The sequence below is a fragment of the Billgrantia ethanolica genome (genome assembly GCF_021404305.1).
Lineage (GTDB): Bacteria > Pseudomonadota > Gammaproteobacteria > Pseudomonadales > Halomonadaceae > Halomonas > Halomonas ethanolica.
The window spans coordinates 1-112,226 of record NZ_JABFTX010000001.1; the positions used below are offsets into that span (position 1 = coordinate 1).

General features: G+C 64.5%; 101 protein-coding genes, 2 tRNA genes and 2 rRNA genes. 63 read left to right on the forward strand and 42 right to left on the reverse strand.

Going from position 1 to position 112,226, the window contains the following annotated elements:
- From HOP53_RS00005 to sugE, 3 genes are all read left to right on the forward strand, one after another.
- Positions 1-236: ribosomal RNA gene (locus HOP53_RS00005) — 23S ribosomal RNA — on the forward strand; the annotation flags it as partial.
- A gap of 103 nt (positions 237-339) precedes the next feature.
- Positions 340-455, forward strand: a 5S ribosomal RNA gene (gene rrf, locus HOP53_RS00010).
- Positions 456-598: 143 nt separating this feature from the next.
- Entirely contained in the window at positions 599-913 is a 315-nt protein-coding gene (gene sugE, locus HOP53_RS00015) for a quaternary ammonium compound efflux SMR transporter SugE (protein WP_176342892.1), read from the forward strand.
- Between the two features lie 106 nt (positions 914-1,019).
- Here sugE and gdhA read toward each other — a convergent pair whose 3' ends face one another.
- The gene (gene gdhA, locus HOP53_RS00020) at positions 1,020-2,372 is read right to left on the reverse strand and encodes an NADP-specific glutamate dehydrogenase (protein ID WP_086510711.1); all 1,353 of its coding nucleotides are present in this window, start codon (positions 2,370-2,372) and stop codon (positions 1,020-1,022) included.
- A gap of 249 nt (positions 2,373-2,621) precedes the next feature.
- Here gdhA and rlmM point away from each other — a divergent pair, with 249 nt between their 5' ends.
- Positions 2,622-3,707, forward strand: a complete 1,086-nt coding sequence (rlmM, locus tag HOP53_RS00025; protein WP_234267907.1) for a 23S rRNA (cytidine(2498)-2'-O)-methyltransferase RlmM — start codon at positions 2,622-2,624, stop codon at positions 3,705-3,707.
- An 82-nt stretch (positions 3,708-3,789) separates the two neighbouring features.
- Here the strand turns inward: rlmM and HOP53_RS00030 are convergent, their stop codons facing one another.
- A complete protein-coding gene (locus HOP53_RS00030) occupies positions 3,790-4,077 on the reverse strand; it encodes an antibiotic biosynthesis monooxygenase family protein (RefSeq protein ID WP_010627689.1) in 288 nt (95 codons plus the stop codon).
- A gap of 29 nt (positions 4,078-4,106) precedes the next feature.
- Between HOP53_RS00030 and tusA the strand changes: the two genes are divergently transcribed.
- The gene (tusA, locus tag HOP53_RS00035; RefSeq protein WP_010627690.1) at positions 4,107-4,358 is read left to right on the forward strand and encodes a sulfurtransferase TusA; all 252 of its coding nucleotides are present in this window, start codon (positions 4,107-4,109) and stop codon (positions 4,356-4,358) included.
- Between the two features lie 87 nt (positions 4,359-4,445).
- On the opposite strand, the gene HOP53_RS00040 is transcribed toward tusA, so the two are convergent.
- The 3 genes from HOP53_RS00040 to HOP53_RS00050 form a co-directional block, all read right to left on the reverse strand.
- The gene (locus tag HOP53_RS00040) at positions 4,446-5,159 is read right to left on the reverse strand and encodes a hypothetical protein (protein WP_234267908.1); all 714 of its coding nucleotides are present in this window, start codon (positions 5,157-5,159) and stop codon (positions 4,446-4,448) included.
- A gap of 153 nt (positions 5,160-5,312) precedes the next feature.
- Positions 5,313-6,377 (reverse strand): DUF3080 family protein, encoded by a 1,065-nt coding sequence (locus tag HOP53_RS00045; RefSeq protein WP_234267909.1) that lies wholly within the window; start codon positions 6,375-6,377, stop codon positions 5,313-5,315.
- The gene (locus HOP53_RS00050; RefSeq protein ID WP_234267910.1) at positions 6,349-7,797 is read right to left on the reverse strand and encodes an MATE family efflux transporter; all 1,449 of its coding nucleotides are present in this window, start codon (positions 7,795-7,797) and stop codon (positions 6,349-6,351) included. The genes HOP53_RS00045 and HOP53_RS00050 overlap by 29 nt, the downstream gene beginning before the upstream one ends.
- A 136-nt stretch (positions 7,798-7,933) precedes the next feature.
- On the opposite strand from HOP53_RS00050, the gene HOP53_RS00055 reads away from it, so the two are divergent.
- On the forward strand, positions 7,934-8,518 hold the full coding sequence (locus tag HOP53_RS00055) for an elongation factor P hydroxylase (protein WP_234267916.1): 585 nt from the start codon (positions 7,934-7,936) through the stop codon (positions 8,516-8,518).
- On the opposite strand, the gene HOP53_RS00060 is transcribed toward HOP53_RS00055, so the two are convergent.
- Positions 8,476-9,327, reverse strand: a complete 852-nt coding sequence (locus tag HOP53_RS00060) for a LysR family transcriptional regulator (protein WP_234267918.1) — start codon at positions 9,325-9,327, stop codon at positions 8,476-8,478. The genes HOP53_RS00055 and HOP53_RS00060 overlap by 43 nt on opposite strands.
- Before the next feature lie 99 nt (positions 9,328-9,426).
- Here HOP53_RS00060 and HOP53_RS00065 point away from each other — a divergent pair, with 99 nt between their 5' ends.
- Together HOP53_RS00065 and HOP53_RS00070 are read left to right on the forward strand one after the other, a co-directional pair.
- Positions 9,427-11,655, forward strand: a complete 2,229-nt coding sequence (locus tag HOP53_RS00065; RefSeq protein WP_234267921.1) for a thiamine pyrophosphate-dependent enzyme — start codon at positions 9,427-9,429, stop codon at positions 11,653-11,655.
- Entirely contained in the window at positions 11,652-12,740 is a 1,089-nt protein-coding gene (locus HOP53_RS00070) for an ACP S-malonyltransferase (protein ID WP_234267923.1), read from the forward strand. Before HOP53_RS00065 ends, HOP53_RS00070 begins: the two co-directional genes overlap by 4 nt.
- On the opposite strand, the gene HOP53_RS00075 is transcribed toward HOP53_RS00070, so the two are convergent.
- Positions 12,726-13,202: a hypothetical protein gene (locus HOP53_RS00075; protein WP_234267926.1), complete on the reverse strand. Its 477-nt coding sequence runs from the start codon at positions 13,200-13,202 to the stop codon at positions 12,726-12,728. The genes HOP53_RS00070 and HOP53_RS00075 overlap by 15 nt on opposite strands.
- Before the next feature lies 1 nt (position 13,203).
- Complete coding sequence (locus tag HOP53_RS00080; RefSeq protein ID WP_234267929.1) at positions 13,204-14,127, reverse strand: TatD family hydrolase; 924 nt, start codon at positions 14,125-14,127, stop codon at positions 13,204-13,206.
- 69 nt (positions 14,128-14,196) lie between these two features.
- Here HOP53_RS00080 and HOP53_RS00085 point away from each other — a divergent pair, with 69 nt between their 5' ends.
- Entirely contained in the window at positions 14,197-16,125 is a 1,929-nt protein-coding gene (locus tag HOP53_RS00085; protein WP_234267932.1) for an ATP-binding cassette domain-containing protein, read from the forward strand.
- A gap of 220 nt (positions 16,126-16,345) precedes the next feature.
- On the opposite strand, the gene HOP53_RS00090 is transcribed toward HOP53_RS00085, so the two are convergent.
- Positions 16,346-16,798 carry a universal stress protein gene (locus HOP53_RS00090; protein WP_086510724.1) on the reverse strand — a complete coding sequence of 151 codons (453 nt, stop codon included), beginning with the start codon at positions 16,796-16,798 and terminating at the stop codon, positions 16,346-16,348.
- Positions 16,799-16,898: 100 nt separating this feature from the next.
- Here HOP53_RS00090 and HOP53_RS00095 point away from each other — a divergent pair, with 100 nt between their 5' ends.
- Positions 16,899-17,435 (forward strand): preprotein translocase subunit YajC, encoded by a 537-nt coding sequence (locus tag HOP53_RS00095; RefSeq protein ID WP_234267935.1) that lies wholly within the window; start codon positions 16,899-16,901, stop codon positions 17,433-17,435.
- A 2-nt stretch (positions 17,436-17,437) separates the two neighbouring features.
- Here HOP53_RS00095 and slyA read toward each other — a convergent pair whose 3' ends face one another.
- Complete coding sequence (gene slyA, locus HOP53_RS00100) at positions 17,438-17,881, reverse strand: transcriptional regulator SlyA (protein WP_234267939.1); 444 nt, start codon at positions 17,879-17,881, stop codon at positions 17,438-17,440.
- 335 nt (positions 17,882-18,216) lie between these two features.
- On the opposite strand from slyA, the gene fadB reads away from it, so the two are divergent.
- From fadB to HOP53_RS00115, 3 genes are all read left to right on the forward strand, one after another.
- On the forward strand, positions 18,217-20,394 hold the full coding sequence (gene fadB, locus HOP53_RS00105) for a fatty acid oxidation complex subunit alpha FadB (RefSeq protein ID WP_234267943.1): 2,178 nt from the start codon (positions 18,217-18,219) through the stop codon (positions 20,392-20,394).
- 28 nt (positions 20,395-20,422) lie between these two features.
- Entirely contained in the window at positions 20,423-21,601 is a 1,179-nt protein-coding gene (gene fadA, locus HOP53_RS00110; RefSeq protein ID WP_191224425.1) for an acetyl-CoA C-acyltransferase FadA, read from the forward strand.
- Positions 21,602-21,744: 143 nt separating this feature from the next.
- Positions 21,745-21,933 carry a CCGSCS motif protein gene (locus HOP53_RS00115; protein WP_234267945.1) on the forward strand — a complete coding sequence of 63 codons (189 nt, stop codon included), beginning with the start codon at positions 21,745-21,747 and terminating at the stop codon, positions 21,931-21,933.
- Positions 21,934-22,017: 84 nt separating this feature from the next.
- On the opposite strand, the gene HOP53_RS00120 is transcribed toward HOP53_RS00115, so the two are convergent.
- Positions 22,018-22,479 (reverse strand): flavodoxin family protein, encoded by a 462-nt coding sequence (locus HOP53_RS00120; RefSeq protein ID WP_234267947.1) that lies wholly within the window; start codon positions 22,477-22,479, stop codon positions 22,018-22,020.
- A gap of 75 nt (positions 22,480-22,554) precedes the next feature.
- Here HOP53_RS00120 and HOP53_RS00125 point away from each other — a divergent pair, with 75 nt between their 5' ends.
- Both HOP53_RS00125 and thpD read left to right on the forward strand, forming a co-directional pair.
- Entirely contained in the window at positions 22,555-23,031 is a 477-nt protein-coding gene (locus HOP53_RS00125) for a YbhB/YbcL family Raf kinase inhibitor-like protein (RefSeq protein ID WP_234267951.1), read from the forward strand.
- A 277-nt stretch (positions 23,032-23,308) separates the two neighbouring features.
- On the forward strand, positions 23,309-24,220 hold the full coding sequence (gene thpD, locus HOP53_RS00130) for an ectoine hydroxylase (protein WP_234267953.1): 912 nt from the start codon (positions 23,309-23,311) through the stop codon (positions 24,218-24,220).
- A 78-nt stretch (positions 24,221-24,298) separates the two neighbouring features.
- Here the strand turns inward: thpD and HOP53_RS00135 are convergent, their stop codons facing one another.
- Positions 24,299-25,066 (reverse strand): class I SAM-dependent methyltransferase, encoded by a 768-nt coding sequence (locus HOP53_RS00135; RefSeq protein ID WP_234267957.1) that lies wholly within the window; start codon positions 25,064-25,066, stop codon positions 24,299-24,301.
- Between the two features lie 99 nt (positions 25,067-25,165).
- Positions 25,166-26,104: a 2-dehydropantoate 2-reductase gene (locus HOP53_RS00140; RefSeq protein WP_234267960.1), complete on the reverse strand. Its 939-nt coding sequence runs from the start codon at positions 26,102-26,104 to the stop codon at positions 25,166-25,168.
- Between the two features lie 245 nt (positions 26,105-26,349).
- On the opposite strand from HOP53_RS00140, the gene HOP53_RS00145 reads away from it, so the two are divergent.
- The 6 genes from HOP53_RS00145 (at position 26,350) to HOP53_RS00170 (ending at position 32,062) form a co-directional block, all read left to right on the forward strand.
- On the forward strand, positions 26,350-27,885 hold the full coding sequence (locus HOP53_RS00145) for a thymidine phosphorylase family protein (RefSeq protein WP_234267961.1): 1,536 nt from the start codon (positions 26,350-26,352) through the stop codon (positions 27,883-27,885).
- On the forward strand, positions 27,885-28,778 hold the full coding sequence (locus HOP53_RS00150) for a ribose-phosphate diphosphokinase (protein ID WP_234267963.1): 894 nt from the start codon (positions 27,885-27,887) through the stop codon (positions 28,776-28,778). Before HOP53_RS00145 ends, HOP53_RS00150 begins: the two co-directional genes overlap by 1 nt.
- A 142-nt stretch (positions 28,779-28,920) precedes the next feature.
- On the forward strand, positions 28,921-29,463 hold the full coding sequence (locus HOP53_RS00155; protein ID WP_234267965.1) for a hypothetical protein: 543 nt from the start codon (positions 28,921-28,923) through the stop codon (positions 29,461-29,463).
- A 136-nt stretch (positions 29,464-29,599) separates the two neighbouring features.
- Positions 29,600-30,037 carry a nucleoside deaminase gene (locus tag HOP53_RS00160; RefSeq protein WP_234267966.1) on the forward strand — a complete coding sequence of 146 codons (438 nt, stop codon included), beginning with the start codon at positions 29,600-29,602 and terminating at the stop codon, positions 30,035-30,037.
- Positions 30,038-30,144: 107 nt separating this feature from the next.
- Positions 30,145-31,353: a Na/Pi cotransporter family protein gene (locus HOP53_RS00165; protein ID WP_234267970.1), complete on the forward strand. Its 1,209-nt coding sequence runs from the start codon at positions 30,145-30,147 to the stop codon at positions 31,351-31,353.
- Between the two features lie 25 nt (positions 31,354-31,378).
- Positions 31,379-32,062 carry a phosphate signaling complex PhoU family protein gene (locus HOP53_RS00170; RefSeq protein WP_234267973.1) on the forward strand — a complete coding sequence of 228 codons (684 nt, stop codon included), beginning with the start codon at positions 31,379-31,381 and terminating at the stop codon, positions 32,060-32,062.
- On the opposite strand, the gene HOP53_RS00175 is transcribed toward HOP53_RS00170, so the two are convergent.
- Together HOP53_RS00175 and HOP53_RS00180 are read right to left on the reverse strand one after the other, a co-directional pair.
- A complete protein-coding gene (locus tag HOP53_RS00175; protein WP_234267974.1) occupies positions 32,032-32,958 on the reverse strand; it encodes a complex I NDUFA9 subunit family protein in 927 nt (308 codons plus the stop codon). The two genes, HOP53_RS00170 and HOP53_RS00175, sit on opposite strands and share 31 nt — an antisense overlap.
- A gap of 51 nt (positions 32,959-33,009) precedes the next feature.
- A complete protein-coding gene (locus HOP53_RS00180; protein ID WP_234267975.1) occupies positions 33,010-33,477 on the reverse strand; it encodes an Lrp/AsnC family transcriptional regulator in 468 nt (155 codons plus the stop codon).
- Positions 33,478-33,768: 291 nt separating this feature from the next.
- Between HOP53_RS00180 and HOP53_RS00185 the strand changes: the two genes are divergently transcribed.
- The 8 genes from HOP53_RS00185 (at position 33,769) to HOP53_RS00220 (ending at position 42,578) form a co-directional block, all read left to right on the forward strand.
- Positions 33,769-35,487 (forward strand): putative bifunctional diguanylate cyclase/phosphodiesterase, encoded by a 1,719-nt coding sequence (locus HOP53_RS00185; RefSeq protein WP_234267976.1) that lies wholly within the window; start codon positions 33,769-33,771, stop codon positions 35,485-35,487.
- 164 nt (positions 35,488-35,651) lie between these two features.
- Positions 35,652-36,116, forward strand: coding sequence for an SUF system Fe-S cluster assembly regulator (locus HOP53_RS00190; protein ID WP_086510746.1), 465 nt, complete (start codon positions 35,652-35,654; stop codon positions 36,114-36,116).
- Between the two features lie 70 nt (positions 36,117-36,186).
- Positions 36,187-37,629 carry a Fe-S cluster assembly protein SufB gene (gene sufB / locus HOP53_RS00195; protein WP_234267977.1) on the forward strand — a complete coding sequence of 481 codons (1,443 nt, stop codon included), beginning with the start codon at positions 36,187-36,189 and terminating at the stop codon, positions 37,627-37,629.
- Between the two features lie 203 nt (positions 37,630-37,832).
- Positions 37,833-38,585, forward strand: coding sequence for a Fe-S cluster assembly ATPase SufC (gene sufC / locus HOP53_RS00200; protein WP_234267978.1), 753 nt, complete (start codon positions 37,833-37,835; stop codon positions 38,583-38,585).
- Positions 38,582-39,952, forward strand: coding sequence for a Fe-S cluster assembly protein SufD (sufD, locus tag HOP53_RS00205; protein WP_234267979.1), 1,371 nt, complete (start codon positions 38,582-38,584; stop codon positions 39,950-39,952). Before sufC ends, sufD begins: the two co-directional genes overlap by 4 nt.
- Before the next feature lie 14 nt (positions 39,953-39,966).
- Positions 39,967-41,226: an aminotransferase class V-fold PLP-dependent enzyme gene (locus tag HOP53_RS00210; protein WP_234267980.1), complete on the forward strand. Its 1,260-nt coding sequence runs from the start codon at positions 39,967-39,969 to the stop codon at positions 41,224-41,226.
- 2 nt (positions 41,227-41,228) lie between these two features.
- On the forward strand, positions 41,229-41,801 hold the full coding sequence (sufT, locus tag HOP53_RS00215; protein ID WP_010627728.1) for a putative Fe-S cluster assembly protein SufT: 573 nt from the start codon (positions 41,229-41,231) through the stop codon (positions 41,799-41,801).
- Positions 41,802-41,855: 54 nt separating this feature from the next.
- On the forward strand, positions 41,856-42,578 hold the full coding sequence (locus HOP53_RS00220) for a SanA/YdcF family protein (RefSeq protein ID WP_234267983.1): 723 nt from the start codon (positions 41,856-41,858) through the stop codon (positions 42,576-42,578).
- 13 nt (positions 42,579-42,591) lie between these two features.
- Here HOP53_RS00220 and HOP53_RS00225 read toward each other — a convergent pair whose 3' ends face one another.
- The 4 genes from HOP53_RS00225 to HOP53_RS00240 form a co-directional block, all read right to left on the reverse strand.
- On the reverse strand, positions 42,592-43,035 hold the full coding sequence (locus HOP53_RS00225; protein WP_010627730.1) for a hypothetical protein: 444 nt from the start codon (positions 43,033-43,035) through the stop codon (positions 42,592-42,594).
- Positions 43,036-43,145: 110 nt separating this feature from the next.
- On the reverse strand, positions 43,146-44,054 hold the full coding sequence (rimK, locus tag HOP53_RS00230) for a 30S ribosomal protein S6--L-glutamate ligase (protein ID WP_234267984.1): 909 nt from the start codon (positions 44,052-44,054) through the stop codon (positions 43,146-43,148).
- Between the two features lie 29 nt (positions 44,055-44,083).
- Positions 44,084-44,521 carry an ATP-dependent zinc protease family protein gene (locus HOP53_RS00235; RefSeq protein ID WP_234267989.1) on the reverse strand — a complete coding sequence of 146 codons (438 nt, stop codon included), beginning with the start codon at positions 44,519-44,521 and terminating at the stop codon, positions 44,084-44,086.
- Positions 44,522-44,546: 25 nt separating this feature from the next.
- Positions 44,547-45,578 (reverse strand): DUF3549 family protein, encoded by a 1,032-nt coding sequence (locus HOP53_RS00240; protein ID WP_234267990.1) that lies wholly within the window; start codon positions 45,576-45,578, stop codon positions 44,547-44,549.
- Positions 45,579-45,832: 254 nt separating this feature from the next.
- Between HOP53_RS00240 and HOP53_RS00245 the strand changes: the two genes are divergently transcribed.
- Entirely contained in the window at positions 45,833-46,165 is a 333-nt protein-coding gene (locus HOP53_RS00245; RefSeq protein ID WP_234267991.1) for a YqcC family protein, read from the forward strand.
- Between the two features lie 52 nt (positions 46,166-46,217).
- Here HOP53_RS00245 and HOP53_RS00250 read toward each other — a convergent pair whose 3' ends face one another.
- Together HOP53_RS00250 and HOP53_RS00255 are read right to left on the reverse strand one after the other, a co-directional pair.
- Positions 46,218-46,850 carry an OmpW/AlkL family protein gene (locus HOP53_RS00250; protein ID WP_234267992.1) on the reverse strand — a complete coding sequence of 211 codons (633 nt, stop codon included), beginning with the start codon at positions 46,848-46,850 and terminating at the stop codon, positions 46,218-46,220.
- 206 nt (positions 46,851-47,056) lie between these two features.
- Positions 47,057-47,662 carry an OmpW/AlkL family protein gene (locus HOP53_RS00255; protein WP_234267994.1) on the reverse strand — a complete coding sequence of 202 codons (606 nt, stop codon included), beginning with the start codon at positions 47,660-47,662 and terminating at the stop codon, positions 47,057-47,059.
- A 267-nt stretch (positions 47,663-47,929) separates the two neighbouring features.
- On the opposite strand from HOP53_RS00255, the gene HOP53_RS00260 reads away from it, so the two are divergent.
- On the forward strand, positions 47,930-48,226 hold the full coding sequence (locus tag HOP53_RS00260; RefSeq protein ID WP_234267996.1) for a hypothetical protein: 297 nt from the start codon (positions 47,930-47,932) through the stop codon (positions 48,224-48,226).
- A gap of 72 nt (positions 48,227-48,298) precedes the next feature.
- On the opposite strand, the gene putP is transcribed toward HOP53_RS00260, so the two are convergent.
- From putP to HOP53_RS00280, 4 genes are all read right to left on the reverse strand, one after another.
- Positions 48,299-49,777 carry a sodium/proline symporter PutP gene (gene putP, locus HOP53_RS00265; protein WP_234267998.1) on the reverse strand — a complete coding sequence of 493 codons (1,479 nt, stop codon included), beginning with the start codon at positions 49,775-49,777 and terminating at the stop codon, positions 48,299-48,301.
- Between the two features lie 43 nt (positions 49,778-49,820).
- Entirely contained in the window at positions 49,821-53,012 is a 3,192-nt protein-coding gene (putA, locus tag HOP53_RS00270; protein WP_234268000.1) for a bifunctional proline dehydrogenase/L-glutamate gamma-semialdehyde dehydrogenase PutA, read from the reverse strand.
- A 180-nt stretch (positions 53,013-53,192) separates the two neighbouring features.
- Positions 53,193-54,008, reverse strand: a complete 816-nt coding sequence (locus HOP53_RS00275; RefSeq protein ID WP_234268002.1) for a helix-turn-helix domain-containing protein — start codon at positions 54,006-54,008, stop codon at positions 53,193-53,195.
- 59 nt (positions 54,009-54,067) lie between these two features.
- Complete coding sequence (locus HOP53_RS00280; RefSeq protein ID WP_234269667.1) at positions 54,068-54,442, reverse strand: hypothetical protein; 375 nt, start codon at positions 54,440-54,442, stop codon at positions 54,068-54,070.
- A 464-nt stretch (positions 54,443-54,906) separates the two neighbouring features.
- Here HOP53_RS00280 and HOP53_RS00285 point away from each other — a divergent pair, with 464 nt between their 5' ends.
- Positions 54,907-55,485: a hypothetical protein gene (locus HOP53_RS00285; RefSeq protein ID WP_234268003.1), complete on the forward strand. Its 579-nt coding sequence runs from the start codon at positions 54,907-54,909 to the stop codon at positions 55,483-55,485.
- An 18-nt stretch (positions 55,486-55,503) separates the two neighbouring features.
- Here HOP53_RS00285 and HOP53_RS00290 read toward each other — a convergent pair whose 3' ends face one another.
- Positions 55,504-56,100, reverse strand: coding sequence for a helix-turn-helix domain-containing protein (locus tag HOP53_RS00290; RefSeq protein WP_234268004.1), 597 nt, complete (start codon positions 56,098-56,100; stop codon positions 55,504-55,506).
- Between the two features lie 236 nt (positions 56,101-56,336).
- Here HOP53_RS00290 and gltX point away from each other — a divergent pair, with 236 nt between their 5' ends.
- The 3 genes from gltX (at position 56,337) to HOP53_RS00305 (ending at position 58,203) form a co-directional block, all read left to right on the forward strand.
- Positions 56,337-57,818, forward strand: coding sequence for a glutamate--tRNA ligase (gltX, locus tag HOP53_RS00295; protein WP_234268005.1), 1,482 nt, complete (start codon positions 56,337-56,339; stop codon positions 57,816-57,818).
- A gap of 201 nt (positions 57,819-58,019) precedes the next feature.
- Positions 58,020-58,095: transfer RNA gene (locus HOP53_RS00300), tRNA-Ala, on the forward strand.
- Positions 58,096-58,127: 32 nt separating this feature from the next.
- Positions 58,128-58,203 (forward strand) — tRNA-Glu (locus HOP53_RS00305).
- Between the two features lie 494 nt (positions 58,204-58,697).
- Here HOP53_RS00305 and HOP53_RS00310 read toward each other — a convergent pair.
- A complete protein-coding gene (locus tag HOP53_RS00310) occupies positions 58,698-59,585 on the reverse strand; it encodes an NAD(P)-dependent oxidoreductase (RefSeq protein WP_234268007.1) in 888 nt (295 codons plus the stop codon).
- Positions 59,586-59,716: 131 nt separating this feature from the next.
- Entirely contained in the window at positions 59,717-61,000 is a 1,284-nt protein-coding gene (gltA, locus tag HOP53_RS00315) for a citrate synthase (protein WP_234268008.1), read from the reverse strand.
- 461 nt (positions 61,001-61,461) lie between these two features.
- Between gltA and sdhC the strand changes: the two genes are divergently transcribed.
- The 9 genes from sdhC (at position 61,462) to sucD (ending at position 73,022) form a co-directional block, all read left to right on the forward strand.
- Positions 61,462-61,839, forward strand: a complete 378-nt coding sequence (gene sdhC / locus HOP53_RS00320) for a succinate dehydrogenase, cytochrome b556 subunit (RefSeq protein WP_026038040.1) — start codon at positions 61,462-61,464, stop codon at positions 61,837-61,839.
- The gene (sdhD, locus tag HOP53_RS00325; protein ID WP_234268010.1) at positions 61,833-62,180 is read left to right on the forward strand and encodes a succinate dehydrogenase, hydrophobic membrane anchor protein; all 348 of its coding nucleotides are present in this window, start codon (positions 61,833-61,835) and stop codon (positions 62,178-62,180) included. Before sdhC ends, sdhD begins: the two co-directional genes overlap by 7 nt.
- Positions 62,181-62,183: 3 nt before the next feature.
- Entirely contained in the window at positions 62,184-63,956 is a 1,773-nt protein-coding gene (gene sdhA, locus HOP53_RS00330; protein WP_234268012.1) for a succinate dehydrogenase flavoprotein subunit, read from the forward strand.
- Between the two features lie 14 nt (positions 63,957-63,970).
- The gene (locus tag HOP53_RS00335; RefSeq protein WP_234268013.1) at positions 63,971-64,675 is read left to right on the forward strand and encodes a succinate dehydrogenase iron-sulfur subunit; all 705 of its coding nucleotides are present in this window, start codon (positions 63,971-63,973) and stop codon (positions 64,673-64,675) included.
- Between the two features lie 249 nt (positions 64,676-64,924).
- Positions 64,925-67,753 carry a 2-oxoglutarate dehydrogenase E1 component gene (locus HOP53_RS00340; RefSeq protein ID WP_234268014.1) on the forward strand — a complete coding sequence of 943 codons (2,829 nt, stop codon included), beginning with the start codon at positions 64,925-64,927 and terminating at the stop codon, positions 67,751-67,753.
- A gap of 41 nt (positions 67,754-67,794) precedes the next feature.
- A complete protein-coding gene (odhB, locus tag HOP53_RS00345; protein WP_234268015.1) occupies positions 67,795-69,324 on the forward strand; it encodes a 2-oxoglutarate dehydrogenase complex dihydrolipoyllysine-residue succinyltransferase in 1,530 nt (509 codons plus the stop codon).
- A gap of 51 nt (positions 69,325-69,375) precedes the next feature.
- Positions 69,376-70,812: a dihydrolipoyl dehydrogenase gene (gene lpdA / locus HOP53_RS00350; RefSeq protein ID WP_234268016.1), complete on the forward strand. Its 1,437-nt coding sequence runs from the start codon at positions 69,376-69,378 to the stop codon at positions 70,810-70,812.
- A gap of 171 nt (positions 70,813-70,983) precedes the next feature.
- Entirely contained in the window at positions 70,984-72,150 is a 1,167-nt protein-coding gene (sucC, locus tag HOP53_RS00355) for an ADP-forming succinate--CoA ligase subunit beta (protein WP_010627758.1), read from the forward strand.
- The gene (gene sucD / locus HOP53_RS00360) at positions 72,150-73,022 is read left to right on the forward strand and encodes a succinate--CoA ligase subunit alpha (RefSeq protein WP_086510770.1); all 873 of its coding nucleotides are present in this window, start codon (positions 72,150-72,152) and stop codon (positions 73,020-73,022) included. The genes sucC and sucD overlap by 1 nt, the downstream gene beginning before the upstream one ends.
- An 85-nt stretch (positions 73,023-73,107) precedes the next feature.
- On the opposite strand, the gene HOP53_RS00365 is transcribed toward sucD, so the two are convergent.
- Positions 73,108-74,952, reverse strand: coding sequence for a calcium-binding protein (locus tag HOP53_RS00365; RefSeq protein ID WP_234268017.1), 1,845 nt, complete (start codon positions 74,950-74,952; stop codon positions 73,108-73,110).
- 403 nt (positions 74,953-75,355) lie between these two features.
- On the opposite strand from HOP53_RS00365, the gene HOP53_RS00370 reads away from it, so the two are divergent.
- From HOP53_RS00370 to HOP53_RS00380, 3 genes are all read left to right on the forward strand, one after another.
- Positions 75,356-77,110 (forward strand): type I secretion system permease/ATPase, encoded by a 1,755-nt coding sequence (locus HOP53_RS00370; RefSeq protein WP_234268018.1) that lies wholly within the window; start codon positions 75,356-75,358, stop codon positions 77,108-77,110.
- Positions 77,107-78,429 carry an HlyD family type I secretion periplasmic adaptor subunit gene (locus HOP53_RS00375; protein WP_234268019.1) on the forward strand — a complete coding sequence of 441 codons (1,323 nt, stop codon included), beginning with the start codon at positions 77,107-77,109 and terminating at the stop codon, positions 78,427-78,429. The genes HOP53_RS00370 and HOP53_RS00375 overlap by 4 nt, the downstream gene beginning before the upstream one ends.
- Before the next feature lie 72 nt (positions 78,430-78,501).
- Positions 78,502-79,368: an urea carboxylase-associated family protein gene (locus tag HOP53_RS00380; protein ID WP_234268021.1), complete on the forward strand. Its 867-nt coding sequence runs from the start codon at positions 78,502-78,504 to the stop codon at positions 79,366-79,368.
- A gap of 79 nt (positions 79,369-79,447) precedes the next feature.
- Here the strand turns inward: HOP53_RS00380 and HOP53_RS00385 are convergent, their stop codons facing one another.
- Entirely contained in the window at positions 79,448-81,388 is a 1,941-nt protein-coding gene (locus tag HOP53_RS00385) for an exoribonuclease II (protein ID WP_234269668.1), read from the reverse strand.
- A gap of 182 nt (positions 81,389-81,570) precedes the next feature.
- Here HOP53_RS00385 and HOP53_RS00390 point away from each other — a divergent pair, with 182 nt between their 5' ends.
- The 7 genes from HOP53_RS00390 to HOP53_RS00420 all read left to right on the forward strand — a co-directional run bounded on the left by HOP53_RS00390 (position 81,571) and on the right by HOP53_RS00420 (position 89,145).
- Positions 81,571-82,368, forward strand: coding sequence for a Cof-type HAD-IIB family hydrolase (locus HOP53_RS00390; protein WP_234268023.1), 798 nt, complete (start codon positions 81,571-81,573; stop codon positions 82,366-82,368).
- A gap of 137 nt (positions 82,369-82,505) precedes the next feature.
- On the forward strand, positions 82,506-83,228 hold the full coding sequence (locus tag HOP53_RS00395; protein WP_234268025.1) for a response regulator: 723 nt from the start codon (positions 82,506-82,508) through the stop codon (positions 83,226-83,228).
- Positions 83,225-84,709: an ATP-binding protein gene (locus HOP53_RS00400; RefSeq protein ID WP_422677586.1), complete on the forward strand. Its 1,485-nt coding sequence runs from the start codon at positions 83,225-83,227 to the stop codon at positions 84,707-84,709. The genes HOP53_RS00395 and HOP53_RS00400 overlap by 4 nt, the downstream gene beginning before the upstream one ends.
- Positions 84,710-84,832: 123 nt before the next feature.
- Entirely contained in the window at positions 84,833-86,101 is a 1,269-nt protein-coding gene (locus HOP53_RS00405) for an ABC transporter substrate-binding protein (protein ID WP_234268027.1), read from the forward strand.
- Between the two features lie 81 nt (positions 86,102-86,182).
- Complete coding sequence (locus HOP53_RS00410; protein WP_234268028.1) at positions 86,183-87,115, forward strand: carbohydrate ABC transporter permease; 933 nt, start codon at positions 86,183-86,185, stop codon at positions 87,113-87,115.
- Positions 87,108-87,986 (forward strand): carbohydrate ABC transporter permease, encoded by an 879-nt coding sequence (locus HOP53_RS00415; protein ID WP_234268029.1) that lies wholly within the window; start codon positions 87,108-87,110, stop codon positions 87,984-87,986. Before HOP53_RS00410 ends, HOP53_RS00415 begins: the two co-directional genes overlap by 8 nt.
- A gap of 37 nt (positions 87,987-88,023) precedes the next feature.
- Positions 88,024-89,145, forward strand: a complete 1,122-nt coding sequence (locus HOP53_RS00420; protein ID WP_234268030.1) for an ABC transporter ATP-binding protein — start codon at positions 88,024-88,026, stop codon at positions 89,143-89,145.
- A gap of 69 nt (positions 89,146-89,214) precedes the next feature.
- Here the strand turns inward: HOP53_RS00420 and HOP53_RS00425 are convergent, their stop codons facing one another.
- From HOP53_RS00425 to HOP53_RS00450, 6 genes are all read right to left on the reverse strand, one after another.
- Positions 89,215-89,655: a universal stress protein gene (locus HOP53_RS00425; RefSeq protein ID WP_234268031.1), complete on the reverse strand. Its 441-nt coding sequence runs from the start codon at positions 89,653-89,655 to the stop codon at positions 89,215-89,217.
- 98 nt (positions 89,656-89,753) lie between these two features.
- A complete protein-coding gene (locus tag HOP53_RS00430; RefSeq protein WP_234268033.1) occupies positions 89,754-90,800 on the reverse strand; it encodes a YcjF family protein in 1,047 nt (348 codons plus the stop codon).
- Positions 90,797-92,188: a YcjX family GTP-binding protein gene (locus HOP53_RS00435; RefSeq protein ID WP_234268034.1), complete on the reverse strand. Its 1,392-nt coding sequence runs from the start codon at positions 92,186-92,188 to the stop codon at positions 90,797-90,799. Before HOP53_RS00435 ends, HOP53_RS00430 begins: the two co-directional genes overlap by 4 nt.
- Before the next feature lie 26 nt (positions 92,189-92,214).
- Positions 92,215-93,393, reverse strand: a complete 1,179-nt coding sequence (locus HOP53_RS00440; RefSeq protein WP_234268035.1) for an MFS transporter — start codon at positions 93,391-93,393, stop codon at positions 92,215-92,217.
- Between the two features lie 18 nt (positions 93,394-93,411).
- Positions 93,412-94,449, reverse strand: a complete 1,038-nt coding sequence (locus HOP53_RS00445) for a GlxA family transcriptional regulator (protein ID WP_234268037.1) — start codon at positions 94,447-94,449, stop codon at positions 93,412-93,414.
- Positions 94,450-94,547: 98 nt separating this feature from the next.
- Complete coding sequence (locus HOP53_RS00450) at positions 94,548-94,739, reverse strand: hypothetical protein (protein WP_234268039.1); 192 nt, start codon at positions 94,737-94,739, stop codon at positions 94,548-94,550.
- 83 nt (positions 94,740-94,822) lie between these two features.
- On the opposite strand from HOP53_RS00450, the gene HOP53_RS00455 reads away from it, so the two are divergent.
- Positions 94,823-95,377 (forward strand): DUF924 family protein, encoded by a 555-nt coding sequence (locus HOP53_RS00455; protein ID WP_234268042.1) that lies wholly within the window; start codon positions 94,823-94,825, stop codon positions 95,375-95,377.
- A gap of 85 nt (positions 95,378-95,462) precedes the next feature.
- A complete protein-coding gene (locus tag HOP53_RS00460) occupies positions 95,463-95,705 on the forward strand; it encodes a GlsB/YeaQ/YmgE family stress response membrane protein (RefSeq protein ID WP_086510792.1) in 243 nt (80 codons plus the stop codon).
- Between the two features lie 69 nt (positions 95,706-95,774).
- Here HOP53_RS00460 and HOP53_RS00465 read toward each other — a convergent pair whose 3' ends face one another.
- Complete coding sequence (locus tag HOP53_RS00465) at positions 95,775-96,461, reverse strand: hypothetical protein (protein WP_234268043.1); 687 nt, start codon at positions 96,459-96,461, stop codon at positions 95,775-95,777.
- Positions 96,462-96,713: 252 nt separating this feature from the next.
- On the opposite strand from HOP53_RS00465, the gene katE reads away from it, so the two are divergent.
- Positions 96,714-98,864 (forward strand): catalase HPII, encoded by a 2,151-nt coding sequence (gene katE, locus HOP53_RS00470; protein ID WP_234268044.1) that lies wholly within the window; start codon positions 96,714-96,716, stop codon positions 98,862-98,864.
- Between the two features lie 78 nt (positions 98,865-98,942).
- Here the strand turns inward: katE and gabT are convergent, their stop codons facing one another.
- Entirely contained in the window at positions 98,943-100,235 is a 1,293-nt protein-coding gene (gabT, locus tag HOP53_RS00475) for a 4-aminobutyrate--2-oxoglutarate transaminase (protein ID WP_234268045.1), read from the reverse strand.
- Positions 100,236-100,269: 34 nt separating this feature from the next.
- Positions 100,270-101,715, reverse strand: coding sequence for an NAD-dependent succinate-semialdehyde dehydrogenase (locus tag HOP53_RS00480; protein ID WP_234268046.1), 1,446 nt, complete (start codon positions 101,713-101,715; stop codon positions 100,270-100,272).
- Positions 101,716-101,915: 200 nt separating this feature from the next.
- On the opposite strand from HOP53_RS00480, the gene HOP53_RS00485 reads away from it, so the two are divergent.
- A complete protein-coding gene (locus HOP53_RS00485) occupies positions 101,916-104,381 on the forward strand; it encodes a DUF1266 domain-containing protein (protein WP_234268050.1) in 2,466 nt (821 codons plus the stop codon).
- A 319-nt stretch (positions 104,382-104,700) separates the two neighbouring features.
- On the forward strand, positions 104,701-105,237 hold the full coding sequence (locus HOP53_RS00490) for a C40 family peptidase (RefSeq protein WP_234268051.1): 537 nt from the start codon (positions 104,701-104,703) through the stop codon (positions 105,235-105,237).
- A gap of 52 nt (positions 105,238-105,289) precedes the next feature.
- On the opposite strand, the gene HOP53_RS00495 is transcribed toward HOP53_RS00490, so the two are convergent.
- A complete protein-coding gene (locus tag HOP53_RS00495) occupies positions 105,290-106,177 on the reverse strand; it encodes a LysR family transcriptional regulator (RefSeq protein ID WP_234268052.1) in 888 nt (295 codons plus the stop codon).
- 133 nt (positions 106,178-106,310) lie between these two features.
- Between HOP53_RS00495 and HOP53_RS00500 the strand changes: the two genes are divergently transcribed.
- Positions 106,311-107,513, forward strand: a complete 1,203-nt coding sequence (locus HOP53_RS00500) for an MFS transporter (RefSeq protein WP_234268053.1) — start codon at positions 106,311-106,313, stop codon at positions 107,511-107,513.
- Here HOP53_RS00500 and msrA read toward each other — a convergent pair.
- Positions 107,499-108,116: a peptide-methionine (S)-S-oxide reductase MsrA gene (gene msrA / locus HOP53_RS00505; protein WP_234268054.1), complete on the reverse strand. Its 618-nt coding sequence runs from the start codon at positions 108,114-108,116 to the stop codon at positions 107,499-107,501. The two genes, HOP53_RS00500 and msrA, sit on opposite strands and share 15 nt — an antisense overlap.
- A gap of 105 nt (positions 108,117-108,221) precedes the next feature.
- Between msrA and HOP53_RS00510 the strand changes: the two genes are divergently transcribed.
- Complete coding sequence (locus tag HOP53_RS00510) at positions 108,222-110,441, forward strand: FAD-dependent oxidoreductase (RefSeq protein ID WP_234268055.1); 2,220 nt, start codon at positions 108,222-108,224, stop codon at positions 110,439-110,441.
- Entirely contained in the window at positions 110,434-111,054 is a 621-nt protein-coding gene (locus HOP53_RS00515; protein WP_234268058.1) for a CDP-alcohol phosphatidyltransferase family protein, read from the forward strand. The genes HOP53_RS00510 and HOP53_RS00515 overlap by 8 nt, the downstream gene beginning before the upstream one ends.
- Positions 111,055-111,164: 110 nt before the next feature.
- On the opposite strand, the gene HOP53_RS00520 is transcribed toward HOP53_RS00515, so the two are convergent.
- Positions 111,165-111,647 (reverse strand): FKBP-type peptidyl-prolyl cis-trans isomerase, encoded by a 483-nt coding sequence (locus tag HOP53_RS00520; RefSeq protein WP_234268060.1) that lies wholly within the window; start codon positions 111,645-111,647, stop codon positions 111,165-111,167.
- 209 nt (positions 111,648-111,856) lie between these two features.
- Here HOP53_RS00520 and HOP53_RS00525 point away from each other — a divergent pair, with 209 nt between their 5' ends.
- A complete protein-coding gene (locus HOP53_RS00525) occupies positions 111,857-112,141 on the forward strand; it encodes a hypothetical protein (protein ID WP_234268062.1) in 285 nt (94 codons plus the stop codon).
- Positions 112,142-112,226 lie beyond the last annotated feature (85 nt).

Here is a 112,226-nt window from a genome sequence, read left to right on the forward strand (position 1 = left end):
GAGTGGACGCACCTCTGGTGTTCCGGTTGTCACGCCAGTGGCATTGCCGGGTAGCTACGTGCGGACGGGATAACCGCTGAAAGCATCTAAGCGGGAAGCCCCCTTCAAGATGAGACATCCCTGAGGCCTCGAGCCTCCTGAAGGGCCCAGCGAGACCAGCTGGTTGATAGGTCGGGTGTGGAAGCGCTGCAAGGCGTTGAGCTAACCGATACTAATGGCCCGTGAGGCTTGACCATATAACCCCAAGGGGTTTGCGCATTGCGCACGACATTGACGGATACGCGCCTGAGCGAGAGCCGGGTCGAGACGATCGCGTCAGCATGATTCCGACCGTTTTCGCCTGACGACCATAGCGAGTGGGAACCACCTGACCCCATGCCGAACTCAGCAGTGAAACCGCTCAGCGCCGATGGTAGTGTGGGGCCTCCCCATGCGAGAGTAGGTCATCGTCAGGCACCTTTTCAGAAACCCAGCTTCGAGAGAGGCTGGGTTTCGCCGTTTGGGGGTCCCAAAACGTCCCCCTGATCGCCAGCGGGACGACCCGATGGTGTGCTTGCCAACCCGGGGACGGCCTCGGACCCTCAAGAAGGAAATCTCAATGGCCTGGTTGTTGTTGGTCGTGGCCGGTCTTCTCGAAGTGGCGTGGGCGTTGGGCCTGAAAGCGTCACACGGCTTTACCCGGCCGCTCCCCAGTGTACTGACCGTCATCGCCATGGTGGCCAGCTTCTACCTGCTGGCACAGGCAATGAAGGTGCTGCCCGTGGGTACCGCCTACGCCATCTGGGTAGGCATTGGTGCGGTGGGTACGGTCTTGCTGGGCATTCTGCTCTATGGCGACAGCGCTTCGCCGCTGCGGCTGCTCAGCCTGGTGTTGATCCTGGCCGGCCTGGTGGGTTTGAAGCTGGCTGCTTAACAATTGATAGGCAAGAAAGTACCCGTATGAAGCAAAGCCCTGGCCGTGAAGGCCAGGGCTTTGTCGTGTTCGGCCGTCGGGAGTCCGACGACCCGGACGGGGCGGCTTATACGACGCCTTGATCGATCATGGCATCGGCCACCTTGCGGAAGCCGGCGATGTTGGCGCCCAGCACCAGGTTGGTGGGCTCGCCGAACTCCTCGGCGGTGCCCGCACACTGCCTATGAATCCCTGCCATGATCGCCTGTAGCTTGGTATCGACCTTCTTCAACGACCACTGCTGCATACTGCTGTTCTGCGCCATCTCGAGCTGGCTGGTGGCCACGCCGCCGGCGTTGGCTGCCTTGCCGGGCCCATAGGCGATCCTGGCTTCGAGGAAGCGGTCCACCGCAGTGGCGGTGGAGGCCATGTTGGAGCCTTCGCTGATGCAGTGGACGCCGTTGCCGAGCAGCGCCATGGCGTCGGCCTCGGTCACTTCGTTCTGAGTGGCGCTGGGGAAGGCAACCTCGCCCTTGATGCGCCATACGGCATGGCCGTCGCTCGGGTAGTCCTGAGCATCGATATACGTCGCCTCGGGATGGTACTCCACATACTCGCGCAATGTGGTCCGCTTGACCTCCTTGAGCAGCTTCAGCGTCTCGAGGTCGATGCCTTCCGGGTGGTGAATCGTGCCGCGGGAGTCCGAGCAGGTAATGGGGCGGGCGCCGAGTTGGTAGAGCTTCTCGATGGTGTAGATGGCCACGTTGCCGGCGCCGGATACCAGGCAGGTCTTGCCGGTGATGCTGTCGCCGCGCGCCTCGAGCATGTTCTGCGCAAAGTAGACTGCACCGTAACCGGTGGCTTCCTTGCGGCCGAGCGAACCGCCCCAGTTCAGCCCTTTGCCGGTGAAGACGCCCTCATAGCTGCCGGTGAGACGCTTGTACTGGCCATACATGTAGCCGATCTCTCGGGCACCTACGCCGATGTCGCCGGCCGGTACATCGATGGTCGCGCCGATATGGCGATACAGCTCGTTCATGAACGACTGGCAGAAACGCATGATTTCGCCGTCGGACTTGCCCTTGGGGTCGAAGTTGGAGCCGCCCTTGCCGCCGCCGATGGGCAGCCCGGTCAGAGCATTCTTGAAGATCTGCTCGAAGCCCAGGAACTTGATGATGCTGGCGTTGACGCTGGGGTGGAAGCGCAGGCCGCCCTTGTAGGGACCCAGGGCCGAATTGAACTGGACGCGATAGCCTTTGTTGACCTGTACCTTGCCGGCATCGTCGACCCAACTGACACGGAACATGATCTGACGCTCAGGCTCGACGATGCGCTCGATGATGCTGTGCTGGTGGTAGCGCGGCACCGTTTCGAGCAGCGGGCGCAGGCACTCGAGGACCTCCTCGGCCGCCTGATAGAACTCGCTCTGGGCAGGGCTGCTCTTTCTCAGCCCTTCGAGGGTGTCGTGCACGTAAGTCATGGCTGTGTCCTGATGGTAAATAGGTGCGCTCACTATAATTCAATGCACCAATATGCAGCAATTGCATAGGCTATGTCGGAATTAGACATTGATATGAGTCGAAATCGCTTTCAAATTGCCGTTTTTTGCGCACCAATATCGAGCATTAGGTAATTTTAAAGGACGATTTTTTAACGATATCGAGATGGCCGACAGCGAAGGCCAGGGCTGGTACCATGCGTCACCAACGAATCCGTGAGAGAAACGCCGATGTCCAGCCTGGCAGAACGCATGGTGCCCGATCAGCTGCTCTTCTACTGTCGTCCTGGCTTCGAAGCCGATGTGGCGGCCGAAGTGGCGGCAAACGTCGAGCGACTCGGCTGGCAGGGCAGGGCCGAGTTCATCGATCAGTCCGGGTTCGTGAACTTGGTCGTCGACGATGAGCGACCGGCCAATGAGCTGCATCGTCAGCTGGCGTTCGAGCGGCTCATCTTCGCGCGTCAGAGCCTGGTGGCGCTGCCGTCACTGCAGCTGGAGCGTGACGACAGGCTGTCTCCCATCCTCAAGCAGGTGGTGGAGAGCGGCTGGAGTTTCGATTCGATCTGGCATGAGACGCCCGATACCAACGAGGGCAAGGCGTTGGCGGGGTTGATCAAGGCGTTGACGCGCCCGCTCGAGTCGGCACTGCGCAAGCGGGGGGCGCTCCGGCGCAAGGGCGGTGGGCGTCGTTTGCATCTGTTCTGGATGGATGGCGATCTCGTGCAGTTGGGCATGAGCTTTCCGGGTAACCGCAGCGAACTGCCCGGCGGTATTCGCCGGTTGCGCTTCCCCGCGGCGGCGCCCAGCCGCTCGACGCTGAAGCTCGAGGAGGCCTGGCACGAGTTCATTCCGCGCGAAGAGTGGGACGTGCGCCTTTCCGAGGGAATGCAGGCGGCGGATCTGGGGGCGGCACCCGGCGGGTGGACCTGGCAACTGGTTGCTCGGGGCATGCATGTCTTTGCCATCGACAATGGCCCCATGAAGGGCGACCTGATGGCCACGGGGATGGTTGAGCATCTGCGCGAGGACGGATTCGTCTGGGAGCCGCCCTATCGGTTGGACTGGCTGGTTTGCGATATCGTCGACAAGCCGGCCCGGGTCACCGCCATGGTTCAGCGTTGGCTAATTCGGCGCTGGTGCCGCGAGGCGATCTTCAATCTCAAGCTACCGATGAAACGACGCTGGGAGGAGGTGCAGCGCTGTCTGGCGCTGCTGGAAGAGGCGCTGGAGGATGCCGGCGTCCGTGCCACGCTGCGCTGCCGGCATCTCTACCATGATCGTGAAGAGGTCACGGTGCACGTCAGGCTGCTCGACTGACACCAGGTCAGCTGTAGGGGCCTGGAGCAGAGGCCAAGTACTGAGGTCAAGTACTGAGGCCAGGTACAGAGGTCAGGGCGTTTCAGTAGGACGGTTCGTAGATGCGGATGGTTTCGTCCTCGGTGAGCAGCGGCAGGATGCGCTGCATCACCCTGGAGCGTTCCTCGCTGGTGTACCATTCGTTCCAGGCGTTCAGGTCCCGCCACTTGACGATCATCAGACGTCGGTCGCTGCGGCCGCGCTCGACCAGGGTTTCGCCGCCGACGAACCCTCTGGCACCGAGAGAGAAGCGCATCGCCTCACGGGCGGCTTCTTCGTATTCCTCTTCCAGGCCAGGCATGATGCGACGTTCGATTATGATCTTTATCATCTAGCAGTTCCCTACGCCGAGGTCGATCGATGACGAATACCGCCGACTCGCAGCCCGTCCACCAGGTCGAGCTGGACACGACCGGTCTTTACTGCCCGGAGCCGATCATGCTCATGCACAACAAGGTGCGTGACATGCGCTCTGGCGAAATACTCAAGGTGGTGGCGACGGATCCCGCCACCACCCGCGACATCCCCAAGTTCTGCAGTTTCCTGGGGCACGAGCTGGTAGCGCAGGAGGAGTCGGACGGCCACTACCTCTACTTTATCCGCTTGGGCTGATGTATCGCCACCCCCTGCCGCGTGCCTAGGCCCTGTCTGAAAGCCCCTATCTGGAAAGTCAGCGAGCGAGCCATTTTCGGACAGTGCCTAGCCGTCGGCTCTCACGGTGGTGTTGGGCATGACCATCAGCGCAAGGGCCTCCAGCGTGCCGGGGTCCTGCTCACGAATTCGATTGGCGATGCTGCGCTGAAAGAAGTAGACCATCTTGTGGCGGCTTCGGCCCGGATAGAGGCAAGCGTCGCCGGGCAAGATCGGTGTGGTCTCGATGAGTGACTCATCGGCCAGCAGAGCTTCCACGTTACCGTCGCTATAGAGCCGCCAGCCGAACACTTGCTTGAGCTGCCAGGGACGGTCGTCGTCATCGATGCACAGGGCATGGGTGCCCTGGGTGTCAGGAATCTGCTGAATGAGGGTGATGTCGCGCGTCTCTTCGTAGTCGAAGTAGGCGGCGGCATGTTCCAGCTCATAGGTCTTGTGGGGTGGGGGATATTCGAGCAGCTCTCCGGTTTCAGGATCGCGATAGCCGACGAAACGGCCGTGTTCGGCATCGTCGAGCTGATGACAGGGGGTCAAGGTCTCCATCCAGGGCACCAGGCCCACGACATCGCCATCTTCGCGCAGGCCCCAGGCCAGAATGGGCATACCGTAGAGGGAGTCCGGGTCGGAGGCCAGGCTGTAGACCATTTCAAGGCCGTCCAGCTCGGGGGAGAGACGCACCAGGCGTCGCTTGGCCTGGAGCTTCTGGCGCATCGTTTCCAGGTCGATGACCCGGGCAGGTCGGGGTGACAGTGTCATACCCATGTTCCTCCCTCCAGATTCTGCATGGGCCGAGCGGCAAGGTCACGGCTGCGGCAAGGCTGACGGGATCGACTCCTACCTTCTTGCAATCACCAATATCACAGAGTTGGCATCCAAGTTAAGCCTGTCGGCACCTTTTTCGTGCGGTGTCGGGTTTCACGTGCAGCGCCTGGCCAGAGCCTGCCAATGCTGCCGATGCTCGCTGCGTGCCTGGCGCAGGGCAGGCAGGGGGGCCTCGGGGTTCTCCAGCGAGAGCCAGTTATGGCGGTAGTCATCGACCGCTTCGGGTGGGGGAACATGGCTTGCGAGCAGGTCGTCGATCGCTTCGAGCCAGCGCGACGCCAAATTCTCCAACTGGTCCAGCCAGGCGAATGCCGCCATGTCGGCCATCTCTTCGCTCAGCGCATCGGCAGGCGAGGCAAGTGCGGTGCAGCCACGCTGCGACCGGAGGTTGGCGGCAAGAAGCTCGTTCGCTTCGGTCAGACGTCTTTCGGCAAGCACCAGGGCGCGCAGCAGCTCGGCGGTCAGGGGGCGGCTGCGCAGTGAGTTGAGGTGGTTCTCCAGCGTACTCGACGGGTGCTGCCATTCGGGATTGAACTGGTTGAGAGTGGCTTGATGCAGCCAGGAGAGGGCTTCGAACTGCGCCTCGATGCCGCGCGTATCGTCCGGTACCAAGGGGGAGCTGGCGCGGGAGAAGCTGCGCACCCACTCTTCGGAATCGAACAGGCTGTTCCAGCTCACCTTCGGCAGCTGCTCGGTCTTGGTCAGCGTGAGCCGTTCAAGGCGCTCGCGGTTGGCGTCCGACAAGCCGTCGGGCACGTCGCTGTGCCAGCAGGCATGCAGGCGGCGCCACAGTTCCAGTTCGTATATCCACTGCTGACTGGGCGGCGCCACGCGCCCAAGCTGGTTGTTGCGGGCAGCGACCAGCTGTGTGATATGACAATCGCGCAGGGCGTAGACGTTGAGCATGCCCTCGCGGGTTTCAGCAACCTCGAAGAGGCGCTCATCGCGTTCGGGAAAGGCGCCGATGTTGGGTGGCGCCGTTCTCTCTGGCGCCGGCTGTCCCAAGGCTTCGGCGAGCGCCCTCTGGTACTCGATAAGCTTGGCGTCACCCTGCTCACCGCCGCCGCAGCCTGCCACCAGCAATGCGACTAGCCCTGCCATCATGCCTGCCGTCAGATGGCGTTTCACTTCAGTCCAGCGGTATCTCCTGCTTGCCATGCGCGACTCCCTTGGCCCTGCGCCGCAGTCGCTCGCCGAGCAGCAGCGCCGCCACGGTGAGTCCTGCGATCAGGCCGATCCAGTAGCCATGCACTCCCAGCGGTTCGCTCCAGCCGGGCAGGCCGCGGGTGCCCAGCCAGTGGCCGCCGGCCAACCCCACCGCCCAGTAGGCGAACAGGGTGATGACCATGATGATGCGGGTGTCCTTGTAGCCCCTCAGGGCGCCGGCCAGATTGACCTGCAGCGAGTCGGACACCTGATAGAGCATGGCCAGCAGGACCAGCGACAGGGCCAGGCGTTGCACGGCCGTATCGTGAGTGTAGAGGGCCATGACCGGCTCTGCCGTGAACCACAGCAAGGCGCTGTTGAGCAGGGCGATCAGCACCGAGACCAGTATGCCGTTCCAGGCCACCATGCGTGCCCGTTCGATTTTGCCCTGGCCCAGGGTGTTGCCGACCCTGACGGTCAGCGCCATGCTCAGGGCCAGCGGCAGCATGAACAGGATCGAGGTGTAGTTCAACGCGACCTGGTGTGCCGCCACCGTCACTTCACCCAGGCTGGCGATGAACAGCGAGATCAGCGTGAACAGCGTCACCTCGACGAAGATCGCCACGCCGATGGGCACGCCCACGTAGAGCAGCTCGCCGATCAGACGCCAGCGGGGCAGGGTGGGGGAGTGCCACAGGGAGACGTCGCCGTAGGCCCGTGAGCGCCGCGTATAGGCGATCATGGTCAGACACATGACCCACATGGAGAGGGCGGTGGCGATACCGCACCCCAGCGCGCCCAGCGCTGGCAAGTCTTGTATCCAGCCGGGCAACCAGTCGCCGAAAAGTGCCGTGAGCCCGTCACCGCCGTAAATCAGCACGTAGTTGCTGGGAATGTTCACCCCGAGCCCGACCAGGCTGATCCACAGCGAGGGGCGGGTGTGGTTCATGCCGTCGGAGAAGGCGCGCAGTGCCTGGAACAGTGCCACACCCGGCATGCCGAAAGCCACGGCCGAGAGATAGGCTGCCGAGCGACGTGCCACCTCGGGGGGAACGTCCATCACACGGAAGATCGGCATCACCGTGAACCACAGCAGCAGGGCCGCCACCACGCCCAGGGCGAGAGCCACCCACAGCGCCTGATGCACGCTGGGACGGATGCGCTCGGTGGTGCCGGCGCCTAGCAGGTGAGCGATGATGGGCGTCAGGCCCATCAAGGTGCCGGTCATGAACAGCATAAGCGGCAGCCACAGGCTGGAGCCCACCGAGACTGCGGCCAGGTCGGTGGCGCTGAGTCGCCCCGTCATCATCACGTCGGCCACACTCATGCCGGCCTGGGCCAGTTGAGCGCCACAGATGGGCAGGGCGAGACGAATCAGCGGCCGCGTTTCCGTGCGGCTGACGCTCAGCAGGTCGGAGAAGAACGTTGCCAAGGCAGAAGGCTCCATGCGTGTCGAAAGCCTGACCAATGCGTCAGGAGAACCGAATATGTTAGCAATATCCGGTGAATTTCGCTGTGTGGTCGACTCGCCTATACTGTCCCGCCGTTCAGCCACACAGGAAGCCAGCGTGACGCATCGCCTCGAGGACGTGATCGCCCTGTTCGACGGGCTCTTTCAGGATGGTTTCAATACTCGCTTGGTGCGCGGCGGCAACGAGCCGCTCTATCTGCCTGCCGATACGGCCTGCCCCTGGCACCGGGTCATCTTTGCACGTGGCTTCTATGCCAGCGCCATGCATGAGATCAGCCACTGGTGCATCGCCGGTGAGCGGCGCCGCCAGCTGGAGGACTACGGCTACTGGTACCTGCCCGACGGTCGCGATGCCGAGCAGCAAAGTCGCTTCGAGGCGGCGGAAGTGGCGCCTCAGGCGTTGGAGATGCTCTTTTCACGCGCCTGTGGGCTGCGCTTTCACGTCAGTGTCGACAACCTGGGCGGTGAGGTGGACGTCGACCGTCACGCCTTCGCGGCCCGGGTCACGGCCCGCGCGGCGCGCTACGAACGCGAGGGGCTTCCCGCCCGGGCGGCGGCCTTTCATGCCGCGCTGCAGGCTTTCTACCAGCAGGGGCGCGCCCTCGAGAGTGCCGTTGCCGGCGGCCTCGAGCTCTTGGCTCAGGCAGTACCGGCCGACTCCCACGCCTGCCTGCCGAGCTGAAGCAGTGGCTCTAGAGCGGGCATGGCCTGGCGCGCAGGATAAGCCACGCCGACGGTCTGGCGAATGTCGAGTCCGCTGAGAGGCCGGCACTGCACGTCCGCATGGCTGAGGATCTCCGGCCAGGCCGGTACCAGTGAAGCACCGACGCCGGCCGCCACCAGCCCCAGGGTGTATTCGATGGTGCGCAGGCGTGCACGAACCTGACAGCGCACGCCGGCATCGCTCAGCGCCGATGCCAGCTGCTCCATGGCGGCACAGGGCTGGCGCCAGATGAACGGCAGACCGTCGAGGTCGCTCAGCGATACGGACCCCTTCAAGCCCAGAGGATGGCCGCCGGGCAGCGCCAGCAGATAGCTGTCGTGCCAGATGGGTTGAAATGCCTCGCCAGCTGCCAGGTCCTGTTCGCCGATGATGCGGGCGTCGCAGCGCTCCTCGGGATTGACCAAGGTTAGGGCCAGGTTGTCGCCCTGACCGATGTACTCCTTGAGCAGTGCCGTCATGCGGTTGGCCCCGAGCGAGCGCATCAGGCCCAGGCGTACCGGCGTTGCGGGCGCCGGCGTGCGGAACAGACGGTCGATGGCGTTGAGGTCTTCGCTGACCTGACGCGCCAGCGGGTAGAGCCGGTGGCCCTCTTCGGTCGGCGTTATGCCGCGCCGATGACGTTCGAACAGTGGCGTACCCAGGCGCTCTTCCAGTTGCGCCAGCGCCGTCGAGATCGAGGGTTGCGCCACGTGGCAGCGTCGGGCGGCGGCGCTTATCGAGCCGCCCTCATAGGCGGCGATGAAGTAGCGCAGGCTGCGTATATCCATAGGTTAGGCCTATATCTGGGGCAGGATATCGATATTATCGCTTTGTCTACCGGGCGCGCTAGGCTAGAGGCATCCACCCTCCTTGCCTGCGGAGCCAGCATGGTGCTCGAACCCCTACCTCAAGAGCAGCGTTTCTTCACCGCCCTGCGCAGCGGCGACTGGCCAACCCCCGAGCGCGACTGGTCGCTCGATGCGGTCGGGCTCTCTGCGGCGGGCCTCGTCGAGCTGTTCGAAACCCAGCTGATGAGCCGCCACCTGGACCTGCACGCCCGGCGCCTGCAGGCTCGAGGCGAGGCCTTCTACACCATCGGCAGCGCCGGTCACGAGGGCAATGCCGCCATCGCCCGCGCCTTTCGCGCCACCGATCCTGCCTTTCTGCACTATCGCGACGCGGCCTTTCTGATCCAGCGCAGTCGCGGTGTGCCGGGGCAGACGCCGCTGTGGGATCTGTTGTTGAGCTTTGCCGCCTCGGCGGATGACCCGGTCTCGGGCGGGCGGCACAAGGTACTGGGCTCGAAGTCGCTGCACGTGCCACCGCAGACCAGCACCATCGCCTCGCACCTGCCCAAGGCCGTGGGGGCCGCCTACAGCTTCGGCCTGTGGCGGCGGCTGGGCGGCGGCGGCGAGTGGCCCGCCGACGGCGTGGCGATCTGCAGCTTCGGCGATGCCTCGTTCAACCACTCCACCGCCCAGGGCGCGCTCAACGCCGCCGGCTGGGCGGCCTATCAAGGGGCGCCGCTGCCGCTGGTGATGGTGTGCGAGGACAACGGCATCGGCATCTCCACGCCCACGCCGAACGGCTGGATCGAAGCCAGCATGCGTTCGCGCCCCGGCTTTCACTACCTGGCCTGCGACGGCCTCGACCTGCTCGACACCTGGCGGGCGGCCAGGGAGGCCGAACGCATCGCCCGGCGGCGCAGGCAGCCGGTGTTCCTGCACATGCGCTGTGTGCGGCTCTACGGCCATGCCGGCTCCGATGCGCAGCAGGCCTATCTCTCTCCCGCGCGGATCAAGGCCGACGAGACCCGCGACCCGCTGCTGGTCACGGCCGGGCTGCTCGAGCGTCACGGCGTGCTCGGGCGCGATGCCATCGAGGCGCTCTACCGCTCGGTGGCCGAGCGGGTCGCGCATGTCGCCGAGGAGGCGATCCGTCGGCCCAAACTGGAGACGGCCGCTCAGGTCATGGCCAGCATCGTGCCGCCATCAAGACCGGGCCGTGCACGTCCCTGGCAGGACGAAGTGGACCCTACGCCGGCCCCCATGGCCAAGCTGCTGAATCAATCGCTCGCCCGTCTGATGGAGCGCTATCCCCATCTGGTGATGGCGGGCGAGGACATCGGTCGCAAGGGCGGCGTCTACGGCGTCACCCAGCGCCTGCAGGCCCAGTTCGGGCCGCACCGGGTGATCGACACCCTGCTCGACGAGCAGAGCATCCTCGGGCTCGGCATCGGGCTGGGGCAGAACGGCCTGGTGCCGATTCTCGAGATCCAGTTCCTGGCCTACCTGCACAACGCCGAGGATCAGCTGCGCGGCGAGGCGGCCACGCTCAGTTTCTTCTCCAATGGCCAGTACACCAACCCCATGGTGGTGCGCATCGCCGGGCTCGGTTACCAGAAGGGCTTCGGCGGTCACTTTCACAACGACAACGCCATTGCCGTGCTGCGCGACATCCCCGGCCTGCTGGTGGCTTGTCCGTCGAACGCCGCCGATGCCGTGGGTCTGCTGCAGGAGGCGGTGCGCCTGGCCGACGAGGAGCAGCGGGTGGTGGTGGTGATCGAACCCATCGCGCTCTACCACACCCGCGATCTGCATGAAGAAGGAGATCAGCAGTGGTGCTTCGCCGACCCGGGGCCCGAGCATCGCCTGGCGCAGGGGGCGCTCGGCCAGTGGGGCGAGGGGCGCGAGCTTGCCATCGTCACCTACGGCAACGGGGTCTACCTCTCGCGACAGGCGGCGGCAAGGTTGGAGGCTCAGGGCGTGCACCTGCGCATCGTCGACCTGCGCTGGCTCACCGCCATCGACCATGATGCCGTGCACCGTCGCGTCGCCGAATGCGGCCAGGTGCTGATCGTCGACGAATGCCGGCGCAGCGGCTCGCTCAGCGAGGAGCTGATCACCGCGCTGGTAGAGCGCGGCATGCCGAGCGACAGGCTGCACCGGCTGACCGCCGAAGACAGCTTCATCCCGCTGGGGCGGGCGGCCACGGTCACGCTGCCTTCGGTGGCGGCGATCGTCGAGCAAGCGCTGCGCCTCGCCGCGCCCGGAGCGAAGGAGGGGGCAATGACAAAAACACCAGGCAAGGCGATGGCAGGGAGCGACACCCCATGAGCCAACGACACGCTAACGAGCCCCAAAGCAGCAGCCGCGAGCGGCTGCTGCTCGTCTGCCCTGGTCGCGGCACCTACAACGCCGCCGAGTGGGGCACCCTCAACCGGTTGGCGGGCGGCAGCGAGTGGCTGGCACGCTTCGACGTCAGGCGCCGCGAGGCCGGCATGCCGACGCTCACGGCGCTGGACGGCGAGACACCCTTTCGCCAGAGCCTGCACGGTCGCGGTGAACACGCTGCCCCGCTGATCTATGCCTGCGCCTGGGCCGATCTGCTGGCCATCGACCGCGAGCGCTACGAGGTGGTGGCGGTGACCGGCAACTCCATGGGCTGGTACATCGCCCTGGCGGCGGCAGGTGCCCTGGGGCCCGACGAGGCGCTGCACCTGATCGGCAGCATGGGGCTGCGCATGCAGGAGACCCTGGTCGGTGGGCAGGTCATCTACCCCTGGGTCGACGAGGGGTGGCGGCCGGACTGGTCGCTGCGCCAGGAACTGCTGGGGCTGATCGAGCGTATTCACGGCCGGGGCGGAGCGGAGCTCCATCTCTCCATCGATCTGGGCGGTATGCTGGTCTTCGGTGGCAACGAGGCGGGGCTGGCGCGGCTGACCGAGAGCCTGCCACCGCGCGAGCGCTTCCCGCTGCGGCTGCACCAGCACGCCGCCTTCCATACGCCGCTGCAGGAGGGGGTGAAGCGCGAGGCGCGCCGCGCGCTGGCAAACCTGCCGCTGCGCTCGCCCGAAGTGCCGATGATCGATGGCCGCGGCCATATCTGGACGCCGTGGAGCACCGATCCGCAAGCGCTATGGAATTACACCCTGGGCGAGCAGTTGGTCGCGCCCTACGACTTCACGGCGGCGATTCGGGTCGGCGTGCGTGAGTTCGCGCCAGACCGCATCGTGATCCCCGGCCCGGGAGCGACCCTGGGCGGGGCCACGGCCCAGGCGTTGATTCAGCTCGGCTGGCAGGGCTGGAGCGACAAGAGCGATTTCCAGCGGGGCCAGGCCGAGGAGCCGAAACTGCTGTGCATGGGCCTGGCGGAGCAGCGCGAGTGGCTGCTGGCTCGGCGGGAGTCACTCGCCGTTTAGGCGCTGATGCAGATGCAGCATCACTTCCACTTCGTGCTCGGGCCGCATCGGCTCGAGCCCCATCTCGCCGAACAGCTCGTTGCGTGCGCGGCTCCATTCGCCGGCCGAGAGTGCGGGATAGAGGCTGTCGGCCGGTGCCAGCTCGACGAAGGGGTCGATGCCGTAGGTGTCGAACAGCCGAGCCAGGGCGGCTTCGTCGCCGCTGACACCGGCGGTGAACAGGGTGGCGTTGAAGTGGTCGCTCTCCAGCTCCCGGATCACGTCGAGCGGACTCGCGCCGAAGCTGTGCAGCTCCTCCAGGCTGTAGCCGTTGAGCTCGTTGAACTCGTCGTCGAGCCAGTCGTCGTCGGGCTGGATCAGCGTGTGCTTGATCCTGCCGTCGCTTAGCACCCAGGCAATGGCCAGGGGCAGGTCACTGTCGGCGCCGGTTTCCACGGCGATGAATCCGGGTATGTCGGCCATGCTACGACTCCTGTGGGGGGCGGCCATTGTCCTGGGGTTCGCCGTTCAAGGGAAGGCGAAAGAAGCGTATTGCCGTTTCGCTGGTCGCCCGACCCAGCTCGGCTTCGTCGTTGCTGCGCCAGTGGGCGATCTCGCGCACGATCCACGGCAGCAGGGCAGGCTCGTTGCGCCTGCCCTTGAGTTTGGCAGGTAAATCGCGCGGTAGCAGGTAGGGGCAGTCGGTTTCCACCATCAGGCGCTCGAGGGGGATCTCCTTCACCAGCTCGCGCAGGTGATGGCCACGACGCTCGTCGCAGATCCAGCCGGTCAGGCCGATATGCAGGTCCAGATCGAGATAGCCGTGCAGGGTGTCGCGGTCGGCGGTGAAGCAGTGCACCACGGCATCGGCGATGTCGTCGCGCCAGGTCTTGAGCATTTCCCGCATGCGCCGGCCGGCGTCGCGCTCGTGGATGAACAGCGGCTTGCCACTCTCCGCGGCCAGCCCCAACTGGGCCTCGAAGGCGTGCTCCTGCTCGGCCGGGGTGGAGAAATTGCGGTTGAAGTCGAGGCCGCACTCGCCCACGGCCACCACCTCGGGGCGACGGTGGAGCTCGGCCATGCCCGCCGCCAGGTCGGTATCCCAGCGGCTGGCATCGTGGGGATGCACGCCGGCGGTGGCGTACACGCCCGGGAAGCGCTGGGCCAGCGCCACGGCCTGCTCGGCGTGAGCGAGATCGGTGCCGGTCACGATCAGCGTCGTGACGTTGGCGGCTCGCGAACGCTGCACGACCGCTTCGAGATCGCGGGCGAAGCTGTCATGGGTCAGATTGGCGCCGATGTCCACCAGCGGGGCAGGCGAGCGAAAGCGCAATGCCTCGGGCAGGAAGTCGTCGAAAGTGGCGTCGGTATCAGCCAATGGGAGCGCTCCTTTGCATCTTTCGCGCATTGTAACCAAAGCCACGGCAGGCCAGCCATGCGTTACACTAGCCGCCTCGATGAACGATGAGGTGAGCGCGTGACCCTGCTACGTCTGGAAAGCCTGCAACTGGCCTATGGTACCCATGTGCTGCTCGACGGCGCCGACCTGGTGCTGGAGAAAGGGGAGCGTCTGGCGCTGGTCGGGCGCAACGGTACCGGCAAGTCGACCCTGCTCAAGCTGGTGGCAGGGGAGATCCTGCCCGATGACGGCAGCATCTGGCGCGCCCCGGGACTGAAGATCGGCGTGCTGGAGCAGGATCTGCCATCCGCGTCAGGTGAAACCATCTTCGACGTGGTGGCCCAGGGCCTGCCTCAAGCCGGTGAGCTGCTGGCCGAGTACCATCATCTGGTGCAGGCGGCCGACCCCGACATGAAACGCATGGCGACCCTGCAGAGCCGTCTCGAGGCCATCGACGGCTGGTCTTTCCATCAGCGCATCGACGTGGTGCTGACCCGACTCGGGCTGCCCGCCGACGACCTGATGAGTTCGCTCTCCGGCGGCTGGCGCCGGCGCGTAGCGCTGGCCCGAGCGCTGGTGGCCGAGCCCGATCTACTGCTGCTCGACGAGCCCACCAACCACCTGGATCTCGACACCATTGCCTGGCTCGAGGAGCAACTGCTCGATTTCAACGGTGCGGTGCTGTTCATCACCCACGACCGGGCCTTCCTGTCGAAGCTGGCCACGACCATCCTCGAGCTCGATCGCGGCCGGCTGGGGCGCTATCCCGGGGATTACGCCAAGTACCAGCAGCAGAAAGCCCACGAGCTCGAGGTCGAGGCGCGGGAGAACGCCGAGTTCGACAAGAAGCTGGCCCAGGAGGAAGCCTGGATCCGCCAGGGCATCAAGGCGCGGCGCACACGCAACGAAGGCCGGGTGAGGGCGCTGGAGCAGCTGCGCCGCGAGCGCAGCCAGCGCCGCGAGGTGCAGGGCCGGGCCAGCTTCGGCGTGGATAGCGGTGAGCGCAGTGGCAAGCGTGTGGTCGAGCTGGCCGGCGTGTCTCATCGCTTCGGCGACGAGCTCATCCTGCAGAATCTCAATATCGAGATCCAGCGCGGCGATCGCATCGGCTTGATCGGGCGTAACGGTGCCGGCAAGACCACGCTGCTCAAGATCCTGCTCGGTGAGCTCGAGCCCAGCGAAGGCACGGTAAAGCTTGGCACCAACATCAAGGTGGCCTACTTCGACCAGCTGCGGGCTGGCCTCGAGCCGGAGAAGAGCGTCTACGACAACGTTGCCCAGGGTAGCGACCGAATCACCGTGGGCGGCAAGGACAAGCACGTCATCAGCTATCTGCAGGACTTCCTGTTCACCCCGGAGCGGGCGCGCCAGCCGGTCAAGGCACTCTCCGGCGGCGAGTCCAATCGGCTACTGCTGGCCAAGCTGTTCACCCAGCCGGCCAACGTGCTGGTGCTCGACGAGCCGACCAACGATCTCGACGTCGAGACCCTGGAGCTGCTCGAGGAGCTGCTGCTCGACTTCGACGGGACCCTGCTGCTGGTGTCCCACGACCGCGCCTTCATGGACAACGTGGTCACCGGCGTGCTGGCCTTCGAGGGCGACGGTGTGGTGCGTGAATACGTGGGTGGTTACAGCGACTGGGTGCGCCAGGGTGGCACCTTGCCGCCGGCCCCTTGGGAGGGCGCGGCGCGTCAGCAGGTCGAGCCCACGGCCAAGCCGATGGAGAAGGCGCCCGCCAGCCCGGTCCCCTCAGCGCCGCCGGCCAAGAAGCCCGCCAAGCTCTCCTACAAGCTGCAGCGCGAGCTCGATGCGCTGCCGGCCGAGATCGAGCGGCTCGAGGCCGAGGTGGCGGAGTACGAAGCCAGGGTGGGCGCCCCGGCGTTCTATCAGCAGGAGGCGGGGGTGGTGTCCGAGGTGCTGCAGGCGATGAGCGACAAGCAGGCCGAACTCGACGCCGCCATGGAGCGATGGATGGAGCTTGAAGCCCTCGCCGCAGGGGAGCAATAAAAAGAAACTCGACAGGAAGCGCTGTTTATCGTTACGAGCGAAGATAGGCTGGCTGCCGCCGGAGCGGAGCTACCGCAGTGTAGCCTGCTACATGAGGATAGCGACGGTCCGACGTATCGGCACCGCCGGCGGCCAGAATGGCTAGGTTCGTTCCCGACGAACCAACGCACTTCCCACATCCCTGTGGGTCGTCGAGCGCAGTAGATAAACAGGGTTTCCGCTACTCGGCGCTCTCGCCCTTTTTTCCTACCCTGACGGCGAGCACGTCGCACTGGGCGCCGTGCAGTACCCCGGTGGAGGTGGAGCCGAGCAGCAGGGCGAAGCCGTGCCGGCCATGGGAGCCGACCACGATCAGGTCGACGCCGTGTTCCTCGGCAAAGCGGTGGATCTCGGTATCCGGCATGCCCACCAGGACGTGCTGGTTCTCCTTGGCCACGTGGGGGTCGGCAATTTCGGCCAGGCGCTGCTTGGCATGCTCGTCGAGCTGATCCTGGATGCTGGTCAGATCCATGGGAATGTCGCCGCCGTAGGCGAAGCCTAGCGGTTCGAGGGTATGCATGATCGACAGTTTGGCCTGGTTGCGCTCGGCGATCTGCAAGGCGCGTTCGAGCACCTTGTGGGAATCCTTGGTCAGGTCCACGGCGACCAGGATGTGGCGGTACTCATTGCTCATGTCAGACTCCTGCGAAGCGGCACGATATGATTGATATGCCTTAACTCTAGGACGCCTGACGAACCAAGACAACGACTTGCGTCAAGAAACGGAGATAGCGATGGTCTGGGTAGTAATCGTGGCGGCGCTTTTGCTTATGATTTCGCCGGTGATGTGGCTCAAGCCAAGCGCAAGGCAGCGCCGGCTGGCGCCGCTGCGTAGCGCGGCGACCAAAGCCGGGGTCAAGGTCGTCATGGAGAAGCCGCCGCTGCATGGTATCGACACGCCCATGCCGGGCTATCGCTGGAGCTACCCCAGCGATAGCCCGGGGCCGCGATTCGTGTTGGTGAGGGCAAGCGAGGCCAGCGACGTGCTCGAGCCCTGCGTGGCCGACTGGCGCTGGCGCATCGAGCCTCTCCGGCCGCTGCCGGAAGCGGCTCGTCGACCTCTCGAGGCGCTGCTGATGCGCCTGCCACAGGATGCGCTGGTCGTCGAATCCAGCGAGTTCGCCATCACCCTGTGGTGGTGGGAGTCGCAGACGGCCGAGCGCTTCCTTACCTACGTCGAGGATTTCCGGTCGCTGCGTGATGCCCTGGCCGGCTACGCCGATCACCCCGGAGCCCGGCGCGCTTTCGGTGAGAAGTCGCCGGGCAACTGAGCTCAGCCATCGCTCTCTCTGGCCTGGATCGCCAGACCGTTGTTCTCGATGTGCTCCAACAGGGCGTCGAGCTGCCGGATCTCTTCCTCGCTGAGGCCTGCCAGCATTTCGCGCCGCGCCTGATTCACCACATCGTCGATCTTCTCCAGCAGCGGCGTAGCCGCTTGCGTCAGAAAGACTCGCTTGGTGCGCCGGTCCTGATCGCAGGGACAGCGTTCGATCAGCCCCTGCTCGGAGAGCTGGTCGAGGGTGCGGACCAGGGAAGGCGCTTCCACGCCTATCGCCCGTGCCAGGTCGCACTGAGGCTGCCCATCGCCTAGCCGCCATAGATGGTAGAGCGTGATCCAGCGGGTCTGGGTCAGACCCAGCGGCGCCAGGCGCCGGTCGATGATGGCCCGCCACTGCCGGGGCAGGCGGGACAGCCGGAAGCCGATGTTCTGGTGCATGGGACTCCGCAATAATATCGTTGAATTTGTCGAATTGTCCGGACCCCTTGCGTGTAATGCAACTTGTCTGGCGAAAATGCACCTGGAGCGGCATGGCGGCAGACCGTCGCTTCCTGGCCGACGCGGCTCCGTCCGGTGCGGCTCCTGCCACTGCAGCGACTATGCTGTCAGCCAGCTCTGCTGACTTTCATGACCAACCGTGGCGGTCGCTACGGCCAACAAAGCATCTCCAGGGGCTTGACGTGCCGGCTGGAGTGGACCAAGCTTTCCCCAATCAAACGGCCGTATGAAATCTGGCACTCCGCCAACGCCAACCTCTGTGTGGAGATTCGTGGATGATCTATCAAGGCAACGCCATCACGGTGGCCCGCGGTACCAACAACGGGGGCGACGATGTCGCCATGCTCACCTTCGATCTGAAGGATGAATCCATCAACAAGCTGTCCAGCGCCGTGATCGCCGAGCTCGACGATGCTGTCCAGGCGATTCGCGCCGAGAGCGGGCTCAAGGGGCTGGTGATCGGCAGCGCCAAGGAGTCGTTCATCGTCGGTGCCGACATCACCGAATTCCAGACCATGTTCGGCAAGGGGGGCGAGTTCCTCGAGTCGATGCTGATGAAGGTGCATGACATCTTCAACGCCATCGAAGACCTGCCGTTCCCCACGGTGACAGCGATCAACGGCCTGGCGCTGGGTGGCGGCTGCGAGGTCACGCTGACCACCGATTTCCGGGTGATGGGTGATAAGGCCAAGATCGGCCTGCCCGAAACCAAGCTGGGAATCTTGCCCGGCTGGGGCGGCTGCGTGCGCCTGTCGCGCATGATCGGCTCGGACAATGCAGTCGAGTGGATTGCCGGCGGCACCGAGAATCGCGCCGACGCCGCGCTCAAGGTCGGGGCGGTGGACGCCGTGGTGCCGAACGATCAGCTCGAGGCGGCGGCGCTGGACATCCTGGCGCGTGCCAATGCCGGTGAGCTCGACTACCAGGCGCGCCGCGCCGAGAAGACCGGCCCGCTCAAGCTCAATGCCATCGAGCAGATGATGGCCTTCGAGACCGCCAAGGGGTTCGTGGCCGGCAAGGCCGGGCCGCACTACCCGGCGCCCATCGAGGCGATCAAGGCGATTCAGAAGGGTGCCGGCGAGGAGCGGGCCCGGGCCCAGGCCATCGAGGCCAAGGCCTTCGCCAAGCTGGCCATGACCGACGTGGCCTTCAACCTGGTCGGCCTGTTCATGAACGACCAGGTGGTCAAGAAGAAAGCCGGCAAGTTCGAGAAGCAAGCCAAGGCGGTTAAGCAAACCGCCGTGCTGGGCGCCGGCATCATGGGCGGAGGTATCGCCTACCAGAGCGCATCCAAGGGCACCCCGATCCTGATGAAGGACATCAAGGAGGAGGCCGTCGAGCTGGGGCTCAAGGAGTCGCGCAAGCTGTTCGCCAAGCAGGTGGAGCGGGGCAAGCTGACCACCGAGCAGATGGCCGAGAAACTGACCCTGATCCGTCCGACGCTCTCCTACGGCGACTTCGGCCACGTCGACCTGGTCGTCGAGGCGGTGGTGGAGAACCCCAAGGTCAAGGACGCGGTGCTGACCGAAGTGGAAGGCCTGGTGAGCGAGGACACCATCCTCACCTCCAACACCTCGACCATCTCGATCACCCGCCTGGCGCAGAACCTCAAGCGTCCCGAGAACTTCTGCGGTATGCACTTCTTCAACCCGGTGCACCGCATGCCGCTGGTCGAAGTCATCCGCGGCGAGAAGACCGGTGACGCCGCCGTGGCCGCCACCGTGGCCTACGCCCGGGCCATGGGCAAGACGCCGATCGTGGTCAACGACTGCCCCGGCTTCCTCGTCAACCGCGTGCTGTTCCCCTACTTCGGCGGTTTCAGCCTGCTGGTGGAGCAGGGGGCTGACTTCCAGCGCGTCGACAAGGTGATGGAGAAGTTCGGCTGGCCCATGGGCCCCGCTTACCTGCTCGACGTGGTGGGCATGGATACCGCCGTGCACGCCAACGAAGTGATGGCGGAAGGCTTCCCGGACCGTATGGCTCGCGACGGCAAGACGGCGATCCAGGTGATGTACGAGAACGAGCGCCTGGGGCAGAAGAACGACAAGGGCTTCTACGCCTACGAGGAAGACAAGAAGGGCAAGCCGAAGAAGGTCAGCGACGACAAGGCCTACGAACTGGTCAAGCAGGTGGTGGTCAGCGAGAAGGAGTTCTCCGACGAGGAGATCATCGCGCGCATGATGGTGCCGCTGTGCCTGGAGACGGTGCGCTGTCTCGAGGACGACATCGTCGAGACGCCGGCCGAGGCCGATATGGCGCTGATCTACGGCATCGGTTTCCCGCCGTTCCGTGGTGGCGCGCTACGCTACATCGATGCCATGGGCGTGGCCGAGTTCGTCAAGCTGGCCGACGGCCTTGCCGAGGAGCTGGGGCCGCTCTACGCCCCCACCGACAAGCTGCGCAAGATGACCGAATCCGGCGAGCGTTTCTATCCCAGCCAGGCCCAGGGCTGAACCCACCACGAGCAGGAGGTAAGTTGAAATGAGTTTGAATCCGAGAGACATCGTGGTGGTCGACGGCGTCCGCACTGCCATGGCCAAGGCCAAGAACGGCGCCTTCCGCAACGTGCGCGCCGAGAACCTCTCCGCCGCGGTGATGCAGGCACTGTTCGATCGCAATGCCAACCTCGACCCGGCCGAAGTCGACGACGTGATCTGGGGCTGCGTCAACCAGACCCTCGAGCAGTCGATGAACATCGCGCGTAATGCGGCGATCATGACCGGCATTCCGCGCACGGTGCCGGCCCAGACGGTCAACCGTCTGTGTGGCTCCTCGATGACCGCGCTGCACATCGCCGCGGCCAACATCAAGGCCGGTATGGGCGACTTCTATGTCATCGGCGGCGTCGAGCATATGGAGCACGTGCCCATGGCTCACGGGGTCGACGTCAACCCGGCGGCCAGCAAGTACGCCGCCAAGGCCGCCATGATGATGGGCCTGACCGCCGAGCTGCTGGGCAAGATGCATGGCGTCACCCGAGAGGATCAGGACAAGTTCGGCGTGCGTTCGCACCAGCGCGCCGCCGCGGCCAGCGACAAGGGCTATTTCGACAACGAGATCGTCGGGGTCGAAGGCCACGACGAACGTGGCTTCCGCCAGCTGGTCAAGCGCGATGAAGTCATCCGCATCGACGCCAGCCTGGAGGATATGGCCAAGCTCAAGCCGGTGTTCGATCCGCGCGGCGGTACCGTCTCGGCCGGTACTTCCTCGGCGCTCTCGGTCGGCGCTTCCGCCATGGCGATCATGAGCTACGAGCGTGCCCGTGCGCTGGGGCTCGAGCCCATTGCCCGGGTGCTCTCCACCGGCGTGGCCGGCTGCGACGCCTCGATCATGGGCTATGGCCCGGTGCCGGCTTCGAAGAAGGCGCTCAAGGCCGCCGGTCTCTCTGCCCAGGACATTCAGACCGTCGAGCTCAACGAGGCCTTCGCCGCCCAGGCGATCCCGGTACTCAAGGACCTGGGTTTCCTCGAGGCCATGGACGAGAAGGTCAACCTCAACGGCGGTGCCATCGCCCTGGGCCACCCGCTGGGCTGCTCCGGGTCGCGTATCTGCACCACGCTGCTCAACGTGATGCGCCAGCAGGACACCACCCTGGGGCTCGCCACCATGTGTATCGGCATGGGGCAGGGTGTGGCGACCGTTTTCGAGCGCCTGAAGTAAACGCCTGATGAAATAAGTACCGCTATGACCGACGGCCCCGTCCACAAGGACGGGGCCGTCGGCGTTTGTTGCGTTGACGTTCTGGTGCGTGAACAATAAGATTCATTTTGTATGCTTCTTTTAACTGCTGCGAGGTGATTCCCGTGGAGCGGCTCAAGAATCTGTTCAAGAAAGACAAGGCGCAAGACATGCAGGTCGTGCAGGGCTTCGAGCCCGATGCACAGACGGCACCGGCAGCGGGTGCAGACGTTTCGGGAAGTTCCGCCCCCGATACCGCCAAGAAGGCCAAGCATGGGCAGCCCGGCACCTGCTGCGGATCATGCAGTAACTGAACGACGACCGCTAGCCACGTCAAACGGCTATGCCTTGGGGCATAGCCGTTTTTGCACGAGAAAGCCAAGCCTTAGCCGGATACGCTACAGCACGCCGGCCTCGAGTCCTGCCGCCAGGTAGAGGCCAAGCTCCTCGACCTGCGCGATGAAGTCGTCCTGCCACTCGCCGCGCAGGATCAGCGGCTCCTGCACCCAGCGCCAGCGTAGCCCGGTGACGATGCTCTCCACCGCGCGGCGTGTACCGGTGCCGTCATGGCCGGCGCGAACGTAGAGTGCGCAGGGCAGGCCCTGTTTCTGCTCCAGCACGGGGTAGTAGCTGCGGTCGAAGAAGTCCTTCAGCGCGCCGCTCATGTAGCCGAGGTTCTCGGTGGTACCGAGCAGAATGGCATCGCAGTTCAGCACGTCATCCGGGCCGGCCTCGAGCGGGGCCTTGACGGTAACTTCGATGCTATCGATATCCAGATGGCATGCGCCGCGCTGGGCGGCGTCCCGCAGTTGACGGGTATTGGGCGATGGCGCGTGGGCCACGATCAGCAGACGTTTCATGTTTGACAGTCTAACGGCTTTTTCCGACGCTGTTTCGGCACCTTCCGTATTCGTCAGGCAGGAGGAAACACGCACATGGCCTTTGCTCTTTCGAACATGCAACTGGAAAGCTCCGCCTTCGAGGCCCACGGGGCCATCCCTACCAAGCATACCGGCGAGGGCGACGATGTTTCGCCACCGCTGAGCTGGCGCGATGCTCCCGAGGGTACCAAGGGGTACGCGATCGTCTGCCATGATCCCGATGCGCCCCTCGTCCAGCACGGCAGCTACGGCTTCGTGCACTGGCTGCTCTACAACCTGCCGGGTTCGACCACGTCGCTAGGCGAAGGCAGCAGCGACGGCACCCGTGGCAAGAACGATTTCGGCAAGGTGGGTTATGCCGGCCCCATGCCGCCGGAAGGGCACGGTGTGCACCACTACTACTTCTGGGTGCTGGCGCTGGACAAGCCCACCGACCTGCCCGAGGGGCTGGGGCTGGGTGAGTTGCTCAAGCAGCTCGAGCCCCACCTGCTCGGCATGAACCGCCTGATCGGTACCTACCGGCGCGGCTGATTCATCACCGTCCATGGCGGTGGGCGGGCGGCAATAGTCCACCGCTGTTCCAGCACGGAGACGACGTTTCCGTGCTTGGCCGCATTTCTAGCTGCGTGACTAGCTGCGAGCGGCGCCTCGAGTGCACCGTCTGTTAGTCGCTGCGCGCTTACGTCCAATTTTCCTTGCGCAATGGGCGGATACAAACTCGCTTTGCATGCAAACCTTTCCGGGTCTAGGTTGGTTCATTACCAGTTCGGATGACTGGCGTTTCGCTTGGATCAAGGAGGAGCATGCGATGAAGAAGGATGTTCAGGATCTGTTCCCGACGCGCTTGGAACGCAAGTTGGGAATGTTCGAACGTATCGACCCCGTGATATTTACCGATGAAGCGGAGCGTAGCGCTGGGCCTCTCAGCGAGGCGCAGGTACGCGAGTATGAAGAGAAGGGGTTCCTGTCGTTCGAGGGCTTTTTCGAACGCGAAGAGATGGAAGCCTTCATGCAGGAACTGCGTGAGTACGAGCAGGACGAGGACCTCAAGCTTTCCGAGGGCACCATTCTGGAGCCGGGCCGTGAGGAGATCCGCTCGATCTTCGGCATTCATGAAGTCTCGGAGCGCTTCAGTCGCCTGACGCGGGATCCGCGACTGCTGGCGATGGTCGAGCAACTGCTAGGCAAGGGTATCTACATTCACCAGTCGAGGATCAACTACAAGCCCGGCTTCAAGGGCAAGGGCTTCGATTGGCACTCAGACTTCGAGACCTGGCACAGCGAGGATGGCATGCCTCGCATGCGCTCGCTGAGCTGCTCGATCATCCTGACCGACAACGGTGAGTTCAATGGACCCTTGATGCTGATTCCCGGCTCTCATCGCTACTTCGTGCCTTGCGTTGGACGCACGCCGACGGACAACTACAAGGAGTCGCTCAAGAGCCAGGATGTCGGCGTGCCCGACAATGCCAGCCTGCGTGAACTGATGCTCAAGGGCGATATCGAGGCGCCCAAGGGCTCGGCGGGTACGCTGGTGATGTTCGAGTGCAACACCATGCACGGCTCCAACATCAACATGTCGTGCTGGCCACGCAGCAATCTCTTCTTCGTCTACAACAGTGTCGAGAACGGGCTGATGAATCCGTTCTGCGGCAACCGCCCGCGCCCCGAGTTCCTGGCCAATCGTAGCGACTGGAATCCGCTGGAGCCGGTTGGCTGAGCCACGTTCTGCTGACGTCGGCAGGTGTGATTCTCGTGTGAACTTACGGCATTCGCCCCGCTTGCGGGGCGAATGGCTTCAGCATAGCGCCCTGACGCGCAGACGAACGTAATCGGCCGTCCAGTTGCCATGGCTGTCGCGCAGGCTCGGTGCCAGCAGGGCCAGGGCGTCATTGAGTATCGCTTCGCGCAAGTATTCATCCAGGCCATGGAGAAAGGGGGCGGCGAAGGTGTCGAGCCAGCCGGTCATGCCCGTTGGCAGGCGCGTTGGGCGTGGAATCAGCTCAATGCTCTCGACCGTGAAACCTACCGCTTCCAGGCTATCGGTGTACTCCTCGACGGTGGGGAAGAACCAAGGGAAGCGGGCTCTTCCGCTAATTCCCCGCGCCTGCAGCGCCGCCAGCATGGCGGTGCAGATGGCAGCAACGTTGCCATGGCCGCCAAACTCGGCGACGAAACGGCCATTCGGTTTCAGCGCACGGTGGAGGCTGGCCAGGACGGCCTCGTGATTGAGCATCCAGTGAAGGGCGGCGTTGCTGAATACCGCATCGAATTCATGTTCGAAGGGCAGGTTGTGGGCATCCATGAGACGAGCGTCGAGGCCTCGCGCCTTGGCGGCGGCGACCATGTCGGGGGATGAGTCGATGCCGACCACGGTGGCACCCGCTTTCACCAACGACTCGGTCAGGGAGCCGTCGCCGCAGCCCACGTCGAGGATGCGCTCGCCGGGGCGGGGAGCAAGCAGTTTCGCCACCTCGCCGCCCAGGGTGGAGACGAAATCGGCATTGTGCATGTAGGCGGCCGCGTTCCATTGCTGGCCTGGGGCGTTATGCGGAGATTCGGTCATGGTATGCCCCCTCTCTGGTCTTGAGCCTCATTCTCATCTTACGCCACCCTGAGGCTTTCGGCACCGGCAGCCATGCTCTGCCCACGGCGACACGGTGCGTCACAAGGATAGCTCCCCACGGGCTGCCAGCTCCTGGGGCAGTAGGGCCGCATAGACGGCGGCATGGATCGGTGTTTCGACGCCAACCGCTCGGCCCAGACGGACCACCGCGCCATTCTGCGACTCCAGTTCGGAGGGTTCGCCGGCGAGAATATCGCGCTGCATCGAAGAGGTGCTGTCTGCCGGCATGGCATCGATGAACTGCATGGCTCGCGACACGGCGTCGCCGGGGAAGGCAACGCCATGGCCATGGGCCACCTGATGGATCTCCTCCAGCATGCCCTGGATCAGGGCGCGCGTTTCGGGCAACTGCCGCGTCACACCGATGGGCGCCCGGCACAGGCTGCCAATGCCGCTCATGGCGCAGATGAAGAGGAACTTGCTCCATTGCGCGACGACGATGTCGTCTGGTATCTCTGCGTTGACGCCATGCGCCTTGTCGAATGCCGCCTTGAGACGTGCGGTGCGCTCGCTGGTGTGATTGTCGCGCTCGCCGAAGCGCACGAAGGGATCTACGCCGGCATGGCGAATGTGTCCCGGTGCTTCGCGCCAGGCCAGGATGCCGCACAGCCCTTCGAGCACCGGCGCCTCGCCGAGCACCTCGGCCAATATGTCGGCGGCCTCGACGCCGTTTTCCAGTGGCAGGACCAGGGTGTCAGGCCCGACCAGCGGACGGATGGCTTCCGCCGCCTCGCGCACCTGCCACGCCTTGACGGCCACGATCACGCAATCCACCTCTCCCAGCGTGGCTGGATCGTCGGTGGTCTTGACCGGCTTCACCACCACATCACCCTTGATGCTGCTCACGTGAAGTCCGTCGCGCTGCATGGCGGCCAGATGTCGACCGCGAGCAATGAAAGTGACGTCCTCGCCGGCTTCGGCCAGGCGTGCACCGAAATAGCCGCCGACACCGCCGCTACCCATGATGGCGAACTTCATGCTGTCTCCTTTCCATTGCAGGTGTAACGAATGGTGTTACTCGGAGCATAGCGGCAAAGCAGCGATTGGGTGATCTCCAGGTTGTGGCGGCGGAGCTTGCCCTGGATCATGGGTGCCCGTCGTGGCGCTGCACAGGCTGAAGCAAATAAGGCAGACTGATACATCGACCAGCCGAAGACGGGCGCCACATGAGCGACACTCGACCCACTAATACGACCAGAAACGCGACTGGCGGAGAAACGGGATTGCCCCTGGCGCTGTGTCGCGTGGCGATCGACACCTATCGTGAAAACGTCGCTTACCTGCACCGCGAGTGCGACCTTTACCGCGCCGAGGGGTTTCAGGCGCTTTCCAAGGTGGAAGTTCGTGCCAATGGCAAGCGGATACTGGCCACGCTGAACGTGGTGGATGACGTGGCCATCGTCGGCCATACCCAGCTCGGCCTGTCCGAAGATGCCTTCGCGCTGCTTGGGGCGGCGGAGGGGCATCCGGTCAGCGTTTCCCAGGCGGAGCCACCCGTCTCGATCCCGGCCCTGCGGCGCAAGATCGCCGGCGAGCGCCTGACGCGACGGGATTTTCGCGAGATCGTGCAGGACATTGCCGAGCTGCGCTATTCGAAAATCGAACTGACGGCCTTCGTGGTGGCCTGCGAACTGGGCGAGCTGGATCGCGAGGAGATCTTCTATCTCAGCGACGCCATGGGCAGGGTGGGGCGCCGGCTCGACTGGCACGAGCATCCGGTGGTGGACAAACACTGCATCGGGGGCATACCGGGCAATCGCACTTCCATGCTGGTGGTGCCCATCGTGGCGGCACACGGCCTGCTGTGCCCCAAGACCTCGTCGCGGGCGATCACTTCGCCATCCGGCACCGCCGATACCATGGAGGTCCTGGCGAAGGTCGAAGTCCCGTTCGACGAGCTGGGTGAGTTGGTGCGTACTCACCGCGGCTGCGTGGCCTGGGGCGGCACCAGTGAGCTGTCGCCGGCCGATGACGTGCTGATTGCGGTGGAGCGTCCGCTCTCCATCGATTCGCCGGGACAGATGGTGGCCTCCATTCTGTCCAAGAAGATCGCGGCGGGCTCCACCCACCTGCTGCTCGATATTCCGGTAGGGCCGCATGCCAAGGTGCGCAGCATGCCCGAGGCGCGTCGGCTGCGTAAGCTGTTCGAGTTCGTGGCAGGGCGCATGGGGCTGGTGCTCGACGTGGTGATCACCGACGGCAGCCAGCCGATCGGGCGCGGCATCGGCCCGGTGCTGGAAGCCCGCGACGTGATGCGAGTCCTCACCAACCATCCCGACGCGCCCATGGACCTGCGTCAGAAATCGCTGCGCCTGGCGGGCCGAATGCTGGAGTTCGACCCCGACATCCGCGGTGGCGACGGCTTCGGCATTGCGCGTGACATTCTCGACTCCGGGCGTGCCCTGGAGAAGATGCAGGCGATCATTCGGGCCCAGGGCGAGAAGCCCTTCGATCTCGACGCTCCCGAGCTGGCACCGCACCGTTTCGAAGTACTGGCGCCCCGGGCGGGTGTCGTCACCGCTATCGACAATCTTCGCCTGGCCAGAATCGCACGCCTGGCCGGTGCCCCCAAGGCCAGCGGCGCGGGGGTCGATCTGCTGGCCCGGATCGGCGACCGTGTCGAGCAGGATCAGCCGCTCTACCGGGTCCATGCGGCCTATCGCAGCGAACACGGCTTCGCTCTCCAATGCAGTGAGCGCGACAGTGGCTTCGATATCGGCCAACCTGACGAGATACAACGCCTGAACGTGGAGTTCTGATGCAAGTGAGCCTGCTCTATTTCGACGAAGAGTCTCACGCTGCGAAGCGCTTGGCGGCGGCAGTCGGCATCGAAGCGCTGCGTATGCAACGTCACCGCTTTCCCGATGAGGAGCTGTGCCTGCGTCTGCCGGCCATCGAGCTGCCGGAATGTCTGGTCATCTATCGCAGCCTGGATCGGCCCAACGACAAGCTGGTCGAACTCATGCTGCTGGCTCGTCACGCGCGTGAGCGAGGCGTCAAGCGCCTGGTGCTGGTCGCCCCCTATCTGGCCTACATGCGCCAGGACATCGCCTTCAACCCCGGCGAGCTGGTCAGTCAGCGGTTGGTCGGCGGCTTCATTGCCGAGCTGTTCGATGCGCTGATCACCGTCGACCCGCATCTGCACCGTATCGAACGCCTCGAGCAGGCGGTGCCGCTGCACTGGGCGGTTGCGCTCTCTGCAGCGCCGGCGCTGGCCCAGGCCATCGCCGAACGGCGCCATGATGCGTTGCTGCTGGGGCCCGACGCAGAGTCGGCGCAGTGGGTGGAAAGTGCCGCACGCGCGACGGGACTGACGTACGGTGTGTGTACCAAGCAGCGCCATGGCGACCGTGACGTCGAGATTGCGTTGCCCGAGCTGGCCCTTGCCGGTCGACGGATCGTGCTGCTGGATGACATTGCCAGCTCGGGGCGTACCCTGGCCCAGGCGGCGAGACGAGTGCTGGCCGCCGGTGCTGCCGGTGTGGACGTGGCGGTGACACATGCCCTGTTTGCCGGCGATGCGTTGAGCGTGATTCGTCAGGCCGGGGTGGAAGAGGTCTGGAGTACCGACAGCATCCCCCACCAGAGTAACGCCGTGATCCTGGCGCCGGCACTGGCGGTGGCCCTCGGGGAAGTACTCGATGCAGGCTGAGCGCGGCCCTTGCCAGCCCATGGACGTTTGACGCATGAGGGCTGGTCATCGGCCGCACAACAGCGTAAAACGCAGCAGCTCATAGTCAGTGAGCAATCCATCGTACTCAGTGAGCAATTCAGATCCAGTGAGAGAATACGCTATGCCAAGTTCCAGACTGACGGGCGCGCTGATCCTGCTGCTGTTCCTGAATGGGTGTGCCGGCCCTTCTCGGTCGCCCGCCCCGCAGGAGGCCCCGGCTTCCGAGCAGGTCGAGCAGGTCACCACGCCGCCGCCCGTGGCGATGAGCGGTACCACGCGGGAAGACCGCTTTTGGGTTCCCCCGCACTTCGCTTCGCAAGACGATGAAATCCACTACTACATCAGCCGTCTGGCCGACAGGCGCTTCATCGACGTGTATGGCGGTGAGGAGCACCCGCGTGTGTGGTACATCGCCGCGGAGCAGCTGGGGCAGATCGGCGAGCCCGCGGTGCCGATGCTGTATGCGCTGATCGGCACAGACAACCAGTATGAACTCATGCTGGTGCTCTACGCGCTGCAGCTGGCGACCCAGGATCCGCAGCTCATGGCGCAAACCGACGGGGACTACGTTCGTCTTGGCGAAACGCTCAGTGAGAGCGCCAATGCCGAGAACCGAGAGCTGGCCCTGGCGTGGTGGGAGCGGCATGGCTGGCGCTGGCAATGAGGATGCAGCGTGAGCCCAGGATGGCATCGGTGACCGAGACCGCCTGCGCCGATGGGTGTTGACGGGCAGTCTTTCACGGCATCTGCTAAGGTCACCGCAACGCCGGGCACGCCTTGCCAAAAGGAGAGCGTTTCAGATGGACCATTACATGCAAGCGGCTATCGAGGAGGCCCGCAAGGGGCTTGCCGAAGGTGGCATTCCCATCGGCTCGGTGCTGGTGCACCAGGGCGAGATCATTGGACATGGGCACAACCGTCGAGTGCAGGCGGGCAGCACGGTACTGCATGGCGAGATGGATGCGCTGGAGAATGCCGGCAGGCTGCCGGCATCGGTCTATCGCAACTGCACGCTCTATACGACGCTTTCGCCCTGCCCCATGTGCAGCGGGGCCATTCTGCTGTATGGCATCCCGCGCGTGGTGATCGGCGAAAACCAGACGTTTCTCGGTGAAGAGGAGCTGCTGCGCTCTCGGGGTGTGGCGGTCGAGGTGCTGCAGCTCGAAGAGTGCATCGAGCTGATGACGCACTTCATCGAATCGGCTCCCGAACTGTGGAACGAGGACATCGGCGAGTAGGTGCATCTCTGTCATGAAACTGTCACACAGGATGGTTACCGTTCGCCAGCAGTCATCTGGGTGTCATGCATCCGTCACATTTCCTGCAGAGAGTAAGTGGCCCTTTCATGTCGAAACCACCTCCTTCTTCCAGCGGAACGCAACGCGCAGCACTGGCTCGTGAGCCGGTGCGTGAAGTGCCGGCCTGGATGCGCGGCATCTATGCTGGCCTATGTCTCTATCTCTTCCTGGCGGCCCTGAACGTCCTTGGTGCGGGCCTCGGCACCTTCGGCCGGGCCAGCGATTTCCTGACCCAGCTCTTCGCCTACGGTGAGAATCCCTTCATCGCGCTGCTGGCCGGCGTGCTGGTCACCATGATCGTGCAGAGTTCCTCGTTCACGTCGGCACTGATCGTGACCCTGGTGGCGAGCGGCGAGATGACCCTCGGCACCGCGGTCTTCGCCATCATGGGCGCCAACATCGGCACTGCGGTGACCGGGGTGATCGTGGCGCTGGCCAACATGCGCATCAAGCGCAACTTCCGACGCTCCTTCACCGCGGCGTTAATGCACGACTTCTTCAATATTCTGACCGTGCTGGTGGTGTTCCCGCTGGAGTTCGTCAGTGGCCTGTTCCACGAGGCGGGGCGAGGCATCTTCTCCCGGCTGGCGGGCTGGCTGGCCGACCTGATCGGCCTCGACGAGGTGGCACGACCCAACAGTCCGATCAAGTTGATCACCCAGCCGGTCGTGGATCTGTTCAATATGATCGGCGGCTGGCTGACACCCACGCTGGCCGCTCAGGGGCTGCTAGTGGCCGGGCTGGGGCTGCTGCTGATGTTCGTTGCCCTGATCTTCATGGTGCAAAACCTGCGCGGTGCACTACTGCGGCACATGGACGGGCTGTTCCGTACCTATTTCTTCCGCAGCGACCTGCGCGCTTATGGCGTTGGCCTGGTCTCCACCGTACTGGTGCAGTCGAGCACCATCACCAGCAGCCTGATGGTGCCCCTCGCCGGCGCTGGCGTGGTGCGGCTGCGTCGGGTACTGCCGTTCATGATGGGGGCCAACCTGGGCACGACCGTGACCAGCGTGCTGGCGGCTACCGCCAATCCGGTGGCGGCGGCCATGACCGTGGCGCTGTTCCATGTCATGTTCAACCTGACCGGTACCGCCATCTGGTGGCCGCTGCGCTATATTCCGCTCAAGGTGGCCACCTGGTACGGCAAGCTGGCGGCTCGCCAGACCCGCTATGCCTTCATTTTTCTGATTGGCGTGTTCCTGGTGATCCCCCTGCTGGGAATCGGTGCCGTCGAACTGTTCACGAGCCTGCGCTGAGCGCGGTATTTCAGGAGTTTCCTCGATGTTTCGTCAGCTATTCAGCGCCTTGACCTCAGAAAACACCATCAATCTCGCCTTTGAGGATCTCACCCAGATGCTGCGCGACGGCGCCTGGATGTTCGATCGGGCCAACGAGGTACTGCACAGCACGGCGCCCGCCGATGAAGTGCGCCAGCCGCTCTATGAGCGCGACCGCAGCATCAATGAACTCGAGCGCTCCATACGGCGCAAGGTGTTGCGTCACCTGACGGTCAACCCGGGCCACGACGTGGCGATCTGCCTGGCCTTGATGAGCGTGGCCAAGGACGCCGAACGGATCGGCGACTACTGCAAGAACGTCTTCGAGGTCGGCCACTTCTACCGCGAAGGCTTCCACGTCACCAAGTACCAGGAGCCGCTGGACCGCATCGCTGCTCAGGTGGCGGAGATGTTCGGCATGGTCATCAAGTCGGCGCAGCAATCCGACGAATCCAGTGCGCGTAAGGCCCTGGCGCTGGCTCGCGAGGTGCGCCCGCACTGCGACCGATTGATCGAGGAGCTGTTCCGTGATGAGGACCGGGTGGAGTTTCACGAGGCCGTGGCCTACTCGCTGCTGGCGCGTCACTACAAGCGCGTGGCGGCTCATCTGGCCAATATTGCCACCGCGGCTCTCGGTCGCCTCGAAGATCTCGATTTCTACTCCGACGAGGACGAATCCGAGGCTTGATTCGACAGGCAGGCGGGCAGGCTGTCACGCAGCGAGCGCGGCAGGATATCCAGGTCGGCGAAGGTGCCAACGCCTTCGCCGACCGTATTGTCTTCACTCATCATGAAGACCTGGTCGCGGGTCAGCGGCGAGCCGGGTAGCGGCGCTGCCAGCAGGGCGGCCAGGTGCCATAGCGGGAAGGGTATGGTAAGCAACGGGCGCTCGCGCTCCAGCTGTGCCTGCAGCAGGTTCACCGCGTCGCGATAGGGCAGCACGTCCGGGCCGCCCAGCTCGAACAGGCGGCGCTCGGGAGGATTGGCGCCCAGCAGCTTGGCGATGGCACGGGCAACGTCCACCACGTGCACCGGTTGCAGGCGGGTCTGGCCGTGCCCGAACAGCGGTATCACCGGCAGTCGCGTCAAGCCCGCCAGGCGCGTGATGAAGGCGTCGCCGGCGCCGAACATCACGCTGGGGCGCACGATCACCGCCTTGGGGTACTCTTCGACCACCTTCGCTTCCCCGCGTCCCCGTGCGCTGACATAGCGTGAGCGCGACGTCGGGCTTGCGCCGATGCCGGAAAGCTGGATGAACGTCTCCACGCCAGACACCCGGGCCAGGCGCGCCATGCGGCCGGCCCCCTCGACATGAATGTCGTCGAAGCTCAGTCCGGCGCTCTCCACATAGAGGCTCACGGCATTGACCGCGCCGCTGGCGCCCTCGAGCGCCCGGCCGACATCGGCTTCGCTGCGAACATCGGTTTCCAGCGGCTCCAGCGGATCGCCCGACTCGGCCCAGTCAGGCAGCGTCGGGTGACGAGCCGCGATACGCACGGAGTGCCCGGCTTCGACCAATTCACGAACGATCCGAGTGCCCAGAAAGCCGGTCCCGCCGAATACGGTGATCGGGGCCTTTGTCATGTCTTCTCCATCTCATCGTTTAGCGCCTGAACCGTCTTGCTGAGGCAAGCCTCACTGGATAGGTAGGGCGCCGTTCTCCTTGATCGTACGGATCGAGAAGTTGCTGTCCACGGCGCTGACCGCCGTCAGCTGACGGAACTGTCTCAGCCAGTGCTCGAAAGTGTCGATATCGGTGGTGATGACCTGGAGCAGGTAGTCGAAGTGGCCGGAAACGCTATGGCACTGAATCACTTCCGGCATGGCACCAACGGCGTGTTCGAAGTGCTCGACCTGTTCCCGCTGGTGCTGGTCGAGGCGTACCTGGACGAAACTGGTCACCGCCAGGTCGAGGAGTGTCTTGTCCAGCTCGGCGCGATAGCGCGTGATCAGTCCTGCCTGCTCTAGCCTGCGGATGCGGCGAGCGCACGGAGAAGGGGAGAGGTTCACGAACTCTGCCAGTTCGGCAGTGGTCAGACGGGCGTCCTGCTGCAGGGCTTCAAGCAGCATGCGGTCAATGCGGTCGATTTTGAGGTTACGCATGGGGTGCCTCGTCAATGTGGCGTTTAGTGGTTCCTTGGCCGATACCGCTAACCATTATTGCAAGTCTGGCGAATGCGGCCCGCGCTCGCCAGTTTCCAGACAAATACGAGACGCAACTGGGGGTTTGCGTCATGCGAAAGAGCCTGAGGCGGGGATGAGGTGGGAACAAAAGGGCAAAGCGTTGAGGGCGATGAGGGTGACATACTCTCATCTTGCATACACTTCATGAGTCATAGTCGGTAGTCTCAGTTGAGTTAATCCGTGCTCAGTCGAATTAGCTAGGAGGTCGTCATGACAGCCATTAGCCGCGCTGTGCGAGCCTGGCGTGCCGTGGAGAGGCGGTGGCAGTCATGGCCGCCCTCCGTGCGTCAGGCCAGTCGGATAATGATCCTGGTAGCTCTGCTGGCTCTGGGTACCTTGATCGTCTATGCCACTGGCGGGACACGCTATGCCTATCCCTACCTGATGCTGATACCGGTATTGCTGGCAGGTGCCTGGTATACCTGGCGCGGTTCGCTGCTCGTCGCGCTGTCGGCCGGTCTGCTGATGGCGGCGATGCCGCTGACGGTGGCCACCGGGGAGGCCCAGGCCACCCTCAACTGGATAATCCGTCTGTGTCTTTACCTGGCCATCGGTGCCTTTGCCGGGGGCCTGTTCGAGCGGCTCAGGCAGAGCCATCTCAAGCTCAAGCTGGCCTCGCGAACCGATCCGCGCGCAGGTCTGCCCAACGAGATCGCTCTGGAGGAGGACCTGTCACGCCCGCTGAAGGCCCCGCCGCGGCTGGATGGACGCAGCGCGGGAGTGATCCTGGTGCGTATCGAGGACATTACCGAGATCATGGAGGCGCTGGGAGCAGACGCCTGCGATGACCTGATACTGGCCATCGATCGGCGCCTTGTTCAGTTAGGGCCCAACCTGCTGGGATGTTATCGGGTGAGTGGAGCCGAGTTGGTCCTGCTGCTGTGGCCAGTCGGGCTCGATGAGCTCAACCGGATCGCCGCCCGCGTGGTGGAACTGGGGGAGGACAATCTGGTGGCCCTCGGGGTTCCCTTGCGGGTTCAACTGGTGCTGGGCAGCGCGCTGCAGAAGTCGCCCGATGATACGCCTGGCAGCCTGGTGCGCGAGGCGCGTATCGCCATGCTGGCCGCTACGGAGAAGCAGCGCTCCTATTGCCACTTCCAGCCTGTCTTCGCTCGCCGCGGTGTACAGAACGTCAGGTTGATTGCACGGGTGCGCCGCAGCTTGGCCAAAGGGGAGTTCGAGCTGCACTATCAGCCCAAGCTGGGTCTTGCCGACGGTGAGGTGACGGGCTTCGAAGGGCTCATTCGCTGGCGTGACGAGCAGGGCAACCTGATTCCCCCCGGGATGTTCATGCCGAAGGTGGAAAACACTACCTTGATCGCACCGGTCACCCGCTTCGTGGCCACTGAGGCATGCCGTTTCGCCATGCGTCATGAGCAGCGTGTCAGCATCAATTTCTCGGTGCGCAACCTGATGGACGATGCGCTACTGGAAGAGCTGGGCGAGCATGTCCGGCAGTCAGGCATGGAGCCGTCGCGGCTGGAAGTGGAGATCACCGAGAGCGCGCTGGTGCATGATCTCTTTGCCGCCAAGCGGGCCTTGGAGCGTATTCGCAGCTGCGGGATCCGGGTCAGCATCGACGACTTCGGTACCGGCTTTTCCTCCTTCGAGTACCTGCGTCACCTGCCTCTCACGGGACTCAAGATCGATCGTGCCTTCGTCGAGGGCCTGGAGCACGATCGGCGGGCGCGCAAGCTGATGGCCTGTCTGATCGATGTGGGGCATGCGCTCGATCTTGAGGTAACCGCAGAAGGCGTCGAGACCCAGGAGCAGCACCGGCTGCTGCAGGAGATGGGCTGTGACCAGGCCCAGGGCTTTCTCTATGCCAAGGCGCTTCCCGCGGAGGAGGTGCTGACCTGGCATCGTGAGCGCGAACGGTCTTCCCTCAGAAGTTCTCTTCCGGCATCAGCCGACAGTCGTCTCAAATAGGAATGATTCTATTTAATGATGGCATTGGCGCCGAACGTGCCGGTATCTCACTGCTTGCAAGGCCCTTTTCTTTCGTGGGACTTCACATCGAATCCATACAGGACTAAAATGGTCCCAAATGGAGCGATGGCACTACTTCGCATCGTGAGACCCAGGAGTCAGGCATGCTGAAGCTTTCCCGGCTGACCGATTACGCCGCCGTGATCCTGGCGCAGATCGCCCGGCATCCCGAGCAGCCCCATGCGGCGACGGAGCTGGCCGAGACCGTGCAGTTGCCGCATCCCACGGTCAGCAAGACCCTGAAGATGCTGGTCAAGGCGGGGCTGCTGGAGTCGCGCCGCGGTGCCCAGGGCGGCTACTCCCTGGCGCGTCCGGCGTCACGCATCACCGCCATCGACATCATCACCGCCATCGAGGGACCGGTGGCGATGACCGAATGCAGTCACGCCGAGGGCGATTGCGACCTTCTCGCCACCTGCGGCGTGTCGGACAACTGGCAGCGCGTGTCGCTGGCCGTGCGCACCCTGCTCGACAGCGTGACCCTGGCCCATCTGGCCGACAGCGCACCGATCAAGCTGCCTGTGCAGCTACCCATACAGAGCGTGAGCCTGGCCGCGGATACGGCCTGAGCCAGCGAACCGGATACATTACCCGAGGCGAGTACGCTCGCCGGCCCAACCGCCCGGGAGGGGAGAGACCATGGCAAGTCAGGAAATGGAACAGCTGGTCCGTCGCGAATACAAAGAGGGATTCGTGACGGACATCGAGAGCGAGACGGTACCGCCGGGGCTCGACGAGAGCGTGATCGCCTTCATTTCCAACAAGAAGGGTGAGCCCGAGTGGATGCTCGAGTGGCGTCTCAAGGCCTACCATCAGTGGCTCAAGATGAAGGAGCCTTCCTGGGCGCATCTGGACTATCCGCCCATCGATTACCAGGCGATCTCCTACTACAGCGCGCCCAAGCGCCCCGAGGATCGTCCGCAGAGCCTCGACGAGGTCGACCCCAAGCTGCTCGAGACCTATGAGAAGCTGGGCATTCCGCTGCACGAGCGGGCCGCCCTGGCCGGCGTGGCGGTGGATGCGGTGTTCGACTCCGTGTCGGTGACCACCACCTTCAAGGAGAAGCTGCACGAGGCGGGGGTGATCTTCTGCTCCATCTCCGAGGCGATCCGCGATTACCCGGAGCTGATCAAGCAGTACCTGGGCACGGTGGTGCCGGTAGCTGACAACTACTTCGCCGCGCTCAACTCGGCGGTGTTCACCGACGGCTCCTTCGTGTTCGTGCCCAAGGGCGTGACCTGCCCCATGGAGCTCTCCACCTATTTCCGCATCAACGCCGCCAACACCGGCCAGTTCGAGCGCACCTTGATCATCTGCGAAGAGGGCGCCCAGGTCTCGTACCTGGAGGGCTGTACCGCGCCGATGCGTGACGAGAACCAGCTTCATGCGGCCGTGGTCGAGCTGGTGGCGCTGGACGACGCCTACATCAAGTACTCCACGGTGCAGAACTGGTACCCCGGCGACGAGGACGGCAAAGGCGGTATCTACAATTTCGTCACCAAGCGCGGCGACTGCCGCGGCGACCGTTCGCGCATCAGCTGGACTCAGGTCGAGACCGGCTCCGCCATCACCTGGAAGTACCCCTCCTGCGTGCTGCGCGGCAAGGACAGCATCGGCGAGTTCTACTCTGTGGCGGTGACCAACGGTCGTCAGCAGGCCGATACCGGCACCAAGATGATCCATATCGGCGAGGGCACGCGCTCCTACATCGTTTCCAAGGGCATCTCCGCCGGGCGCAGCAACCAGTCCTACCGCGGGTTGGTCAAGATCGGGCCGCGGGCCAAGGGGGCGCGCAACTTCACCCAGTGCGACTCGCTGCTGATCGGCGACCAGTGCGGGGCGCATACCTTCCCCTATCAGGAGATCGGCAACAGCACCGCGACCATCGAGCACGAGGCGACCACCTCGAAGATCGGCGAGGACCAGCTGTTCTACTGTCAGAGCCGCGGTATCTCCGAGGAGGATGCGGTGAGCATGATCGTCAACGGCTTCTGCAAGGACGTGTTCCAGGAGCTGCCGATGGAGTTCGCCGTCGAGGCCGAGGCGCTCCTGAACGTCACCCTGGAAGGCGCCGTCGGTTGAAGCGCTTTGGCTAAGGAAACGGCTGCGCGACGCCTGTACGGCGTTGAGCGCGGATTCGAGAATGCTCATTTACAGTCGTAAACTCCGCTTCTCTCTTCCGCGCTCGCCTTGTCCAGACGTCGCTCGCTCGTTTCGCTGGGCTGGTGGAAATCAATTTTTTCGGGTCGCGTTGGCGGCTCGCCAGAATCGAAAAGGTACTCATGATGCTCGAAGTCAAGGATCTGCACGTCAAGGTGGAAGGCAAGAACATCCTCAAGGGCCTCACCCTGACCATCAACGCCGGAGAAGTGCATGCCATCATGGGCCCCAACGGGGCCGGCAAGTCGACCCTCTCGGCGGTGATCGCGGGCAAGGACGGCTATGAGGTGACCCAGGGCTCGATCACCTTCGAGGGCCGGGACGTGCTGGAGATGGAGGTCGAGGAGCGCGCCCAGGCGGGCCTGCTGCTGGGCTTCCAGTACCCGGTGGAGATCCCCGGCGTGAAGAACATCTACCTGCTCAAGGCGGCGCTCAACGCCCAGCGCGAAGCTCGCGGCGAGGGCGAGGTCCCGGCGCCAGAGTTCATGAAGCTGGTCAAGGAGAAGCTGGCGCAGATGAAGATGGATGCCAGCTTCCTGCAGCGCGCTGTCAACGAGGGCTTCTCCGGCGGCGAGAAGAAGCGCAACGAGATCCTTCAGATGCTGGTGCTGCAGCCCAAGCTGGCCATGCTCGATGAGATCGACTCCGGCCTCGACATCGACGCCATGCGCGTGGTGGCTGACGGTGTCAACTCCCTGCGCGATGAGAAGCGCGCCATTCTGCTGGTGACCCACTATCAGCGTCTGCTCGACTACATCGTACCCGACCGCGTGCACGTGCTGGTTGACGGCCGCATCGCCAAGAGTGGTGATGCCGAGCTGGCCAAGGAGCTGGAATCCCGCGGTTACGATTGGGTCGTGGAGGAGTCCGCCGCATGAGTGACGTCAGCAGCGAAGTGACGACTTTTCTCGTGCGCCTCGAGGAGCGCAGCGCCGCGCGCCGCGCCGCCCAGGGGGCGGAGCCGACCTGGATCGCCGCCCGGCGTCAGGCCGGAGCGGCCCGCTTCGAGGCGCTTGGCTTTCCCACTCGTCGCGACGAGGCGTGGAAGTACACCGACGTGCGCGCCATCGCCCGGGGCGATTTCGTGCTGAGCGACAGCGCCGAGTTCTCGCCGACCTCGGCCGCGGCGATCACGCTGCCCATCGAGGCACACCGGCTGACCTTTGTCGACGGCGTGTTCTCGGCGGCGCTCTCCGATCTGGGTGAGCTGCCCAGCGGGGTGGCGGTGCTGCCGCTTTCCCAGGCGCTGGCCGAGAATCACGAGGCGGTGGGCGGCCCGTTGGGGCGCCTGACCGGCGTCGAGTTCTCGCCGTTCTCGGCGCTCAACACCGCATTCATGGAGGAGGGCGCGGTGGTGCGTCTGGCGCCGGGCAGCGTGGTGGAGAAGCCGATCCTGCTGCAATTCCTGTCCCGGGCCAACGCCGCGCCGGTGATGAGCCATCCGCGCATCCTGGTCGAAGCCGGCGCGCGCAGCCAGGCCACGCTGATCGAGCATCACGTCGGCGAGAGCGAGGCGGCCAACTTTACCAATCTGGTGGCCGAGCTGATGCTCGACCGCGGGGCGATCCTGACCCACTACAAGCTGCAGGAGGCACCGCTGGCCGATCTGCACGTGGCCAGCATCCACGTCGAGCAGAACCGCGACAGCCGCTACACCTCGTTCAACCTTAACCTGGGCGGCGGGCTGGTACGCAACGACCTGATCGGCGAGCTCAACGGCGAGGGGGCCGAGGCCAACTTCTACGGGCTGTTCTACGGTCAGGGGCGTCAGCACATCGACAACCACACCCTGGCCAACCACAACGCCCCGCGTACCTTCTCCAACGAGAACTACAAGGGCATCCTCGACGACCGTGCCCGCGGCGTGTTCAACGGCAAGGTAGTGGTCAAGCGCGACAGCCAGAAGATCGAGGGTTTCCAGAGCAACGCCAACCTGCTGCTCTCCGACCGCGCCGAGATCGACGCCAAGCCCGAGCTGGAGATCTACGCCGACGACGTCAAGTGTTCCCACGGCACCACCACCGGGCAGCTCGACGAAGAGGCAGTCTACGCGCTGCGCACCCGCGGCATCGACGAGCAGACCGCCCGTGGCCTGCTGACCCTGGCCTTCGCCGGCGAGGTGATGGAACTGGTCGATCTGGATGCTATCGCCGAGCGGGTGGAGCTGGCAGTAGCCGGCAAGCTGCCGGAGCGTTTCAACCTGGCCGGGCTGGTGGAAGCCGCCGTGGCCCTGCACGACGAGTAAGCGAGGAGAGAGCGATGAATCACCTGGCCACCGAGCACGAGCTCGACACTCCGGCCCTCGACGTGGCCGGGATTCGCGCCCAGTTCCCGATCCTCGAACGGCAGGTGCACGGCCGGCCGCTGATCTACTTCGACAATGCCGCCACCAGCCAGACGCCGCTGGCGGTAATCGAGACGTTTCGCGACTACTACAGCCGCTACAACGCCAACATTCATCGGGGCCTGCATACCCTGGCCGACGAGGCGACGGCGGCCTATGAAGCCACCCGCGAGACGGTACGCAGCTTTCTGAATGCCGCCGACCGCCGCGAGATCGTCTTCACCCGCGGTACCACCGAGGCGATCAACCTGGTGGCCAACAGCTGGGGCCGGGCCAACCTAAAGGCCGGCGACGAGGTGCTGGTGTCGCTGCTGGAGCACCACTCCAACATAGTTCCGTGGCAGCTGCTAGCTACTCAGTTGGGCATCGTGGTCAAGGTGATTCCGGTGGACGAGCGCGGCGTGCTCGACCTCGATGCCTACCGTGCGCTCTTCACTGAGCGCACCCGGCTGGTGGCGGTCAATCACGTTTCCAACGCCTTCGGCACCGTCAATCCGGTGGCCGAGATGGCGACCATCGCCCATGAGCACGGTGCCCTGATCCTGGTCGACGGCGCTCAGGCCACGCCGCACCAGACGGTGGACGTGCGCGCCATCGATGCCGACTTCTACGCCTTTTCCGGGCATAAGGTCTACGGGCCCACGGGGGCCGGGACGCTCTACGGCAAGGCGGCGCTGCTCGAGGCGATGCCACCTTGGCAGGGCGGCGGCGAGATGATCAAGAGCGTCTCCTTCGATGTACCGACCACCTTCGCTGACGTACCGCATAAGTTCGAGGCGGGCACGCCGGCCATCGCCGAGGTGATCGCCCTGGGCGTGGCGCTGGAGTGGGTGCGCGATGTGGGGCTCGATGCCATCGGCGCCTGGGAGGCAAGACTGCTAGAGCGGGCCACGGCAGCAGTGTCGCGCATCGACGGGCTGCGCATTCTCGGTACCGCGCCGCACAAGGCCGGCGTGCTCTCCTTCGTCGTCGACGGCGCGCACTCCCAGGACATCGCCCTGCTGATCGATCAGCTCGGGGTGGCGATCCGTACCGGCAATCACTGTGCTCAGCCATTGCTGGCGCACTTCGGCGTGACGGCGACCTGTCGGGCTTCGTTTGCCGCCTACAATACGCTGGAGGAGGTCGATGTATTTGCCGACGCCCTGGAGCGTGTCATCGGAATGGTGCGCTGAGCATGACCAGCATCGAACAGATCGCCAGCCTGCAGAAAGGCCAGAAGCTGCCGCTGCAGCGCGACGTGGATGTCATCTCGATTCCCTTCGGCAAGACCATCTCGCTGCCCGAGGATAGCGAGGTCACGGTCATGCAGGCCAAGGGTAGCTCGGTCAGCGTCGGCTTCGAGGGCAGGCTCTATCTGATCGAAGGCAGCAACCTCGATGCCCTGGGCCTCGAGCCGCTGCCGCGACCGACCCTGCCCGAGGATGCCGGCGACGAGGAGATCGAGCAGTTCGTCTGGGATCAGCTGCGGACCTGTTTTGACCCCGAGATTCCCGTCAACATCGTCGATCTGGGGCTGGTCTACGGCTGCCGCATCGAACGGCTGATCAGCGGCGAGCGCATCGTCACCATTCGCATGACCCTGACCGCACCCGGCTGCGGCATGGGCGACGTGATTGCAGCCGATGCGCGCAACAAGATCCTCGGTGCCCCGCAAATCAGCCGGGTGCATACGGAAATCGTCTTCGATCCGCCCTGGAGCCGTGAGATGATGAGCGATGAGGCCAAGCTGGAACTCGGCATGTTCTAGCGGCTGGCCCTCGCTATTGACGAGGGCCTCTATCTCCTCGACCGGTGACGGTGAATGCAGGCGCTGCTGTGGAAAACCTTCAAGCTCCTTCTGATGACGCTCGGCGCCGTGCTGCTGCTGGCAGCGCTGCTGTTCGTCTCTGCCAACCTCTGGGTGTTGGGCAAGACCCACTCGCGCATCGAGCATGAGCTGCCGCTGTGCGGCCCGGAGCGTGTCGGCATCGTCTTCGGCACCTCGAGCTGGACCCGTAGCGGCGTGCGCAATCCGCATTTCGATGCGCGCATGAACGCCGCTGCCCGGCTGCTGCGGCTGGGCCGGGTCGAGCATCTGCTGCTCTCCGGCGACAACCGTACCCGCCAGTACAATGAACCGATCAGCATGTGGCGCGACCTGCGCCGACAGTACGTGCGCGACGAGGACATGACCCTCGATTACGCCGGGTTCAGCACTTTCGATACCCTGGCGCGGGCGCGTGACGTGTTCGGCGTCGAGCAGGCACTGCTCGTCACCCAGTCGTGGCATCTGCCCCGGGCGCTGTTCATTGCCGATGCGCTGGGGCTCGAAGTGCGCGGCTGCAGTGCGCCTTCACGCCCGGTGGCAGGGCTCTGGCGGTTGCAGGCGAGGGAGTGGATGGCGCGTGCCGCCACTGTGGGTGATCTGTACGTATGGGGACGTGAGCCGTACTTCCTGGGGCCGCTGGAGCCGCTGCAGATCGTCCCGCCGACCTGGCGCCAACTGCTGGATCTCGAGCCCGATCTGGACTTCGATTTCGAGTAGCGGCCCTCTGGGATCAGCGGCGACGCTCTTTCTGCAGCCGGTAGAGTTCGCGGATCAGCGCCCGGCACTCCTTCCAGCACTGCTCCACGACCGGCTCGAGGGGATTCGGTAGGGGGTGGGTATAAAGCGTCGCCAGGGCCTGCATCAGCACGCGCTCTTGCTCGAGCAGCTCACCGATGACGACCTGGCTCTCGTTGCCGACGAAGCTCTTCAGGCGGCTCCACAGCCACATGTAGTCATCGCGCTCGACATCGGCATCGCGCGGGAGCAGCTTGAGGTGCCGTCTGGCCAGCTCACGGAGCTTCTGCAGAGCCTTGGCGCGGGCCTCGTAATGCGGCTTGAGCGTTTCACGCAGGGAAGGGCGCAGGCGCTCGAGATTGTCCTGGAAATAGTCGATGCTGTCGGCCAGCGCTTCCAATACGCTGTCCATCGCCACTTGGCGATTGTCGAGAAACATGAGCGGTCACCTCCTCCGGTGACGCAGATTGTGGCGGGGGAAACACTGTTTTGCTACCCCCGCAGGCGAAATAAGTAGCCTTTCTACAAAAACAGGCGCTTTTCTCGCAATTACCCTTTGGGCTTGGGCGGTGCCTTGCGCGAGGCGCTGGCATTCTTCTCGATGTGCTCGATGATCAGCCCGGCGATGTCCTTGCCTGTAGCCGTCTCGATTCCCTGCAGCCCCGGCGAGGAGTTGACCTCCATGATCACCGGGCCATGGTGAGCGCGGAGCAGATCGACGCCGGCGACCCTCAGGCCCATGGCCTTGGCTGCACGGATGGCGGTGGAGCGCTCCTCCGGGGTGATGCGAATCAGGCTGGCCGTGCCGCCGCGATGCAGGTTGGAGCGGAATTCGCCTTCGGCCGCCTGGCGCTTCATCGAGGCGACCACCTTGTCGCCGATGACGAAGCAACGGATGTCGGCGCCGCGGGCCTCCTTGATGTACTCCTGCACCATGATGTTGGCCTTCATGCCCATGAAGGCCTGGATCACCGACTCGGCAGCCTGGTTGGTCTCGGCCAACACCACGCCGATGCCCTGGGTGCCCTCCAGCAGCTTGATGACCAGCGGCGCCCCTTTGACCATGGTGATCAGGTCGGGAATGTCGTCCGGCGAGTGGGCGAAGCCGGTGATCGGCAAACCCAGGCCCTTGCGCGAAAGCAGCTGAAGCGAGCGCAGCTTGTCCCGCGAGCGCGTGATGGCGACCGAGTCGTTGAGAACGTAGGTCCCCATCATCTCGAATTGGCGCAGCACGGCACATCCGTAAAAAGTCACAGACGCCCCGATACGCGGGATCACCGCATCGAAACGCTCGATCTCCGCCCCCTTGTAGTGGATCGAAGGATGGTGCGCGGCAATGCTCATGTAGCAGCGCAAGGTATCGATCACCCGCACCTTGTGGCCGCGCTGTTCGGCGGCCTCCACAAGGCGTCGCGTGGAGTAGAGATTGCGATTGCGTGACAGCAGCGCGATGTGCATCTTGGGCTCCGGGCGTATGGCCGAGTGGGTCAGGGTTCGCCGTGCATGAAGGTGACACCTGGTGCCACCAGCAGTCGGCGCAGGGCACGTCGGCCCAGCAGCATGGGGTAGCGCATGTCACTGCGATCGGTCAGGGTAAGTTCCACCATCATTTCGAGCTCGCCAAGCTGCATCGGCGTACGAATCACGTAGCGCCACTCCTTGTGACCGTTTGAACTCGTCACCCGCCGGCGATCGTGTAGGTGGGTACGGTGCGGGTGCGGTGGCGACTCCAGCCCACCGCTGCGCGTCGTGAAGCTGACCCAGAGATGGCCTTCTTCCTCGAAGATTTCGATATCTTCCGCATGCAGCGCCGAGGTATAGGCACCGGTATCGATCTTGGCGCAAACCGTCATGCCGATGGTCGGCAGGGTCGCCATCTCGAGGCGGCCGATGACGGCCTTCGGAGTATAGGGCAGTTCCTTCATGACATTTATGTTCCGCTATCCATACTCAATGGCCCAGCTCGGCCAGACGCTGGCCGATGGGGGTTTCCCGCTGCGATTCGCGCAGCACCATCAGCACGGGCAGGCGCAGACGGGGAATCAGTGCCAGGTCGCGCGCGGCAGAGGCGAAGTCGGCGCCTGGCTGCTGCGCCAGCCGCTCGAGGAAACGTGGCAGCCGCTCGCCGTGTTCCAGGTGGTTCCAGCCCCGTGCGGCAATGGCGGCCAGCAGGTCCGGGCCGCAGGCCGCGGGGTCGTCCAGCAGGGCGTCGTACCAGGCACCGGCCAGCGCCGGGCTCGCGCCACCCACGGCGCGCACGCAGGCGCACAGGGTTTCCACATCGCCGGCTTGCGCGGCCTGCTCGCCCCGGTGTTGCAGCGCGGTGGCAAGCTCATCGGCAATGGCCACGTGTTCGAGGCAATAGCACAGCGACACCAGTACCTCATTGGGCAACTGCGGCAGCGAATCGATCAACGCCTGGGTCGATTCGCTGTCCAGGCGGACGACGAAGTCGGCCAGTCCCTGCAAACCGAGAAACTGCCAATCTACCGGCTGTTGGCCGCTGAGATAGGCTTCCACCGGCTCCAGGTGGGGGCTCGCCGGCTTGTCGAGATCGTAGGTGGCACGTGCATGCAGCATGGCCTGAAAGGGCAGCGAAGGGGTGAAGGCCAGCGGATTGTCGTGCATCAGGTTGTCGATTTGCCCCTGCTGTTCGGGCTCACGACCGGCGCGCTCCACGTTGCGCCCCAGGGTGACCAGCAGGCGCTGCAGGAAGGCATCCCGCGGTGCCGCTACCAGTTGCCCTTGCTCGTCCAGCGGCAGCGCCAGAAACCAGATCAGCGGATCGGCAAGGTCGCCTAGACGAAAGACGATGCCCAGGCGCGCCTGACCCTGCCAGGGCAGCGGCCAGGCGGCTCCATCGTCCTCCAGGCTTGCCAGGGTCGCCATGGAGCACGGTTCGACCCGGCGCCCCATGTGATAGAGATGGACATCGGCCCCGGTGCGGAGGAAAAAATCGTGAAGCGAATGAATCGGCTGCATATCGGCTCCCTTTTGAGCGTGCACTCTACCGTGGAGACCGGTCAGTTGTCAGCCACTCTCCGAGCAGATGGCAAGGGCGTTGGTCAATTTATGACCAGGCCTGGCGGCCCCCCGGTTTCTCTGCTATGCAGCTTCCTTTCCAAAGCTTATCCACAGCCTCTTGCAGCGAATCTGTGAACAGTCCGCCGGGGTCCTGGCCATAAGGTGGGGCCGGCGGGATATAATGAAGGTACATTCGTTCCAGGTATTTCGACATGACGGTCCACGATGAGCTCGATGTGGCCTTGCGCCGCCTCGAAGCCACGATGAAAGCCACCAATATGTGGCGCATGAGTGCTCCGACGCCCGAGGCGTACGAGAGCCAGCAACCCTTCTGCATCGACACCATGGACCTGCCGCAGTGGCTGCGCTTCGTGTTCATCGCCAGACTCGATGCACTGATCGAAGCGGAAGCACCGATGCCGGAGAAGTGCGATGTAGCGCCGGTGCTGGAGACCTACCTGACGCAGCAGGGAGCGCGCGCCAACGACCGCCTGCTGCTGTGCAAGGCGGTGGAAGAGATCGACCGGTTGGTCACGGAGAATTGAGCCGAAACGCAACGGGCCCGCCAACCGGCGGGCCCGTTGCGTGAGCGTACCCTTAGAAGCGGTAGCTGATGCCGGCCATGAAGACCCAGGGGTCGATGCTGACCTTGCCCAGGTCGTTGCCGTCCAGGCTGACGTCGGTATCGATGTCGATGTACCAGGCCGCAGCGTTGAGGCCCCAGTTGTCGTGCAGGCGCACGTCGAGTCCCAGCTGGCCTGCCAGACCCCAGGAGCTGTCGAGTTCCAGATTGCCGAGCTCGCTCTTCTCGCTGAAGAAATGCGTGTAGTTGAGGCCGATGCCGGCATAGGGCTGGAGCTGCGAGCCGGTACCGCCCAGCGGGTAATACTGCACGGTCAACGTCGGCGGCAGATGCTTGGTGGAAGCCGTGGGCAGGGCGCCGTCAGCCAGTCGGATATCGTGCTTGAACGGCAGCGCCGCCAGCAGCTCGACGCCGAAGTTGTCGTGGAACAGGTAGCCCAAGGTGAAGCCCAGGTTGGTGTCGCTGCGAACGTCGACGTCGATGGTGTCGCCCGCCAGGCTGCCGTTGTCGCTCTTGGGGTCGACATGGGCAACGCCCACGCGGGTGATGAAATCGCCCTGGTTGTAGGCGAGTGCCTGGCTGCTGGCCAGCAGTGCGGTAGCGACGAGGCCGGTAGTGACGAGCGTGGGAAGGACGTGCATGCGCATGGTCGACTCCTGTCGTTTCAAAGGGGCAGTTGTGAAGCTGCCGTTCAATGAAGGAAGTCTACTCAGCGGCTGCGGGTCGATTCTTGATCCAGGGCAATGGTTGCGATTGAAACAAAAATAGGCATTTATAATGCTTCTTAAGAATTGGTGACCAACAAGAACGCCGGGCCAAGGGGCCCGGCGTTCGTGGTACTGCGTTGCCTTGCTCAGAAGCGGAAGGTTACGCCGCCGCCGATGGTCATCGGGTCCACTTTAGCGGTGCCGATGGCATCGCCGTCGGAGGAGAGGCGCGCATCGACATCGGCATAGTTGGCAAAGCCGTTGAGCATGAAGTTGTCGGTGATGGCCAGATCGATCCCCACCTGGCCTACGGCGCCGTAGGAGCGACGGGCATCGATGCCCTCGGGCTCGCCGGAGAAGCGGGTGTAGTTGAGGCCAGCGCCCACGTAGGGCTGCACTCGGGAGTCGAAGCCGCCCAGCGGGTAGTAGTTGACCAGCAGGTTCACCGGCATGCGGTCGATAGTGCCGAGGTCGGCGCCACCCAGGGCGACGTCATGCTCGAACTTCTCGGAGCTGTTCAGCTCGATACCGATGTTGTCGGTGAACAGGTAGCCGGCGCCGAAGGTGAAGCCCCGTGCCGTGCTGATATCTACATCCTGCCCCAGCACTTCTCCATTGTCTGAGCGCACGTCCGACTGAGCGACGCCGCCACGCACAAAGGCGTCGCCGGCGCTGTAGGCCAGGGCTGCCTGGCTGGCGAAGGTGCAGCCGGCAGCGAGAGCTACTACGGGAATCAAGCGAATCGGTTTCATAACAGCGTCCTCCAGTTTTCACTCGAGCCGGAGTCCCGGCAGTGTTGAACGCCTCCAACTATACGAACACTGTTTCTAAAAGTCTTGTTTAAATTTGTTATGGCACTGATTGGCTTGATTGATTGTCGTAATGCCAAGGCTCTCTAATTTTACGAGCGCGCATATGCTGGCGAAGGTAGGCGAGTTGTACAATTATTGCTGTGCTGCATCATGGCGAGACAGAGCACTTGCAGCTAAGCCTTGAATAGGAAAAGCAGGAGGCAGACGATGCGAGTCGAGGTACAGGATCCCCCCATCTGGCTCAATCTCGGCGCGATGCTGTTGGCTGCGGCGCTTGCGCTGTGGTTGCTCGTGCAGCCTGAACTCATCAGCGGACTGCCCATGGCGCTGAGGCTGCCCGCCATTGCGCTGGGCGTATGGTCCTTGGGAGCGGCATTCATGCAACCGTTGGGGCTGGAGCTGCGGCGCTACTGGCAACGCCGAGCCACCAGCCCGCCGATCAGTCTGGCGGCGCTGGCTGCCTTCATGCTGCTGGTGATCGTGCGTGCGCTGTGGCTGGCATGAGGGGTTGCTCGAGCAAGAACGTGAAAGCCGCCCGAGGGCGGCTTTCGTCTGCAGTGAGCTACTGCCTGCCGATCATGCTTCCTCGAAGGTGTCGAAGTCGGCGGTGACACGCAGGTCGGGCTCTTCCGTGGCCAGGCTCGCCACCACGATGGCGATGTAGGCCAGGATCACGCCCGGCACGATTTCGTAGAGATCGAAGATGCCGCCGGACAGCTCGGCCCAGACCACCACGGTCACGCCGCCGGTCACGATACCGGCCAGAGCCCCCCACTTGTTCATGCGGCGCCAGTAGAGCGACATGATCAGCGCCGGGCCGAAGGCGGCACCGAAGCCGGCCCAGGCGTAGGCGACCAGGTCGAGCACGGTGGCATCGGGGTTGAGCGCCAGCAGGTAGGCGACGATGGCGATGGCGATGACGGCGAAGCGTCCCACCCACACCAGCTCGGTCTGGCTGGCATCCTTGCGGAAGATCGCCTTGTAGAAGTCGTCGGTCAGCGCCGAGGAGGAGACCAGCAGCTGCGAGTCGGCGGTGGACATGATCGCGGCCAGGATGGCGGCGAGCAGGATGCCGGCGATCACCGGGTGGAAGATCAGATTGACCATCACCATGAACACGGTCTCGCCGTCGGCCAGGTCACGCTGCACGAAGCCGACACCCAGCAGGCCTACGGCCACCGAGCTGATCAGGGCGATGGCGGTCCAGGTCACGGCGATGCGGCGTGCGGCGGGGATGTCGCGGTCGCTGCGAATGGCGGCAAAGCGCGCCAGGATGTGCGGCTGGCCGAAATAGCCCAGGCCCCAGGCCAGCGAGCTGACGATGCCGATGAAGGTCAGCGCCTCGCCGGTGGAGGCGTCGCGGAACCAGGCCAGCATATAGGCGCTCTCGTCGGCGAGTGCCGCGGCGGCGCCGGCGGTACCGCCCAGGTCGCCGAAGGCGATGATCGGCACGATGGCCAGAGCTGCCGCCATCATCAGACCCTGGATCAGGTCGGTCCAGGAGACCGCCAGGAAGCCGCCGAAGAAGGTGTAGGAGATCACCGCGATGGTGCCGATGGTGACGGCCAGCGTGTAGTCGTAGCCGAACACCGTCTCGAACAGCCGTCCGCCGGCGACCAGGCCGGAGCTGGTATAGAAGAGGAAGAACAGCAGAATGAAGATCGCCGAGATCACCCGCAGCAGCTGCGACTTGTCGCGGAAGCGATTGGCGAAGTATTCGGGCAGCGTCAGGGCATCGCTGACCTTGAAGCTGTAGAGGCGCAGGCGGCGCGCCACGATCAGCCAGTTGAGCCAGGTACCGACCAGCAGGCCCACGGCGATCCAGCTGGCGGAGATACCGCTCACGTAGGCCGCGCCCGGCAGGCCGAGCAGCAGCCAGCCCGACATGTCGGAGGCGCCGGCGGAAATCGCCGAGGTCCAGGGCCCCAGCGAGCGCCCGCCAAGGATGTAGTCGGAAAGATTGGTCGTACGCTTGTAGGCGACGATACCGATGCCAAGCATCAACAAGAGGTACACCACGAAGGTGAATCCGATAGCCATGTTGTTCTGAACCATGAGGGGTTCCTTCAAATGTTGTTGTGGTCAATGACGAGTGCGGTCACTCGTCTCCCAGCGCAAGCAGTGACGCGTTACCGCCCAGCGCGGCGGTATTGACGGTCACGGTCTTCTCCGTGGCGAAACGCAGCAGGTAGTGCGGTCCGCCCGCCTTGGGGCCGGTACCGGAGAGCCCCTGTCCGCCGAACGGTTGCACACCCACGACGGCGCCGATGATATTCCGGTTGATGTACACATTTCCAACACGAATCTTCTGTGCGACGAGCTGTGCAAAGGATTCATTGCGGCTGTGAACGCCGAAGGTCAACCCATATCCCCTGGCATTGATCGAATCGAGCACCTGCTCGATCTCGCTGGCCTTGTAGCGCACGACATGCAGCACCGGGCCGAACTGTTCCCGCTCGAGGGCATCGATGGCGTCGATGCTGAACGCCACCGGCGGTACGAAGGTGCCATGGGCGGTATGTGCCGGATCCAGGCGGGTTTCGGCCAGCAGGCGTCCCTCGCCCTTGAGCTGCTCGATATGCGCAAGCAGATTCTTGCGTGCATCCTCGTCGATCACCGGGCCCACGTCGGTGCCCAGGTCGCGGGGATCACCGACGTGCAGCTCGTCCATGGCGCCGCGCAGGATCTCGATGACCCGATCGGCCACGTCTTCCTGCAGGTAGAGCACGCGCAGCGCACTGCAGCGCTGGCCGGCGCTCTGGTATGCCGACTGGATCACGTCGGCTACGACCTGCTCCGGCAGGGCGGTGGAGTCGACGATCAGCGCATTCATGCCGCCGGTCTCGGCGACCAGCGCCGGCAGCGGGGCGTTCTCGCGAGCGGCCAGCGCGCGGTTGATGATCTGCGCGGTGTCGGTGCCGCCGGTGAAGGCCACCCCGGTGATGCGCGGGTCGGAGGTGAGTACGCTGCCCACGGTGGGGCCGTCGCCCGGTAGCAGCTGCACCACGTCGCGCGGCATGCCGGCCTCGTGGAGCAGCTCGATGACACGGTGAGCCACGATGGAGGTCTGCTCGGCGGGCTTGGCCAGCACGCTATTGCCGGCCACGGCAGCGGCCACTACCTGACCGCAGAAGATCGCGACCGGGAAATTCCACGGGCTGATGGCGGCGAACACGCCCTTGCCACTCAGCATCAGGCGGTTCGACTCGCCGGTGGGACCGGGCAGCTCGAGCGGCTCGCCGAACTGCTCCTCGGCGCGCATGGCGTAGTAGCGGCAGAAATCCACCGCTTCACGAATTTCATCGACGCCGTCGGTGAGCAGCTTGCCGCCCTCGCGGGAGCACAGCGTCATCAACTCGGCCAGGTTCTCCTCCATCAGGTCGCCCAGGCGGCGAATGATGGCGGCACGCTCGGCGACCGGCGTGGCTTCCCAGCGCGGGAACGCGGCCCAGGCGGCATCCACCGCTCGTGCGGCCTGGTCGCGGCTGGTCCACTGCACGCTGCCGACCCGCTGACGGCGGTCGTAGGGACTGAACACCTCGTGCACGTTGCCCGCGATGCGTTCCACGTCGAAGGCCAGCAGCGGCCCGACCTCATAGCTGCGCTCCATGAAGCCCGACATGGCCTTCACCAGCGGTTCGTAATGGCTGCGCACGTTGAGGTTGACTCCCCTTGAGTTGCGCCGTTTTTCGCCGTAGATGTCCTTCGGCAGCGGAATTCGTGGATTGGAGAAAGTGTGGTACTGGCTCAGCGTCTCCACCGGGTGCACGCAGAGGGTTTCCACTGGCACCTTGGGATCGACCAACTGATGCACGAACGAGGAGTTGGCGCCATTCTCCAGCAGTCGGCGCACCAGATAGGGCAGCAGATCCTTGTGTGCCCCTACCGGCGCGTAGATGCGGCAGTAGGTGCCCTTGGGGGCGCGCTTGAGGGCCACATCGTAGAGCGCCTCGCCCATGCCGTGCAGACGCTGGAACTCGAACGGCCGGGTCGCTTCGTCGGCCATTTCTAGGATGGTGCTGATGGTGTGGGCGTTATGTGTCGCGAACTGGGGGAAGATGCGGTCGCGGGTCTGGGCGGAGAGCAGGAAGCGGGCGCAGACCAGATAAGCCACGTCGGTGCAGGCCTTGCGGGTATAGACCGGATAGCCCTCGACGCCGAGCTGCTGCGACTCCTTGATCTCGCTGTCCCAATAGGCGCCCTTGACCAGACGTACCGGAATCTCGTCACCCTGGCGGTCGGCCAGGCGGTTGAGATAGTGCAGCACCGGCAGGGCGCGCTTGGAGTAGGCCTGCACCACCAAACCGAAGTGACCCCAGCCCTTGCAGGCTTCGCTCTCGTAGACGGCGCGGAACACTTCCAGCGACAGTTCCAGGCGATCCACTTCCTCGGCGTCGATGGTCAACGCCACGTCACGCTCGCGGGCCATGGTCACCAGCTCGCGTACGCTGCCTACCAGCTCGCGCAGGATCTGCTCGCGACGACCGAACTCGTAGCGCGGGTGCAGTGCCGAGAGCTTGATCGACACGGAAGGTGCCGGGGTGCGCTCGGTGAGCTTGGTGCTGGTCAAGCCGACCTGCCGAATGGCCTTGGCATAGTCGTCGAAGTAGCGCTTGGCGTCGGCCCGCGTGCGCGCCGCTTCGCCCAGCATGTCGTAGGAGTAGGTGTAGCCCTTGTCGAACAGCGGACGGGAGCGCTTCAGCGCCTCGTCGATGTCGCGACCGAGCACGAACTGCTTGCCCATGATCTTCATCGCCTCGTACATGGCGCGGCGGATCACCGGCTCGCCCATGCGATTGACCAGACGGTTGATGAAGCCCGAAGGCTTGCCGTCGCGAGGCTTGTCGAGGGTGACCACGTGGCCGGTCATCAGTAGCCCCCAGGTGGAGGCATTGACTAGCCAGGAGTCGCTCTGTCCGACATGGGCCTTCCAGTCGGCGGGGCCGAGCTTGTCCTCGATCAGCGCGTCGGCCGTGGCCGTGTCGGGAATGCGCAGCATGGCTTCGGCCAGGCACATCAGCATCAGCCCTTCATGGGTATCGAGGCTGTACTGCTGCAGCAGCTGATCGATCGTATCGACGGCGGTATCCATGTCGCGGACTTCGCGCACGAGCTCGGCGGTCTTGCCGGCGATGCGCCGGAAATCCTCGGGATCGGCGCTGAGTACGCTAACCAGCTCCTTGACGTAGGTCTCTTCGTCCACGACGTAATGTTCGCTGATACGCGAGAACAGGCTATCGAGATCCTGCTGCCAGGTGGCAGCATTCAGCATGGTTTCGGCATTGAGCATAGGAGTCCCCCGGGTATCCACCCGTTCCAGAACGGCAAAACGCCATGTGCGTGGCGCTCTGCCCGAACATGGGTGTGTCTTCCTTGACTGTAGGGCCGGTTGAACGGGGCTGCTTGCCAAAAACCGGGAAGGATTTATGAATTTCGCGGCACAATGCCGCAGTGCCATTGAAATCTAGACTTAAGTCGTATGCTGTAATCGGTTGGTAACGTCGGTGGGGGAAGGGCGTTCCAGAACGGCGCGTCGGATCTGGCTCGGCGGGCAGCCGAAAGCACTGCGAAACGCATGCGACAGCGCACTCTGGTGGGCAAAGCCGGTACTCACCGCGATCTGTGACAGTGGCATACGACTCTCCTCGAGTAGCCGGCGGGCGGCCTCCAGGCGCCGTCGACGCACGTACTGCCATGGCGACAGGCCGGTTTGTTCACGGAAACAGCTGCTGAAGTGGGCTTCGCTGAGGCAGGCCTGCCCGGCAAGGTCGGCCACGGAGATCGGTGCCGCCAGATGTCGGTCGATGAAGCGGTCGAGCTTGGCAAGGTTCAGGCGGCGCTTGGCTGGTGGCGACGTTTCTCCACCGAGCCTGGCGTGCAGGCAGCCAAGAAAGGTCGCGGCCAGGCGGTCGCTCTGTGCCGAGCTCAACCCGTCCTGGCTATCGCCCTGCTCGAGCAGCAGGAAGTCGAGATAGTGCTGGAGTGGCTTGTCCAGGGCGAAGAAGCGCGGCGCGTCGAACAGGCGCGACAGCTCATGGTGATAGCCGGTGAGCGACGGGGCATCGGCCGGAAGGTCGAGAATGAGCTGGCGGTTCTTGCCCTGGCCAACATAGTAGTGAACGTGATTGGCAGGCACGATGCAGCCGGAAAGAGCCGAGATGGCGCCACCCAGGCCCTCGATTTCGAACTCCGCCCGGCCCTGCAGGCCGATCACGATCTGGTGAAAATCATGGGAGTGGTGCTGAGTGGCGGTATCGAGCGGAATCTGACGTATGACGCTGGACATGAGGGCCTCCCGCATGTGGCTGTCATGAAAGAGCTTACCACATCAATGTTCTATCAACGCTACGGTTCGTTGCGTTGCCTTTCACGCAGTCTCAGGTGGGCAGCAAGGTGGTTGCGTAGGGCCGTCAGCTCTGCCTGGCCCGTCTTGTCGAGCAGAGACTTGCCCTGAGCCACTTGCCAGGGGCGGCCGTGCTCTTGCATCAAATGCTGGGCACGCCGTCTCACGCCGTCGAGATAGTCGTCGTGACGAATCGGATAGTGGATCACGACGTTCCACTCGGTCTCTCCGACCTGGTTGGCGAGTGCCTTGTCGAACAGCTCCAGCAGCTGTTCCGGCTCGGTGCGATAGCGGGGCGTACGGGAAAAGAGAAGTACCATCACCATGCCGCCGATGATGAACAAGCAAACGGCAAAGATGAGCAGGAAGAGAGCCATTCGAGCCACGCTGATGAGTTTAGAGCGGACCTGTGGCGGCGAGGCATCGGGTGTGCTGCCAAGGCCGTCGGAGATGGCATCGCCCTTGCCGCTGACATGCAGTATCACTCGCTTGCAAGACAACGAGCGTTCGTACCCGCTGCGTTGCCGTCAGCAGGTGTACAAATTGTACCGCCCAGCATGAAAGCATGGCAAACCGACCGGTCAGCAATCTCTCAGGCGATCGCTTGGCGTGACTATTGTTATCGAGAGTACGCAACCTGTGTTATCGAGAGTACGCAACCTGTCACTGGGGATTCGTGGGTACAGGAGAGGAAAAATCGGGGCAACTCGGAAGGGGAATGCGTTGCCCCAGCATGGCGGAGCGGTACCGGTGGGGCCTGGCAGAAGGGGACGTGGTGGACAGGACTTGCCGGCAGACGGAGTGTTAGTCTAGTAGGGCAATGTTCGGTCAGGAGAAAGGCATGAAGGCATGGCGTCGATCCTGTATAAGCCTGGTGGCGGCGGTGTGGCTGGCAGGTTGTGGCGGCGATGGCAATGGTGCTCCGGCGGAGGAGGAGACCGAACTCGAACAGCCGGCAGACGCTGCCCAGCCGGTGGAAGAACCGGTCGAGGTGGAGCCGCTGGCGGTCGAAATCCACGCCTCGGCTACCCTGCGTAGCGACAGACGTTTGATGATCGATGGCGAGACCAATCTGCCTGACGAGACGCGGTTGCTGGTGATAGTGGAGCGCGAATTGAGTGGTGTGCGCTGGCAGTCGCGCACCGTGGTCGAAGACGGTAGTTTTGCCACAGGCCCCTTTGGTCCCGGTAGCGGCCTGCCGGATGGTGGCTACCTCATCACCGTCAATCTGGTGGAGGCCAGTGTGCAGCCGCCTGCCGTGCGTGAGCGAATCGGCGAGCAGGGAGAACACCTGGAAGGGGCGCTGGTCAGAAGTGCCCGACATGGACTGGGGCAGGTGGCCAGCTATTCGAGGCGCTATCTGATCGGCAGCGAGCCCCGCCGGACTACCGACCAGGTCGATGTGCTCGAAGTGGAGTGACGGTTAGAGTGGCGCCGCTCAGGCGCCTTCCATTCGCCAGCGGGCCAGTAGCCTCCCCACGATTTTCTCTGAGGCTTCCAGCGGGGTCGACAAGGCCTCGGTCTGATGCTCGCTACGGCACACTGGCTCACCGTTTTCACTGAGCTCCAGCTGGCCGATATACAAGCCGCCGGCACCTTCGATCAGATAGTGCCCCGGTCGGTCGCAGCTTTCGGTTGGGCCAAAGGCGGCAAGGTCGCCATTCTCGAGATAATCGAAACGCTCTCCTGGTGCGGGGGTGACGAGATAGCACTCACCGTCCCAACTTACGTCATTCAGAATCTCCCGAGATAATGCCATACGATTCGAGCTGGCAGCCTGCCAAGGCACTGGCGGCTGGCCGCGAAGGTAGAGGGGATTCGTCACGAGCTGCGCCTCCCCTTCGAGCAGTTGCCCCAGGGTGCAGCCAAGAGCATCTGCCAGCGCTACCAGCCGCTCATGTCCGATCTGCTTGATCGCACCCGACTCCCAATACGAGATCGTGACATCCGATACGCCGACCTTCCTGGCAAGTGCAGCCTTGTTGAGATTTGCCTGCAATCTTAATTGCTTGATTCTATTGCCCAGTGAGTCCATTTCATCAACCTGAAGACCGAGGAGCCAAAGGATGTTGATTGTCAATGACCTGGGTTAAGTGTGCAAATTTGGCGGTTCAACGTTTTACACACCATACCTGGTCGTGTCGGCAGCGATAGTGGCGCCGATCGTGTGGCTGGTGATGCCTGGCGGAAGCAGGTGGCCAGTGCGGCTGCCCCTGTCGTTCCAGGTGCGTATAATGCCGCCATGAGTTTTCCCGACTGGATAAGGACGACATGACCGTACGTACTCGTATTGCGCCGTCACCCACCGGTGATCCCCACGTAGGCACCGCTTACATCGCGCTGTTCAACCTCTGCTTTGCACGGCAGCATGGCGGACAGTTCATCCTGCGCATCGAGGATACGGATCGGGTGCGCTCCACGCTCGAGTCCGAGCAGATGATTCTCGATTCACTGCGCTGGCTGGGGCTCGAATGGGACGAGGGGCCCGACGTGGGCGGGCCGCATGGTCCGTATCGCCAGAGCGAGCGGGGTGATATCTATGCCGAACATGCGCGCCAGTTGATCGAAGCTGGGCATGCTTTCAAGTGCTATCGCACCAGTGAAGAGCTGGACGAGCTGAGGGAGGCGCGCAGGGAGGCCGGCATGCATCTGGCGCTCAAGCCTGGCGATCTGGCGCTGCCGGAGGAAGAGGTGGCGCGTCGCGAACGGGAAGGGTGGCCGTACGTGGTGCGCATGAAGGTGCCCGGCAGTGGTACCTGCGTCATCGATGATATGTTGCGTGGCGCCATCGAGGTCGACTGGGCGCAGGTCGATGCTCAGGTGCTGTTGAAGTCGGATGGCATGCCCACCTACCACCTGGCCAACGTGGTGGATGATCATCTGATGGGCATCACCCATGTGCTGCGCGGCGAGGAGTGGATCAATTCGGCGCCCAAGCATCAGTTACTGTATGAGTACTTCGGTTGGGAAATGCCGGTGCTGTGCCACATGCCGCTGCTGCGCAACCCCGACAAGTCAAAGCTTTCCAAGCGCAAGAACCCCACCTCCATCAACTACTACAAGCGCATGGGCTTCCTGCCTCAGGCGGTAATCAACTACCTGGGACGTATGGGCTGGTCGATGCCGGACGAGCGCGAGAAGTTCTCGCTCGACGAGATGATGGCGCACTTCGACATCCAACGTGTGTCGCTCGGTGGGCCGGTGTTCGATCTGGAAAAGCTCACCTGGCTCAATGGGCTCTACATTCGCGAGGACCTCGACGACAGCGCATTTCTCAAGGCGCTCATGGAGTGGGCCTTCAACGAAGAATACGTCGGTCATATCCTGCCCCAGGTACGTACTCGGGTGGAGACGCTCTCCCAGGTTGCTCCGTTGGCCGGGCACTTCTTCAGCGGCTTGCCGAACGTCGGCGAGGATGACTTCGAGGGCGTCAAGCTGGAGCGCGAGGAGCTCCTCAGGTTGCTGCAGTTCCTTGTCTGGCGCTTCGAGGCGGTACCGGCCTGGCACAAGGAGACGCTGCTCGCCGAAGTCAAGCTGCTGGCCGGGCACTTCGAACTCAAGATGAAGGATTTCCTGGCTCCCGTGTTCATCGCCATCACCGGCTCTGCGGCTAGCACCTCGGTGATGGACGCCATGGCCATCCTCGGCTCCGACGTGACCCGGGCACGGCTGCGCCATGCCATCGAGGTGCTGGGGGGGGTGTCCAAGAAGCAGGCCAAGCGCTTCGAGAAGGAGTACCGCGACCTGCAATAAAGAAGGAAAGCGCCCATTTCCGTCGTGAGCGATGATAGGCTGGTCGCTGCCGGAGCGCAGCTCCCGGGGTGTAGCCTGCTACATGAGGAGAGTGAGCACCGCCGGCGGCCGGATTATCGAGCGCAGCAGGGAATTGGTGTTTTCCTACTTGACGAAGGCGAGGGGAATCAGTACTATACGCCCCGTCTTCACGGCACTTGTGGGGCCTTAGCTCAGCTGGGAGAGCGCGACACTGGCAGTGTCGAGGTCAGCGGTTCGATCCCGCTAGGCTCCACCAAACATCTTGTGCCGATACGTGAGCGACATTGCGTCCCATTCGTCTAGTGGTCCAGGACACCGCCCTTTCACGGCGGGAACAGGGGTTCGAACCCCCTATGGGACGCCACTTCTCTCTTGTGGATCGCGGTCCACATCGTTTTGCCTAATCCGTATTCACCGCAAACGCCGTGAGATCGATTCTCATATAGGTGTGTTGTTCTGCGTGGAAAACCCATTGAAGTTGCCGTTTTTTCAGCTTTTCCCGCTTGACTTGTCCACTTGTGCAGTGTTCGGGGCGTGCGCCTGTGCGTAAATCCCCGGATTGACTGCTGGCGAGTGTGCAGCTGCAAAAATTCAACAATTTCAACTAGTTATCATTGGTTAAAAAATAGCCAATCTAACTGCAAGCCCCTTCTCATGCCGATTTGATGGTGTTTTCTTGAGGTTGTGAACAGGGTTATCCACAGAATGTGTGGAAAACGTGCCGGCCCTGGCAATGGCTGGATTTGCTCCGTGTAAAGTGGCGTCTGTCAAGACAAGGTTGACCCTTTTCTGATGCTTTCCGCTGAGAGGCGTCGCGAGTAGGCGACGCCTCTCAGCGTGTAACTTGCGTGAGGTGGATCAGTGGCCATGCCCGCGCAGGCGGCGCAGCAGCGAAGAGGTGTCCCAGCGGCCACCGCCCATTACCTGAACGTCACCATAGAACTGGTCCACGAGCGCGGTGACTGGTAGGCGGGCCTGCAGTCGTCGTGCTTGTTCGAGACAGATACCCAGATCCTTGCGCATCCAGTCGACGGCGAAGCCGTGCTCGTACTCATCGGCGATCATGGTCTTGTGGCGGTTCTCCATCTGCCAGGAGCCGGCGGCGCCCTTGGAGATCACATCGATCACTTGCTGTTGATCGAGTCCGGCCCGTTCGGCAAAGTGCAGCCCCTCTGCCAGGCCCTGCACCAGCCCGGCGATGCAGATCTGGTTGACCATCTTGGTCAGCTGCCCACTGCCGGCCGGTCCCATCAGGCTGATGGCACGCGCATAGTGGTCAAGCACGGGGCGAGCGCATTCGTAGTCCGCCTGCTGGCCGCCGCACATGATGGTCAGCACGCCGTTCTCGGCGCCTTGCTGGCCGCCCGACACCGGCGCATCGATGAAGCCGATGCTGCGTGCGCGACAGGCGGCGTCGAGCTCCTGGGCGAGATCGGCGGAGGCCGTGGTGTGGTCGACCAGCAGGCTGCCTGCTCGCATACCGGAAAGGGCTCCCTGTTCGCCGGTAGTGACCTGTCTGACGTCGTTGTCATTGCCGACACACACCAGCACGAGATCAGCCCCCTGGGCGGCTTCCGCGGGCGTGGCGTGATGGCTGCCGCCGAACTGTTCTGCCCAGGCCTTGGCCTTGGCCTCGCTGCGGTTGTAGACGCGCACGGTGAGCCCTGCACGAGCCAGATGGCCGGCCATGGGGTAGCCCATCACGCCCAGGCCGATGAAGGCGACGGTGGATATCTGCTCTTGCATATGCGGTTCCCTCTCTTCTTGGTGGCAGCATGGAGCCGGGTGTGGCTCGCTGGCATGTGAAGCGCGAGACGCAGAAAGCCGCCCGTAGGCGGCTTTCCAGTACGTTGCGGCCTGGGCCGCGCTCTGCCGACTTACTTGGCAGGATAGTCGCGCTGCGGGTGGCCGGTGTAGAGCTGGCGCGGGCGGCCGATCTTGTAGTCGTTGGATAGCATCTCGTGCCAGTGGGAGATCCAGCCGATGGTGCGCGACACGGCGAAGATCACCGTGAACATGTTGGTCGGGATGCCCATGGCCTTGAGGATGATGCCCGAGTAGAAATCGACGTTGGGGTAGAGCTTGCGCTCCACGAAGTATTCGTCCTCGAGCGCGATCTGCTCCAGACGCTTGGCGATCTTGAGCTGAGGGTCGTCGATGCCGAGTTGGGCCAGTACTTCGTCGCAGGTTTCCTTCATCACCTTGGCGCGCGGATCGAAGTTGCGATACACGCGGTGGCCGAAGCCCATCAGCTTGAACGGGTCATCCTTGTCCTTGGCCTTGTCGATGAAGCGCTGGATGTTCTCTTCGGAATCGTCGCCGATCTCGTCGAGCATCTTCAGCACCGCCTCGTTGGCGCCGCCGTGAGCCGGACCCCACAGTGCGGCAATGCCGGCGCTGATGCAGGCGAACGGGTTGGCGCCGGTAGAGCCGGCCAGGCGCACCGTGGAGGTGGAGGCGTTCTGCTCATGGTCGGCATGGAGCATGAAGATGCGGTCCATGGCCTTGGCGTAGACCGGGTTGACCTTGTACTCCTCGCACGGGTTGCTGAACATCATGTAGAGGAAGTTCTCTGCATAGCTCAGGTCGTTGCGCGGGTAGTTGAACGGTTGGCCGACGTTGTACTTGTAGGACATCGCAGCAATGGTCGGCATCTTGGCGATCAGGCGGATCGCACTGATGACGCGGTCTTCCTCGACGGTGATGTCCATATGGTCGTGGTAAAAGGCCGCCAGTCCGCCAACCACACCGCACAGGATCGACATCGGGTGGGCGTCGCGACGGAAGCCTTTGAAGAAGTTGTTGATCTGGTCGTGGACCATGGTGTGGTTGCGTACCCGCGACTCGAAGTCGGCGTACTGCTCGTCGGTCGGCAGTTCGCCGAACAGCAGGGCGTAACACACCTCGACGAAGTTGGACTCATTGGCCAGCTGGTCGATCGGATAGCCGCGATGCAGAAGAACGCCCTTGGCTCCATCGATATAGGTGATGGCCGACTGGCATGAGGAGGTCGCCATGAAGCCGGGATCGTAGGTGAACAGGCCTTCGGCGCCCAGACCACGAACATCGACCACGTCAGGGCCCAGGGTTCCTGAGTAGACGGGCAGCTCGATCGCTTTTTCCAGGCCGTCTACCGTCAGTGTCGCTTTCCTGTCAGCCATTCTGGCCTCCTCTCGAAGTCGATTTGGAACGTTAACTCATTATTTCGCAAACCCTGTTGGAGCCGTGGCCTGCGAAAAAGGTCAGCCCACTATAGAAGCGTTCCCGGGATTGTCAATTAGGCCAAAGCGACCGCATAGTTGTGCATGATGGGCTTGGATAGATAGTCCTTGTATAGAAAATGGTGCTTTGCACCACGATGGCGCCCTTGGGCCGCCGGTTGCGGCGTGAGGAGCCTGCTTCTGCTTGCCATCCCTGGCATGACGAGCTTGAACCATGGTCGAGTTAGCGCGGTGGGTATTTGTCACTAGGAGTTCATATCCCTATAATCCACACCGCGCGACTGGCAGGTACTCGTTGTCATGCCCGTCCCGGCAGCGGCGAGCCCCCTACCTCAAACCACCGCCCGCTCGAGCCTGGTCCCATCGGTTGAAGAGCGAGCCAAGAGAGTGTGTATAGAGCCGTGAATAGCAAACGACCCGTCAACCTAGACCTCACCACGATACAGTTCCCACTTCCCGCCTTGACGTCGATCGCCCACCGCATCACCGGCGTAATCCTGTTCGTTGGCCTCATCTTCGCTTTCTGGGCCCTCGACAAGTCGCTGTCGTCTCCGGAAGGCTTCCTCGCCGTGCGTGATACCCTGGCCAACAACATCCTGGCCAAGCTGATCGCCTGGGGGCTGCTGTCGGCCCTGGCCTTTCACTTCGTTGCCGGCATCAAGCACATGCTGATGGATGCCGGATATGGCGTGACCCTCGAGGGGGGCGTGAAGAAGGCACAGGCCACCGTGGTCATCAGTGCCGTCCTGATCATTCTGGCGGGAGTCTGGGTATGGTAACCAACATCACCAATCTGGGTCGCAGCGGCCTGTCCGACTGGCTGATCCAGCGGGTCTCCGCCGTCATACTGGCGCTCTACACGGTATTCATCGTCGCGTATCTGCTGTTCAACCCCGGGCTCGATTACGTTACCTGGAGCAGCCTGTTTGCCCAGACCTGGATGCGGATCTTCTCCCTGCTGGCCTTCATCTCGCTCGCCGCGCACGCCTGGGTAGGGTTGTGGACCGTGACCACCGATTACCTCAAGTCCACGCCCGTTCGCCTCGGCGCCCAGGTCGTCATCATCCTGGCCGTGTTCGTATTCCTGGTCTGGGGCATTACCGTTCTGTGGGGAGCCTGATTCATGTCTAACATGCGTACCTTGTCTTTCGACGCCATCATCATCGGCGGTGGCGGCTCCGGCTTGCGCGCAGCGCTCGAGCTGGCCAAGTCCGGCAAGAAGACCGCCGTGCTGTCAAAGGTCTTCCCGACCCGTTCGCACACCGTGTCCGCCCAGGGCGGCATCACCTGTGCCATCGCCTCGGCCGACCCCAACGATGACTGGCGCTGGCACATGTACGACACCGTCAAGGGCGGCGACTACATCACCGATCAGGACGCTGCCGAGTACATGTGCTCCGAGGGCCCCAAGGCGGTCTTCGAGCTCGAACACATGGGCCTGCCTTTCTCGCGCTTCGACAACGGCCGCATCTACCAGCGTCCGTTCGGTGGTCAGTCCAAGAACTTCGGTGAAGGTGGCCAGGCGGCACGTACCTGTGCCGCGGCCGACCGTACCGGCCATGCCCTGCTGCACACCCTCTACCAGAACAACCTGAAGAACAACACCACCTTCCTCAACGAGTGGTTTGCGGTCGATCTGGTCAAGAATGCCAACGGTGACGTGGTGGGTTGCATCGCCATGTGCATCGAGACCGGCGAAGTGGTGCACGTCAAGTCCAAGGCCACCGTCATGGCCACCGGCGGTGCGGGTCGCATCTATGCTTCCACCACCAATGCCCTGATCAACACCGGTGACGGCATCGGCATGGCGCTGCGCGCCGGCTTCCCGATGCAGGACATGGAGATGTGGCAGTTCCACCCCACCGGCATCTATGGCGCCGGCGTGCTGGTCACCGAGGGCTGCCGCGGTGAAGGTGGCTATCTGGTCAACAAGGACGGCGAGCGCTTCATGGAGCGCTACGCGCCCAACGCCAAGGACCTCGCCGGTCGCGACGTGGTGGCACGCTCCATGGTCATGGAGATCCTCGAAGGGCGCGGCTGCGGTGAGAAGGGCGATCACGTATTCCTCAAGCTCGACCACCTGGGCGAGGAGGTGCTCAACAAGCGCCTGCCCGGTATCAGTGAGCTGTCAAAGATCTTCGCCCACGCCGATCCGGTCAAGGCGCCGATCCCGGTGGTGCCGACCTGTCACTACATGATGGGCGGTATTCCGACCAACGTGCACGGTCAGGCGATCATGCAGGACGCCGACGGCAATGACCGCATCGTCAACGGCCTGTTCGCCTGTGGCGAAGCGGCCTGCGTCTCGGTCCACGGTGCCAACCGCCTGGGCGGCAACTCGCTGCTCGATCTGGTGGTGTTCGGTCGTGCGGCCGGCATGTTCATCGAGAGCGCGCTCAACGAGGGCATCGACTACCTCGACGCTTCCGAGTCCGACGTCGAGGCGGCCATGAAGCGCATGACCCGTTGGAACGAGTCCACCGGCGGCGAGTCCGTGGCAGCGCTCAAGACCGAGCTGCAGAGCATCATGCAGAACTCCTTCGGCGTGTTCCGTCAGGAAGATCACATGCAGGAAGGCGTCAAGAAGCTGGCCGATCTGCGCGGTCGTATCGGCGAAGCGCACCTGGTCGACAAGTCCGGCGCCTTCAACACCGCCCGCGTCGAGGCACTCGAGCTCGACAACCTGATGGAAGTGGCCGAGGCCACCGCCATCGCGGCCCTGGAGCGCAAGGAGAGCCGCGGTGCCCACTCGCGCTACGACTATCCGGATCGCGACGACGCCAACTGGCTGAAGCACTCCATGTACTTCCCGACCGAGAAGCGGGTCGGCAAGCGTGACGTCAACTTCAAGCCGAAGACCGTCGACACCTTCGAGCCGAAAGTCCGTACATATTAAGGGGGAGTCACGAGATGCTTCAGGTATCCATTTACCGCTACAACCCGGAAACCGACTCCGCGCCCTACATGCAGGAGTACCAGCTCGACACCCAGGGTCGCGACCTGATGGTGCTCAACGTGCTGGAGATGCTCAAGGCCGAGGACACCACCCTGGCTTTCCGCCGTAGCTGCCGCGAGGGCGTGTGCGGCTCCGACGGCATGAACATGAACGGCAAGAACGGTCTGGCCTGCATCACCTCGCTGTCCGACGTGGTCAAGGACAACAAGCTGGTGCTGCGCCCGCTGCCGGGTCTGCCGGTGGTGCGCGACCTGGTGGTCGACATGGGGCTGTTCTACAAGCAGTACGAGCGCATCCAGCCGTACCTGCAGAACGACGAACCGGCGCCGGCCATCGAGCGCCTGCAGTCGCCCGAGGATCGCGACAAGCTCGACGGCCTCTACGAGTGCATCCTGTGTGCCTGCTGTTCGACCTCCTGTCCGTCGTTCTGGTGGAACCCGGACAAGTTCGTCGGTCCGGCCGGTTTGCTGCAGTCGTACCGTTTCCTGGCCGATTCGCGCGACACCGCGACCCGTGAACGCCTGTCGGAACTCGAAGATCCGTTCAGCGTGTTCCGCTGCCGCGGCATCATGAACTGTGTCGCGGTATGTCCCAAGGGGCTCAATCCCACGCGGGCCATCGGCAAGATCCGTGACATGCTGCTGGCGAATGCCACTTAAATCGTGGCGCGTAGCTTGCTATCATAGCGGCCGCAGTTCGGCCGCGACCTTGTGTCGCGGTCGGTTCGCACAGTAGCGACAGAGCCGGTGCCACAGGTACCGGCTCTTGAGCATGAATTTCAAGGTTTCCGGCCTCGCGGCTGGATCCGCCGGAAGAGAAGACGCCCTACCGGCAGGGCACCAGCCAAGCCGCCGCGGCTGGCCCGTGACGGCGCCGACAACACCCCATCAGTGTAGGGTGACCGAGAGATGCAACAAGGCATAATGGAGTTGATGTGGAACAGCTCCCACGTGAGCGGCAGCAACGTTCACTATGTGGAAGCGCTCTACGAGCAATACCTCGCCGACCCAGGTTCCGTGCCCGACGAGTGGCGAACCTACTTCGATCAGCTGCCGAGCGTCGATGGCAGCGCCACCCATGACGTCCCTCTCAGTCCGGTACGCGACCAGTTCCAGCAGTTGGCCCGCGCCCGCCGGACCACGGCGGGCGCTGCCGACAGCGGCGAGAACAAGAAGCAGGTCAAGGTGTTGCAGCTGATCAACGCCTATCGCTTCCGGGGACACCAGAAAGCCGATATCGACCCGCTCAAGCTGCGTAGCCAGGCGCCGGTTCCCGACCTCGACCTCTCCTTCCACCAGCTTTCTACGGCCGATCTGGACACCGAGTTCCAGACCGGCTCTTTCTTTCTGGGGATGGACAAGGCACCGCTGCGTGAGATCGTCGAGGCGCTGGAGCAGACCTACTGTCGCTCCATCGGCTGCGAGATCATGCATATCGTCGATACCGAGGAGAAACGCTGGCTGCAGCAGCGCTTCGAGTCGGTTCGCTCGGCACCCAAGTACAGCGCCGACGTGCGTAAGCACCTGCTGGAGCGCCTGACCGCCGCGGAGGGCCTGGAGAACTACCTGGCCTCCAAATATCCCGGCACCAAGCGCTTCGGTCTCGAGGGGGGTGAGGCATTCATCCCGATGATGGACGAGCTGATCCAGCGTGGCGGCGGCTACGGGATCAAGGAGATGGTCATCGGCATGGCCCACCGCGGCCGTCTCAACCTGCTGGTCAATATTCTTGGCAAGAACCCCTCTGAGCTGATCGACGAGTTCGACGGCAAGAAGCTGATCGAGCGCGGCTCGGGTGACGTCAAGTATCACCAGGGCTTCAGCTCCAACGTGATGACGCCGGGTGGCGAGGTGCATCTGGCGCTGGCTTTCAACCCCTCGCACCTGGAGATCGTCTCTCCGGTGGTGGAAGGCTCGGTGCGAGCCCGTCAGGACCGCCGTGACGACTATGAAGGCACCAAGGTCCTGCCGATCAACGTGCATGGCGACGCTGCCTTCGCCGGCCAGGGTGTGGTCATGGAGACGTTCCAGATGTCTCAGACCCGCGCTTACAAGACCGGCGGCACGCTGCACATCGTCATCAACAATCAGGTAGGCTTCACCACCTCGCACCCGCAGGACACTCGTTCCACCGAGTACTGCACCGACATCGCCAAGATGGTTCAGGCGCCGATCTTCCACGTCAACGGCGACGACCCGGACGCGGTGCTGCATGCCACCCAGGTGGCACTCGACTATCGTCAGCAGTTCCGCAAGGACGTGGTCATCGATCTGGTCTGCTATCGTCGCCGCGGCCACAACGAGGCCGACGAGCCCTCCGGCACCCAGCCGCTGATGTACCAGAAGATCAAGGATCACCCCTCCTCGCGCACGCTTTACGCGCAGCGTCTGGTGGAACAGGGCGTGCTCAGTGAGGAAGACGCCCAGGCGATGACCGAGACCTATCGCGAAGACCTGATGGCGGGCAATCACGTGGCCAATGCCCTGGTCCAGGAGCCCAACACCACACTATTCGTCGACTGGAAGCCCTATCTCGGTCACGAGTGGAGCGGCTACGCCGACACCGGCGTCGAGATGAAGCGCCTGCAGCGGCTGGCCGCGCGCATGTGCGACATCCCCGATGGCGTCGAGGTGCAGCGCCAGGTGGCCAAGATCTACGAGGATCGCCGCAAGATGCAGGCCGGCGGTCTGGCGCTGAACTGGGGCTTCGCCGAAACCCTGGCCTACGCCACCCTGCTCGACGAAGGGCATCCGGTGCGTATCACCGGCCAGGACGTGGGCCGCGGTACCTTCTCCCACCGCCATGCGGTGGTGCACAACCAGAAGGACGGCAGTACCTACGTGCCGCTGCAGCATCTGGCCGACGGCCAGCCGCGTTTCACCATCCACGACTCCTTCCTGTCCGAGGAGGCGGTGCTGGCGTTCGAGTACGGCTATGCCACGACGGCGCCCAACGACCTGGTGATCTGGGAAGCGCAGTTCGGCGACTTCTTCAACGGCGCTCAGGTGGTGGTCGATCAGTTCATCTCTTCCGGCGAGACCAAGTGGGGACGGCTGTGCGGCCTGACCATGCTGCTGCCTCACGGCTACGAAGGGCAGGGGCCGGAGCACTCTTCGGCGCGCCTGGAGCGCTTCCTGCAGCTGTGTGCCGAGCACAACATGCAGGTGTGCGTGCCCACCACGCCGGCGCAGATCTTCCACCTGCTGCGTCGTCAGGTGATCCGTCCGCTGAGAAAGCCACTGGTGGTGATGTCGCCCAAGAGTCTGCTGCGTCACAAGGAGGCGATCTCCAGTCTCGACGACCTGGCCAACGGCCACTTCCAGATGGTGCTGCCGGATCAGGGCAACCTCGAGGCGCAGAAGGTGACGCGCGTCGTCATGTGTGCCGGCAAGGTCTACTACGACCTGGCGGCCTGGCGCGAAGAGAACGGCCGCGATGACACCGCCATCGTGCGCATCGAGCAGCTCTACCCCTTCCCCAAGGAGGAGCTCTTCGAAGCGCTGAAGGCCTACGTCAACCTCGATACCGTGGTGTGGTGTCAGGAAGAGCCGCTCAATCAGGGCGCCTGGTATCCCAGCCAGCACCACATGCGAGCGGTGGCTGACATGCTCAAGAACGGCCTGGGTGGCGAGCTCAAGTTCGCCGGACGTCCGGCATCGGCAGCACCCGCGGCGGGCTACATGTCCGTGCATACCGAACAGCAGCGCCAGTTGGTGGAAGACGCCTTCAACATCTGAGCGACTCCACCGGGACGTAGAGAACATATAAGGGAAACGACATGGCTACCGATATCAAAGCGCCCACCTTTCCGGAATCCGTTGCCGAAGGCAGTGTGGCTGCCTGGCACAAGAAGGCGGGGGACAGCGTCGAGCGCGATGAGCTGATCGTCGAGATCGAAACCGACAAGGTGGTGCTCGAAGTGGTGGCACCGGAAGCCGGCACCCTCTCCGAGGTGCTGGTCGAAGAGGGCGACACCGTGCAGTCCGAGCAGGTGCTGGGCAAGATCGGTGCGGGCGCTGAGAAGAAGAGCGAGAAGGCCGACGCCAAGGCTGCACCGCAGAGCGAGGCCAAGGCGGCGCCGGCCGCCGGCGGCAAGTCTCATGAGGTGAAGGCGCCGACCTTCCCCGAGTCGATCCAGGAAGGCACCGTGGCCACCTGGCACAAGAAGGTGGGCGAGGCGGTCAAGCGCGACGATGTGCTGGCCGACATCGAGACCGACAAGGTGGTGCTCGAGGTAGTGGCTCCGGCCGATGGCGCCCTGGCCGAGATCAAGGCGGAGGAGGGCAGTCAGGTCGCCTCCGAGGCGGTGCTGGCCATCTTCACCGAGGGCGCGGGCGGTGCCGCGACGGCAGCAGACGCCACCCCGGCCGCTTCCGCCGATGACGGCTCGGGCGACGAGCGGATCGGCGACAAGATCCTGGCGCCGGCGGCCCGCAAGATGGTGGCCGAGCATGACCTCGACGTAAGCAAGATCGAAGGCACCGGCAAGGGCGGCCGCATCCTCAAGGAAGACGTGCAGCGCGCCGTTCAGGCCGGCACGGCCAAGAAGAGCGCTGCTCCTGCTGCCGCATCCAAGCAGGCTGCCGCCGCCCCGGCTTTCGAGGGCGAGCGTCCCGAGAAGCGCGTGCCGATGAGCCGTCTGCGTCAGACCATCGCCAAGCGTCTGGTCCAGGCTCAGCAGACCGCCGCCATGCTCACCACCTACAACGAGGTGGACATGGGTGCGGTGATGGATCTGCGTGCGCAGTACAAGGACACCTTCCAGAAGGCTCACGACGTCAAGCTCGGTTTCATGGGCTTCTTCGTCAAGGCGGCCTCCGAGGCGCTCAAGCGTTTCCCCGACGTCAACGCCTCCATCGACGGCACCGACATCGTCTATCACGGCTACCAGGACATCGGTGTGGCGGTTTCCACCGACCGCGGCCTAGTGGTGCCGGTGCTGCGTGACACCGACAGCATGAAGATCGCCGACGTCGAGAAAGGCATCGTCGACTTCGGCAAGCGGGCGCGTGACGGCAAGCTCGGCATCGAGGAGATGCAGGGCGGCACCTTTACCATCACCAACGGCGGCATCTTCGGCTCGCTGATGTCGACCCCGATCCTCAACCCGCCGCAGACCGCGATCCTGGGCATGCACAAGATCCAGGAGCGTCCCATGGCCGTCAACGGCAAGGTCGAGATCCGCCCGATGATGTACCTGGCCCTGTCATACGACCACCGTATGATCGACGGCAAGGATGCGGTGCAGTTCCTGGTGACCATCAAGGAGCTGCTCGAGGATCCGGCGCGCCTGCTGCTGGATATCTGACGGCGCCGAATCAACGGACTCAAACGCGAACCGATCAACAGGAAGAACCACATGGCCGACAAATTTGATGTGATCGTCATCGGTGCGGGCCCCGGGGGCTACGTGGCCGCCATCCGTGCCGCCCAACTGGGGCTGAAGACCGCCTGCGTCGAGAAATGGGTCAACAAGGAAGGCAAGACCGTCCACGGCGGCACCTGCCTCAACGTGGGTTGCATTCCCTCCAAGGCGCTGCTCGAGACATCCCACAAGTTCGTCGAAGCGCGCGATCACTTCGCCGAGATCGGCATCGATCTGGAACCGCCCAAGGCCAACGTGGCCAAGATGCTGGAGTTCAAGAACTCCGTCATCGCCAAGAACGTGGGTGGCATCAGCGCCCTGTTCAAGGCCAACGGCGTCACCGCCATCGACGGCACCGGCAAGGTGACCGGCACCAAGCAGGTCGAAGTCACCGACCACGACGGTGGCAAGACCACCTACGAAGCCGACAACATCGTCATCGCCGCGGGTTCGGTACCGGTGGAAATCCCGCCGACGCCGCTGCACGAGGACATCGTCGTCACTTCCACCGGTGCGCTGGAGTTCACCGAGGTGCCGGGGCGCCTGGGCGTGATCGGCGCCGGCGTCATCGGCCTCGAGCTGGGTAGCGTGTGGAGCCGCCTGGGCGCCGAGGTGACCGTGCTCGAAGCCATGGATACCTTCCTGCCGATGGTCGATACCGCCATCGCCAAGGAGACCCAGAAGCTGCTCAAGAAGCAGGGCCTGGACATCAAGCTCGGCGCACGCGTTACCGGCTCCGAGGTGAAGGGCAACGAGGTCACGGTCAAGTACAGCGACGGCAAGGGTGAGCAGGAGCAGACCTTCGACAAGCTGATCGTCTGCGTCGGTCGTCGTCCCTATACCAAGGGCGTGGTCGACGAGAACGTCGGCGTTGGCCTCGACGAGCGCGGCTTCATTCACGTCGACGATCAGTGCCGCACCAGCGTGCCCGGCATCTACGCCATCGGCGACTGCGTGCGCGGTCCGATGCTGGCTCACAAAGCCTCGGAAGAGGGCGTGATGGTGGCCGACATTATCGCCGGCCACAAGGCCGAGATGAACTACGATGCCATTCCCAGCGTGATCTACACCTCGCCGGAAGTGGCCTGGGTCGGCATGAACGAGCAGGAAGCCAAGGCCAAGGGCATCGCGGTCAAGACCGGGTCCTTCCCGTTCTCGGCCAACGGTCGGGCGCTGGCCAACAACGCGCCGGAAGGCATGGCCAAGATCATTGCCGATGCCGAGACCGACCGTATCCTGGGCATGCACATCGTCAGCCAGCATGCCGGTGAGCTGATTGCCCAAGGGGTGATCGCCATGGAGTTCGGCTCCAGCGCCGAGGATCTGGCGCTGACCTGCTACGCTCACCCGAGCACATCCGAGGCGATTCACGAGGCGGCGCTGGCAGTGGACGGCCATGCCATCCACATGGCCAACCGCAAGAAGCGCTAGTCGGTCGGAACGGGCAGTACGCAGTAGACGTAACAACGAGCGCCATCCATAGGGATGGCGCGTCGCGCCCGGCCATGTATCGGGCGCGGACGGGGGTAACCCGGCATCGACCGTCGCAGGCGGTGTTTCGCGGTTGCCGTTCGAGTCACATGCAACCAATGGCATGAATCGATGAACCTTCACGAGTATCAAGGCAAGCAGCTGTTTGCCGATTATGGTCTGCCGGTATCCAAGGGCTTCGCAGTCGATACCCCCGAGGAAGCGGCGGAAGCCTGCAGAAAGATCGGCGGTGACATGTGGGTCGTCAAGGCTCAGGTCCACGCCGGTGGCCGCGGCAAGGCCGGCGGTGTCAAGCTGATCAAGAGCCCGGAAGAGGCCAAGGCCTTCGCCGAGCACTGGCTGGGCAAGAACCTGGTGACCTACCAGACCGACGCCAACGGTCAGCCGGTCGCCAAGATCCTGGTCGAGAACTGCACCGACATCGCCAACGAGCTCTACCTGGGCGCTGTGGTCGATCGCACCACTCGTCGCGTGGTGTTCATGGCTTCCACCGAAGGTGGCGTCGAGATCGAGAAGGTCGCCGAGGAAACCCCCGAGAAGATTCTCAAGGCCGAGATCGATCCGCTGGTCGGTGCGCAGCCGTACCAGGCTCGCGAGCTGGCTTTCGCCCTGGGTCTGAAGGGCGACCAGGTCAAGCAGTTCACCAAGATCTTCCTGGGCCTGTCGCGTCTGTTCCACGAGAAGGATCTGGCACTGCTCGAGATCAACCCGCTGGTGATCACCGAGGAAGGCAACCTGCACTGCCTCGACGCCAAGATCAACCTGGACAGCAACTCCCTGTACCGGCATCCGGACCTGCAGGCGATGCGCGATCCCTCTCAGGAAGACGAGCGTGAGGCCGAGGCGGCCGCCTGGGAACTCAACTACGTGGCCCTGGAAGGCAACATCGGCTGTATGGTCAATGGCGCCGGTCTGGCCATGGGCACCATGGACATCATCAAGCTCCATGGCGGCCAGCCGGCCAACTTCCTCGACGTGGGCGGCGGTGCGACCAAGGAGCGCGTGGCGGAGGCCTTCAAGCTGATCCTCTCCGACGACTCCGTCAAGGCCGTACTGGTCAACATCTTCGGCGGCATCGTGCGCTGCGACATGATTGCCGAGGGCATTATCGGTGCCGTCGAGCAGGTCGGCGTCAACGTACCGGTGGTGGTGCGTCTCGAAGGTAACAACGCCGAGCTGGGTGCCGAGAAGCTGGCTTCCAGCGGTCTGAACATCATCGCTGCTACCAGTCTGACCGATGCGGCTCAGCAGGTCGTCAAGGCAGCGGAGGGCAAGTAATGAGCATCCTGATCGACAAGAACACCAAGGTCATCTGCCAAGGCTTCACCGGCGGGCAGGGGACCTTCCATTCCGAGCAGGCGATTGCCTACGGTACCAAGATGGTCGGCGGCGTCACCCCGGGCAAGGGCGGCCAGGAGCACCTGGGCCTGCCGGTGTTCAACACCGTCAAGGAAGCGGTCGAGAAGACCGGCGCCGAGGCCAGCGTGATCTACGTACCGGCCGCCTTCTGCAAGGACTCGATCCTCGAAGCCGCCAATGCCGGCATCAAGCTGATCGTGTGCATCACCGAAGGCATCCCGACCCTCGACATGCTCGACGTCAAGGTCAAGTGCGATGAGCTGGGCGTGCGCCTGATCGGTCCGAACTGCCCGGGTGTCATCACCCCGGGCGAGTGCAAGATCGGCATCATGCCGGGCCACATCCACAAGCCGGGCAAGGTCGGCATCGTGTCGCGTTCCGGCACCCTGACCTACGAAGCGGTCAAGCAGACCACCGACCACGGCTTCGGCCAGTCGACCTGCGTGGGCATCGGCGGCGACCCGATCCCGGGCTCCAACTTCATCGACATCCTGGCGATGTTCGAGAAGGACCCGAAGACCGAGGCCATCGTCATGATCGGCGAGATCGGCGGCACCGCCGAGGAAGAGGCCGCTGCCTACATCAAGGCCAACGTGACCAAGCCGGTGGTGTCCTACATCGCCGGTGTCACCGCGCCTCCGGGCAAGCGCATGGGCCACGCCGGTGCGATCATCTCCGGTGGCAAGGGTACCGCTGACGAGAAGTTCGCCGCGTTGGAAGACGCCGGCGTGCGTACCGTCCGCTCCCTGGCCCAGATCGGCGACGCGCTGAAGGACGTCACTGGCTGGTAAGCCTGGCTCATCAGCGGTTGGCCACACGGGGCGCCTCATCGAGGCGCCCCTTTTTTTTTGCATCTTCCAATGTCCGGTGTTCGCTTCAGGCCAGTGCCTCGTCGAAGCGTGGGGCATCCATGCCCAGCAGCTGAAGCTCGAGATCGTCGGCTTCCATGGCCTGCGGCAGTTGCTTGTCGTCGCCCTGGGCCCGGTAGGCGAAGCGCCAGGCCTCGCCCGGCGCCAGCTCGCGCGAGTCGCCGACCCGATAGCTCTCTCCCTCACGGCTGAATTCGCCGTTCCATAGCGTGTCCAGCTCGTCGTCCAGCTCGAAGCGGAGATCGGGCAGCGCCAGCGTCTCCTGGGTCACGTTCTCGACGAATATTTCAGCGCTATGGCCGTCACTCCACTCGTCGAGCATATTACCGGTCACGACCAGCTCGGTCGTATCGTCGATCAGCGGGGGTAGCAGGCCGTCATCACTCGCCAGCACCTCCCGTTCGCTGGGGACGGGCATCGGCTCGGCATCGAACAGGCTGCGCGAGGCCACGTGCAGCGTGGTGCCGTCTCCGAATATCGCGTAATGCATGTCGACCAAGGTGTCGTCGGTGCCCTTGTCGTCGCGGATGCGTACCTCGTCGTCGACGAAGTCGATGCGGTAAGCGTCGAAATCGCTCGTATAGCGGGCGGTGTTGGTACCGCCACTGCCGATCAGAACGTCTTCACCGTCGTTCCAGTCATCGCCGGGGCCGCCTTGCAGGATGTCGTTGCCGGCGCCGCCGATCAGGGTATCGTCGCCCAGGCCGCCGTTGAGGTAGACCCCATCGTCGCTGCCACGAATCACGTCGTCGCGGCGGGAACCGACGACATAGTCGAAACGGACCTGGTTGGCGTCCGGGTCGGTGGGGGCGCCGAATGCCTCTCCCTCCTCGTTGATCCAAAGGGTCGGTGACAGACCGTCGCTTTCCGGGTCGCGCAGCGAGCGTTCGACCCTCACCTGGTTGCCGTGGTCGCGTCCGCCGTGGAAGTTGACGTCGCGATCGGTGCGGGCGATCTCGATGTCATTGTCGACGGCGGAGCGCCAGGAGGCGAATAGCAGGCCATGCCGCATGCCGCTGTCCTCCAGGCCGGTGAACGAGCCGTCGTAGCTTTCGCGCAACTCGAAGGCATAGCCGTTACCACCGCTGCCTTTGTTGAATGCGCCTTCGGCGGAGATATCGGCAGCGTCGGCATCCACTGACCGCGAGACATGAAAGGCGGTGGACGGGCCATTCCTGACCTCGATATCGTGGAGTCGCGAACCGGTGGTACCGTCGAGATACACGCCTTTGAAGCCCGTCAGCTCGCTCTCGGTATTCTGGAAGCTTGCAGCGTCGGGAGTGCCGAGATCGAAATCGATGCCGAAGCCCGACAGGGCGACGTCATCGACGCTGGCTACTCTTTCCACCTGGGTCTTGCCCGCTTCGAAATCGAAATGTACCCCACGGTCCAGGCTGACCCGCCCATCCTCCACTGCCGTGACCTTGGCCATGCTGGTGCGCAGCTCCGCATGCTCCTGCTTGCGCCACGTGCTGTCGCCTATCTCATCGAAAAAGGCGCTGTCATTGTCCTGCCACAGGCGCAGGGTATCGCCCACTTCCAGTTCGGTATCGATGACGATACTCGTCTCACCCTGCCGTACGGTGGCATCGAGGGTGCCGAGGTCGAGGCTGTCGGCGGTGCCGTCCAGCTTGATGGCATGGCCCTGATCCAGGGCGCTGCGGGTGAAGGTCAGGCGGGTGGCGTCGGAGCCGGCTCCGCTGAGGGTGAGATCAGAACGATCGATGGTCAGAGGGCCGTCGAGCCTGTAATCACCCGCCGAGAGTTCGATGGTGGCACCCCTCGGCGCGTCATCGATCAGGGTCTGCAGGGCCGCTGCATTCGTGGAAGGGCCGGCCGTTAACACGGACATGTCGTCTCTCCTCGGGAACGTTGTTTCGAGACTCGGCTTCGAGGCTCGGTTTTCGAGGCTTGCGATGTGACGGGCGGCGAGATGCTAAACGCTGAGCGGCGAGAAAAACAGGCGGTCGAGACGTCGAACGGGTGGAAATCGGACAGTTTTGCCGGGTTTGTAACGCTTAACTTCGCCTAGGAAAATTTGCCGAGGCAGGATGGTAAGCGGTGGTGCCATCGATGCACGAAGAGAGGCGCTGACAGGGGAAGGAAACATAACAAGACTCGTCGTTACGAAAACCATCATTCGGTAGTCATCGCTTCGCTGCGGCTCTGTTAGGCTGCCCCGCTTCAAGCCTTCATACCGCCGCTCGCGTGCCACGAGTGCGAGCAGGAGTATCTCTGCGGGAGGGATGCAAGCCATGGCCTCCGAGACCGTCGACGATCTCGCAGGAGCGCTGCGCCAGTGCCGACCGGCCCTGCTATGGGTGCTTGGCTTCAGCCTTTTCGTCAATGTCCTGATGCTGGTGCCGGCACTCTATATGCTGCAGGTCTACGATCGGGTCATTACCACCGGCAGCCGCGAAACGCTGCTGCTGCTTACTCTGGTCGCACTGTTCCTGATGGCGGTGATGGGGTTTCTCGATATCGTGCGATCACGCTTGCTGGTACGTGTCGGCAACTTCCTCGATACCCGATTGGGGGAACGCCTGCACCAAGCCTTGTTCGCCCAGCGCCTTGGCGGCGAGGGGCGAGCCTCGGTGCAGGCGCTGGACGATCTGCGTATGCTGCGCCAGTTCGTTTCCGGAAACGCGCTCTTCGCCTTCTTCGATGCTCCCTGGGTACCGCTCTACCTGGCCCTGCTGTTTCTCTTCGACCCCTGGCTCGGCGCCTTCGCCAGCCTAGCGGGGCTGGTGCTGCTCGGCCTGACGCTGGCCAACGAGAAGGCGACCCGTGGGCTCATGCGGGATGCCGGGGAGCGCTATCGCGAGGCGCGCGGGCAGGTCACGGACAGCCTGAACGGGGCCGAAGTCGTGCGCTCGCTGGGCATGCTGCCGGCCCTGCGGCAGCGCTGGCTCGTCGGGCATCGGGCTGCCCTGGCCTTGCAGTCACGCGCGAGCGATCGAGCCAGCGGCCTGACCCAGCTCGCCAGGACTCTGCGTCTGACATTCCAGTCGTTGATCCTCGGCCTGGGGGCGCTGCTGGTGCTCGAAGGGCGTATCACGCCGGGCGTCATGATCGCCGCTTCTATCGTTCTGGCCCGCGCCCTGGCGCCCATCGATGGCATGATCGGCGGTTGGCGGGGGCTGGTTGGCGCTTGCGACGCCTATCGGCGGTTGGCGACGCTGCTCAGGGAGATGCCCGCCGAACGGCAGCACCTGGCGCTGCCCGCTCCCCAAGGTGAGGTGGCGGTCGAGTCGGCCACGCTGCTGGCGCCGGGGTCCGACCGGGCCGTGCTCGAGGACATCTCCTTTCGCGTCGAACCCGGTCAACACGTCGGTATCGTCGGGCCGAGCGCGGCCGGCAAGAGCAGCCTGGCCCGGCTGCTGGCCGGCGCCCAGACGCCGGAGCGGGGGGCGATACGCCTCGATGGAGCCAGCTTCGAGCAGTGGGATCGCACTGCTTTGGGCCCATTTCTGGGCTATCTGCCCCAGGAAATCGAGCTCTTCGACGGCACGGTGAGTGACAACATCGCCCGTTTCGGCGAGCCATGCCCTGAGCGGGTGGTCGAGGCCGCGCGCAAGGCTGACGTGCACGACATGATCCTGCGTCTGCCGGCGGGCTATGAGACCCGGCTCGGGCAGTCCGGCAGGGTGCTGTCGCGTGGGCAGCGTCAAAGAGTGGCCCTGGCTCGGGCGCTGTATGGCGACCCGGTACTGCTGGTGCTCGACGAGCCCAATGCCAATCTCGACGATGCCGGTGAGCGCGCGCTGATGGCGGCGATGGAACGCCTCAAGGGGGATGGCGTCACCCTGTTCGTTATCACCCATCGACGCAGCGTACTGGCAAGCGTCGACACGCTGCTGGTGCTCGACGAGGGGCATCTGCGTCTGCAGGGGGCCCGTGACGAAGTGCTGGCCCGGCTGGAGATCGCCGCGAGCAGGCGCGAAGCGTCGACACGACCGTCGAGCCAGCCTGCACAGCCACGGCGTACGGCGCGCGAGGCGGGAACATGATCTATCCGCAGGAACCGGCGCCGCCTGCCCCGGCCATGCCGACACCGCCCGTCGATCCTCGCCCCTGGCAGCGCATCGGCCTGCTGGTGCTGCTGATTGCCTTCGGCGGCTTTGGCGGTTGGGCAGTGGCAGCCAATCTGGCGGTGGGGGTCGTGGCGTCGGGCAAGGTGGCGGCGGCTTCGTCCACGCGCTCGGTGCAGCACTACGAAGGCGGCATCGTCAGCGAGATCCGGGTGGCCGATGGCGATCGCGTCGAGGCGGGCGAGGTTCTGGTAGTGCTCGACGACACCCGGGCGCGTTCGCAGCTTCAGCTGGCACGTAACCAGTACCTGCTCAACCGAGCCAGTGAAGTGCGGCTGTCGGCCGAGCTGGCCGGGAGCGAGACGCTGACATTTCCTGCCGAGCTGCACGACAGCCAGTCGCGCCGTGTGCGCGAAGCGCTGGCGGTGCAGCAGGGGCTGTTCTTCGCCCGAGGGCAGACGCTCGACGGCACCCTGGCTACCCTCGAACAGCAGGCCCACCAGTATCGCGAGCAGCGCGAGGGCCTGGAAGCGCTGATCGAGGTCAGCCGGCAGCGCATCGCCTCGCTGGAAGAGGAGGCGGACGACCTGCGCAGCCTGTTCGAGCGTGGCCACGGTGATCGGCAGCGTCTGCGTGAGCTGGAGCGTGACCTCCTCGAGCTGGAGGGGGAGACGGCTCAACAGGAGTCGAATGCCGCGAGCATCGACGCGCAGATCAGCGAGAACCGTCTGCAGCGGCAGATACTGCGCCAGGAGTTCCAGCAGGAGACCGGCGAGCAACTGCGGGACGTGCAGGCGCAGATAGCCGACGCCGAGGAGCGCATCACGGCCCTCGAGGACGAAGTGCGACGCACCGCCGTGCGAGCGCCGGTAGCTGGCAGCGTCGTTGACTTGCGCCTACGCAGCAGCGGTGCGGTGATCGATCCGGGCGATGCGGTACTGGACATCGTACCGGCGGACGAAGGATTCGTAGTCGAGGCGCGCGTGCCGGTCCACGAGATCGACAGCCTGCGCCCCGGGCAGACGGCGCGCATCCGCTTCACCGCCTTCGACCAGCGCTCGAGCCGGGCCGTCGAAGGCGAGCTCGTCCATCTCTCCGCCGACAGCCTGGTGGACGAGACCACGGGTAGCGACTACTACCTGGCGCGCATCGCCGTGGACGATACGCGGCTACCCGAGGAGATGCGGCTGGTGGCGGGCATGCCGGCCGAGGTGATGATCCATACCGGTGAGCGAACCTTTGCCAGCTACCTGCTCGAGCCGTTCAGCGACGTCCTGGCCCGGGCCATGCGCGGCTAGCCGTTCGGCTGCGTTGACGTGAGGTGGCGCGCCATCGGCTAGGCTGAGGGCAAACGAGCTTGGAGAGCCACGATGAACAAGGTACCCGCCGCCTATCAGGCGACCCGAGGATCCGTCCTCGATGTCGACACAACGTTCTATTCGCGGCTGACCGACCCAGCGGCCCGGGAGCGCGTCGACTCGCTGGTGGTGCCGATTCGCGAGGGAAGGGCATGGCGGGTGCCCGCCGGGCACGTGATGAGGCTCACGACCCTGGAGGGGCCGCAGGTCGGTGACCTCAACCTGTGGAACCTGCACAACCCGCGTGAACGTTTTTGGGCCTCGCGCACGCGTCAACTGCAGCGTGCCCATGTCTCCACCTTCGATCGCCTATGGTCGACGCTGCCCTACCTGCGCCCCATGGCCACGATCATTGACGATAGCCTGGCGGGCTATGGCGTGGACGAGCAGGGCGGGCGCATACACGACCTGCTGGGAACCCGCTGCGACCCCTACGTGAATCGCCTGCTCACCGGCGAGGACTTCGATCACCACTGCCACTCCAACCTGGTGCGCGCCGTGCTGCCGCATGGCCTCACCGAGTTCGACGTGCACGACGTGCTCAACGTGTTCCAGTGCACCGGGCTCAACGAGGACGACCAGTACTTCATGAAGGCGTGTCCGGCGCGAGAGGGAGACTACCTGGAACTGTTCGCCGAGATCGACCTGCTGTGTGCGCTGTCGTGCTGCCCGGGTGGCGATCTCTCGGTGGAGCTATGGGGACCGAATGCCGGCGATCCGCTGCTGACCTGCCACCCCATCGGGGTGGAGGTGTTCGCTCTCGAGCCTGAGCTGCTGGCCGGTTGGCAGCCGCCGACGCCCTCGCCCTATGCCGGTGGGCATGGCCTCACGGGGCCCAGCATCGACTGGGGCGAGGAGAAGCGCAACAGGCTCGGCTGAGGCTTCACTGTGGCAGTATCTCTGTCGAGCCCTCTCGCGCCCCGGCGTAAGGCCGGGGCAGTGAGCCGAACGCCCAGCCTCACTCGGCAGGGCGGGCCACCAGCGAACGGGTTTCCTCGCGTGCTTCGACCAGGGCCACCCGAATCGTGTCGCCGAGCTTGTAGCGCTCTTCGCCCTCGACCTGGATACGGCCTTCCTTGTCGTCTATCACCACCTTGTCGCGGTCGCTATGGATCATCGGTGCAGGAACGAAGGCCGTGGCGCCGTTGGCGGTGAGGCGCACGCGCATGCCGCCGCGGGTGATGCCGAAGATCTCCGCCTCGAAGGCCTGCTGCTCCTTGGCCGCGGGGGTCAGGTAGCGCACGTAGAGCCAGTCCTTGACGTCGCGCTCGGCCATGCGGTTGAGCTTACGGCGCTCGGTGAGCTGCTCGGTCAGTGCCTGGGTCGCCTCGGCGGGCGCCTGTTCGCCCTTGAGCACGCGCTTGATCAGCCGGTGATTGACCATGTCGCCGTACTTGCGAATCGGCGAGGTCCAGGTGGCGTAGGCGTTCAACCCCAGGCCGAAATGCGGTCCGGGGCGGGCCGACATGCTGGTAAAGCCCTGGAAGCGGCGCAGGCGGGCATCGAGCCAGGCGTCGTCGCGGCTCTCCAACGCGCGCTTGAGCTCCTTGTAGCGCGGCAGCTCGGAGAGCGCCTCGAGCTCCACCTCGATCTGCTGCGCGGTGAGGAACTCATGGGCGGCCTGGGCCTTGTCGGGATCGAAGGCGCGATGCACGTTGAAGATACCGTGACCGATGTGCTCGGCGAGAAAATGGGCACAGCAGGCGTTGGCCGCGATCATCGACTCCTCGATCATGCGGTTGGCGATGCGCCGCTGCTCGATGCGCACGTCGAGCACGTTGCCGGCCGGATCCAGGTCGAACACGTAGTCGGGACGATCCTTGAACACCAGCGCATATTCGGTGCGCCAGGCACTGCGTGCCTCGGTCAGCTCGCGCAGCGCTTGCAGCTGGCTGGCGATCTCCTCGGCCGGCGTCCATTCGCCCTGGCCTTCGAGCCAGTCGGAGATACGGTCGTAGACCAGCTTGGCCTGGGAGCGTACGCGGGCAGCAAAGAAGCGGTAGTCGCCGAGGCTGCCGTCGGCTTCCACGTTCAGCGTGCACGCCAGCACCGGGCGCTCTTCGCCTTCGCGCAGCGAGCAGAGGTCGTCGGCCAGCTGCTCGGGCAGCATGGTGACGTTCTGGCCCGGCAGGTAGACGGTAAAGGCGCGGGTGCGGGCCTCCAGATCGGCGGCATGCCCCTCCTCGACGTAGGCGGTGGGATCGGCGATGGCCACGGTCAGCCGCCAGCCGCCTTCATCCCGCGGTTCGATGCGCAGGGCATCGTCCATGTCGCGGGTCTTCTCGCCGTCGATGGTGAAGAAGGGCTCAGCGGTGAGGTCCTCGCGCTCGAGACCCTCGTCGCGCAGCGGCCAGTCGCTGCCGGCTTCGGGGCACTCCTGCTCCAGCGCGTGACGCGCCAGGGTGACCCGCCACGGCACGGCGGGGTCGTCGGCCTTGGCCACCAGTTCGTCGATCTGGGTGAAGAAGGCGCGATCTTCGGGCTTGAGCGGGTGGCGCACCAGACGCGCCACGACCCAGTCGGCGTCGCCGATGCTGGCCTCGTCGAGGCTATTCTTGATGCGCGCCTTGAGCACGTTGTTGATCGACGGGTGGTCGGGCACCACGGCCAGGCGGCCCTCGCGCTTCTGTACGCGAGCGATGAAGCGGCTCAGACCCGCTTCGAGGAGCGTGTCGGGCTCGACCGAGGTCTTGTCGCCATTCTCGTGAATCACGGCCTGGACGCGGTCGCCATGCAGCACCTGCTTCATGGCAGGCGGCGGTACGAAGTAGGACTGGCCGTCGTCGGTTTCGAGAAAGCCGAAGCCCTTGTCGGTGGCCTTGATGACCCCCTCGGCGCGCGGCGTGGTCTCACGAATCTGTTGCTTGAGCTGGGCGAGCAGCGGGTTGTTCTGCAGCATGATCACGAACGTGTGGCGGGATAGGAGGGCCACTATACGGATTCCCGCAGCCGGCGCCAAACGTTGCCGGGCCGGTCACGACAAAACAATCGCTTGGCGCGGCAGGGTAGAAATGCCTCATACGCTGGGCAAGCCTTGCCGGCTGCGTTAGCCTCTAGCGGGTATTCGAAGGAATGGACGCCATGACACCTCACCTGATCGTCTCCGACCTCGATGGCACCCTGCTCGACGCCAATCACGACCTGCATCCGGAAACCATCGAAACCCTGCGCCTGCTGGCCGGGCAGGGGCATCATCTGGCCTTCGCCTCGGGGCGCCATTTCCGCGACATGCTGTCCTTCCGCGAACGGCTGGGCGTGCCGCTCCACGTGATCAGCACCAACGGCGCCTACCTGCACGGGCCGGAAGGCGACCTGCTGGCCTCGCGCCATCTCGAGGCAGAGCTGGCCCGCGAGCTGATCGCCCTGGAGCGCCACGCCAGCGTGCGCTTAAACCTCTATCTGGAACACGAGTGGCTGATCGACGCCCCCGAGCCGCGCCTGCTGGCCTACCATGCCCACACCGGCTTCGGCTATCGCGTGTTCGAGCCGGCAAGCCTGGACGGCGAAGGGGTGGGCAAGGTGCTCTACATCGGCGAGCCCGAGCGGCTGGCCGGGCTCGAGGCCCAGGTGCGCACCAGCCACGGGGAGCGCCTGCACGTCACCTACTCCACGGTCAATTCGCTGGAGATCATGGCCGGCGGCGTCAACAAGGGCACGGCGCTCGAGGCGCTGCTGGCCAGGCTCGACATCGATAGCCAGCACTGCCTGGCCTTCGGCGACAACCTCAACGATACCGAGATGCTCAGTCTCGCCGGCGAAGCCCACGTGATGGCCAACGCCCATCCCGCGCTGTTCGAGCGGGTACCCGTGGCTCGCCGGATCGGCCATCACGCCGAGAGCGCCGTGGCCCGACACCTGCAGGAGCGCTTTTCTCTCTAGGTTCAAGCAGGGCGAGCGTTGCGACGTTGGTCTAGGCCCCCTTGCCGTGCCACGCGTGCATGCCCATCATCGATGCCATAACGACAACGATTCACGGTGTTGCCTGCCCCAGGCATCGCCCCTGCCATCGGAAGACGATGACCACAACGCCCGCCACTCTGATCGTGGTCGACGACGACCCCGAAATCCGCGAACTGCTGGTCGACTACCTCGGACGTCACGGCTACCGCGCCCTGGCCGCCGAGGATGCCGAGGCGCTGCATGGCCTGCTGACGAGCGAAACCCCCGATCTGCTGATCGTCGACATCATGCTGCCCGGCGACGACGGTTTCACCATCTGCCGCGACATTCGTCGCGACAGCGACGTGCCGATCATCATGCTCACCGCCAGCGCCGACGAGACCGACCGCATTCTCGGCCTGGAACTGGGCGCCGACGACTACCTGGGCAAGCCGTTCAACCCGCGCGAACTGCTGGCGCGGATCAAGGCGGTGCTGCGGCGTGCCCGCGGCGGTTCGCCGGCCGATCCGTCCCGTGCGCGGCTGGTGGCCTTCGGTGCCTGGCGGCTCGATCGCATGACCCGCGAACTGATCGACGAGCGCGACGAGCGTACGCCGCTCTCGGGGGCCGATTTCCAGCTGCTGCAGGTGTTTCTCGAGCGCCCCGAGCAGGTGCTCTCGCGGGAGGCGCTGTATGAGCTGACCCGTGGGCGTTCGGCACCGCCGCTCGACCGCTCCATCGACGTGCACGTCTGCCGGTTGCGCCAGCGCCTGGGAGAGGATGCCCACTATCATCAGATGATTCGTACCGTGCGCGGGGCGGGCTACGTCTTCACCGCCCGGGTCGAAGCGCTGACGTGAACGAGGGACGGCGCCATTGGCGGCGTCGCCTGGCGCGCCTGCTGCCGCGTACCCTGCGCGGACGCTTCGTGCTGATCATGCTGGTCGGCGTGCTCAGCGCCCAACTGGCCAGCTACGCCGTGTGGACTTCCCAGGTGCGCTCCAGCCAGCTCGAGCAGCTCGACGAGCTGTCGCGCAACGTCGCCTTCAGCGTGGCCTCCACCATGCGCTTCTTCCGTTCGCTGCCCTTCGAGTATCGCCATATCGTGCTCGATCAGCTGCGCAACATGGGCGGCACGCGCTTCTTCGTCAGCGTCAACGAGCGGCGCATCCCGATCGAAGACATCGGCTCAGGGCCGGAAAAACGCCTGGTGGTGGACAACTTTCGCGAGATCCTCACCGCCGAGCTGAACATCGACGACGTACTGGTGGAGTTCTCCCGCGCCGAGACCCTGCGCGTCTACAACAACGAAGTGCTGCTGCACGACCTGCCGCCGCGCTGGGGCCAGCACAGCCTGCTGATGGAGCCGCTGTCGCCGCCGATCCTGGTGGTACAGATGGAGCTCGGCCCCGACACCTGGCTCTATGTGGCCACGCTGCTGCCGGTGCCCGACCTGTTCAACGAGCACGGCTGGCTGTCGGGCGAACGCCTGCTGGCGAGCCTGATGGTGCTGCTCACGGTGATCGGCCTGGCCCTGCTCGGGATTCGCAGCGTGACCCGTCCGCTGGCACGGCTGTCGCGAGCGGCGCGTCAGCTTGGCGACGATCTCGATGCGCCGCCGCTGCGCGAGAGCGGGCCGCGAGAGGTTGCCGCCACGGCGGCGGCGTTCAACCGCATGCAGGAGCGCATTCGCGATCAGGTCGATGAGCGCGAGCGACTGTTCTCGGCCATCTCCCACGATCTCAAGACACCCATCACCCGGCTGCGCCTGCGGGCCGAGATGCTCGACGATCCGATACAGCGCGAGCGCTTCTGTGCCTCGCTCGACGAGCTCGATCTGCTGGTCAAGGGGGCGCTGGCCTCGGTGAAGGGCTTCGACCTGCACGAGGAGATGGCGGCGGTAGAGCCTGGCGCACTGCTGGCCGAGCTGGCCGACGAGCTGACGTTGCAGGGCGGGGTGGTGACGCTGCAGGGTCATGCCGCTGCGCTGTCGGCGAAGCCGCTGGCGTTCAAGCGCTGCCTGGCGAATCTGCTGGAGAATGCGGTTTTCTATGGTCGGCATGCCGAGGTGACGCTGGTCGATTCGCCACAGCGTCTGACGATCTTCATCCGCGACCACGGCCCGGGCATTCCCGAGGCCCAGCACGAGCGGGTATTCGCTCCCTTCGTGCGTCTCGAACCCTCACGCAGCCGCAACACCGGTGGCAGCGGTCTGGGGTTGGGCATCGCCCGGCACATCGCCCGCGCCATGGGCGGCGACATCGCGCTGGCCAATCATCCCGAGGGCGGGCTGGAGGTGACGCTCTCGCTGCCGCGTCCGCAGGATGTTACGACGCTGTAATATGCCTGCAATGCTTTGCAGGACTAGGTAACCCCGCTCACACCCGCTCTCGGTTAACGTTACTGGCATGCCGGCCATGACCGGTTTCATACAACAGTCAATAACAACAGCAGGAGCATGCCGATGACCCTTCTCGAGAACCCCTTGCGCAAGACGGCCCTGGCGCTGGCCACCGCCGCAGCGGCGTCAATGACGTTCAGCGTTCAGGCCGCCGAGGTGGAAGTCCTTCACTGGTGGACCTCGGGCGGTGAGGCCCGGGCGGCCAATGTGCTCAAGGAGCTGATGGAAGCCGAAGGCTACGGCTGGGAGGACTTCGCCGTGGCCGGTGGCGGCGGCGAAACGGCCATGACCGTGCTCAAGTCGCGGGCCATGTCCGGCAACCCGCCGTCGGCGGCCCAGATCAAGGGGCCGGAGATTCAGGAGTGGGGTGAGCTGGGTCTGCTCGGCGAGCTCGACGAGGTGGCCGGGGCCGAAGGCTGGGACGAGCTGCTGCCGCCCACGGTGGCCGATGTCATGCGCCACAACGGCAGCTATGTGGCGGTGCCGGTCAACGTGCACCGGGTCAACTGGCTGTGGGCCAACCCCCAGGTGCTCGAAGCCGCCGGCGTGGAGATGCCCACCACCCTCGACGAACTGTTCGCGGCAGGTGAGGCGATCCGCGAGGCGGGCTTCATCCCGCTGGCCCACGGTGGCCAGGCCTGGCAGGACGCCACCGTGTTCGAGAGCGTGCTGCTGGCAAGCGGCGGTACCGAGTTCTATCAGCAGGCGATGGTCGAGCTCGACCCCGAGGCGTTGGGCAGCGAGCGGATGATCGAGGCGCTGGAGACCTTCAAGCGTCTGCGTGAGCTGATGGACGCGGACATGTCGGGTCGCGACTGGAACATCGCCACCTCCATGGTGATCGAGGGCAGCGCCGGCATGCAGCTGATGGGCGACTGGGCCAAGGGCGAGTTCACCGCCGCCGGACTCACCGCCGGCGAGGAGTATCTCTGCGCCGCGGCGCCGGGCACTCAGGACGCCTTCACCTTCAACATCGACAGCCTGGCCATGTTCCGCGTCGAAGGTGAGGAGCGCGAAGCGCAGCAGGCCCTGGCACGCCTGGTGCTGGAACCGACCTTCCAGGAGGCCTTCAATCTGGCCAAGGGCTCGATTCCCGCCCGGCCCGATCTCGACATGAACGGCTTCGATGCTTGTGCTCAGCAATCGATGGACGACTTCCAGCGCACCGCCGAGGAGGGCGGCCTGGTACCCAGCATGGCCCACGGCATGGCGGTCCGGGCCGACGTTCAAGGTGCCATCTTCGACGTGGTGACCAACTACTTCAACTCGCGTGACATGGCCGCTGAAGAAGCCGCTCGTCGGATGGTCAACGCCGCTCAGGCCGCCTTGTAACCCAAGCCTGACGCTGGGTCGGGCCTGAGTCCTTCAGGTCCGGCTCCGGTGCTATGCCGCTCAAGCCCGAGGTCTCTCATCATGTCCCTGACAAGGTCGGCGGCACGCCCGACCGCCGGTTCCGCTGCCCGGCGCAGCCACTCAGGCCTGCTCCAGGCCTGGCTGCCCAAGCTGGTGCTGGCGCCTTCTGCCGCCATTTCGCTGTTCTTCGTCTATGGCTTCATGCTGTGGACCTTCATTCTCTCACTGACCAACTCGCGCATGCTGCCCAGCTACGAGTTCGTCGGTTTCGCTCAATACGCGCGGCTGATGGCCAACGACCGCTGGTGGGTGGCTTCCACCAACCTGGTGGTGTTCGGCGGTCTGTTCGTAGCCATCTGCCTGGCTCTGGGGCTGGTACTCGCCATCCTGCTCGATCAGCGCATCCGCCAGGAGGGGGCGCTGCGTACGATCTATCTCTATCCCATGGCGCTGTCGTTCATCGTCACCGGCGTGGTGTGGAAGTGGCTGCTCAATCCCGGTCTCGGCATTCAGGCCATGGTGCGCAGTTGGGGCTTCGAGAATTTCCGCTTCGACTGGCTGGTGGATCCGGACATGGCCGTCTACACCCTGGTGATCGCTGCGGTGTGGCAGGCATCCGGCTTCGTCATGGCGCTGTTTCTCGCCGGGCTGCGCGGCATCGACGACAGCATCCTCAAGGCCGCCCAGCTCGATGGCGCCAGCCTGCCGCGCATCTACTGGCGGGTGGTGATTCCCTGCCTGCGTCCGGTGGTGTTCAGCGCGGTGATGATCCTTTCGCACATCGCCATCAAGAGTTTCGACCTGGTGGTGGCGCTCACCGGCGGCGGGCCCGGCTACGCCTCCGACCTGCCGGCCACCTTCATGTACGCCCATGCCTTCACCCGAGCGCAGATCGGTCTGGGCTCGGCCAGCGCCATGCTGATGCTGGGCGGCGTGCTGGCGATCCTGATTCCCTATCTCTACTCGGAGTTGAGGAGCCGCCGTCATGGATAACGTCATTCGTCGCCGTACGCTGGGCGCGCGGCTCGGTCGGGCCACGCTCTATGCCGTGTTGCTGCTGGCCGCGCTGTTCTATCTGCTGCCGCTGGCGGTGATGCTGGTCACCTCGGTCAAGCCGCTGGCCGAGATCACCCCCGGCACGCTGCTGTCGCTGCCCCGGGAGCCGACCCTTGTGCCCTGGGCCAAGGCCTGGGGGGAGGCTTGTACCGGCATGCGCTGCGAGGGCATCGGGGTCTACTTCTTCAACTCCATCGCCATCGTGGTGCCCGCGGTATTGATCTCCACCGCCATCGGCGCACTCAACGGCTACGCCCTGACCAAGTGGCGCTTCAAGGGCTCGGAGCTGCTCTTCGCGCTGATGCTGTTCGGCTGCTTCATTCCGTTTCAGGTGGTGCTGCTGCCCATGGCGCAGACGCTGGGCTGGCTGGGGCTGTCGAGTTCGCGGGCGGGGCTGATCCTGGTTCACGTGATCTTCGGTATCGCCTTCACCACGCTGTTCTTCCGCAATTTCTACGTGGCGGTGCCGACCGAGCTGGTCTCGGCGGCCAAACTCGACGGCGCCGGCTTCTTTCGCATCTTCTGGCGCATCCTGCTGCCCGTATCGGCGCCGATCATCGTGGTCTCGGTGATCTGGCAGTTCACTCAGATATGGAACGATTTCCTGTTCGGGGTGGCCTTCTCGGCCCACAACACCCAGCCGGTGACGGTGGCGCTCAACAATCTGGTCAACACCTCCACCGGGGCGCGCGAGTACAACGTCGACATGGCGGCGGCAATGATTGCCGCGCTGCCCACGCTGATCGTCTACGTGCTGGCGGGAAAATATTTCGTCCGTGGGCTGACGGCCGGCTCGGTCAAGGGCTGAGCCCCTCTGTACCATCGAACAATACGAGGTTTTCAACATGGCTGCGCTTGAAATCAACAACGTGTGCAAGGACTTCGGCAGCGAGCAGGTGCTCAAGGACGTCAGCCTGGCGATCGACTCGGGGGAATTTCTGATCCTGGTGGGGCCTTCGGGCTGCGGCAAGTCGACGCTGATGAACGCCATTGCCGGGCTCGAGCCGGTCACCGCCGGCGAGATTCGTATCGCCGGCGAGAACGTCACCTGGCAGACCCCGGCGGAGCGCGACATCGCCATGGTGTTCCAGTCCTATGCGCTCTATCCGAGCATGACCGTGCGTCAGAACATCAGCTTCGGCCTGGAGATGCGCAAGGTGCCCAAGGCCGAGCGCGAGGCGGCGGTGGAGCGGGTCGCCGACCTGTTGCAGATCGGGCATCTGCTCGAGCGCAAGCCCTCGCAGCTCTCCGGCGGCCAGCGCCAGCGAGTCGCCATGGGCCGCGCACTGGCGCGCGAGCCCAAGGTCTATCTGTTCGACGAGCCGCTCTCCAACCTGGATGCCAAGCTGCGCGTGGACATGCGCACCGAGATCAAGAAGCTGCACCAGCGCCTGGGCACCACCATCGTTTACGTCACCCACGACCAGATCGAAGCGATGACGTTGGCCGACTGCATCGCAGTGATGCGCGACGGTCGCATCCTCCAGCTCGGCTCGCCCGACGAGGTCTACAACGATCCTGTCGACCTGTTCGTCGCCGGCTTCATGGGCTCGCCGTCGATGAACTTCATCAGCGCCACGCTGGTGGGCGGGAGCGGGGCGTACCGGCTGCGCGTGGAGACGCCGGGAGAAGAGACGCTGGAGCTGCCCTGGCCGCAGGAGCGTGAAACCCCGGCGCTGGCCGAAAAGGTCGGCGAGTACGTGATCCTGGGGCTGCGCCCCGAGCACTTCACCGAGGACGACGCGCGGCTCGGCGAGTACGCCGAGGGGGTGGCACTCACGCCGCGCATCACGGTGGTGGAACCCACCGGGGCGGACATCCTGCTGCAGCTGAAGCTGGGGGAGGGCGAGGCCACGGCCCGGGTCGGGCCCAAGTGCCGGGTGAAGGCGGGCGAGCGGCTCACGCTGCGTATCGACATGGGGCGGGCGGTCATGTTCGACCGCGAGACGGAGAAGCGCCTGGCCTGAGCCGCCTGTCCCGATAAAGAGACAGGTCGCCTGCCCAGGCAGGCGACCTGTCATGTCGGCATCAAGGCATCAGCGTACGGTAATCACCGTGCACTCGGCCACATGGCTGACCTTATGCGACACGCTGCCCACCACCAGCCCGCGCAGGTCACTCAGGCCACGACTGCCCATGACGATGGCTTCGACACCGCGACGGCGCGCCTCGCTGACGATGGTGCGTGCCGGGTCGCCCTGACCGACCACGGTCTCTACCTGGGACACGCCATTGGCACGCGCGGCTTCGGCCGCCTTCTCGACGACCTGCCGGCCGATGTCTTCCCGCTCGGTGCGGGAGGCCTCGATGGCGATGGCACCGATACCCCAGACCAGTGTCGTCTCGTGGGAGAGTTCCTCGGGGATATGCAGGAGATGCAGTGTGGCGTCGGCCTGAGTGGCCAAGAGACAGGCGACGTCGAGCGCTTTCTTGGCGCCTTCTGAGCCATCGACGGGAACCAGGATCGATTTGAACATGGGGGTTTCCTTATGTTGTTGGTCTGTCCATAGTCAGAGCCTAGACCTTTGGGCAGGGAGTGTCATGACCCGGATCAAGGGAGAGGCGGATCCCAGCATCATTCCTGCTTTTCCAGCCGTCTCAACTGCTGCCAGAGTTCGCTGCGCAGATCGGCCATGCGCGGCGCCTCCCCCTCGCCGAACACCAGCGGGCGGGTCAGGCGCTGGGTGCGCAGGCCGAGGCGGGCAGTGAGCAGCCCCACCCCCATGCCCTGACCGGCCCGCGCCGAGAGGCGCCCGGCCAGATTCAGCGAGAGCAGCTCCACCCCCGCATCGCTGGCCATCTCGGTGGCCCCGGCAAAGGCCATGTTGTAGAGCACGTTGCGCAGCAGGCGCAGGCGGCTGGCATAGCCCAGCTCCAGCCCATAGAGACGGCACAGGCGATCGATCATCGCCAGGTTGCGCCACGCCACCAGAAACATGTCGACCAGCGTCAGCGGGCTGACCGCCACCATCACTGCCGTTTCGCCTGACATGCGCGAGATCATACGCCGGGCCTGGCGGTCGCGGGGCGCAAGCAAATGGTGCGACAACAATTGGCGAACATCGTCGCCGGTATGATGTGCTTCCCGGGCGGCAAGGAAGGCCTGCCAGTGGGGATGATCGTCATCCAGTCCGAGCTGCTGCTTGAGCACTTTGGCCAGACTCAGCGCTTCCGCCGCGTCGGCCTCGGGCAGCCGGGCCAGGCGGCTGCGCAGGGCGTCATGGCGTTTCAGCCGGCGCAGCCGCCACGCCTCGCGCAGCAGCGCCCCGGCCCCCAGGGCGATGGCAGCGAGTCCCAGCAGATGCCAGCCGCCGCTGAGCCAGTCGCCGCCGAGCAGGGCCGCCGGCAGGCGCAGAGCCAATTCGACGCTGCCCAGTACGATACCGCCGCCAAGCAGCGTCAGCAGCCCCCAGCGGCGCTTGCGCGGGCGGCCGAGGCTGGCCTCCAGGTCGCGCTCGGCGCGGCTGACGGGGGCTTCCTCTAACGGCTGCGTGGGCAGTTGGCTGTCGAAGTCGAGCCGCGCCCGTGGCGCCTCGGGGCCCGGCGCGGCCGGCTCGTCAAGCGTGAAGCGGCGGGCCGGACGCGGGTCGTTCTCCGTAGGCTCGTGACGACGATCGCTCATTGCAGCTTGTCTCCGATCAACCAGTCCAGGGCGGCATCGAGCCGGATATGGGGCAGGGCACCGCCCTCCCGCGGGGCGGGGCGAAAGGCGCGGAAGTCGAACCCCTGGCGGGCCCAGAATCCGGCCTCGGGCAGCTTCGCCGGCACCTCGCCGGGAAACACCAGCACCTCTTCGCCTGCCAGGGTGGTGCCACGCAGCGCCGGGCTGCGCTCGTTCTTGTGACTCACCTCATGCGCCTCGGTGGCGCGTATTGCCGCCAGCGACAGCGCCTTGACCGGCACGTTGGCGTAGCGCAGGTCCTGCAGCGGCTCGGCCAGCAGGGCCTCGAGCAGGGCAGTCAGGTTGGCGTGCTGCTCCGGGGTGACGTGATCGGCCTTGGTGGCGGCGATGGCCAGCCTGTCGATACGCGGTGAGAACAGCCGCGAGAGCAGGCTGCGCTTGCCGTAATCGAAGCTCTGCATCAGCGTGGCCAGTGCCTGGGAGAGATCCTCGAAGCGCTCCGGGCCGGCATTCAGCGCGCCGAGCACGTCCACCAGCACGATCTGGCGGTCGAAACGACGGAAGTGGTCGCGATAGAAGGGTTTCACGATGTGTTGCTGGTAGTGGTGAAAACGCGCAGCAAGAGTGGCATAGATGCTTTCTGGCGACAGTTTTGAAAGTGCGGAATCGTCGGCATTCGCCAGTGCCGGCAACGGAAAGAACTGCAGCACCGGAGCGCCTTCCAGGTCGCCGGGCAGCAGAAAGCGGCCCGGCTGCAGGTTGGCGAAGCCCGCCTCGCGAGCGGCCTGCAGGCTGTGGGCGTAGAGTGCGGCCACCTCGGCCAGTTCGGCCTCGTTGGCCTCGGCGGCGGGGTTGAGCCTGGCTGCGACGCGCTCCCATTCGGCCAGCAGAGCGCGGCGCTGCTGGCCGGCGCCGGCCAGCATGGCGCGGCTCCAGCTCAGATAGTCGTGGCCCAGCAGCGGCAGGTCGAGCAGCCACTCACCGGGATAGTCGAACAGATCGAGATTGAGCTCGGCGGTGTCGGCGCGCAGCAGGCCGCGGCGTGCCGGTCGATAGCGGATCGACAGGCGCAGCTCGCTGATACCGCGGGTGGGCTCGGGCCAGCGTGGCGGCTCGGCATCCAGCGCCGCCATGGCCTGGTCGTAGGGAAAACGCGGCACGCCCAGGTCGGGCTGGCTGACCCGGCGCGCCCCCAGCAGCCGCCCTTCACGGGCGGCTGGCATCAGGTCGAGCCGTGCCTCGAGGCCGGCATGACGCAGCTGGTTGACCAGCGAAGTAAGAAAGGCGGTCTTGCCCGAACGCGACAAGCCGGTGACCGCCAGCCGAAGCTGGCGGTCGCGGCCGCGTTCGATCAGGTTGGTCAGCTCCCGGGTGAGCGACTGGCGCATCGGCGAGAAATCCCTTCACAGCAGTGTCAGCCGCTAATGTGAGGGTCTTGGCGGCGTCTGGCAAGGCGTTGCCAGCCGAGCAGCACGATGGGGATCAGCGACAGCGGCACCAGCAGGGCGTTGAGCAGCGTCCAGCCGAGCTGATTGATCAGCGGCCCGGCCAGCAGCGCGGTGACGGCCACGGTGGAGAACACCAGGAACTCGTTGGCTGCCTGGGTACGGGCCTTCTCCACTGGCCGGTATGTCTCGGTGAGCAGCCCGGTGGCGGGCAGGAAGGTGAAGTTCCAGCCCAGCCCGAGCAGGATCAAGGCGAAATGGAAGCCCGCTACGCCGGCCTCTACCTGGGCGGCCAGGCCGCTTGCCGCCAGCAGCACGCAGCCGGCGGTGATCATGCGCGCTGCGCCAAAGCGAGCGGTCAGGTGCCCGGTGAAGAACGAGGGCAGGAACATCGCTACCACATGCCACTGGATCGTGGTGGCGACGTGGTCGAAGTGATGGCCGGCGCCTGCCATGGCCAGCGGTGTGGCGGTCATCGCCAGGTTCATCACGCCGTAGCCGATGAGCGCCGAGAGTACCGCCACCATGAACACCGGCTGGCGCAGGATCTCACCTAGCGGCCGTGGCTGGCCGTCGCCATGGGTTTTCTCGGCCGGCGGCAACCGGGTCGCCAGCAGTACCAGCAGAGCCACCAGGTAGAGTACGCCCAGGCCGATGAAGCTGCCGAGGAACGGCGTGACGGCCGCTTCACGGCTGATGCGGGCGAGCCAGGGTCCGAAGAAGGCGGCCAGCACGCCGCCGCCCATGACCAGGCCGATGGCCCGGTCGCGCAGGGCCATTGGCGCCGCCTCCACCGCGGCGAAGCGATACAGCTGACCGAAGCCGATGCCGATGCCGATCAGCCAGGTGCCCAGCATGAACAGCGCAAAGGCCTCGGTTACCAGGGCCTGGGCGGCCACGCCCACACCGGCCAGTCCCAGCAGGTTGCCGAGCAGGAAGCCGCGCTTGCGCCCCAGTCGCGCCATGATCAACGAGGCGGGGATGGTGGCGCACATCAGCCCCAGCCACTGGGTGGCGACCGGCGCCGTGGACCAGGCCGGGTCGGGGGCGAGGCGCGCGCCGATCAGCGGCGAAACCGCGATCAGCAGGATGTTGCCGCTCACCAGCAGGGCCTGGCACAGCGACAGCAGCATGACGTTGAAGGGCATGGTGGCCTCCTGGGACGTTCATCCATCGTTCGGTAGTGAAGGGGCGGTGGCTGTCGATGTAGCGGTTTCTGATCTGGAGGCTGTGCCCTTGGGGCCGAAGCGCTGGTAGTAGAGGCTGGGCGAAATGCCGTAATGGCGCTGGAACAGGCGTCTCAGCTGCTCCGCGCCGCCCAGGTGCCACTGCCGTGCCAGTGGTTCCAGCGGCGGCGACCGCTCGCTGGCCACCAGTGCCAGGCGGGCCTGCTCCAGGCGCAGGCGGGTCAGGTAGGCGCCGGGTGTGGTAGCAAGCTGCTGGCGGAACAGCCGCGACAGGTGGCGCGGCGTGACCCCGATCGACTCGGCCATGGCTTCCAGGCGGTGGGGCGCGCCGGGGTCGGCGTGGAGGCGGTCGAGCAGTTTGCGCAGCGCCCCTTGGGCGCGGTTCTGACTGCGCAACACCTCACTGAACTGCGACTGCCCGCCGGGGCGGCGCAGAAACAGCACCAGCTCGCGGGCGACCTGGCCGGCCAGGGTGCTGCCATGGTCCGCTTCGAGCAACGATAGGGCCAGATCGATGCCGGCGGTGACACCGGCGCTGGTGAAGCGCCCGCCCGATTCGACGTAGAGGGCGTCGGGCACCACGCGAATTTTGGGGTGTTCGTTGGCCAACTGGGCGCAGTGCCGCCAGTGGGTGGTGGCCTGATGGCCGTCCAGCAAGCCGGCCTCGGCCAGTAGAAAGGCACCGGTACAGATCGAACCCAGCCGGCGAACCTGGCGTGCCTGATCGCGCAGGGCGGCGAGCAGTGCCGGGCGCTGACGCTGGGTGACGATACCGCGACCGCCGGCTACGAGCAGCGTATCCAGCGGGCCGAGCGAGGCAAGATCGCTCCAGGCCGTGTCGGCCAGCAGCGGCAGGCCGCCGTTGGTTGCCACGCTGCCCGGCGCATCGGCGGCCAGATGCAAGCGATAGAGCTTACGGCCGCTCAGATCGTTGGCCGAGGCGAAGACCTGCCAGGGGCCGCTGACATCGAGCAACTGGCAATCGGGGTAGGCGAGGATGACGACGGCATGCGGCATGGCGAACGCTCATGACGAGATGTCTTGCCAGTTTCCGCTGGCGGTTGAATGTCTGCAATGACCGATATCCCACCGATTGAGACATCCGGCCCGTCGCTTCACTGGACCAGCAGTCCTTGGATCCAGATCGGCGTGGTGGCGACGAGGAAGCCGAGCCCGGCCAGGGTATAACCGGGCCAGCGCGTCTGCTGAAGCTTTCCCCGGCGCTGGGCCAGGGTCAGCCCGGCGAGGCAGATCACCAGGCCGATGAGGTTGAAGACGAAGGTGAACATGCCGAGCATGGGCGTCATGGTAGCTCCCGAAGCGAACGGAGGGTGAAATAAACGCGACCGAGGCCCATGATATCAAGTGCATGAAAACCTGAGGACACGACATGAGCGAGAGCCTGCCCGGCCGCGACGCGGTGATTGCCTTCTGGTTCGAGGAGCTCGAACCTGCCCATTGGTTTCGCAAGGACGAAGCGCTCGACGGCACGATACGCGAGCGCTTCAGCGCGCTGCACGGCGCCGCTGCGGCCGGTGAGCTGTGGCACTGGCGCGATACGCCGCAGGGACGGCTGGCCGAGATCCTGGTGCTCGATCAGTTCTCGCGCAATCTATTCCGCAATGACCCGCAGGCCTTCGCCCAGGATGCCATGGCGCTGGTGCTGGCCCAGGAGGCGGTGGCCCAGGGGCTGGATGGTGATCTCGACGTGACGTGGCGCAGCTTTCTCTACATGCCCTACATGCACAGCGAGTCGCTCAAGGTGCACGACGAGGCACTGCGCCTGTTCGACCAGCCGGGGCTGGAGGACAACCTGCATTTCGAGCACCTGCACCGGGATGTCCTGCTGCGCTTCGGCCGCTACCCGCACCGCAACGCCATCCTCGGCCGTGAGTCGAGCGCCGATGAGCTGGCGTTTCTCGAACAGCCCGGCTCGTCGTTCTGAGCTACGCTTTGCGGGGAAGCCGCGCTCAGGCACCATTATCAGCCCCTCTGGGGACAGGACCGACCAAAAGGAGAGGAGAGACGACATGGGACTTATCGCCTGGCTGATCATCGGCGGGCTGGCGGGTTGGATCGCCGGCAACATCATGCGCGGTGGCGGATTCGGCATCCTGCCCAACATCGGCGTGGGGATCGTGGGAGCTGTGATCGGTGGCTTCCTGTTTCGTCTGCTGGGGCTTCAGGCCGGCGGCTTCATTGGCTCGCTGGTCACGGCGACTGTCGGCGCCGTAGTACTGCTGTGGATCATCTCCAAGGTACGACAGGCCTAGCCTCGATGCGGTGAAACGACTCGGCCCGGGCAACTGCCCGGGCCGAGTCGTCTGGAGCCGGGCGCCTGGCTAGAAGGTGTAGCTTACGCCGATGACTGCCACCGGGTAGACCGGCCATTTCTTCGCTTCATCCTCGAGTCGCCGCTCCTCCTGGCGAATGTCGCTGCGAAGCTGTGCGGAGAACGGGTTGTCGAGGTTTTCATAGCCCTCTGAAGTGCTGAGCGACACATTGACGTCAGTGGCCATCACACCCACTTCCGTAAAGAAGCCGAAGCCACTGCGATGGGACTGGCGCCAGCCCAGGCCGGCATAGGGTTGTACGCCATCGGCAAGAGTCAGGGTGCCGTTCAGGGTGCCCAGCAGGGCGGCATCGTAGGTGCGTCCGTTGAACTCGTAGGTGTCATTGCGCGGTCGACCCACCACATTGGCATCCATGTCCGGCAGCATCACACCGGCACTGAGAAAGAAGCCGCTGGCGAAGGGGTAGTAGTCCAGGGTCAGCTTGCCTGCCGCCAGGCTGATATCGCCCTCGTAGTCGACGTCGTCGGTGCTGTAGTCGGTGCTCCAATCCAGTCCACCCGTATAGCGGGCAGAGACGCCTAGGCGTTCGCTGAAGCGCCATGCCACGTCGGCGCCTACGCCGGTGGTGCCGGCAACCGCCCCCAGCGTTATCCGGTTGTTGTCCTGGGCCTGGGCCTGGGTCATACCGAGCAGGCACATACTGGCGATCACGCCGGTGGCCGTCATCCATTTCATCGATTCAATCCTCGTTCATGCCATCGTTCGCGGTGCTGTGCCGCCTCGTTCAGTTACCCAGTATCGGCCGGAGCGGGTGACGGCTTGAACCGATTAATGTTTTCTTTTGTTGCCATAGCTTGAGGTAATTGGCTGCTAGCGAGAGGGGAGCTACCTTGTCAGACGGAGCTGAGAATCATGACTGCCGGGCCAAGGCAGTGCGCTGCGTGCGCCAGGGAGGATGGATCCCACTGTCACTACAGGAGTTTTTGCATGGCGAATAACCCTCACACCACGTCCAACAGTAGCCAACCCAACGACACCGACTTAAAGACCGACGAGCACAGCAAGTCGGAAAATCTGGAGAGATATCGCAGCGATGCCAGCGGGCACGATCTGCGCACCAACCACGGTACGCGTATCGCCGACAACCACAACTCGCTGAAGACGGGTGATCGGGGACCGACGTTGCTCGAGGACTTCATCTTCCGCGAGAAGCTCAACCATTTCGACAACGAGCGTATTCCCGAGCGTATCGTGCATGCCCGTGGCGCGGCGGCGCATGGCTACTTCCAGCCCTACGACAGTGCCGCCCAGTACTCCAAGGCGGGGTTGTTCCAGGACCCCGGCAAGAAGACGCCGGTCTTCGTACGCTTCTCCACCGTGCAGGGAGCGCGCGGCTCCAACGACACCGTGCGCGACGTGCGCGGCTTCGCCACCAAGTTCTACACCGACGAGGGCAACTGGGATCTGGTGGCCAACAACATGCCGGTGTTCTTCATTCAGGATGCGATCAAGTTTCCCGACTTCGTGCATGCGGTGAAGCCCGAACCGCATAATGAGATTCCCCAGGGGCAGTCGGCCCACGACACCTTCTGGGACTTCGTCTCGCTGATGCCCGAGTCAACCCACATGGTGCTGTGGACCATGTCCGACCGCGCCTTCCCGCGGCATTACCGCAACATGGAAGGCTTCGGCGTGCACACCTTCCGCCTGATCGACAAGCAGGGCAAGTCGCGCTTCGTCAAGTTCCATTGGAAACCGCTGGCCGGCACCTGCTCGCTGATCTGGGACGAGGCGCAGAAGCTGTGGGGCCGCGACCCCGACTTCAATCGGCGCCTGATGTGGGAAGACATCGAGAACGGCGACTTCCTTGAGTACGAGTTCGGCATCCAAGTGGTCGAGGAGGAGGACGAGCACAACTTCGACTTCGATCTGCTCGATCCCACCAAACTGATCCCCGAGGAGCAGGTGCCGGTCATCCCAATCGGCAAGATGGTGCTCAACCGCAATCCGGACAACTATTTCGCCGAGACCGAGCAGGTCGCCTTCAACCCCGCGCACATCGTGCCGGGTATCGACTTCAGCAACGATCCGCTGCTGCAGGGCCGGCTGTTCTCCTATCTCGACACCCAGATGCTGCGTCTGGGCGGGCCCAATTTCCACGAAATACCGATCAACCAGCCGGTGTGCCCGTTCCACAACAATCAGCGCGACTCGATGCATCGCCAGACGATCAACAAGGGGCAGGCCTCCTACGAGCCCAACTCCATCGACGGCGGCTGGCCCAGCGAGACCCCGGCAGGGCCGGAGCACGGTGGCTTCGAGTCTCACTACGAGCGAATCGATGCGCACAAGGTTCGCGCTCGCAGCCCATCCTTCGGCGATCACTACTCCCAGGCCACGCTGTTCTGGAACAGCCAGACGGATGTCGAGAAGGAGCACATCATCGCCGCCTACACCTTCGAGCTCTCCAAGGTACAACGGCCCTGGATCCGCGAGCGGGTGATCAAGGAGATCCTGCCCAACATCGATCTCGAGCTGGCGCGCCGGGTCGGCGAGAACCACGGCATCGAGACGCCGAGCGATAAGCCCGCGCCTGCCGAGGAACTTGGCACGAGCTCCCAACAGGAGTCGCCCGCCCTGAGCCTGATGGCGCGTCTGCCTGGCAACATCAAGTTTCGCAAGGTGGCTATCCTGGCTGCCGATGGGGTCGACGCCGGCCAGGTCGAGGCGATCAAGCAGAAGCTCGAGGCCGAAGGCGCCGAGGGCAAGGTGATCGCCCCCAGCATGGCACCGCTGAAAGCGGCCGACGGCAAGCAGGTGACCCCCGATGCCATGCTCAACGGCATGCCTTCGGTAGCGGTGGATGCGGTGATCGTGCCTGGCGGCAGCGACAGCGTGGACGCGCTGGCCCGCTCGGGGCTCGGCCGCTACTACGTGCAGGAAGCCTACAAGCACCTCAAGGCAGTCGCCGCCGTGGGCGATGGCAAGATGTTGCTTGATGCCGCGGACATCCCCACCGACGAGGAGGGCGTGCTGACCGGCGCTTCGCTGGATGACGTATTCACCGCGCTGCGTGATGCCATGGCACAACATCGGGTTTGGGCGCGCGACAGCAAGGCAAACGATATGCCGGCGTGACTTCCGCGCCCGATGATATGGCACAAACCAAAACGCCCGCCGGTTCTTGCCGGCGGGCGTTTCGCTTTGTGGTCACGATCAGGCGGTGGCTTTGCTGCCGACCAGTTCCGTAAGCGCGGCTTCGACGATGTCCAGGCCCTCTTCGAGGATCTCATCCTCGATGGTCACCGGCATCAGGAAGCGGATGGTGTTGCCGTAGAGGCCGCAGGAGAGCAGGATCAGCCCCTTCTCGCGGGCCTTCTTGCACAGCGCGGCGGCCAGGTCGGCGTCCGGGGTGTGCTTGGCCTTGTCAGACACCAGGTCGAGGGCGGCCATGGCGCCCATGTTGCGGGCGTTGTCGACGCAGTCGAAGTCGCTTTGCCACTGGGCGAAGCGCTTGGCCAGCTTGTCGCCCAGGGCCATGCTTTTCTCGAGGATCTTTTCCTCTTCGAAGACCTCGAGCACCGCCAGGGTGGCAGCGCAGGAGAGCGGGTTGCCGGTATAGGTGCCACCCAGCGAGTTGGGGCCGGAGGCATCCATGACCTTGTCGGTGCCCACCACGGCGGAAATCGGCATGCCGTCGGCCATGCTCTTGGCCATGGTGATGATGTCCGGCTCGACGCCGCTGTGCTCGATGGCGAACAGCTTGCCGGTACGGCCGAAGCCCGACTGCACCTCGTCGACGATCATCAACATGCCGTGCTCGTCGCAGATTTCGCGGATCGCCTTGAGGAAGCTGGCCGGGGCGGGGTAGAAGCCGCCCTCGCCGAGCACCGGTTCGAGCACGATGGCGGCGGTGTCGCGGGGGTTGGCGTCGGTCTTGATCGCCATCTTCAGGCCGCGGATCGCCTCGTCCTCGCTGACGCCGTGGTAGGGCACCGGGTAGGGGGCGCGGAAGACGTTGCCCGGCATGGTGCCGAAGTCGCTGGCGTAGGGGGCGACCTTGCCGTTCATGGCCATGGTCATGAAGGTGCGGCCGTGATAGCCGCCATCGAAGCAGATCACGTTGTTCTTGCCGGTGGCGGCGCGGGCGATCTTCACCGCGTTCTCCAGCGCCTCGGCGCCGGAATTGGCCAGCATCACCTTGGCGTGGCCACGTACGGGCGTGACCTGACTGAGCTTTTCCGCCACCTTGACGTAGCCCTCATAGGGCATGACGGTCTGGCAGGTGTGCATCACTTTGTCCAACTGGGCCTTCACCGCCTCGACCACCTTGGGGTGGCGGTGGCCGATGTTGAGCACGCCGATGCCGCCGGCAAAGTCGATGATTCGGTTGCCGTCGGCGTCCCAGATCAGCGCGTTCTCGGCGCGGTCGGCGAACTGGGTGGCGGGGCTGGCGGCGCCGTTGGCCACGAAGCGCTGCTTGAGTTCGTTGAGCTGTGCGTTGTTCATCTTGCCTCCCTTCGTGCGTGGACGTTGCAGGCGATCAAAGGCCGCCGACACAGACGTATTTTAGTTCAGTGAATTCATCCAGGCCGTGATGTGAGCCTTCACGACCCAGGCCCGACTCCTTGACGCCGCCGAAGGGCGCCAGCTCGGTGGAGAGAATCCCTTCGTTGACGGCCACCATGCCATATTCGAGACCCTCCATCACATGCCAGATCCGGCGGTAATCGCGGGCGTAGAAATAGGCCGCCAGGCCGAACTCGGTGGCGTTGGCCATGGCGATGGCCTGCTCGTCGCTGTCGAAGCGGAACACCGGCGCCAGCGGACCGAAGGTTTCCTCGCGGGCCACACGCATTGCATCGGTGACGTCGGCGACCACGGTGGGCTGGAAGAAGGTGCCGCCCAGCGCGTGAGGCTCGCCGCCGCAGACCAGCCGGGCACCCTTGGCCAGAGCGTCGGCAATGTGGGATTGCACCTTGTCCACGGCGGCCTGATTGATCAGCGGGCCCTGCACCACGCCCTCGTCCAGGCCGTTGCCGACCTGCAGCTGAGCGACCCGGGCGGCGAGCTTCTCGACGAAGGCATCGTAGACACCGCTCTGCACCAGCAGGCGGTTGGTGCATACGCAGGTCTGGCCGGAGTTGCGGTACTTGGAGGCCACCGCCCCCTCGACGGCGGCGTCCAGATCGGCATCGTCGAAGACGATGAAGGGCGCGTTGCCGCCCAGCTCCATGGACGCCTTCTTCACCGTGCCGGCGCACTGGGAGAGCAGTCGCTTGCCGACGGCGGTGGAGCCCGTGAAGGAGACCTTGCGTACCCGCGGGTCGCTGGTCAGCACTTCGCCGATCTCGGCGGGGCGGCTTGCCGTGACCACGTTGAGCACGCCGGCGGGGAAGCCGACCTCTTCGGCCAGCCTCGCCAGGGCCAGGGCGGTCAGCGGCGTGGCTTCGGCGGGCTTGATCACCACCGGGCAGCCGGCGGCCAGGGCCGGCGCGCACTTGCGGGTGATCATCGCCAGCGGGAAGTTCCACGGCGTGATCGCCGCCACCACGCCGACTGGCTCGCGAAATACCAGGATGCGCTTGTCGGCGCCGTGGCTCGGTAGGGTCTCGCCGGCTAGACGCTTGGCCTGTTCGGCGTAGAACTCCACGAAGGAAGCGCCGTAGGCTACCTCGCCGCGGGACTCGGCCAGCGGCTTGCCCTGTTCCAGGGTCATCATGCGGGCCAGCGACTCCTGGTGAGCCATGATGGCGTCGAACCAGGCCCGCAGCAGGGCGGCGCGCTGCTTGGCGGTCTGACGGCGCCAGGCCGGCCAAGCGGCCTCAGCCGCCGCCACGGCGTCGCGGGCGTCGTCTGCGCTCAGGTCGGGCACGCTGGCAAGCGTTTCGCCGTTGGCGGGGTTGGTCACGTCGAATCGCCGCTCGGCGTCGCGCCACTGGCCGCCGATGAAGGCCTTGTCGCTGAAGATGTCGGCAGGGAGGGACATGGGGGCTCCGGTGTTGATTATCTTGTCTTGCGAGTGTGCATTATTTAAAACGCATCGCCAAGACCTGCAAGCTCGCGGCATGAGCTTTTTTCCGCGCCAAGGCCATCGGCGCGCGCGGCGCTTTCCGCTACACTAGGCGCCGGTTTCCCGGGAGAGGCACTGCCGCTCCTTCTTATGCTGGTTGAACGTCGAGGTGAGACTTGGTCGATCCCCTTTTCGCCTGGTGGGCCCAGCAGTTGGTCCTGTGCGACTGGGCCTTCGAGCCCGAACCCAACATGATCGATGCCAAAGCGGCCAGTGCCAGGCTGCAGGCGCTGGGCGTGGCCGATCGCGGCGAGCTTGGCTGGCGGCTCATCGAGGCCTTCGGCACCGATACGGCCGATCCGGCAAGGCTGCTGGCCGCACTGGAGTTGCTCGCCCTGGCGGGGTCGGCCAATTGGCTGACCGAGCCGCGCCTGCGCGGCTGGTTGATGCGGGTGACCGAGGAGATCGCCAGCCGCTACGACAGCCTCGAGCAATGGCTCGAGGCGCTGCGCCACGCCAAGAGTGCCGAGGGTTGGGTGCGTGGTGACGACGATTTCTGGGAAGCCTGCGAAGCGCTGGCGGCACTCGAGCTCGATGGCGATGGCATCACCTGGGACGCCCTGACCGCGTGGGTGGCCAAACGGCGCAAGGAACCGCGGCCTTCACTCTGGGCCGATGACGAAAATGCCGGTATCTGGCGTCTGCGAGCGGCCTTCTCTCCGGTGCTCGAGGCTTCGCCCGCCACCATCGACTGGCCTGGCGTGACGGAATGGATGGAGCGTTACTGGCAGCTCGAGGGTCGTGAAGGGGCGATTCAGACTCTGCTGTGGCTGGCGGGCTACGGGCACCGCCAGGGCTGGGATCTCGATGCCGCTCGCCTGCTGAAGGCATCGAGTGCCGAACGCCAGGAGTGGCTTGCCGGCCTGGCGCCCGGCGAGCGTGACTATGGCAAGGTGTTGTTGGGCTTCATCGAGCACGGCGAGCCGCTCGAGTGGGCCGCCTGGGACTGGCTGCGCATGGTCGATCTGGCCTGGGCCGGTGCCTGTGCCGGCTGGCTGAGTGCCACTGAGGCCCGGGAGCTGGCCGCGCATGCTACCGATCTGGTGCTGCGCCGCTACAGCGACTGGTCGGCGCTGGCGCGGGCCTACCAGCGTGGCTGCAGTCTGTTCGAAGGGCGCGACCGGCTGGGCGACATGAAGCGCGATTGGGGGCTGCTGTTCAACTCGCCGGTCAGCCCCTGGCGGATGCCGTTGCAACAGCTGATGAGCGAAGCGGAGCGAGAGGCATCGCGCGTGTCGATCATGGCCTGGCGGCGCTCACCCCGGCACTGGGTGCTGGCACTGGCCGCAGTACGCGAGCCCGAGTTCGGCATGCGCCAGGGCGTTGCCTCGGCGGTGACTGCCGAGCGGCGCGGCGATGCGCTGCGCTACCTCGAGGAGACCCTCGGCCTGCACCCCGATGAGGGGGTGCAAGCACTCACTCGCTACTGGCTGCCGGCGCAGGCGCACCACCTCAATCAGCTGGCCGCCGATGCCGCCCACGGTATCCTTCCCGACGCCGAGACGCCGTTCGGGCGACCCAGTGCCGCCGACAGGGCCATGCTCGAATCGATGAGGCAGGGCAGTCGTCATGCGGCGACCGTTCACATGGCCGAGAAGTATGCCTTCTATCTGCAGATGGCCATGGACAGCGAGGCGTTTGATTCCCAGGCGCTGGAGACGCTGACGGAGGCGCTGCGTGGAACCCTGTGCCGTTTCTACCCCGATGCCCGGCGTCTGCTGGAGGCCTGGGCTCAGTGGGAGGCGCTGCTGCCGGAAGGTGAGCATCCACCGCTGGTGCATGAGATTCGCTGGCACCTGGAGGATCCGGGCAGCCCCTTCCACTGGCTCGACTGGCACTCCTCCCAGTGGCAGGAGCCGGGGCCTCGCCCTACGCTTTCGCGTTTTACGGCCATGGCGCTGGTAGGACCGCTCAACAATGCCGCCTGGAGCGAGCCTCACGTGGAGAGCGAGCGCGAGGCGGTGTCGATTCGGGAGTGGATCGATGGCCATTACGGCCTGCACGGACGGCGCGAGCTCGAGGAGTTTCTCGATTTTCTGCTCGAGGCAGGCGATCGGCAGGAGTATCAGATCAACTACGCTCCCTATACCTTGAATGCCCAGCGGCTGGCGTCGGAGATCGCCATGCTGGAGAGCGGTGACTGCAGCGAAGAGGATCGCAACCACCTGCTGCGTCTGCAGCGGGTCCGCGACAACACCGATGGCTGCAACGAGCTGGATATGACCGCCTGGGACGTGGCCCAAGCGGTGGATCTGGCCATCGCCGGACGCCAGTTGGGCTGGCTGGACGATGAGGCCTTCAGCCGTGTGCTGGATCGGGCCCATGGACTGGCCGCGGCACACTACGGCAGCTGGACGGCCTATGCCAGCGGGCTCTACGCCGGTTTCTCATTCTTCATGGGCGAGACCCCCGAGCGGGATGCCTTCCTGAGCAGCTTCCGCCAGGCCCTGGTGGCGTGGCTTTCGGGGGCGCCGCCGTTGACGGGCCCTTGGGCGAGCCTGGATTTTCCCGGCGCGAGACCGCGACATTGGGCGCCGATGCATATCGATACGTTACCGGGCGATGTCAAAACGCTACATTAGGGCTCGCTCTGGTCAGGAAGTGTGGTTTATAGTCAGCAAGTTTATTGAACCGGCCCCCGCAGAGGGGGCTTGGAAACGGCCAAATCGCGAGCCAGCGCAAGGCCGCTTTGGCAGTGGTACGGGCGACACGTCGCCAGGCACCACTACCACAGCGATCCTCTCGGGCAGTCAGGTAGAGCTTCTTGCTCGATCCGGGCGTGCGCGCGGCTCAGGGAAACGAGGACCTCGCAAGATGGTTGCCACGGGATCGAGTCGTATCGCTCTACTCGGTGTATTGTTGGCGTTGTTGTCCGGTTGTGCCGGCCCATCGAAAACGTCGTTGGAGGCGCCCGACGACTACTTTGCACGGCAGCTGCCCGGCATGTCGTCCTCCTTGAATCCGATGATGTCTCCAGTGGACAACCCCATTCTTCGGGTCAGCAGCCTGCACAATCCCCCGCCCGAACTGATCCGCGAGGCGCTGCTGGCACAGCACGAGCGCTGGGTCGGGACTCCTTATCGTATCGGCGGTACCGGCCGCAGCGGGATCGACTGCTCGGCGCTGGTGCAGACGATCTTCAGCGAAACCTTCCGCCTGCAGCTGCCGCGTTCCACCGGCGAGCAGGTGCGTCAGGGTACCGAGATCTCCCGCGATGAGCTGCAGGTCGGCGACCTGGTCTTCTTCCGTCCGCCGGGCCGCTACGACCACGTGGGCATCTACGTCGGCGATGGCTACTTCCTGCACGCTTCCACCTCTCGGGGCGTAAGGCTTTCGCAGCTCGGCAACAGCTACTGGCAACGCTACTACTGGCAGGCACGCCGGACCCTGGAGCCGACCACGCTGGCGCAGCGCGTCACCGAACCGGGCGAGGGCTGAAAAGCATCTCTGCCTACCCCTCAAGAAGCGTCAGCGCGCTGGCGCTTCACTCTTACATGATCTTGCGGTGAGCGATGACGTACTCCACGAAGGCGCTCTCCGCCCGCGACAGGTAGGCGTCCTGCGCCCAGGCCAGTGACAGGTCGAGCCAGGCTGGATTGGCGAAGGAGACCGCCGCGAGCCCGGGTTCGTCCACCACCCGGCGCAGAAAGGTGGTGATGCCGAAGCCCTGACGTACGATGGCCTTGGTCAGCGGTATCAGGTTCGACTGGAAGGCCACATTGGCCGTGAGACCTGTCTGGCGAGACAGGGCTTCGACGAACTCGCGATGGAAGTAGCCGTCTTGGAACAGCACCAGCGGCTCCTGAAAGAACTCTTCCGCGGTCACGCTGCGGCACCCGGCAAAGGCATGGGCGCGCGGCACGCAAACCACCATCTCTTCACGCGTCAGATGCCGCCGCTCCATGGGTCGGCTCTGCTCGTCGTCGACCACGACACCCAGGTCCAGCTCGCCCGCGGCAATCATGCGCTGCAGCCGGCGCGCGCCGGCTTCCACCACGGTGAGTCGAATACCGGGATGCTGTGCCTTGAAACCCATCAGCAACGGCGGGAAGTAGTAGGAGCCGAGCATCGAGGGGATGCCGATGCGCACCTCGCCCTTGACCAGACCGTGCAGTTCGCGCATGGCCAAGTGGGTGCTCTCGGCACGTTCGAGCAGTTCGCGGGCATGAGCGTACAGCTCCGCCCCTTCCGGCGTCAGGGCAATACGCCGCTCGTGGCGGTGGAACAGCATCAGCTCCAACTGGCGTTCGAGGTTGGCGATCGTCTGGCTGATGGCGGACTGTGCCACGTGAAGCTCGCGGGCGGCAGCGCTGAAACCGGCGCGGTCGGCGACAGTGACGAAGACCCGCAGGGCGCGTAAGTCGAAGGGCAGGGCCATGGCACTTCCTGATAAGAGCGATCATGCGAGTGAGGATAAGAGAAATAGATGGTTGCGATCTTTTTATTCTGTTTGGCTTATCATATGCCATGACGGATCATGAGCGCCAAGCTTTGCCTCTCAGGAAACCGGCATGATATCCGCACGTTCCCCCGCTTGGTGGCGGGCCACCCTGGCACTCTGTCTCGGCTCCATTCTGGTATTCGTCAATCTCTATGCGCCGCAGCCGCTGCTGCCGGACCTGCGCCAGGCCTATGGCGTCTCGACCCTGGCCGTGAGTCTGATCATGTCGGTTGCCACCCTGGCCCTGGCGGGGGCACTGCTGGTGTTCGGCCCACTGTCTGATGCCATTGGCCGCGGTGGCATCATGCGGGTGACACTGCTGCTGACCGGGCTCTGTTCGCTGGGCCTGGCCTTCGCGCCCAACTTCGAAACCCTGCTGGCGCTGCGTCTGGTTCAGGGCTTCGTGCTCGGTGGGCTGCCGGCGGTGGCCATTGCCTGGATGGGCGACGAGTTCGATCGGCCGGCGCTGATGGCGGCAGTGGGGCTCTACATCGGCGCCAATACCCTGGGCGGCATCGGTGGGCGGCTGCTCGGCGGTGGCATCGGCGAGCTGGGGGGTGCCAGTGCCGGCTTTCTGGCGGTGGGGCTGGTGACCCTGGCAGGGGTGGCCCTGTTCTGGAAGTTGCTGCCGCCGCCGCGCCAGTTCAAGCCGCGGCGCTTCGAGCTGAGCGGCGCACTGGCCGATCTGGGTGGGCATTTGCGCCATCCGCTGCTGCTGGCCGCCTACCTGCTGGGCGGCATCAACTTTCTCATCTTCATCAATCAGTACAGCTACATCACCTTCCGCCTGGCCGATGAGCCGTTCGGGCTCAGCGCCCGCTGGCTGGGGATGATCTTCCTGACCTACCTGGGCGGAACCTTCAGCTCGGCGCTCTCCGGCCGCCTGACACGCCACTTCAGCCAGCCGGCCTGCATGGCGCTGGGCATTCTCATCCTGATGGCCGGAACCCTCATCACCCTGGCCGACTCGCTGGCCTGGATCATTGCCGGCTTGACCGTCAACGCGGTGGGCTTCTTTCTCGCCCACTCCATGGCGTCGAGCTGGGTCAGTCGTCAGGCGGAGCGGGCGAGGGGCAGCGCCTCGGCGCTCTACCTGGTGTTCTACTACCTGGGAGCGAGCCTCGGCAGCCTGTGGCTGGAGCCGTTCTGGCAGCGCGGCGGCTGGTTCGGCGTGGCGATCGGCTCCTGGCTGCTGCTCAGCCTGACGTTCGCCATCGCGCTGTGGCTGTGGCGCGGCGAGCGTGGCTTCGAGCGCTTGTCAGCGTTGCGATAGTCCGCCGGCCTCGTCGCCCCATACCTGCTCCAGGCGGCGTTCGCGCCCGCAGGCCGCCTTGTAGTAGTTGTAGCGCACCGGATTCTTGCGATAGTAGTCCTGGTGATACTCTTCGGCAGGGTAGAAGACCTCGAAGGGGGAGATCTCGGTGGCGATGTCGCGCTCGAAGCGTACGGCGAGTTCGTCGCGAGTGGCCTCGGCCAGCTCGCGTTCCGCGTCGGTGGCGTAGAAGATCGCGCTGCGATAGGCCTCGCCCACGTCGCAGAACTGACGGTCGACGGCAAACGGATCGATGTTGCGCCAGAACACGTGCAGCAGCGTGGCGTAGTCGACCGCCTCGGGGTCGTACTCCACCAAGACCACTTCGGCATGGCCGGTATTGCCGGCCACCACCTGCTGGTAGCTGGGGTTCTCGACGTGCCCGCCGCTGAAGCCGGAGGTCGTGGCGGTCACTCCCTCCACCTTGTCGAAAGCCTCCTCGACGCACCAGAAGCAGCCGCCGCCGAACACGGCGGTAGCGGTTTCACCACTGGCCATGCCCTTTGCCCAGGGCAGCGCCAACAGCACCGCGCCAGCCAGGGCCAGGCTTCGTATCCCGATCATGACGGTTCGCCTCTTGGGGTTCGTATCGTTGTGTAAGGTTGGAAGCTGTCAAGCGACTGAGGTTCCGTATAACCTCTGTTTAAAGTCACTGCACCGGAGTCACCCGTGACGCGCCGCCGACTTGTGCTTGTTCTCGTCCTGCTTACCATCGTAGCGCTCTTTTTTCTCAGCGGCGCCGACGAGCTGCTGACCCTGGCCAACCTGCAAGCCGAGCAGGCCCGTTTTCAGGCCTGGCTGGCCGAAGAGCCGGTCGTTGTCGTGGGGGGCTTCTTCGTACTTTACGTGGTCATGGCCGCACTGTCGCTGCCCGGGGCAACGCTGCTGACGGTGCTGGGCGGGGCGCTGTTCGGCTTAGGCTGGGGGCTGCTGATCATCTCCTTCGCCAGCACCCTGGGCGCCATGCTGGCAGCGCTGATCGCCCGTACCCTGGCGCGGGCGCCGTTGGAGCGGCGCTTCGCACCGCAGCTCGAGCGCATCAATGCGGGCATTCGACGGGAAGGCGCCTTCTATCTCTTCACCCTGCGCCTGATCCCGCTGTTTCCCTTCTTCGTCATCAACCTGGTGGTGGGCCTCACCCGCATGCGCCTGTGGACCTTCTACTGGGTCAGTCAACTGGGCATGCTGCCGGGTACGGCCGTGTTCGTGAATGCCGGCCGTGAACTCGGCAATCTGCAGTCGCTATCCGACATCCTCTCGCCCGGGCTGATCGGCTCGTTCGTGCTGATCGGCCTGTTCCCCTGGCTGGCGCGGGGCCTGGTGGCCGTGCTCAAGCGCCGTCGACTGGCGCTGCGGCATTCACGTCCGGCTCGCTTCGACTACGACATCGTGGTGATCGGCGGGGGCTCTGCGGGCCTGGTGGCCAGCTATATTGCGGCGGCGGTCAAGGCCAGGGTGGCGCTGGTGGAGCGCGACCGCCTGGGCGGTGACTGCCTGAATACCGGCTGCGTCCCGTCCAAGGCGCTGATTCGTGCGGCGCGGGTTGCGGCAGAGGTGCGTGACGCTGGGCGTTTCGGCATCCAGGCCGGCGAACCCAGGGTCGACTTCGGTGCCGTGATGGGGCACGTGCGGCGTGCCATACGTGCCGTGGAGCCTCACGACAGCCGCGAGCGCTACGAGGGCCTCGGGGTCGAGGTGCTGGCGGGGGAGGCGCGACTCGACGACCCCTGGCGCGTGCGGGTCAGGGGAGCCGATGGCGAGCGCGTGTTGACCACCCGGCACGTGATCGTAGCCAGCGGGGCGAGACCCAGGGTGCCGCCGTTGCCGGGCCTAGAAGACATCGACGTGCTGACCTCGGACAATCTATGGCAGCTCGACATCCTTCCCGAACGCCTGGTGGTGCTGGGCGGCGGCCCCATCGGCTGCGAGCTGGGACAGAGCTTCGCCCGCCTGGGCAGTCGGGTGAGCCTGGTCGAGATGGGCCCTCAGTTACTGCCTCGCGAGGACACCGACGCCGCTGATCTGCTGCGTCAGCGCCTCGTGGACGAGGGCGTGGAACTCTGGCTCGACACCCGGGCGCTGCGCGTCGCGCCGGGCGCCGATGGTGCGCATGTGCTGGAGGTGGAGCATCGTCTCGCCTCGGGTCAGATCGAGGTGCATCGGCTGCCGTTCGAGCGCCTGCTGGTAGCGGCGGGGCGCCAGGCCAACGTGACCGGCCTCGGGCTCGAGGCGCTGGGGGTGGAGACCCGTTCCGATGGCACCCTGGCGGTGGACGAGACCTTGCAGTCGGTGCTGCCCAACGTATGGGCCTGCGGTGACGTGGCCGGGCCGTTCCAACTGACCCATGCCAGCGCCCACCAGGCCTGGCACGCTACGGTGAATGCGCTGTTCGGTGAGCTCAAGCGATTCCGGGTCAGCTACCGGGCGCTGCCGGCGGTCACCTACACCGAACCCGAGGTGGCCCGGGTTGGCCTCAGCGAGCGCGAGGCGCGCCGCCAGGGCGTCGCGTTCGAAGTCACGCGCTATTCGCTGGCCGAGCTGGACCGTGCCATTACCGAGGGGCGTACCGAAGGATTCGTCAAGGTACTGACGGTGCCGGGCCGGGATCGCATTCTCGGTGCCAGCGTGGTGGGGCAGGGGGCCGGCGAGCTGCTGGCCGAGTTCACCCTGGCGATGACCCACGGTATTGGCCTGAACAAGCTGCTGGGCACGGTTCATCCCTACCCTACCTGGTCCGAGGCGGCCAAGGCCACGGCCGGTATTTGGAAGAACGCGCACAAGCCCGAGCAGCTGTTGCGCTGGCTGGCACGCTACTTCGCCTGGCGGCGTGGGGCCCATCGAAGCGAGGCGAGGGCGGCCGCGACAGAGACGAGGCGGAAGGATGCTTGATCGTTGGACCATGCCGCTGATGCAGGCACCGCTGTACACCGCAGCCAGGCGGCTGCAGCGTTGCAACGTTCGTCCCGATCAGGTGACATTGGTGTCGTTTGTCATCGGCATGCTCAGCCTGCCGCTGCTGGCGCTGGAATTCTACCTCCTGGCCCTGGCCGCGATCCTGCTCAATCGGGTGGGCGACGGCGTGGATGGCGCCCTGGCACGGCTCACGGACAAGACGAGCGATGCCGGGGGCTTTCTCGACATCGGCCTCGACTTCGTCTTCTATGCCGCCGTGGTGCTAGGATTCGCCCTGGCCGATCCGGCGGCCAATGCGCTGGCGGCCGCTTTCCTGCTGTTTGCCTTCATCGGCACCGGAACGTCGTTTCTGGCCTTTGCCATCATGGCCACCCGGTACGGGCTCGAACGGCCGCACTTCCAGCGCAAGGCGTTCTACTATCTGCATGGATTGACCGAGGGCACGGAAACCATTCTGGCCTTCGTGCTCTTCTGCCTGTGGCCGCACCAGTTCGCTCTGCTGGCTACGCTGTTTGCCGTGGCGTGCCTGATCACCACTGCCACGCGGCTGTGGGGCGGCTACTGGTCGCTGCGGCGACTCGGAGAGTGATGGTGGGGGCATTTCGGGCCCGTGCAGGGGGCAGGTCAGGTCAGAAAGACAAAGAGGGCAGCCGGGGCCGCCCTCTTCGGGGATGGTTCGTGCGAAGGTGAAGCGCTGCTTCAGTGCTCGACGCCACCTTCACCATGCACGTGGCCGTGCTCGATCTCTTCCTGACTGGCTTCGCGTACGGTAGCGATCTCGACGTCGAAGTTGAGCTTCTGGCCGGCCAGTGGATGATTGCCGTCGACGGTGACGGTATCGCCTTCAATCTTGGTCACGGTGACCATCAGCGGGCCGCCTTGTGTCTGGGCCTGGAACTGCATGCCCGGCTCGACGGCCTCGACGCCCTGGAAGGCGTCGCGCGGCACTTCCTGCACCAGCTGCGGCTGCACCTCGCCGTAACCCTCCTCCGGGGCGACGGTCACATTGAGCTTTTCGCCGGCTTCACGCCCTTCCAACTGCTTCTCCAGGCCGGGAATGATGTTGCCGGCGCCGTGGAGATAAGTCAGCGGCTGACGACCTTCCGAGCTGTCCAGCACTTCACCTGCATCGTTGGTCAGGGTGTAGTGAAACGCGACGACTGAATTCTGCGCAATCTGCATTGATGAACCTTTCGGTGAGTGCATGTAGGGACCATGGTAACGCGCGAGGCCGGAGCTGTCAGGGGGGATGCGGTATTTTCAGCTTGGCCTGTCTCGTCCTGAGTTCCGTTCACTCTCTATATGTCGAGTTGCGCGGCATGAGCCTCGCGGCTACCCTAGCGTGACCCAAAATTTCCGTCCTACTTCTCACCTTGATTGGAGCCGTGCCCATGACCGAAATCGTGATCTGGCTGATTGCCTTTGCCCTCATTCTGTTCTTCAGCATCAAGCTGTGGGAGGCGTCTGTAAGTGCCGCCTTGAACAAGGTGGTGCCGAGTGTCATCAAGAGCGATGACGGCAACCGCTGGGTCTGGGGCGTGGCGCTTGCCGTGCTGGGGGCCACCACGCTGGTGCGTCCCATCGACATGCTGCTGACCCTGATCGTGATCGCTCTGCTGGGCTTTATCGCCTGGAAGCTGGTGTGTTGGGCTATGGGCCGGGCCAACTTCCACTGAGATGACTTCTTAGTGAACGCAACGGGCCCGCGGCATCGCCGCGGGCCCGTTGCATTTGACGTTGAGAAAAGTCGTTGAGACTGGC

What these genes read in the sequence shown, in the direction of transcription:
- sugE (WP_176342892.1), top strand. Translation starts at nt 599, where the DNA reads ATGGCCTGGTTGTTGTTGGTCGTGGCCGGTCTTCTCGAAGTGGCGTGG.
- gdhA (WP_086510711.1), bottom strand. Translation starts at nt 2,372, where the DNA reads ATGACTTACGTGCACGACACCCTCGAAGGGCTGAGAAAGAGCAGCCCT.
- rlmM (WP_234267907.1), top strand. Translation starts at nt 2,622, where the DNA reads ATGTCCAGCCTGGCAGAACGCATGGTGCCCGATCAGCTGCTCTTCTAC.
- HOP53_RS00030 (WP_010627689.1), bottom strand. Translation starts at nt 4,077, where the DNA reads ATGATAAAGATCATAATCGAACGTCGCATCATGCCTGGCCTGGAAGAG.
- tusA (WP_010627690.1), top strand. Translation starts at nt 4,107, where the DNA reads ATGACGAATACCGCCGACTCGCAGCCCGTCCACCAGGTCGAGCTGGAC.
- HOP53_RS00040 (WP_234267908.1), bottom strand. Translation starts at nt 5,159, where the DNA reads ATGGGTATGACACTGTCACCCCGACCTGCCCGGGTCATCGACCTGGAA.
- HOP53_RS00045 (WP_234267909.1), bottom strand. Translation starts at nt 6,377, where the DNA reads ATGGCAAGCAGGAGATACCGCTGGACTGAAGTGAAACGCCATCTGACG.
- HOP53_RS00060 (WP_234267918.1), bottom strand. Translation starts at nt 9,327, where the DNA reads ATGGATATACGCAGCCTGCGCTACTTCATCGCCGCCTATGAGGGCGGC.
- HOP53_RS00065 (WP_234267921.1), top strand. Translation starts at nt 9,427, where the DNA reads ATGGTGCTCGAACCCCTACCTCAAGAGCAGCGTTTCTTCACCGCCCTG.
- HOP53_RS00070 (WP_234267923.1), top strand. Translation starts at nt 11,652, where the DNA reads ATGAGCCAACGACACGCTAACGAGCCCCAAAGCAGCAGCCGCGAGCGG.
- HOP53_RS00075 (WP_234267926.1), bottom strand. Translation starts at nt 13,202, where the DNA reads ATGGCCGACATACCCGGATTCATCGCCGTGGAAACCGGCGCCGACAGT.
- HOP53_RS00080 (WP_234267929.1), bottom strand. Translation starts at nt 14,127, where the DNA reads ATGCGCGAAAGATGCAAAGGAGCGCTCCCATTGGCTGATACCGACGCC.
- HOP53_RS00090 (WP_086510724.1), bottom strand. Translation starts at nt 16,798, where the DNA reads ATGAGCAATGAGTACCGCCACATCCTGGTCGCCGTGGACCTGACCAAG.
- HOP53_RS00095 (WP_234267935.1), top strand. Translation starts at nt 16,899, where the DNA reads ATGGTCTGGGTAGTAATCGTGGCGGCGCTTTTGCTTATGATTTCGCCG.
- slyA (WP_234267939.1), bottom strand. Translation starts at nt 17,881, where the DNA reads ATGCACCAGAACATCGGCTTCCGGCTGTCCCGCCTGCCCCGGCAGTGG.
- fadB (WP_234267943.1), top strand. Translation starts at nt 18,217, where the DNA reads ATGATCTATCAAGGCAACGCCATCACGGTGGCCCGCGGTACCAACAAC.
- fadA (WP_191224425.1), top strand. Translation starts at nt 20,423, where the DNA reads ATGAGTTTGAATCCGAGAGACATCGTGGTGGTCGACGGCGTCCGCACT.
- HOP53_RS00120 (WP_234267947.1), bottom strand. Translation starts at nt 22,479, where the DNA reads ATGAAACGTCTGCTGATCGTGGCCCACGCGCCATCGCCCAATACCCGT.
- HOP53_RS00125 (WP_234267951.1), top strand. Translation starts at nt 22,555, where the DNA reads ATGGCCTTTGCTCTTTCGAACATGCAACTGGAAAGCTCCGCCTTCGAG.
- thpD (WP_234267953.1), top strand. Translation starts at nt 23,309, where the DNA reads ATGAAGAAGGATGTTCAGGATCTGTTCCCGACGCGCTTGGAACGCAAG.
- HOP53_RS00135 (WP_234267957.1), bottom strand. Translation starts at nt 25,066, where the DNA reads ATGACCGAATCTCCGCATAACGCCCCAGGCCAGCAATGGAACGCGGCC.
- HOP53_RS00140 (WP_234267960.1), bottom strand. Translation starts at nt 26,104, where the DNA reads ATGAAGTTCGCCATCATGGGTAGCGGCGGTGTCGGCGGCTATTTCGGT.
- HOP53_RS00150 (WP_234267963.1), top strand. Translation starts at nt 27,885, where the DNA reads ATGCAAGTGAGCCTGCTCTATTTCGACGAAGAGTCTCACGCTGCGAAG.
- HOP53_RS00155 (WP_234267965.1), top strand. Translation starts at nt 28,921, where the DNA reads ATGCCAAGTTCCAGACTGACGGGCGCGCTGATCCTGCTGCTGTTCCTG.
- HOP53_RS00160 (WP_234267966.1), top strand. Translation starts at nt 29,600, where the DNA reads ATGGACCATTACATGCAAGCGGCTATCGAGGAGGCCCGCAAGGGGCTT.
- HOP53_RS00165 (WP_234267970.1), top strand. Translation starts at nt 30,145, where the DNA reads ATGTCGAAACCACCTCCTTCTTCCAGCGGAACGCAACGCGCAGCACTG.
- HOP53_RS00170 (WP_234267973.1), top strand. Translation starts at nt 31,379, where the DNA reads ATGTTTCGTCAGCTATTCAGCGCCTTGACCTCAGAAAACACCATCAAT.
- HOP53_RS00175 (WP_234267974.1), bottom strand. Translation starts at nt 32,958, where the DNA reads ATGACAAAGGCCCCGATCACCGTATTCGGCGGGACCGGCTTTCTGGGC.
- HOP53_RS00180 (WP_234267975.1), bottom strand. Translation starts at nt 33,477, where the DNA reads ATGCGTAACCTCAAAATCGACCGCATTGACCGCATGCTGCTTGAAGCC.
- HOP53_RS00185 (WP_234267976.1), top strand. Translation starts at nt 33,769, where the DNA reads ATGACAGCCATTAGCCGCGCTGTGCGAGCCTGGCGTGCCGTGGAGAGG.
- HOP53_RS00190 (WP_086510746.1), top strand. Translation starts at nt 35,652, where the DNA reads ATGCTGAAGCTTTCCCGGCTGACCGATTACGCCGCCGTGATCCTGGCG.
- sufB (WP_234267977.1), top strand. Translation starts at nt 36,187, where the DNA reads ATGGCAAGTCAGGAAATGGAACAGCTGGTCCGTCGCGAATACAAAGAG.
- sufC (WP_234267978.1), top strand. Translation starts at nt 37,833, where the DNA reads ATGCTCGAAGTCAAGGATCTGCACGTCAAGGTGGAAGGCAAGAACATC.
- sufD (WP_234267979.1), top strand. Translation starts at nt 38,582, where the DNA reads ATGAGTGACGTCAGCAGCGAAGTGACGACTTTTCTCGTGCGCCTCGAG.
- HOP53_RS00210 (WP_234267980.1), top strand. Translation starts at nt 39,967, where the DNA reads ATGAATCACCTGGCCACCGAGCACGAGCTCGACACTCCGGCCCTCGAC.
- sufT (WP_010627728.1), top strand. Translation starts at nt 41,229, where the DNA reads ATGACCAGCATCGAACAGATCGCCAGCCTGCAGAAAGGCCAGAAGCTG.
- HOP53_RS00220 (WP_234267983.1), top strand. Translation starts at nt 41,856, where the DNA reads ATGCAGGCGCTGCTGTGGAAAACCTTCAAGCTCCTTCTGATGACGCTC.
- HOP53_RS00225 (WP_010627730.1), bottom strand. Translation starts at nt 43,035, where the DNA reads ATGTTTCTCGACAATCGCCAAGTGGCGATGGACAGCGTATTGGAAGCG.
- rimK (WP_234267984.1), bottom strand. Translation starts at nt 44,054, where the DNA reads ATGCACATCGCGCTGCTGTCACGCAATCGCAATCTCTACTCCACGCGA.
- HOP53_RS00235 (WP_234267989.1), bottom strand. Translation starts at nt 44,521, where the DNA reads ATGAAGGAACTGCCCTATACTCCGAAGGCCGTCATCGGCCGCCTCGAG.
- HOP53_RS00240 (WP_234267990.1), bottom strand. Translation starts at nt 45,578, where the DNA reads ATGCAGCCGATTCATTCGCTTCACGATTTTTTCCTCCGCACCGGGGCC.
- HOP53_RS00245 (WP_234267991.1), top strand. Translation starts at nt 45,833, where the DNA reads ATGACGGTCCACGATGAGCTCGATGTGGCCTTGCGCCGCCTCGAAGCC.
- HOP53_RS00250 (WP_234267992.1), bottom strand. Translation starts at nt 46,850, where the DNA reads ATGCGCATGCACGTCCTTCCCACGCTCGTCACTACCGGCCTCGTCGCT.
- HOP53_RS00255 (WP_234267994.1), bottom strand. Translation starts at nt 47,662, where the DNA reads ATGAAACCGATTCGCTTGATTCCCGTAGTAGCTCTCGCTGCCGGCTGC.
- HOP53_RS00260 (WP_234267996.1), top strand. Translation starts at nt 47,930, where the DNA reads ATGCGAGTCGAGGTACAGGATCCCCCCATCTGGCTCAATCTCGGCGCG.
- putP (WP_234267998.1), bottom strand. Translation starts at nt 49,777, where the DNA reads ATGGTTCAGAACAACATGGCTATCGGATTCACCTTCGTGGTGTACCTC.
- putA (WP_234268000.1), bottom strand. Translation starts at nt 53,012, where the DNA reads ATGCTCAATGCCGAAACCATGCTGAATGCTGCCACCTGGCAGCAGGAT.
- HOP53_RS00275 (WP_234268002.1), bottom strand. Translation starts at nt 54,008, where the DNA reads ATGTCCAGCGTCATACGTCAGATTCCGCTCGATACCGCCACTCAGCAC.
- HOP53_RS00280 (WP_234269667.1), bottom strand. Translation starts at nt 54,442, where the DNA reads ATGGCTCTCTTCCTGCTCATCTTTGCCGTTTGCTTGTTCATCATCGGC.
- HOP53_RS00285 (WP_234268003.1), top strand. Translation starts at nt 54,907, where the DNA reads ATGAAGGCATGGCGTCGATCCTGTATAAGCCTGGTGGCGGCGGTGTGG.
- HOP53_RS00290 (WP_234268004.1), bottom strand. Translation starts at nt 56,100, where the DNA reads ATGGACTCACTGGGCAATAGAATCAAGCAATTAAGATTGCAGGCAAAT.
- gltX (WP_234268005.1), top strand. Translation starts at nt 56,337, where the DNA reads ATGACCGTACGTACTCGTATTGCGCCGTCACCCACCGGTGATCCCCAC.
- HOP53_RS00310 (WP_234268007.1), bottom strand. Translation starts at nt 59,585, where the DNA reads ATGCAAGAGCAGATATCCACCGTCGCCTTCATCGGCCTGGGCGTGATG.
- gltA (WP_234268008.1), bottom strand. Translation starts at nt 61,000, where the DNA reads ATGGCTGACAGGAAAGCGACACTGACGGTAGACGGCCTGGAAAAAGCG.
- sdhD (WP_234268010.1), top strand. Translation starts at nt 61,833, where the DNA reads ATGGTAACCAACATCACCAATCTGGGTCGCAGCGGCCTGTCCGACTGG.
- sdhA (WP_234268012.1), top strand. Translation starts at nt 62,184, where the DNA reads ATGTCTAACATGCGTACCTTGTCTTTCGACGCCATCATCATCGGCGGT.
- HOP53_RS00335 (WP_234268013.1), top strand. Translation starts at nt 63,971, where the DNA reads ATGCTTCAGGTATCCATTTACCGCTACAACCCGGAAACCGACTCCGCG.
- HOP53_RS00340 (WP_234268014.1), top strand. Translation starts at nt 64,925, where the DNA reads ATGCAACAAGGCATAATGGAGTTGATGTGGAACAGCTCCCACGTGAGC.
- odhB (WP_234268015.1), top strand. Translation starts at nt 67,795, where the DNA reads ATGGCTACCGATATCAAAGCGCCCACCTTTCCGGAATCCGTTGCCGAA.
- lpdA (WP_234268016.1), top strand. Translation starts at nt 69,376, where the DNA reads ATGGCCGACAAATTTGATGTGATCGTCATCGGTGCGGGCCCCGGGGGC.
- sucC (WP_010627758.1), top strand. Translation starts at nt 70,984, where the DNA reads ATGAACCTTCACGAGTATCAAGGCAAGCAGCTGTTTGCCGATTATGGT.
- sucD (WP_086510770.1), top strand. Translation starts at nt 72,150, where the DNA reads ATGAGCATCCTGATCGACAAGAACACCAAGGTCATCTGCCAAGGCTTC.
- HOP53_RS00365 (WP_234268017.1), bottom strand. Translation starts at nt 74,952, where the DNA reads ATGTCCGTGTTAACGGCCGGCCCTTCCACGAATGCAGCGGCCCTGCAG.
- HOP53_RS00370 (WP_234268018.1), top strand. Translation starts at nt 75,356, where the DNA reads ATGGCCTCCGAGACCGTCGACGATCTCGCAGGAGCGCTGCGCCAGTGC.
- HOP53_RS00375 (WP_234268019.1), top strand. Translation starts at nt 77,107, where the DNA reads ATGATCTATCCGCAGGAACCGGCGCCGCCTGCCCCGGCCATGCCGACA.
- HOP53_RS00380 (WP_234268021.1), top strand. Translation starts at nt 78,502, where the DNA reads ATGAACAAGGTACCCGCCGCCTATCAGGCGACCCGAGGATCCGTCCTC.
- HOP53_RS00385 (WP_234269668.1), bottom strand. Translation starts at nt 81,388, where the DNA reads ATGCTGCAGAACAACCCGCTGCTCGCCCAGCTCAAGCAACAGATTCGT.
- HOP53_RS00390 (WP_234268023.1), top strand. Translation starts at nt 81,571, where the DNA reads ATGACACCTCACCTGATCGTCTCCGACCTCGATGGCACCCTGCTCGAC.
- HOP53_RS00395 (WP_234268025.1), top strand. Translation starts at nt 82,506, where the DNA reads ATGACCACAACGCCCGCCACTCTGATCGTGGTCGACGACGACCCCGAA.
- HOP53_RS00405 (WP_234268027.1), top strand. Translation starts at nt 84,833, where the DNA reads ATGACCCTTCTCGAGAACCCCTTGCGCAAGACGGCCCTGGCGCTGGCC.
- HOP53_RS00410 (WP_234268028.1), top strand. Translation starts at nt 86,183, where the DNA reads ATGTCCCTGACAAGGTCGGCGGCACGCCCGACCGCCGGTTCCGCTGCC.
- HOP53_RS00415 (WP_234268029.1), top strand. Translation starts at nt 87,108, where the DNA reads ATGGATAACGTCATTCGTCGCCGTACGCTGGGCGCGCGGCTCGGTCGG.
- HOP53_RS00420 (WP_234268030.1), top strand. Translation starts at nt 88,024, where the DNA reads ATGGCTGCGCTTGAAATCAACAACGTGTGCAAGGACTTCGGCAGCGAG.
- HOP53_RS00425 (WP_234268031.1), bottom strand. Translation starts at nt 89,655, where the DNA reads ATGTTCAAATCGATCCTGGTTCCCGTCGATGGCTCAGAAGGCGCCAAG.
- HOP53_RS00430 (WP_234268033.1), bottom strand. Translation starts at nt 90,800, where the DNA reads ATGAGCGATCGTCGTCACGAGCCTACGGAGAACGACCCGCGTCCGGCC.
- HOP53_RS00435 (WP_234268034.1), bottom strand. Translation starts at nt 92,188, where the DNA reads ATGCGCCAGTCGCTCACCCGGGAGCTGACCAACCTGATCGAACGCGGC.
- HOP53_RS00440 (WP_234268035.1), bottom strand. Translation starts at nt 93,393, where the DNA reads ATGCCCTTCAACGTCATGCTGCTGTCGCTGTGCCAGGCCCTGCTGGTG.
- HOP53_RS00445 (WP_234268037.1), bottom strand. Translation starts at nt 94,449, where the DNA reads ATGCCGCATGCCGTCGTCATCCTCGCCTACCCCGATTGCCAGTTGCTC.
- HOP53_RS00450 (WP_234268039.1), bottom strand. Translation starts at nt 94,739, where the DNA reads ATGACGCCCATGCTCGGCATGTTCACCTTCGTCTTCAACCTCATCGGC.
- HOP53_RS00455 (WP_234268042.1), top strand. Translation starts at nt 94,823, where the DNA reads ATGAGCGAGAGCCTGCCCGGCCGCGACGCGGTGATTGCCTTCTGGTTC.
- HOP53_RS00460 (WP_086510792.1), top strand. Translation starts at nt 95,463, where the DNA reads ATGGGACTTATCGCCTGGCTGATCATCGGCGGGCTGGCGGGTTGGATC.
- HOP53_RS00465 (WP_234268043.1), bottom strand. Translation starts at nt 96,461, where the DNA reads ATGAAATGGATGACGGCCACCGGCGTGATCGCCAGTATGTGCCTGCTC.
- katE (WP_234268044.1), top strand. Translation starts at nt 96,714, where the DNA reads ATGGCGAATAACCCTCACACCACGTCCAACAGTAGCCAACCCAACGAC.
- gabT (WP_234268045.1), bottom strand. Translation starts at nt 100,235, where the DNA reads ATGAACAACGCACAGCTCAACGAACTCAAGCAGCGCTTCGTGGCCAAC.
- HOP53_RS00480 (WP_234268046.1), bottom strand. Translation starts at nt 101,715, where the DNA reads ATGTCCCTCCCTGCCGACATCTTCAGCGACAAGGCCTTCATCGGCGGC.
- HOP53_RS00495 (WP_234268052.1), bottom strand. Translation starts at nt 106,177, where the DNA reads ATGGCCCTGCCCTTCGACTTACGCGCCCTGCGGGTCTTCGTCACTGTC.
- HOP53_RS00500 (WP_234268053.1), top strand. Translation starts at nt 106,311, where the DNA reads ATGATATCCGCACGTTCCCCCGCTTGGTGGCGGGCCACCCTGGCACTC.
- msrA (WP_234268054.1), bottom strand. Translation starts at nt 108,116, where the DNA reads ATGATCGGGATACGAAGCCTGGCCCTGGCTGGCGCGGTGCTGTTGGCG.
- HOP53_RS00515 (WP_234268058.1), top strand. Translation starts at nt 110,434, where the DNA reads ATGCTTGATCGTTGGACCATGCCGCTGATGCAGGCACCGCTGTACACC.
- HOP53_RS00520 (WP_234268060.1), bottom strand. Translation starts at nt 111,647, where the DNA reads ATGCAGATTGCGCAGAATTCAGTCGTCGCGTTTCACTACACCCTGACC.
- HOP53_RS00525 (WP_234268062.1), top strand. Translation starts at nt 111,857, where the DNA reads ATGACCGAAATCGTGATCTGGCTGATTGCCTTTGCCCTCATTCTGTTC.